Genomic DNA, 110,638 nt, shown 5'->3' with positions numbered 1-110,638 from the left:
GCCGCTGGGCGGGCCGCCTGTGCTATTGCCCGCGCTCTTGCTGGTGAACTTCCGCCCGAACGAGTGCGATCCGAATGCCCGACGCAGCCGACGATTTCGAGCCCGCCGACCCGACGCCGTCCGAGAACTCGGAAGAAGCCTCGAACGCGGTCGCCGCCGGGCCGACCGAGGCGGAAGTCCTGGAAGCGGCGACGCCCAAGCGCAAGGCCGCCAAACCCCGATCCAGGTCCAAGACCAAGAGCAAGGCCGCCGCCGCGCCGGCCGAGCGCATAGAGGCGGACGTCGTCGAAACGCCGACGGTCGAGACCGAAGCGCCCGACTCCGCGATCCTCAGCCCCGCACCCCTGGTCGAAATTCCAGACGCGACGGACGCGGAGCCGCCCGAAGCGATCGAGGCCGAGGTCGTCGAAACACCGGCGGCGGACGCGGCCGAACCGCCGCCTTCGCCGCCGGCCAAGCCGCCGATCTGGAAACGGCGGCCCTGGCAGATCGGCGCGGCCGCCTCGGTGGCGGTCGTGATCGCGATCATCGCCTCGCTGCTGTGGTCCCTGCCGCTGGGCCGGGCGCTGGAGCCCCTGGCTAATCCGACCCTGGTGATCGTGGCCTCGGACGGCTCGCCGATAGCCCGTCGTGGCTCCTATAAGGAAGCGCCGGTCGAGGTCGCCAAGCTGCCCGCCTATGTGCCCGGCGCGTTCATCGCCATCGAGGACCGGCGCTTCTACAAGCACATCGGCGTGGATCCGAAGGCGATCCTGCGCGCCATGGGCGCCAACGCCAAGGCCGGCGGGGTGTCCGAGGGCGGGTCGACCATCACCCAGCAACTGGCCAAGAACGCCTTCCTGTCCAACAAGCGGACGTTCCGGCGGAAGATCCAGGAGCTCGTCATCGCCGTCTATCTGGACGCGCGCCTGTCCAAGGACGAGATCCTGTCGCGCTACCTGTCGTCCGTTTATTTCGGCGACGGCGCCTTCGGCCTGCGCGCGGCGGCTCGGCACTATTTCGACAAGACGCCCGAGACCCTGTCGATCGGCGAGGCGGCGATGCTGGCGGGGTTGGTCAAGGCGCCGTCCCGCTGGGCCCCGACCGAGAACTTCGACGGCGCCAAGACGCGGATGAAGACCGTGCTAGGCGCCATGGTCGACACCGGGGTGATCACACAGGCCCAGGCGACCCGCGCGGTCCGGCAGGTCCACGTCCAGGCCGGCCGGCCGAAGCTGCCGGTGGGCTCCTACTTCGCCGACTGGGTTTTCCCCCAGGCCAAGGCGGTGTTCGAGAACACCTACGGCGAGACGGTGGTGCGCACGACGCTGGATCCCCGGCTGCAGGCCCAGGCCGAGAAGATCCTCGACCAGGCCATCGCCCGCGACGGCAAGGTGCTGAACGTCACCCAGGGCGCGATCGTGGCCATGCGCACCGACGGCCGGATCGTCGCCATGGTCGGCGGCCGCGACTACAAGGTCAGCCAGTTCAACCGCGCCGACGCCCAACGTCCGCCGGGCTCGGCCTTCAAGCTGTTCGTCTATCTGGCGGCCATCCGTCAGGGCATGACCCCGACCAGCCCGATCCTGGACGCGCCTGTCGTCGTCAGCGGCTGGACGCCCAAGAACCATGAGGGCAAGTACGCCGGCCGTGAGGTGCCGCTGATCACCGCCTTCGCCGCCTCGTCCAACGTGGCGGCGGTGCGCCTGGCCCACGACATCGGGCGTGACCCGATTGTCGCCACCGCCCGCGACCTCGGCGTCACCGACCCGATCCCGGACGACCTGACCCTGGCGCTGGGCACCGGGCCGATGAGCCTGGTGCGGCTGACGGCGGCCTATGCGGCCATCGACGCGGGCGAGGCGCCGGTGATCCCGCACGGCCTGGCCGACTGGAAGAAACCCGCCAACGTCCACCCGCTGACCAAGGCAGAACTGGCCAGCATGCGCGACCTGCTGCGCTCGGCCACCCAGCGCGGCACGGGCATCGAAGCGGCGATCCCCGGCGCGTTCGGCAAGACCGGCACCAGCCAGGACTACCGCGACGCTCTGTACGTCGGCTATGTCGGCGACTTGGTGATCGGGGTCTGGGTCGGCAATGACGACAACAGCGCCATGCGCGGCGTGGTCGGCGGCGGCCTGCCGGCCAAGATCTGGAAGAGCGTGGCCACCTATGCCGTCAATCGCGACGCGCCCACGACGCCCGAACCCGAAGGCGACGACGCCGTCTCGGCGGCCGAGGATCCGACGTTGCTGAACCCCGACGGCACGCCCGTGGAGGGCGCGGTCCCGGCGGAGGACACGACCGTCGCGCCGGTCGATGGAACAGCCCCGGTCGCGCCCGTTGCGCCGGCGGCGCCGAGCGTTCCCGTCGTCAGCGTCCCGGCGGCCCCGGTCGCGCCGACGGCGGATCGGCCTTCGAACTAGGAGCCTATTTCGCCGCGCTGGCCGCCCGCAGCGCGATCTCCTCGCGCTTGCTGGCCAGGCGCTCGCGGGTCTGCTCCATGGCCTCCAACTCGGCGGTCAGCAGCAGGTTCTCGATCAGCCCGCCCAGATGGGTCTGCATGGCCGATCGGGCGGCCTTGGGGTCGCGGGTGCGCAGGGATTCGATGATGTCGCGGTGCTCGTCGTTCAGCGGCCGCTTGCGCACGTGCCGGGCCTTTTCCAGCATCTGCATGCACAGGCGCGATTTGTAGCGCAGGTCCCAGGTGTTCTCGACCACGCGCACGATGGCGCTGTTTCGGGTGGCCTGGGCGATGGTGATGTGGAACTGGCGGTCGGCCAGCTCGGATTGCTCCTTGGTCGCCTCCTCGCTGTTCATTTCGGCGAGCAGGGTCTCCAGATAGGCCAGTTCCTCCTCGGTGATCAGGGTGGCGGCCAGGGCGGCGGCCTCGCCCTCGAACAGGCGGCGGGCCTCGGCCTGGTCGAAGGCTCCGATGTCCAGGTCGCGCGGCGGCGGCGGCGGTTGGCCGCCGGCGCGGACATAGACGCCCGAACCCTGCCGGGCCTCCAGCAGGCCGCGCATTTCCAGAGCGATCACGGCGCGCCGGATGGTGGGTCGGCTGACGCCGAACTCTTCGGCCAGGTCGCGTTCGGAGGCCAGGCGCTGGCCGGGCTGGTGGCGGCCGTCGGCGATAGCCTGGCCAATATCCGCGGCCACGCGCTGGTAAAGGCGCAGGGGATTGGCGGCCGTCGTCGTCGTCATCTCGTCTTCAACCCTCTCGACAGCGCTATCTTAGGCGGCGTCGCGCCGGAAGGGTAGGGCGGCGACGAGGCTCTAGTCGGCCGCCGCTGGGGCGCCGCCGCCGCTCATCGCCTTTTTGGTCAGCCAGATGCAGGGGATCAGCAGCACCGCTAGCCAGGCCGAGGCGCGGAAGAAGTCGATGGTCGACAACAGATAGGCCTGGTTGACCACCTGGGCGGTCACCGCGCCCACCGCCTGGGCGTGGCTCATCCCGGCGGCCTGCAGGTGGTCCACCGCCGCCAGCCAGGCCGGATCGTTCGAGCCCATGGATTCGGCGATGCGGTTCTGATGCAGGCTCTCGCCCCGGTCCCAAATCGTCGTGGTCAGCGAGGCGGCGAAGCTGCCGGCGGTGATCCGCGAGAAGTTCGACAGGCCCGAGGCGGACGGCAGCTGCTGGGGCGCCACGCCGTTCAGCGAAATGGTCACCATCGACAGGAAGAAGGTGCTCATCGCCACCCCCTGCACCAGCATCGGCCAGACCAAGGCCTTGAAGTCGACGTCCGGCGTGAAACCCGAGCGCATGTAGAACGACAGGGCGAACGCGGCCAGCGACAGGGTCGCGGTCCAGCGGGCGTCGACCTTCTGCATGATGCGGGCGGCGAACGGGGTCAGCAGCACGGCGACTACCCCGCTGGGGGCGGCGACCAGCCCGGCCCAGGTGGCGATGTAGTGCATCTGGGTCTGCAGCCACAGCGGCTGCAGCAGGTTGCTGCCGAAGAACACCGCGTAGCCCAGGCAGAAGGCCACCGTGCCCAGGGCGAAGTTCTTGGATTTGAACAGCGACAGGTCGACGATCGGGTGCTTCTCGTTCAGCTCCCAGATCACCCAGGCGATGAAGCCGACAATGGCCACCAGGGTCTCGACGACGATGGCCGGCGAATTGAACCAGTCGGCGTCCTTGCCGGTGTCGAGCATCACCTGCAGGGCGCCGACCCAGACCAGCAGCAGCATGAAGCCGGTGGTGTCGATCGGCACCTTGCGGGTCGGGGTCTCGCGGGTGGCGAGACCGCGCCAGCACAGGAAGGCGCAAAGCAGGCCGACGGGCACATTGATCAGGAAGATCCACGGCCAGGCGATGTTGTCGGAGATGCAGCCGCCCAGGATCGGGCCGCAGATCGGCGCCACTAGGGTAGTCATCGACCAGATGGCCAGAGCCGTCCCGCGCTTGCTGGCCGGGAAAATCATGATCAGCAGGGCCTGCGACCCGGGGATCATTGGGCCCGAGACCAGGCCCTGCAACACGCGGAAGCCGATCAGCGAGGGCAGGTTCCACGATACGCCGCACAGGAACGAGGCCAGGGTGAACAGCAGCACCGAGGCCACGAAGGTCTTGACCACGCCATAGCGGCCCATCAGCCAGCCGGTCAGAGGCACCGACACGCCGTTGGCCACGGCGAACGAGGTGATCACCCAGGTGCCCTGGCTGGAACTGACGCCCAGATTGCCGGCGATGGTCGGGATCGAGACGTTGGCGATGGTGCTGTCCAGCACCTGCATGAACGTGCCCAGCGCCAGGGCGATCGAGGTGACCGCCAGCATCATGCCGGTCAGCGGCGCGGGGCCCGCGGCGGGGGAGGAGGAGTCCTGGTCGGCCATGCGGCGCTTCCTTGGAGGGGCTTAAGGGCGCGGACTACTTTGAGATGTCGATGGCGGCCTTCATCGACAGGCCGACCCGCAGCGGGTGAGTCTTCAGCTCGGCCGGATCCAGGGCGATGCGGACGGGCAGGCGCTGAACCACCTTGATCCAGTTGCCCGAGGCGTTCTGGGCGGGGATCAGCGAGAAGGCCGAGCCGGTGCCGCCCGAGAGGCCTTTCACCCGGCCGTGGAACTTCACGCCGCCGCCGTAAAGGTCGGAGGTCAGGGTCACCGGTTGGCCGATGCGGACCTTGTCCAGCTGCACTTCCTTGAAGTTGGCGTCCACATAGGCGTCGGTCGTCGGGACGATGGCCATCAGCGGGGCGCCAATCTGCACCTGCTGGCCGACCTGAACGTTCTTCTTGGACACCACGCCGGCCAGCGGCGCGCGCAGCACGGTGCGGTCCAGGGCCAGCTGGGCGCTGGCGAGGCGAGCCTCGGCGGCCGCGATTTCCGGGTTCTTGCTGGCGGGCAGGCCCGAGATCAGGGCGGTGTTGACCTCGCGGTTGCCTTCCGCGGCGACGCGGCTGGCCTTGGCCTGGGCCAGGGCGGCGCGCGCCTCGGTCACGGCTGACTGGGCGTTGGTGAACCGGCTCTGGGCGATGGTCAGCTCCTCGCCGGAGACCGCGCCGGAGTCCGACAGGGCCTTGCGACGCGAGAGTTCGAGCCGGGCCTGTTCGAGGCTGGCCTGGGCGCCGGTCACGGCGGCGGCGGCGCGGGCGATGTCGGCGTCTCGGGCCGCGACCTGGCCGGCCAGGGCGTCGTCGCTGGCGAAGTAGCCGTTCACCTTGCGTTGAGCCTGGCCGAGCGCGGCCTGGGCGGCGAGGACGGCGATTTGGGCGTCGGCGTCGTCGATCACCACCAGCGGCTGGCCGGCGGCGACGACCTGGGTCTCGGAGACCAGCACCTTGGCGACCGGTCCGCTGATCAGCGGCGTTACCTGGGCGACTTCGGCCCCGACATAGGCGTTGTCGGTTTCGACGTGGCGCGAACCGATGAAGAACGCATAGAGCGCCCAGAGCACACCGCCGACGATGACCACGGCGGCGAGGCCGGTCAGCAGTTGTCGGCGATTGCCGTTGGGCTTGGTGGAGGCGGCGGTGTCGGCCATGGGGGAGGTCCTGGAGGCGCGAAAAGCGGAAAGGGCGGAGAGGGGGAGGACCGAGGTCAGGCTGGGGCGAAGCCGCCGCCCAGGGCGCGCACCAGGGCGACGTCCAGGGTCAGGGCGCGGCTTTCCAGATCGGCGACGATCCGGCGTTGGGCCAGCACCGCCAGCTCGGCGATCAGCACGTTCTGATAGGTGGAAAGACCGCCCTGATAGCGCAGTCGGGCGATGCGGAAGCCGTCCTCGTTGGCGGCCAGGGCGGCGCGGCTTTCGGCTAGCCGGGTGTTCAGGGCCCGCTCGCTGGCGGCCACGTCGGCTACGTCGCGCAGGGCCTGGGTGACGGCGGAATCGTAGGCGGCCATGGCGCCGTCGCGGTCGGCCTCGGCGGCTCGCAGGTTCGCCTTCAGACGTCCGCCCTCGAAGATCGGCAGGCTGACGGCCGGACCGACGCTGCCGACGTCGGAACCGCTCTCGAGCAGCTGGTCCAGATGCAGCGCCTGCACGCCGACCGCGGCGGCCAGGTTGACGTTCGGATAGAAGGCGGCCTTGGCCTGGCCGATCCGCTTGCTGCTGGCCTCGGCCCGCCACTTGGCGGCGACCACGTCGGGGCGGCGGCCGATCAGATCGGCGGCCAGATTGGCGGGCAGGCCGAAAGGCTTGAGGTTGGCGACCGACGGCCGAGCGATGGCCAGGCCGCGGTCCGGACCGGCGCCCAGCAGGGCGGCCAGACCGTTGCGGGTCTGGGCGATCTGCTCGTCTATGGCGGCCAGTTCCGAACGAGCGTTGGGCGGACCCGCCTGCGCTTGGCGCAGCTCGCCCCGGGTGTCGAGGCCGTTGGCGACCCGGTCGCGGACCAGGCTTTCAGTCTCCAGCCGCAAGGCCACGGAGCGTTCGGCCACGTCGCGCTCGGCGTAGAGCCGGGCCAGGTCCGCATAGGCGGCGGCGACCGAGGTGGCCAGCATCAGCCGGGCCTGGGCGGCGTCGGCCTGGGCGGCCCTGGCTTCCGAGGTGGCGGCGGCGACGGCCGCGCGGTTCTTGCCCCAGAAGTCCAGCTCCCAGCTGAAGTCCAGGCCCAGCCGGCCGTAGTTATTGTAGCCCTGCGGCACGAAGTCGGGCGGGATGCCGTTGTTGTAGCTCTGCTTGGCGCGCTCGACGCCGGCGTTGACGCTGAGGCTGGGCAGCTGCGCGGCCTTGGCCTGGTTGGCCAGGGCCTGGGCGCGGCGCAGGCGGGCCTCGGCTTGGGCGAGGGTGGGCGAGCCGACCAGCGCCTCGTCGATCAGGGTGTCCAGCTGGGCGTCGCCGTAGGCCTTCCACCAGGCGTCGGTCGGCCAAGCAGCGGCGTCCGAGGCGGAGAGGGTCTGGGCGGTAGCGTAGGCTTCGGGGGCCTTGGCGACCCGGGCCGGCGTCGCGGCGGGCATCGTGGCGCAGGCGCTGGTCAGCAGGGCGGCCAGCAGGATCGAAGCCGTGGCGCCGACCTCGCGGGACCTTGGCGACCCGGAAACCGCTGGGGAGGCGACGGGCTTGTCCAGGGCGTTGGGAGTCATGAGCGGCCGATCTTGAATTGACCGTACTGTACGGTCATATAACGGCGCTGATATAACCGCGAGCTTGACGGGATCAAGGGGGACCCCGAAGGAAAAGAAATGATCCAGGACGTGAAACCGCGTCTCGACCGAGACGCCCGCCGCGAAGCCATCCTCGACGTCGCCAGCGACGTGTTTCAGGAGGAGGGCTACGCCAACGCGTCCATGTCGACGATCGCCGCGCGGGTCGGCGGGTCCAAGGGCACGCTCTACAACTACTTCAAGAACAAGGAAGAGCTGTTCGCCGCCTATGTGGTGCGCCACTGCGCCTGGCAGCGCGACGCCATGTTCGAGATCGAGTCCGAGCTGGGCGACATCCGCGAGGCCCTGATCAAGACGGGACGCATCTACCTGTCGATCGTGCTGAGCGACTTCAGCATGGCCAATTTCCGGGTCATCGTCGCCGAGGCCCAGCGCACGCCCGAAATCGGCCTGGCGTTCTACGAGGCCGGCCCCAAGAGCGGGTCGAAACGGCTGGGCGCGACCCTGCAGAAGGCGGTCGAAAGCGGCCAACTGAAAATCGACGACCCGGTTCACGCCGCCCAGCAGTTCATCGGTCTGTGCCAGAACCGTCTGTTGAAGGCCCGGCTGTGCAACGTGATGGCCGAGCCGACGCCCGAGGAAATCGACCGCGAGGTGCTGCCGGCGGTCAACATGTTCCTGGCCGCTTACGGGACCGGCCGCTAGGCGATTTCCGCTTGGCGGGAAGGGCTTGAGACGGCACTGGGTTCGACGAGGAGGCGCGGCTGTCCAGCGCCCCGCAAGAGGGAAGCTTGGCCATGCAAGGCGTCACGATCGTCGACCACCCCCTGGTCCGCCACAAGCTGACCCGGATGCGCGACAAGCAGACCTCGACCAAGACCTTCCGCGCCCTGATGCGCGAGACGGCGACCTTGCTCTGCTACGAGGTCACCCGCGCCCTGCCGACCCATACCGTCGAGATCGAAACGCCGGTGGCGCCGACCCGGGCCGAGGAGATCTCCGGCAAGAAGCTGGTCTTCGCCCCCATCCTGCGCGCCGGCCTGGGCATGGCCGAGGGGATGCTGGACCTGGTGCCCTCGGCCCGGGTGGCCCACATCGGCCTGTTCCGCGACCCGACCTCGCTGGAGGCGGTGGAGTATTACTACAAGACGCCGGAAGACATCGCCGACCGGCTGGTCATCGTGGTCGACCCGATGTTGGCCACCGGCCACACGGCGGTGGCGGCCCTGACGCTGCTGAAGCGATCGGGCGTCACCGATCTGCGCTTCGTCTGCCTGGTGGCCTCGGTCCAGGGTGTCGAGACCCTCCGCGCCGCGCATCCGGACGTGCCGATCTGGACGGCCGCCGTGGACGCCGAACTGAACGATCACGGCTATATCGTGCCGGGCCTCGGCGACGCCGGCGATCGGACTTTCGGCACGCGCTGACGAAGGACGAGCGGCCCGGCCCTAGGCATCCAGGGTGACGTCGATCTTCATCTGGTCGTCGCCCGGATTGCCGATGACCTTGATGCTGACGCCCGACCATTTCGAGCGGGGCATGTTCAGCGGCGGCTTGGTCTTGCGGCCCAGTTCAGCGTTGCCCAGCGAGGGATAGAGGTCGTTGGAGTCGCCGCGATTGCCTTGGCCGAAGATCTTGGCCAGGTCGCGCCGGTTGTCGGCCTGCAACAGCTCGATGGCCAGGCGGCCCTCGTCGTTGACGTCCGCGACGGCCTCGTCGACCACATAGACCGCCACGCCCTGATCGGGGAGGAAGGCGTCCTGGCTGCGCTTTCGCCGGTACTCCACCAGCAGGTACTGGCTGTCGGTCATGAAGGCCGAGTTGCGGATCACTATCGGCGCGCCGCCCTCGGCGGCCGGCTTGAGCACCACGCCCTTGGTGCTTTCCATGATGATCTCCGGCTCGACCCAGCCGTGGAACATCCGCAGCATGCCGTTGGGATAGACCGGCGTCAGGCCGGAATTGCCCCACGATCCGGCCGCCATCAGGCAGTAGTTGCCAAGGCCGTTGGACTGGGTGCTCTGGGTGGCCCCGGTGTCATAATAGTCGGCCCAGCGCGCGGCCAGATGACCCCACTCGTGAGCGCAGACGCCGACGCGGCAGTCCTCGGGCACGGTCAGGTAGGTGCTGACCGAGATGCCATGGCCGACGTCGACGCCTTCCGGGATGATCCACTTGTGGCTCCAGATGTCGTTGCGGTCGCCGGTGGTCTCGGCGCCGCCGCCGGCGTGGATCACGAAGAGCGCCGTGACCGTCCCTTCGCCCAAGGCGTCGAACCCCGCGAAATCGACGCCGGCGAACTTGGCGGCCAGCACCGCGTCGCGCGCCATGGCCGGGGCGTTGCGCGGAAAGTTGTCGCTCATGCCCGAATTGCCGTCGGCGTAGAAGGCGATCGGGTTGGGCATCCGGAACCAGCCGTGGACCTCGCCGGTGACATCGATGCCCGGGCCGTCCTCGCCGCTGTCCTTGGTCCAGCCGCTGGCCCGGCGGTAGAAGTCGCGCATGCTGCCGGACGGGAAGGCCCCGACGCTGAACAGCATCTGCTCGTACATGCCTGTACTATGATCGTCTCCGTGCGGACGATCGGGGAAGTCGACCAGCAGCACCATCGTGCGGATCTCGCCCGCCAGCTTCTTCGACGGCTGGTCGATCCGCAGGGGACCCTTGATCCCGCCGATCCGGACCTCGCCGTCGTCCAGCCCGACATTGTTGGGCCCACGGCGGCTGGACCGCCAGACCTTGTAGAACGCCTCGAAGGTCATGTCCTTGTCGAGCCGGCCCTCGGCCAGCAGCGACAGGTATCGCGCATAGAGCTGGGCGATCAGGCCCGGCGAGGCCGGCACCGCGCATTGCTCGCGCCGGCAAGCGCACCCGGAAAACGGCTTGAACGCATAGCGCATGGGACCCTCCACGAGACGCCGACGCGGCTCGCACAGTGTCCTAAAAGTGCATGTCAGGCAAACTCAACCATTCAGGGATATTGCACTAGAACGGCCACCAGCCTCGCCACCAGGTCACGACGCCGTCCCAGAACGCGGCCAGGCGTTCCATGGGACTGGTCGCGGTCGGCGCCGTGACCGGCTTGGGCGGCGGGGCCGGCACGAACCAGCTCGGCGCGGCCGGCGGGGCGCAGTTCATCCGCATGCCCACGCCCTTCAGATAGCCCCGGCGCACGCTGCCCGCCCGGATCGCCGCCTGCACGGCCTTGTCGTGCCTGGCGGCGCCGGTCAGCCTGCGAACCCAGCCGCGGAAGGGCAGGACGTGCCGGGTGGTGTGGCGCACCTCGCCGACGCCCGCGCCATAGGCGGCGTCGGCGACTTTCTTGCCGCGCGAGCGGGTGTCGGGCGGGGGGGCCTCGTCCAAGTCCGGGCCCAAGGCCGCGTCCAGCCGGCCGATCTCGCCGGCGACGCCCTCGCAGCGGTCGAGGCCGGTCACGTCATAGGGATCTTCGACCGCGCGCTGCAGCACGGCGGGAATGGCGGTCTGCTTGAGGTTCAGGTCCTCCAGCGGCGCGGCCACCGCGTCGCGCAGGGTGTCTTTCTGTTGCATCGTGCCGGGGTCGGACGCCAGAGCGGGACCGGCCAGCAGCAAGGCCGTAATCATCAGCGGGAAGGTCGAGCGACGCATGCGCCGAGATCGCCCGTCTTAGCTGCACCGTGCAAGTGGAATCGCCAGCTAGGGGCGGCGGACGATCGCGCCGTCCTTCATGACCAGGACCACAGCCTTGGTCGCCTCGATGTCCCGGGTCGGATCGCCGGTCACCGCGACGATGTCGGCCAGGAAGCCGGGCTTCAGGCGGCCCAGGTCGTCCTGGCGGCGCAGAACCTTGGCGTCGACGGACGTGGCGGCCAGCAGGGCCTGGACCGGGGTCATGCCGTCCTTGACCATCCAGACCAGCTCGCGAGCGTTGTCTCCGTGGCGGAATACGCCCACGTCGCTGCCCATGCCGATGGTCACGCCGGTCTTCAGGGCCAGCCTGAACGCCCGCTCGGCGGCCTGCATGGCCGGGGTCGGCGGTGTCTTGCCGGCGACATAGCCCTGGAAATAGGTCGAGGTCGCCTCGCTGGCCGTCAGGGTCGGAAAGAAGGCCACGCCCTTCTCGGCCATCAGCTTGAAGGTGGCCTCCGAGCCGCCGTAGCCGTGCTCGATCGTGTCGACCCCGGCCAGGACCGCCCGCCGCATGCCCTCGTCGCCGGAGGCGTGCACCGAGACCGGGCGACCCGTGGAGTGAGCGGCCTCGACCATGGCCTTCAGTTCTTCCAGGCTGAAGGTCGGCTGGGTCGAACCGTCGGGGCCGACGCGATAGTCGGCGTAGATCTTGATCCAATCGGCGCCGGCCCCAGCTTGCTGGCGCACGGCCCGCACGGCCTCGTCGATCCCGCTGACCTCCTGGGCGCCCTGGGGCAGGTCGGCGTCGGGATTGTAGTTGCGCCGAGCCGGGCCGTAGGCGCCGGTGGCGACAATGGCGCGGGTGGCCACGAACAGGCGCGGGCCTGGGATGACGCCGTCCTTGATCGCCCGCTTCAGCGACACATCGGCCACCCCCGCGCCCTCGGTGCCCAGGTCGCGCAGAGTGGTGAAGCCGGCGTCCAGGGTGGCCTTGGCCTGCACCGTGGCGCGGACCACGCGATAGTCTGGCGCTTCCTTCAGCACCTGATCGTCCCAGGAGGTCTCGTTGTAGGGGTGCAGCAGCAGGTGGCTGTGCAGGTCCATCAGGCCGGGGATCACGGTCGCGCCGGGCAGATCGACGATCTCAGCGCCCGTGGTGTCCAGGCTCGCGGCGGGACCGACCGCGGCGATCCTGCCGTCCCTGACCAGCACGCCCCAGCCTTCGTGCGGCGCTCCGGCGTCCTCGGCGGTCCAGACCCTGGCGGGCTTGAGCAGGATCGGCTGGGCGGCGTGGGCGAGCACCGGCGAGAGGGGCAGGAGGAGGAGAGGCAGGGCGAGGGCGGTCAGCAGGCTGCGCATGGGAGACTCGGCGGTTGGGTCCGCCGAGCTAAGCCGAAATCGGCGATGTCCGCATCCGGGTTGTGACGTGGCCGTCCGGACCGCCTGGTGCAGCCGGTCAGGGCGCGAGGTTCGATCCGTCGCTTTCCAATCGCAGCCAGTCGTTGAACGGCAGCTGATAGGCGCGGTCGAAGACCTCGGCCTGGAGTTTGAAAGGCAGGCTGCTTTCGCTGTTCCACAGCATCACCACGCCTGTCTTCGTGGCGGGATCGAACATCATGGTGGAACGATAGCCGGTTACAGCCCCGCTATGGCCGACCAGGCGATGGCCCTTGTAGGTGAAGCTGCGCATGCCCAGACCGTAGCCTGGGTGTTCCAGCGAGCGGCCCAGGGGCGAGTTGCCATAGGGGCGGCCCGTATGGACGCGCGGGCGCTGGATATCCGCCAGAACCTTGGTCGGCAGGACGGCGGGCGCCTGTCCCATCTGCGCCTGCATCCACCGCGCCAGATCCACGACGTTGGAATTGACGCCCGCCGCGGCGGGCACCCGATAATAGGCGTCAAGCAGAGGCGCCGCCCGGCGGTTCCGCGACGGCCGCGCCCAGTGTTTGGCCGCCCGCAGCCCTTCCATGCCGATGGTCGTGCTGGTCATGCCCAGCGGCAGGAACAACCGCTGCCGAGCCTCCTCCGCATAAGGCCGATGCGTGGTCGTCTCCACGACCTCGCGGATCGTGTCATAGGCGATGTTCTGATAACTGTGGCAGGCGCCCGGCGCGCAGAGCAGTGGCACGGCCGCCAGGCTGGCCCGGATCTCCCGCGGGTCCCGTCCGCCTTCAAGCCAGCCGTCGTAGGCGTTCCTGGGCAAGCCTGTGCGCTGGGACAGCAGTTGCTCGACCGTCAGCGCGTTCTGGGCGTCGCCGGGCAGGCGCAGGCTGGTGCCGAACTTCCCCAGGGGATCGGCCAGCGAAAACACCCCGTCCTCGGCCAGGCGGGCGCTGAGCGTGCCGGCCACCGTCTTGGACAGCGACGCCCAACGAAAGATCGTGTCCGCGTCGACCTTCTCGCCGTCCTGCGGCGAGGTGAGGCCATAGCCCCGCACGAACGACAGCCGACCGTTCTCCACCACGGCGATCGCCAGGCCTTCCATGGTCCTATCGGCCATCATCGCCTGGATGCGGGCGTCCAGGGCGCGGTAGTCGATCGCGCCGCGCCAATCCTCGGGCTCGAGGGGCAGGATGATGGGCGGCGGCGGGGCGGCGGCCGTCTCGCTGATCTTCGGCGCTTGCGCGGGCCGCGACGCCGTCCAGCCGAGCGCGGCCAAGCCGGCCAGAAGGGGGACGGCCACGAGGGCGGCGACCGCCGCCACCCGCCAGCCGCGCCATCGACGGCCTTCAAGGTCGCCTTGCGGGGTTTTGTAGAACCTGGTCAGCCGTCTTCCCGCCGAAATCGTCGTCGCCGGACGCCGCGACGTCAGCGCGAGGTTGTCGTCGTTCGGCGTCGAATCCGCGTCGTGTGAAACATCAACGTCGTCTCCTACGCTTTTGCCGCGCGGCGACAAGGTTCAAGCTGAAAGTTCCGCGGCCCAACGCTTCGTGAAGACGAAGGCGATCAGATCACGCCAGCCCGCAACAGGTCGTGGACGTGGAGGATGCCGACCGGGCGGCTGTCTTCGACCACGAACAGCACGGTGATGCGCCGCTCATTCATCACCTTCAACGCTTCGGCCGCCAGGGCGCCGGGCGTGATGGTCAGCGGGGCGCGGGTCATGACCTCACCGGCCACGTGACCCATCAGCCCGTCCATGTGGCGACGCAGGTCGCCGTCGGTGATCAGGCCGCTGAGCGCCCCGTCGGGGGCGACCACGCCGACCGCGCCGAAGCGCTTTTCGCTCATCACCAGCAGCGCTTCGGGCATGGGGGCGTCTTCGCGGGTCAGGGGCAGTTCGCCCTGGCCGTGCATCAGGTCGCCGACCGTGCGCAGCATGGCGCCCAGCTTGCCGCCGGGGTGGAAAACGCGGAAGTCGCTGGCGGTGAAGCCGCGTCGCTCCAGCAGCGCCACGGCCAGGGCGTCGCCGAGGGCGATCTGCAGGGTGGTGGAGGTGGTCGGGGCGTTGACCTCCGCCGTGGCTTCCGGCGCGTCGGGCAGCAGCAGCAGGATGTCGGCGGCTCGGCCCAACTGGCTGTCGGCGACGGCGGTGATGGCGATCAGCGGGATCGAGAACCGCTTGGCGTAGGCCAGGCTGTCGGACAGCTCGCGCGCCTCGCCGGACTTGGAGAGGGCTAGCACCACGTCGCCCTGGCCGATCATGCCCAGGTCGCCGTGGCTGGCCTCGGCCGCGTGCACGAACATGGCCGGCGATCCGGTAGAGGCCAGGGTCGCGGCGATCTTGCGCGCCACGTGTCCCGACTTGCCGATGCCGGTGCAGACCACCCGGCCCTTGGCGTCGAACAGGGCCTCGACGGCGCGGACGAACGATTCGTCGAGGGACGCCGACAGCAGCGCCAGGGCCTGGGCCTCGGCGTTCAGGACCCGCTGGCCCACGACGATCGCGTCGAAGGCGCTCATGGCGCGGTCGTCGCCGCTTCGCGAGCGTCGCTCACCTGTTGGCGAACCTGTTGTTCGCGCAGGGCCGCGGCGTCCTTCTCGCGTTGGATCTTGATCCGCATTTCCGGCGTCTGCTGGATCGGGACCGAGCCGAACGGGCCTGGCGAGCGAGCGCCGTAGCCCTGCGGCCAGACGAGCGAAAACGCGATCAGGGCCAAGCCGATGAACGCCAGGAGGGGCATGAGGATGCGATCGGGCATGGCCTGCCTATAGCATGCCCCCCAGAGGAGAGAAGGGTGAGAGCGCGGCAAGAGAGGGGCCGGGCGCTTGACGCGGGGGCGGCCGGGGCTTAGCCCGCCCTCCGACACATCCTGGAGGTCCGATGCCCGTTCTCGTCCTGCTCCGCCACGGCCAGAGCCAATGGAATCTCGAAAACCGCTTCACCGGCTGGGTCGACGTCGACCTGACCGCCGAGGGCGAGGCCCAGGCCCGCAAGGGCGGCGAGCTGATCAAGGCCGCCGGCATCGACATCGACGAGGCCTTCACCTCCGTCCAGACGCGGGCCATCCGCACCTGCAACCTGGCGCTGGACGCGGCCAGCCAGAGCTTCGTCCCCGTCACCAAGGACTGGCGGTTGAACGAGCGGCACTACGGCGGTCTGACCGGGCTGAACAAGGCCGAGACCGCAGAGAAGCATGGCGAGGAACAGGTCACCATCTGGCGCCGGTCCTACGACATTCCCCCGCCGGAACTGGCCCCGGGCGGCGAGTACGACTTCGGCAAGGATCGCCGGTACGCGGGCAAGGATCTGCCCAGCACCGAGAGCCTGAAGACCACCCTGGTGCGCGTGCTGCCCTATTGGGAGGCGGCCATCGCGCCCAAGCTGACGGCCGGCGAAACGATCCTGGTGGCGGCGCACGGCAATTCGCTGCGCGCCATCGTCAAGCACCTGTTCAACGTGCCCGACGCCGACATCGTCCATGTCGAGATCCCGACCGGCAATCCGCTGGTCATCGATCTGGACGACGCCCTCAAGCCGACCGGCGCGCGCTACCTCGACGAAAGCCGCGCCCAGCCGCTGCCGGCGGCCCGCTGATCCGGCGTTTCGGGACGCCTGGACAAACCAGGTCCGGGCGTCCCGAAAGGCTTGGAAACGCAGCGTTAATGCGGGTTGGCGCATTGTGCTGGTCTAGCCCTTCGGGGAGTCGATACGAGCCGTCATGAACGCCCCTCCCGCGGCAGGCCAAGACCACAAGCGCCTGACGCAGCACGACGTCGACGTGATCTGCGCCAAGCATGACCGTCTGTGGTCGGCTCGGATGGGCGGCGCGCGCGCCGTTTTCGCCTTCTGCGACCTGTCGGGCCTGTCGGTGACGGGCCGCAATCTCTGCGACGCCGATTTCACCGGCGCCCTGATGGTCGGCTGCGACATGCGGCGCGCCAAGCTCGACAACGCCACCATGTACGGGGCGGACCTGCACGGCTCGGACCTGACCGACGCCTCGATGCGACGCTGCGATCTGCGCGGGTCCAGCCTGCGCGGCGCCAACCTGACCGGGGCCGACCTCTTCGAGGCCGATCTGCGCGAGGGCCAGATCGCCGCCGCCGACCGCAAGGAAGGCTATCGGGTCATCGAGCCGGTGCAGCGCGAGGCCCAGGCCCACGGCGCGATCCTGGCCGGCGCCAACCTCGAACGATCGCGCCTGTCGGGCATCATCGCCACCAAGGCCGACTTCAGCGACGCGATCCTCAAGGACGCCAAGCTGGTGCGGGCCAACCTCAAGCAGGCCAATTTCAACGGCGCCAACCTGGCCGGGGCGGACCTGTCGGGGGCCAATCTGTTCGGGGCCGACCTGCGCAACACGGTCCTGGTCGGGGCCAAGACGATGTCCTGGAACATCAACGACACCAACATGGACGGCGCCCTGACCGACAAGGCGTCGGGCAAGGACGTGTCCGACATGCCCTACGAGCAGATGATCGCGGATCACGCCCGCTGGTGCGAGACGGGCGGCGCCGAGGGCAAGCCTTCGGTGTTCGACAAGGCCGATCTGCGCAATCTGAAATCCGTGCGCGGCTTCAACCTGACAGCCCTTTCGGCCAAGGGGGCGGTCTTTTACGGGCTGGATATGGAAAGCGTGCAGATGCAGGGCGCGCAGCTGGAGGGCGCCGACCTGCGCTCCTGCAACCTGCGTCGGGCCGATCTGCGCGGCGCCCGGCTGAAGGGCGCCAAGTTGACCGGTTCCGACCTGCGCGAGGCCCAGCTGGGTCCGCTGCTGATCGGCCGCGAGCGCCTGCTGCCCAGCGACCTGACCGGAGCCTTGCTGACCAACGCCGATCTGGCCAGGGCCGACCTGCGCCAAGCCTGTTTGAACGGCGCGGACCTGTCGCGCGCGAATTTCACCAACGCGCTGCTCAAGGATGTCGACATCACGGGCGCCATTCGTCTGGGCGCCCGCGGCCTGGACGACGTGATCTAGCGCCCGGTAACGCTAACGACGAATTTTCGAAAGCGCTTCGCGAAAGTTGCGGCAAAACGGCGCGGCCTTAACGCTTCGCTTGTCGATCGCCGTTATGTCTCGACGGGAGCACGGGTTTCTCGGGGGAGTAGCGTAGAACATGAGCGCGGCGCAGGGCATTGCGGGACGGCGGCGACTTAGCCAGGCCGAGCTCGACATGATCGTGACCGCGCACGAGAAATTCGTCACGGGCAAGCAGGGCGGCAAGCGCGCTTCGCTGCGCTTCACGAACCTCTCGGGCCTGGACCTGTCCTTCCGCAATCTGGCCGACGCCGATTTCTCCGCCTCAATCCTGGACGGCTGCCGCATGGTCCGCACACGGTTGGAGCGGGCCAACCTGTTCGGCGCCGATCTGCGCAAGGCCGATCTGCGCCAGGCCGTTCTGGTGCGCGCCGATCTGCGCGGCGCCTGTCTGCGGGGCGCGAACCTGTCACAGGCCGATCTGACCCAGGCCGACTTCCGGGAAGGCCAGGTGGCCATACCGCATCCTCGCAAGGGCCTCGAAACCATCCGCCACGAGACTCGCAACGGCGAAGTCGACGAGGTCAACTTCTCGGGCGCGACGCTGGACGGCTCGCAATTCACCGGCGTCTCGGCCTTCAAGGCCGACTTCAGCGACTGCTCGCTACGCGGAGCCAAGCTGTCGGGGGCGAATCTCAAGGAAGCCAATCTGAGCGGGGCGATCCTGGACGGCGCCGACGTCAAGGGCGCCAACCTGGAAGGCGCCAACTTTACCGGCGCGGTCATGTCGGGCGTCGACACGTCCACCGCCCGCACCAGCGGCGCGGCGATGCAGGGCTGCCTGGCGGCGTCGACCGAAAGGGCGCTGTCGCGCGTCGAGGAAATCCACCGGCGCTGCCTGGCCAACGAGGCCTGGTGCAAGACCGGCGGCAAGGAAGGCGAACCCGCGCGGCTGGACGGCGAAGATCTGCGCCCGCTCGGCGACAGGCTCAAGGGCCTGCGGCTGACGGCGATGAGCGCCGCGGGCGCGTGCATGGTCGGCATCGACCTGTCCGGGACCCAGCTCCAGGGCGCCAATCTGCAAAACGCCGATCTGCGCATGGCGAACCTGCGCGGCGCCGACCTGCGGGGCGCCAAGCTGTCCGGCGCCAACCTGACCAAGGCCGACCTGCGACAGGCGTTCCTCTCGCCGTTGCCTCTGGGGCCCGAGCGCAAGACCCTGGTCAATCTGAAGGCCGCCCGTCTGCGGTACGCCCAGATGCAGGCGGCCGATCTCAGCGAGGCTGTGCTCGACGGCGCCGACCTGCGGGGCGCCGACTTCACCGGCGCGCGGTTGTCCAGGATCAGTCTGCGCGACTGCGACCTCAGCCAGGCGCAGGGCCTGGATTTCACGCCGGCCTAGAGCGCGGCCGAAGCGGATGAGCCGCTCCATCGCCGCCAGAAAAAAGGGCGGCGCATCTCAGCGCCGCCCTGAAAGTCATAGAGGGGAGATATGATAACGCGCGAAGGTGGTGTTAGGCTGCCTTCTCGCCTTCGACCTTGTCGCCTTCGATCAGGGGCGCGGCCGACTTGATCTTGATCGTGCGGGGCTTGAGGGCCTCGGGCAGCTCGCGCTTCAGCGAGATCGACAACAGGCCGTCCGACAGGGCCGCGTCGGTCACGACCACGTAGTCGGCCAGCTGGAAGCGGCGCTCGAAGTTGCGCTCGGCCAGGCCGCGATGGAGGTAGCGCTTGGCCTCGTCATTGGCCGGCTTGCGGCCGGTGACGGTGAGAAGGTTCTCCTTCACCTCGATGCCAAGCTCCTCCGGCTTGAAGCCGGCGACGGCGATCTCGATGCGGTACGCGTTCTCGGCGGTGCGCTCGATGTTGTAGGGGGGATAGCCCGAAGCGGCCTCGTTCGAGGCGGCGGAGTCCAGCAGGGCGGCCAGGCGGTCGAATCCGACGACGGAGCGATACAGGGGGGACAGGTCGATCGTACGCATGATGACATCCTTCTTTCACAGCAAGGTTGCTCAATAGGTTCAGACCTTTGGCGACCCTGGAAAGGCGTCGCCGGCGGTCTGGAAGGCCCGGGTTTCCAGCGCCTCCGAGACCAAGGTGGTGAGCCGTTTTTCGACTTCAAGGGGTTGAATGAGCGGCTTGACGGTGAATCGCTTGATCGTCGTTCGGCCACCGTTAAGGTCGGCTCGCCCGGCCCCCTGGCCAGCCTTGGAGAGCTCCGACGATGACTTGCCGCCGCCATCTCCTCCTGTTCGCCGCCGCGACGCTCTGTCTTTCCGCCTCGCCCGTGTTCGCCGCCGACGCGGCGTTGCGGGCGGCCATCGCCTCGCCTGACCGGACGCCGGCCAACGCGGCCCGCGACGGCGCCCGCCATCCCTACGAGAGCCTGACCTTCTGGGGGCTGAAGCCGCACCAGACCGTGGTCGAGGTGTCGCCGGGCGGCGGCTACTGGACCGAGATCCTGGCGCCCTACGCCAAGGCCACGGGCGGGGCCTATGTCGCGGGTCTGGCTGATCTGGCCAATCCGAAGATCTCGGACGGGGCCCGCAAGGGCAGGGCGAACTTTGAGATGCGCTTCCTGGATCCGGCCAAGTACGGGACCGTGCGGTTCGTGAACTTCGGGCCGGTCGCCGCGCCCTTGGGGGCGGCGGGGTCGGCCGATCTGGTCCTGACGGCGCGCAATGTCCACAACTGGACGGTCCAGCCGGGGGTGGCCGACAAGATCTTCGCCGACTTCTTCGCCGTGCTGAAACCGGGCGGGATCCTGGCGGTCGAGGACCACCGCGCCGATCCCAAGTCGGAAACCGACAAGGGCGCGGACGGTTATCTGGCGACGGCCACCGTGGTGGCCCTGGCGGAAAAGGCCGGCTTCAAGCTCGACGCCAAGTCCGAGATCAACGCCAATCCCAAGGACACCAAGGATCATCCGTTCGGTGTCTGGACCTTGCCGCCGACCAAGCAGACCGCGCCGAGCGGTCAGCCGGCCGATCCCAGTTTCGATCGTTCGAAATACGACGCCATCGGCGAGAGCGACCGCATGACGCTGCGCTTTCGCAAGCCGGGTTAAAACTTGACGGGTCAGAGGCGAAGTTTCGCCAAGGTCGGGTGCATGATCGGGGTTGTGAATTGATGGCGGGTGGCGGCATGGGTCCAGGACTTCGATGGTCGCGGCGGGGGCTGCTGGCGGGCGCGGCGGCGCTGAGCCTGGCGGGATGCGGCCGCAAGGCGGCCAAGCCTGACGCCAAGCCGGCGGCCAAGGCCGAACCGATGACCCTGAAGGCCGCGGCCGGGGGCGACTGGCGCACGCCCGCCGACAAGGCCCGCGACGTCTGGCGTCATCCCGTCGAGAGCCTGGAGTTCTGGGGCCTCAAGCCGGGCCAGACCGTGGTCGAGTTCTGGCCCGGTGCCGGCTGGTACACCGACATTCTCGCGCCGTACCTGGCCGCGACGGGCGGCAAGCTCTACGCCGCTTCGCTGCAGACCGACCTGCCGGACGACCCCAGCGCCAAGGCGGCCGTCGAGGCCTATCAGCGCAAGCTCGCCGACCACAAGAAGGTCTATGGCGAGGTCGTCGTTACGGCGTTCGGGCCGACCAGCGGCCCGGTGGCGCCGGCGGGTTCGGCCGATCTGGTGCTGTTCCTGCGCAACCTGCACAACTGGATGGCGGCGGGCCTGGCCGAGAAAGCCTTCCGCGAAGCCCTGGCCGTTCTCAAGCCGGGCGGCGTTCTGGGCGTCGAGGAGCATCGCGGCGAACCCGGGCGGGTGCAGGACGTGCTGGCCGCCGACGGCTATGTGCAACAGGCCTATGTGATCGAAATGGCCAAGGAGGCCGGCTTCGTCCTGGCGGGCGAAAGCGAGATCAACGCCAATCCCAAGGACACCAAGGATCACCCGTTCGGCGTCTGGACCTTGCCGCCCACCCGGCTGTCGGCGCCGCGCGGCGAGCCGGCCGAGCCCGGCTTCGACCACGCCAAGTACGACGCCATCGGCGAGAGCGACCGCATGACCCTCAAGTTCGTGAAGCCGAAATGAGCCCGAAAGGACGCGCCGTCGCTTCGGCCCTGATCTCTCTGACCCTAGCGTCGACGGTTCCGTTCGCGGCCAAGGCCGAGGCCGGCAAGGTCGCGCCCGCCACCAAGGTCTTCTCGTTCCTGGAGGCCTTCCTGAAAGTGCCGCCCGCCGAACGGTCCAGGATCAAGCTCAGCTACGCCCTCCTGCGCGAGGGCAAGCGGGCGACCGGCGTCAAGGCGACCTTGATCGAGGCCAACGGCGTCCGCACGCCGCTGCCGATCGATGGCGAGGGGCGTTTCGAACGCACGCCCACCTTGGCCCAGCTGCAGGCCAAGGCGCAGGTCAGCTTCGACGTTTCCGCCGACACGAAGCTCGGCTCGACCATGCTGCTCGATCCAGTGCTCAAGCCGGCGGTCGAGTACGATGCGCGGGAGCTGGTCGTCACGGTCGACGACTCCAACAGGGCCATTCGCAAGGCCGCCGGTCCCATGGCCATGATGGCGCCGCAGATGGACGGCCTGAAGTTCCTGACGGTCGATTCCGGCGTGGCGATCTTCCCCAACGGAAGCTCCAAGCCGCTGCCGGCCGGCGCCGAAGGCGTTGTCTTCGAGCCCGGCCAGTTCAAGGGCGCGTCCCGCGTCCGTTTGGCCAAAGCCCCGTCGGCCGTGGACTATTACGTCAAGAAGAAATAGCCGCCGGCGCGTCTGAACAGTGTTTACTCGCCGCGATCCAGCGGCCAGTCTGCCGCCCAGAATCCACGCGCCACAGAGGGAGAAGCGCTTATGGCTACGTTGCAGGAAATCACCGATCGCATCAAAGCCGCCGTCGGCGACGACAGCGGCCTGGGCAAGAGCCTGAAGTTCGATCTGAAGGAAACTGGCGTCATCCACATCGACGGCGGCTCGGTGACCAACGAGGACAAGCCGGCCGATCTGACCATGACCCTGTCGCTGGACGACCTGCTGGCCATCGGCGCCGGCTCGCTGGACCCGACCATGGCGGTGATGACCGGCAAGCTGAAGCTGTCGGACATGGGCACGGCCATGGCCCTGCAGTCGAAGATGGCGGCCCTCTTCGCGAAGATGCGCTGATCCATGGCGGATGCGGCGCCGCTGGTCTCGATTCCCGAGGCGCCCGTTCCCGATCATGGAAAGGCCGAATGGTTCAGCGGCGCGGACGGGGCGACCCTCCGCGCCGCTCTATTTTCGCCGCCCGAGGTCTCAAAGGGCGGCGAGGCGCGCGGCTCGGTGGTGGTCAGCCCCGGCCGCAGCGAGCCGATCGAGAAGTATTTCGAGGTCGTGCAGGACCTGCTGGACCGCGGCTTCGTCGTGCTGGTCCATGACTGGCGGGGGCAGGGGCTTTCGCACCGTGCTCTGCCCGATCGGCTGAAGGGCCACGCGGTCGGGTTCAAGGAATTCCTCGGCGACCACCAGGCGTTGCTGGCCGCGTTCGAGACGCGGCTGCCCAAGCCCTGGATCGCGGTCGGGCACTCGATGGGCGGCAGCCTGATCATGCTGGCCCTGGCCATGGGCGAGACCCGTTTCGCCGCGGCCGTGCTGTCGGCGCCGATGCTGGGTCTCAACACCGGCCGCAGGCCGGCGGGCGGGGCGAGGGCTCTGGCGTGGCTGATGAGCCGCTCGCGATACAAGGGCGACTACGTTCTGGGCGACGTGGGAGACCCGTTCGTCCAGAGCTTCCCCAAGGACGCCCTGACCCACGACGCCGCCCGCTACGCCCGCCACCGGGCCCAGATCAACGCCAATCCCGACATCGCCTTGGGCGGCATCACCTGGGGCTGGACCGACTTCGCCTTCTCGACCTGCGCTTTCCTACGGCGCACCCGGGGCGTCGAGGCCATATCGATCCCGGTGACCGTCGTCGGAGCGGGGGAGGACAGCCGTGTCCTGGTCGCCGACGAGAGGGCGATCGCCGGCCGCATGCCGAGGGGGCGCTATGTCGAGATCCCCGACGCCTTCCACGAGATCCTGATCGAGACCGACGACCGCCGGGCGAAGTTCTGGGCGGCGTTCGACGAAACGGTGGACCCGGTCGCTCCGCGATAATCCACAATCACCGCCGTCGTTCTCGGAACACGTCCTGGGATGATCGGCGTTGGAGGCGCGGCGCTACTTCGCCGACCGCCGCAACGACACCAGCGCCTCGTCCAGGCAGCGGCGGTCGCCGGAGATCACCATCTGGCCGCCGTTGGGACCGATCGGTTCGCCGCGCCAGTTGGCGACGATCCCGCCGGCGCCCTCGATCAGGGGAATGGCCGCCTCGATGTCCCAGGACTTCAGGCCGGCCTCGATGACCATGTCCATCTTGCCCATGGCGACCATGGCGTAGGCGTAGGCGTCGCAGCCCAGGCGGGCCAGCTTGGCGGCGGCGCGCACCTGGCGCCAGGCGCCCAGTTCAGCCCCGTCGAAACAGGCTTCGGGATCGGTGGTGGCGATGACGGCGTCGGTCAGGTCGGCGCATTCGCGCACCTGGATCGGCCGGCTATGGCCTCGCGACATCAGGCGCGAGCCGGCGGCCGAGCCGATGAAAATCTCGCCCGTATAGGGCTGGCCGATCGAGCCCAGCACCGGACGTCCCTGATGGCGCAGGCCGATCAGGGTGGTCCACAGCGGTAGGCCCGAGATGAAGGCGCGCGTGCCGTCGATCGGGTCCAGCACCCAGACGAACTCGGCGTCGGGCCGGTCTTCGCCGTACTCCTCGCCGATCACCCCGTGTTCGGGATAGCGTTCGGCGATCAGCTGGCGGATCGCCGCCTCGGCGCCGCGATCGGCTTCCGTCACCGGATCGAAGGCGGCGTGGCTGTCGCGCGGCAGGTTCTTGCCGGCGCCCTTGTCTTCCAACCCGTGGTCGGCCCGGAACAGCGGCAGGATCGCCGCCGCCGAAGCGCGGTTGAGGTCAACGACGAAGGCGTCGAGCTGAGCGAGGTGATCGGCGGCGAGGGTCATGGGCGAGGATTTAGCCCGCCCTTCGACTCGACGCCACCGTTCGCGATTTCTGAACCTAGGCTTCGATCGCCTCGCCGCCGTTCAGCGACTTGGCCAAGTCCAGCAGGCGCCGACGCGGACGCTCGCCCAGCAGGTAGTAGGCGCGGACTAGGTCCAGCGTCTCCTTGCGGGCGAACATCTCGCCGCCCTCGGCTTCGGCGTTGGCTTCCTTCGCCGCACGGTCCGACAGGCCGTCGTAGAAGTAGCCGACCGGGACCTCCAGCGCCTCGGACAGCTGCCAGAGGCGAGCGGCCGAGATGCGGTTGGCGCCGCATTCATATTTCTGGATCTGCTGGAAGCGCACCCCGACGGTGCCGGCCAGCTGTTGTTGAGTCAGGCCCAGGAGACGGCGGCGACGCCGCAATCGCTTGCCCAGATAGACATCAATGTCGTTGCCCATGATGACGCCCCGATTTCATGTTCCCGTCCCGAAACGGAACGGCCTGGGGTGACATCCGCAAGTCGCGTGCCGGGCGAACCACGCGAGTCGACACACGCTGCGAGTCCCACTCATCCGCGAAGCAGGCTACTAAGGGTTCATGTCGGATAAGCGTCGGCCTTTGGGCCAGGATCTTCTATGGCGCGCGGAAGCGCTGGGTTTTGACCTCTTCATCGGGGTGGTGCGCCTGCTGGGCGTCGACGCCGCTTCGGCGTTCGGCGGTTGGCTGGGCCGCACCGTCGGTCCGCTGAGCGGCGCGCACAAGGTGGCGGCGCGCAATCTCACGCTGGCCTTTCCGGACAAGGACGAAGCCTGGCGGGCGGCCATGCTCAAGGCGCAATGGGACGGCCTGGGCCGCACCTTCGCCGAGTTCCCGCTGATGGACAAAATCCTGCCGTCCACGGGCCGGGTCGAGGTGGTCAATCAGCAGCGCCTGTTCCAGATCGCCGCCGACAAGGTTCCCGTGGTCTTCGTTTCGGGACACCTGTCGAACTGGGAGGTGATGCCCGCGGCCATCGTCGATTCCGGGGTCACCTGCGAGATGACCTATCGCGCGGCCAACAATCCGTATGTCGACGACCGCATCAAGGCCAGCCGCTTCCGCTACGGCGTGCGGCTGTTCGCCCCCAAGGGCGGCGACGGGGCGCGGGAGCTGCTCGAGGCCATGAAGCGCGGCGTTTCCGTGGCGCTGATGAACGATCAGAAGTTCAACACCGGCGTCGAGGGCCTATTCTTCGGCCATCCGGTGCGCACGGCGCCGGGACCCTCGCGCCTGGCGATCCGCTTTGGCACGGTGCTGCAGCCGATGTCGGTGCAGCGCACCAAGGGCGCGCGCTTCCGGGCGGTGGTCCACGATCCGATCGTTCTGCCCGACACCGGCGATCGCACCGCCGACATCGAGGCGGGCGTGAAGCTGGTCAACGCCTTCATGGAGGACCGCATCCGTGAGCGACCCGAGGAATGGTTCTGGGTCCATCGGCGCTGGCCGAACGAGGTCTACGCGGCGCTGGCGGCGGGCGAGGCCTAGAGCTCCAGCATCCGCTCGTGGCGGCGCCGGCGCGGACCGTCGTACTTCGGGTCGTCGCGACGACGCCGGCAGGGGCCGAAATAGTCGTCGGTGCGGATGAACGGCCGGGGCTTGAAGATCACCGCGTCGATGCGGTCCAGCAGCGAGCGGGCGGTGACCGGCTTGACGACGATCTCGGTGACCCCGGCGTCGCGGGCCTCGAGCACCCGGTGCCGTTCGGCGAAGCCGGTCAGCATGATGATCGGCAGGAACGGGTCCGGGCTGTCGGGCGAGCGGCGGACCAGCTGGGTGAACTGCACGCCGTCCAGGGGCGACATCCGGAAGTCGACGATGGCGATGTCGATCTGACGTTCGCGAACGACCTGCAGGGCTTCGGCGCCGTCCATGGCCTCGAACACGTGCCGCACGCCGACGCCCTTGAGGATCGTCGAGACGATCGCCCGCATGTGATGGTTGTCGTCCACCAGCAGAAATCGCAGCTGATCGAGCGTCGCGGACATGCGGGACTGGCCTCCATCACGACAAGGGGGATGGCGGGCATACTGTAGAGCTAACGGGCTGTCGATCCCCTTAGGGGGGAATCGGTCCAACAAATTTCGACCTAGGCGTGTGGTTGCGGTACCTCGACCATCAGGGAGGGGTCGAGGTTCCGGTCGCGCCACTTCATGCGCCAGCACAGGTGCGGACCGGTGGCGCGGCCCGCCTGGCCGACCGCGCCGATCAGCTGGCCCTGAGCCACCGCCTGGCCGGCGGCCACGTCGATGCGCGAGAGGTGCAGATAGGCGGTGATCAGGCCCTGGCCGTGGTCGATCAGGATCAGCCCGCCTTCGAAGTGCAGGCCGGTCTCGGCGAAGCTGACGACGCCGGCGGCCGGGGCCACGACCGGCGTCCCGACCGGGGCGGCCAGGTCGACGCCGTAGTGCGGGCGCTTGGCCTCGCCGTTCAGGATGCGCTGGCCGCCAAAGCTGGACGAGCGGCGCGTGGCCTGGACGGGCCAGATGAAGCCGGTGCGGAAGAAGTCGCCGTCCAGCCGGCTGGCGAAGCCGACGCTCTTGCGCGCCCCCTCGGCGGCGATGCGGGCCAGCAGGGCCGGATCGCTGGGCGAGACCTGGTCGGCGGCCAGGCCGTCGATGCGCTGGATGTCGAAGGTCCCCGGCGCGATGGTCGCCTGGTGGCTGGCCGAGCCGTCGGCGGTCTCGACCGTGATCAGGGCCGGGGGCGGGGCGTCGCGGTCGAAGCCGATCACGAACCAGCCGTCGGCCGAGGCCTGGGTGACCGGCGCGCCGTTCAGCAGCACGCTGGCGTGGGCCGCGGTGCGGCCCACGACCGCGCCGCCCTGCACGAAACGGCCAGACAGGGTCAGGCCCGGCGCGGCGGCGCGGGCGATGGTCGGGAAGCCTAGGGCGGCGGTCAGGCCGGCGAGCGCCCCCCGCCGGTTCAGCCCCGGCTCTCCCGCCAGCGCTTCAGGGCCTCGGCCGGACCCGCATAGGCTTCCTGCAACTCCGGGCTCCAGTAGCGCAGGTTCTCCAGCGACACCTTGGCGCCGGTGACCGCGCACAGCACGTAGTGGCCGGGGCTCATGATGGCGAACTCGCCGTCGCCATAATGCAGCACGGCCGGGCCGCCGGATTTGCCGAGATTGGGATCGAACGCGTTCATAGGACTCTTTTACGCCAGTTGAGGTCGGGGGAACAGGTGGGCGGCCCAGCGATGCTGAAGGACCGGATCAAAACAGGCTTCCCTGATCGGACGGCGGCGGCGGCGCTTTCGGCTTGGGCGCCGGACGCGGCGCGGCCCCAGCCTGGGATAAGGGGGCGGCGGGAGGGACGGGCGTCGATCCCTCGCCGTCGATCACCGCGTCGCGCTCGCCGGCCTTGAACTTTAGGCTGACGCGCTCGCCGCTGGTCAGCTCGGCGGCCGAGCGGGCGATCGACCCGTCAGCTCTGTGCACCAGGGCGAAGCCCAGCTCCAGCGGCCGCTCGGGATTGAGTGACACCCGCAGCTTGTCCAGGCTGACCAGACGGTCGGTGTCGCGCTCCAGCCGTCGCCGGACCACGGCGTTCAGCCGCTCCTGCAGCGCGGGCAGGCGAGCGTGCTGGGCCACGCGCTCGGGAACGCGACGGGCGGCCAGGTCCAGCCGCCGGCCCAGGTCCTCGACCCGGCGGCCGCAGTCGGCGCGCTGGCGGTGCAGGGTGTCGGGCGACAGGCGGGCGGTGACCTTCAGCAGGTCGCGGGCGTGGATGTCGGTGTTGCGCTGCAGGGCCGCGTCGAGACGGGCGGCGGTCTCCTTGAACCGGCGCTCGGCCGGGGCGGTCAGGTCGTCGAGGCGAGGCAGGCCGCGCACCGCCAGGTCCAGGCGCTGCTGGGCCAGGGCCAGCAGGTCGGCGGGGCGGGGCAGGCCGCGCGCGGCGCTGACCAGGCGGGTGCGCCGCTCCTCGATCGCCCGGCCGCCGCAGTTGTTCAGCCGGCGGTCGTAGTCGCTGACCAGGGCCCGCAGCTCGGCCAGCACCGGCGTGGCCATCTCGGCGGCGGCGGTGGGGGTGGGCGCGCGACGGTCGGAGACGAAGTCGATCAGGGTGGTGTCGGTCTCGTGGCCGACGGCCGAGATCAGCGGGATGGTTCCCTCGACCACGGCGCGGGCCAGGGCCTCGTCGTTGAAGGCCCACAGGTCCTCGACCGAGCCGCCGCCGCGGGCGACGATCAGGACGTCGGGACGCGGCACGGGACCACCGGGCGCGATGGCGTTGAAGCCTCGGATCGCGGCGCTGACCTGGCCGGCGGCGGCGTCGCCCTGCACCACGCAGGGCCAGACCAGCACCTGGCAGGGCCAGCGGTCGCGGATGCGGTGCAGGATGTCGCGGATCACCGCCCCGGTCGGGCTGGTGATCACCCCGACCACGGCCGGCATCGAGGGCAGGGGCCGCTTGCGCTCCGGGGCGAACAACCCCTCGGCGGCCAGCTTGGCCTTCAGCCGCTCCAGCTGGGCGAGCAGGGCGCCGACGCCGGCGGCCTCCATGGTCTCGATGACGATCTGGTAGCGCGACCCGGCCGGATAGGTGGTGATCTTGCCGGTGACGATGACCTCCAGCCCATGCTCGGGCCGGATCTGCAGTTGACGGACATTGCCCTTCCAGACCACGCCGTCGATGGCGGCCTTGTCGTCCTTGATGGTCAGGTAGACGTGGCCGTTGGAGTGGTGGGTGACCTTCGACAGTTCGCCGCGCAGCCGCACGAAGCTGTACCGGTCTTCCAGCGTGCGTTTCAGGGCGAAGGCCAGTTCCGAGACGGAATAGGCCTGAGCGTTGGAATCAGGGGCGACGGTGTCGGTCATGGGGTTCTAGATAGGACGGATTGGGGTGGCGTGTGAAATGGGTGGGCGTTCGTGCGGCGACCACTTGCCCCCGCGGACCGCTTCGCGGTCGTCTTCCCCCGGAGGGGGAAGAGGGGCCGTGCGCGCGTCCTCCGCCCCCTGTGGGGGCGGACAGACCGCGAAGCGGTCAGGTGGGGGCAAGTGTTCGCGGGCACAGCTTCGCAGGCTCACGCGATCTCTCGCTGAGGTGATGGAAAGGGACGCGGAGCGCCGGACACCGTCCGGAGTGTTTGAGTAGTAACCGTTTCGACGAAGCCCGATCGCTCCGCGCCATGAGCCCTGTTAGGGCCTCGCCGCCTTGAAGCCTCCGACGGGCGGGCCAGGTCAACGACACCCGGTCCCGGACCGCGAACGTGTCACCGTCCGCCTGCGGCGCCATCGACCCCCGCGCCCGACCGTTTTCGTGTTCCGGGCTCGGCGAGCATCTCGCGAACGCGAGGTTTGGTCTGGCCCTACACACGCGGACAGACCATCGATGACGCGACCCGCTCGATCGCCCCCCGCCGCCGCATCGGTCGCTGGCCATGCGCCCTTTCCCTGCGTCGAGGTGGGATCAGGATACGGGCGATCTGGAGGGTGAGGACCAAATCGGGTCGAGAAAGTTCAGGGCGTTGAAATCGCTGGGCTTCGTTCGCTATTCGCCGGGCGTACACGCCAAAAACCCCTCTCCCAGAGGGAGAGGGCGGGGCCCGCCGCGCAGCGGTGGGAGGGTGAGGGGGTACTGAGTTCGACGGCGCGCCGGCAGGGCCGTCGGAGCGAAACCGGATAGGGCGTCACCCCTCTCCCTCCCACGCCTGCGGCGCGGGTCCCTCCCTCTCCCCTCCGGGAGAGGGTGAAGGAAGGGCTGTCCCCCGACCGCTCCAAAACGCAAAAATCCCGGAGGGCCCCTCGACCGTCCGGGATCTTTTCCAGTTCTCGCCGTGAGGCCGAAACCCTGCAGCGCCTTCGTCCCGCGGATTTGGGGCGCGAGAATCTCTACCGCCGACCCGGCATCCCGCGTCCGGAAGCCCGCGCTTCCAGGAACGAGGGCGGCCCCACGGGCATGAGAACTAGATGTAGCGGCGCAGGGAGCGGGCCAGTTCGGTGGCGCCGGCCTTCTTCTTGGTCTGTTGCGGCTGGTAGGCGATGCGGGCGTGCTCGCCGCAATAGGGGCCTTCCGACGACCGGCGGCCGCAGAAGGTGAAGCCATCGGTCGACGGATCGCCGATCGGCCACTTGCACATGTGGGCGCCCAGGGTCAGCACGGTGGCCGAGCCCGGCTCCTCGGCGCGGAACGCCGGGACCGACGGCTGCTGGGCCACGCTCGGGAGAGCGGCCGGCTCGGCGGCGATCACCCGGCGCGGGGCCGAGGGCATGGTCGTGGCGGCCGGACGCGCCGGACGCGGCGCCTTGAAGGCCGGACGCGCCGGCTGCGAGGGGGCCGCGCGGCCCGACAGGCCGAGGCGGTGAACCTTGCCGATCACCGCGTTGCGCGTGACGCCGCCGAGCTGTTTGGCGATCTGGCTGGCCGAAAGGCCGTCCAGCCAAAGCTTCTTCAAGGTGGTGACCCGTTCGTCAGTCCAGCTCATTGACCCATCTCCGCCTAAAAAAGAGTCCGAAACGGGTTTCCCCGACTCGTCTCGGCCTCTACATGTGGTGTGCAGAGCGCCCCGCCGGCGCCTGACCTACCACATAGTGTAAAGAATGCGTTAAAACGCACAATAGGCTGTAAGGACTTCGTCCACAGGAACTATATATTGATTCTGCCGGAGCCCGCTTGCGCGGCGTCGGCGCCGGGCGCACATCCTGGGGCGGGGCAGCCGACGCGGCCGCCGGTTTCGGCGCCCGCCACGCTCCAAGTGTTTGATTTAGAACCTTTTTAAGTGCTTCAATCGCCCTTGAAGCCGTGGGGTTCAGGCGTTTCAGGATCCAAGGGCCCATGAAAGACGTGACGAACGCCGTCATCCCGCCGCAGCCGCGCGACTACCACGGCTGGAACTGGAGCGGGTTCTTCACTCTGTATCAGCGCGAGATCCGCCGCTTCTGGAAGGTCGGCACACAGACGGTCGCCGCCCCGGTGGTGACGACCCTGCTCTACATGCTGGTGTTCGTGGTCGCCGTGGGCGGCAGCCGGCCGGCGGTGGGCGGGGTGACCTTCGGCCATTTCGTGGCCCCCGGCCTGATCATGATGGCCATCCTCAACAACGCCTTCGCCAATTCGTCCTCGTCGCTGATCCAGGCCAAGATGATGGGCCTGACGCCCGACTTCCTGACGCCGCCCCTGACGCCGCTGGAGCAGGTCTCGGCGTTCGGCCTGGGCGCGGCGACGCGCGGCATCGTGGTCGGGGCGGTCACCGCCCTGGTGATCGGCGTGCTGCCGGGCGCGGGCCTGCAGATCGCCCACCCCTGGGCGATCGTCTATTTCGCGGTCGGCGCCTCGATCATCCTGGGCCTGGCCGGCGTGCTGGCGGGCCTGTGGGCCGAGAAGTTCGACCAGCTGGCGGCGGTGACCAACTTCCTGATCATGCCGATGACCTTCCTGTCGGGCACCTTCTACCTGGTCGACCGCCTGCCCGAGCCGTTCCGTTCGGCCAGCCATTTCAACCCGTTCTTCTATCTGATCGACGGCTTCCGCTACGGCTTCATCGGCCACGCCGACGGCTCGGTGACGATCGGAGTGGTGGTCACCGCGGTTCTGTCGGTGGGGATGTTCCTGTGGTGCTGGGCGCTGTTCCGGACCGGGTACCGGCTGAAGACCTGACGGCCGCCGCCTTCGACGTCCGAGGCTAGGGTATTTTCGCCCAGCCCTGGGGGGCTTGCCTGATGGCGGCCCGGCGGGCGCCTCCGCCAGGATGGGCGCATGCTCTGGAAAAGACCCCGAGGCGGCATGATCGCAAGGCTTCCGGTGGCCGTCGCCGTGATCGCCCTGGCGTGCGCCGCCGCGCCGCCCGACGGCAATCGCCTGGAGGGTAACCGGCTCGGGCGCTTCACGATCACCAAGACCGACCACCCTCCGGACGTGCTCGCGCGCCGAGACGGGTTGGTCCACGCCGCGCTGCTGACGAACACCGTGCTCGAGAAGGGCGACATCAAGGAGGTTCGGTCCTATCGCGATTTCTTGCGCAAGACGGCCCGGCTGAGCTCCAAGTTCGATCAACTGACGGCGGTCAACGACTATGTCGCCCAGCATGTCAGGGTCGTCGCCGACTCCAACCTCTACAAGGGTAACGACGTCTGGGCGCCGCCGATCAACACGCTGATCCTGGGCGGCGATTGCGAGGACATCGCCCTGTTGAAGAGCTGGGGGCTGAGATATATCGGGTTTCCTCCGAAGGACCTGTTTCTGGTCGTCGGCGTGAGCTCGAACGTCAAGCCGCCCGAGGGACATGCGGTCCTGGTCGCGCGTCTGCCGGACGGGACGTTCTTCATGCTCGACAACACCGACCGGCGCGTCGTGCCTTTCGGCCAGGTCACGTCGTTCGAGCCCGCCTACGCGGTCAACAGCCTGGGCTATTGGGACGTGGACGATCCGAACCGATCGTATGGCGATTTCTGGCGGCAGGCGTTCCAGACCTCGGCCGCCCGAAACGCCCGCTAGGCCGATGTTCGCGGGCCGCAAACCATCCGAGGGCGTGGCCTGAAGGCCATGGGACCGCAAACAGTGCGGCTCAGCCATCCCTGACACCCAAAATTCACGCCCGGTTTGTTGACAGGGCGGGCTTACGCGCCGACAACCCTTGGCCTTCCGGTCCCCGTGCTTTTGAGCACGGGGGCTTCTTTCCTTTTTGGGAGGCCGTCTTGAGCACGTCGACGTCGTCTAACCCCGCGCAACACCACATCATGGGCGTCTACAACCGCGCCCCGCTGGCGTTCGAGCGAGGCCGAGGCGCGCGCCTGTTCTCGACCGATGGCGAAGAGTATCTGGACTGCGTGGCCGGCATCGCCACCGACGGCCTGGGCCACGCCCACCCCGTGCTGGTCGAGGCGCTGAAGACCCAGGGCGAGAAGCTCTGGCACGTCTCCAACATCTACCGGATCCCCGAGCAGGAAGCGCTGGCCGACAAGCTGTGCGCCAACAGCTTCGCCGACGTGGTGTTCTTCACCAATTCGGGCACCGAGGCGATCGAGTGCGCGCTGAAGACCGCCCGCAAGTATCATACGGCCAACGGCCAGCCGGAGCGGGTCGAGATCTTCGGGTTCGACGGTTCGTTCCACGGCCGCTCGTACGCGGCGGTCAACGCCTCGGGCAATCCCAGCTATGTCGAGGGCTTCGGCCCGCGCCTGCCGGGCTACACCCAGCTGACCTTCGGCGACGCCGACGCGATCAAGGCGGCCTGCGCCTCGCCGACCACGGCGGCGATCATCATCGAGCCGGTGCAGGGCGAAGGCGGCGCCCGCGCGCTGACCGAGGCCCAGCTGAACGAACTGCGCCAGCTGACCCGCGATAACGGCGTGCTGCTGATCTATGACGAGGTGCAATGCGGCATGGGCCGGACCGGCAAGCTGTTCGCCTACGAGTGGGCCAGCGACGCCGCGCCGGACATCATGTGCGTGGCGAAAGCCCTGGGCGGCGGCTTCCCGGTCGGCGCGTGCCTGGCCACCGCCGCGGCGGCCAAGGGCATGACCGTGGGCGTCCACGGCTCGACCTTCGGCGGCAACCCCCTGGCCATGGCCGTGGGCAAGGCGGCGTTCGACACGATCAACACGCCCGAGATCCTCGACAACGTGAAGACCGTGGCCGGCTACTTCACCCAGCAGCTGAACGGCCTGAAGGACCGCTTCCCGGACGTCATCGTCGACATCCGCGGCAAGGGCTTCCTGATCGGCATCAAGCTGATCCCGAACAATCGCGATTTCATGGTCCTGGCCCGCGACGAGAAGCTGCTGATCGCCGGCGGCGGCGACAACTGCGTGCGCCTGCTGCCGCCGCTGAACCTGACGATCGAGGAAGCGTCCGAGGCCATCGCCAAGCTCGAAAAGGCCTGCGAGGCCGCCCGGGCCAAGGCGGGCGCCTAAGCCGCTCGACCCGACCTATTGAACCGCTCGTTCCGGCTTACGCCGGGGCGGGCGGGCAGGGGGATTTGCAATGACACAGCCCAGACACTTCATCGACCTGTGGAAGCTGGACGGCCCCACGCTGCGCGCCATGCTGGAAGACGCCAAGGCCCGCAAGGCCGCCCGCGTCGGCTGGGGGAAGGGCCGCGTCGACGCCGACGCGCCGGCCAAGGACCGCGTGCTGGCGATGATCTTCCAGAAGAACTCGACCCGCACCCGTTTCTCGTTCGACGCGGCGATCCGCCAACTGGGCGGCAGCGGCATCATCTCGACCGCGGCCGACATGCAGCTGGGTCGGGGCGAGACCATCGAGGACACCGCCAAGGTGCTGTCGCGGATGGTCGACGCGGTGATGATCCGCGCCAACAGCCACGCCGACGTCGAGCGCTTCGCCCAGGTCTCGACCGTGCCGGTGATCAACGGCCTGACCGACAAGAGCCACCCGTGCCAGATCATGGCCGACCTGCTGACCATCGAGGAGCATCGCGGCGACGTCGGCGGCAAGACCATCGCCTGGGTCGGCGACGGCAACAATGTCTGCTCCAGCTTCATCCACGCCGCGCCGCTGCTGGGCTTCAAGCTGAACATCGCCTGCCCGGCGATCTATCACCCCGACCTGGTGGACCTGGCCCGCGCCCAGGAGCTGCGGGCCCAGATCACCCTGACCGACGACCCCAGGGCGGCCGTGCGCGGCGCCGACGTGGTGGTGGCCGACACCTGGGTGTCGATGGGCGACACCGACCATGACGAGCGCCTGACCGCGCTGGAGCCCTATCAGGTCGACGACGCCCTGATGGACCTGTCGGCCCCCGACGGCGTTTTCCTGCACTGCCTGCCGGCCCACCGCGGCGAGGAGGTCACCGACAGCGTGCTGGACGGCCCGCGCTCGCTGGCCTGGGACGAGGCGGAGAACCGCATCCACGCCCAGAAGTCGGTGCTGGCCTGGTGCTTCGGGGCGATCGGCTGACGCACGGGACAGGGAGACCGGCCGATGGCCAAGATCGAGTTCAACAAGCAGAAGCGCGACGCCTTGCTCGACAAGCTGACGCGCTATCTGGACCGCGAGCTCGACTGCGAGGCCAGCCCCCTGCAGGTCGGGTTCCTGCTGGACTTCATCTCCGAGCAGATGGGGCCGTACTACTACAATCAGGGCGTCCAGGACGCCCAGCAGCTGTTCCGCGACAAGCTGGAAGACGCCGTCTACGAGATCGAGAAGCCGTTCGTGGATTGAGGGGATGGTGGCTCACCCACTTGCCCCCACCTGACCGCTTCGCGGTCTGTCCGCCCCATGGGGGGGCGGAGGACGAGCGCGGCTCCTCTTCCCCCTCCGGGGGAAGACGGTCGCGAAGCGACCCGTAGGGGGCAAGTGATCGCCGCACCCCCCTCGCATTTTCCCCGCAAGCGACTATCTAGCCTCCCCATGACCGACATCGCCGCCCAGACCGCCCTCGGGGACGCCCCCGACGACCTCGTTTCCGCTTTCCAGATCGAAGGCCTGCCCGTGCGCGGCCGGGCCGTGCGCCTGGGCGCGGCGGTCGACGAGGTGCTGACCCGCCACGACTATCCCGAGCCCGTCGCCAACCTGCTGGGCGAGGCCTGCGCCCTGGCCGCCCTGGTCGGCTCCAGCCTGAAGTTCGAGGGCCGGCTGATCGTCCAGGCCCAGGGCGACGGCCCGGTGCGCTATGTCGTGGTCGACTACGACACCACCGGGGCCCTGCGCGGCTATTGCCGGTTCGATCCCGACGAGGTGGCCAAGGTCTCGCAGGGCTTCGTGCGCCCGGGCGCCCGCACCCTGCTGGGCGGCGGCGCCTTCATGATGACCGTCGACCAGGGGCCGGACATGGACCGCTACCAGGGCATCACCCCGATCGAGGGCGAGACCCTGGCCCTGTGCGCCGAGCAGTACTTCGCCCAGTCCGAACAGACCCCGACCCGGGTGCGCCTGGCCGTCGGCCAGGTCGATACGGGCGAGGGGCCGACCTGGCGCGCCGGCGGCATCCTGATCCAGGCGATCGCCGGCGACGAGACGCGCGGCGAGACCGAGGAGGCCTGGACCCACGTCCGCGCCCTGTTCGAGACCACCGGCGAGGACGAGCTGATCGACCCCACCGTGCCGACCACGCTGCTGCTGTGGCGGCTGTTCAACGAGGACGGCGTGCGCCTGCTCGAGGAAAAGCCCCTGCGCGCCTTCTGCCGCTGCTCGGAAGACCGCATCGGCGCGATGCTGGGTTCGTTCACGGCCGAGGAAATCGCCGACATGATCGAGCCCGACGGCAAGATCCACGTGACGTGCGAGTACTGCTCGCGGGCCTATGCGCTGGAGCCGACGGCGGCGGGCTGAAGCGGGCGGCCTTACCGGCCCAGCGCGATGGCGCGGAACTTCGAACTCGCGCGATAGAAGACAGCGGGCTGGGCGTTGTCGCGAAGCAGGGCGTGGTTGTAGATCGTGTAGGTTTTCAACGCGCCCCGTCCGAAACCGACGCGCAGCCGGCCCGTGACCAGTCCGCTGACCGCGCCGGGCGGCTGGAACGGCTGGGTCCATGCGACCTCGCCCGCCAGCGCGGCGGCCGATCGCTGGGGCAGGGGCCTGCCCGTGACGTCGAACGCGGCGGAGGCGGTCACCAGGGCGCCGCGCGCGGCCACCAAGCTGGGCAAGAACTGGGGCGGCGCGATGGGTCTGGGCGGTGTGACCGGCGTGGCGACCTGCCATTGAGAGCCGGACTCGAGCGTGAAGTTCCCACGGGAGTCGCAATAGATCAGCCCGGTCGGACCGAAGACGTTCGTGTTCATGACCTTGGCCAGGGCGTAGAGCAGCTGCGCGCCCTCGACGCCGGCCCCAATCTCGACGCCATAGAGATAGAGCCCGCTGAACCGCCCGCTCAGGGGCTGGAGGAGCGGCGCCCAGACGTTCTGGTTGTCGAGGCCGATGTACTGCTTATCCGTACCCAGCGATCCGCCGGCGCCGGTGGCGATGACGCCCATGCTCCCATGCCCGACCAGTGAAGCCGTGGTCGGTGACGACGTCCTTGTCGCGCACGCCAGGAGATTGGCGGCGGCGGCCTGGATGTTCGAGTGGGCGCCGGCGGTCGGCGTGCCAGCGCGGGCGTTGTCCAGATAGCCGTCGGGCGTGGTGGCGTCGATCGACACGCAGCCGGACAGGGGCGCGGTCAGGGTAGGCGGGGTCATGGCGATCTCCGAGGTTGCCGCGGGCGCGTTGGGTCAGACGTAGGCGACTGAAAAATCGCCCTCGGCGTTCTCGGTGACAGTGGCCGTCGTCTGCGATCGATCCGTGAAATCGACCGTGGCGAGGTTCACGTCCTTGGGCGGAACGATCACCTGGCCTGGCGCATACTCGCCTTCCTCGACGATGAAACGAGGAGGCTCGTGGTCGGCGTCCTCGACGGTGTAGGTGAAGCTGTCCCAGTCGCCGTCGGTGACGTTCTCTAAGGTGGCCCAAACGTTGGTGTAGACCGGAACCTGGCCGCCTGACGCCGTCGCGGGCGCCTGGAAGACGACATAGCTCTTGTTCGAGCCGCTCTGATTGAGCACCTGGATCGTGTAGGTCGTCGACATTCGCGGTTCCCCCGCGATCGCCATTTCAGTGACCTGACCGTCGATATCGAGCGTCGCCTTGGCCGGCGCCGCCTGGCCGGGCAGCAGGCGGTGGACGATGGTGGCCGTCGTCCCGCGTTGGCCGCCGACCTCGTGGACCACCGGTTCGCCGACCGCCAGAGGCTGGCCCGCGGCGTCGACCACGGCGACCTTCACCGCGGTCGGGTCCAGTCGGGGCGAGCCGTCCCTGCGGGCGATCAGCACATGAACCTCGGAAACGCCGCTGGCGAGATTTGCGCTCTGGCGCACGCCGACCAGCCGGTCGCTGGACTGGAAGCCCTGGGGCTCGTCCGGCATCAGGGGCCGCGGCGCGACGGTCTGGCCGCTCACCGTCCAGGTGTGGGAGGCCAGCGTCACGCCGGCGGCCGTGTCGACCAGCGAGCCCTGGAATCGCAGGTCAATGACGTAGGTGTTGCCGGGCGCCATGTTCCTGAACCCAGGTTGGTCATACATCGCGAACTGCGGGCCCGTCGCCTGGTCCGGGCTGTAGCGGCTCGAAGCGGTGGGCGGGCAGGCCCTGTGGCCGTAGGCCGAGCACCCGGGGGGCGGGCATCCGTCCTCCCGCAAGACGTCCGGCGACATGAGCGTGGATTCGCAAAGACGGTGGGCCACGACCGTGCCGTCGACCGAGAACCGCCCCATGATCAGCTGGCGATATTCGCCGTTCGCGCAACCGCCGCCGGCGCTGTTGGTGAAGGCGGCGACAACGTTGAAGGGCGCGACGAAGTTGTCGCCCTGAAGGGTCGGGGCCAGATTGCCGACGGGGGTGACGAACGACGAATAGCCGAGCGTCGTGGCGGCGGCGACCGACAGCGCGCCGTCGAAGCCGTGGACGATGGTGGTCGGCGCCGTCGGGCTGGCCGAGAAGTCGATATGAGGTCCGGCCTGGGCGTCGCCGGCGTCGACCGCCAGACGGAACCGGCCCGGCGCGGCGCCGGGCGGAGCCTGGAACAGCAGGGCGCAAAGCTTGCCGAGCAGACTGGGCGTCCTGGGCGCCGGCGGTGTGAAGCTCACCTCGGCCGCGCCGCCCGCCGCGATCGTCTGGCGCACGCTCCAACCCGCCTGGACGGCGGCGCCCGTCGGTGGGGCTTGAAACGCGACATAGGTCTTCGTCTGGTCGCTGCTGTTCAGGATCTTGATGGTGTAGGTGGCCACAACTCTTCCCCCGTCTGGCGGCAGGGTCTCGCAATCGGCCGAGCTTCGCAACCGAAAGGCGCGGTCTCGCCATCCACCATCCTGAGCGGCGATCTGGCGGGGAAGGAAGGCGGCCTAGTTGTAGCGCCGCGCCGCGCCCGGCAGGTGCAACGAGAACTCCGGGATCTCGGCGTCGAACACCTCGCCGGCCTCGGTCATCATCTGGAAGTGGCCGCTCATGGTCCCCGACGCGGTCGGCAGCGGGCAGTTGGAGACATAGCGGAACGCCTCGCGCGGCCGCAGTTCCGGCTGCTCGCCGACCACGCCCGAGCCCTCGACCGCGCTGACCCGGTTGAGGCCGTCGGTGATCGTCCAGGATCGGGCGACCAGTTGCACGGTCTCGACGCCGTGGTTCTCGATCTCGACCGTGTAGCCCCACATCCACAGCCCTTCCTCGGGCGCGGACTCTTCGGGCTGGTAGACCGGCGCGACGCGCACGACGACGTCGCGCGTGCGCGCTTCATAGATGCCCGCATCGGCGCCGCGCCGGCGGCGGATCCGCTTCAGGGGCGGGGAGGATTCACGCCTGATCGAGCGCACGGGTCACGTCTCGGGTCAGATCCGCGAGGCTTTCCAGCCCGACCGACAGGCGCACGCCGCCCTCGACCACGCCCAGCGACGGACGCATCTCTTCGGGCACCGAGCGGTGGGTGGTGGTCGGCGGGTGGGTGGCCATCGACTTGGCGTCGCCCAGATTGTTGGAGATGTCGACGATCTCCAGCGCATTGAGGAACTTGAACGCCGCCTCGCGCGAGCCCAGGTCCAGGGCCAGCACCGTGCCGCCGCCGCTCATCTGCGACTTGGCGATGTTGTGGCCCGGATGGTCGGCGCGGAACGGGTAGAGCACCTGCTTGACCGCCTTGTGCTCGGCCACGATGTCGGCCAGGGCCGCGGCGGTGTCGTTCTGGCGGCGCACGCGCAGGTCCAGGGTCTCCAGGCCCTTGACCAGGACCCAGGCGTTGAACGGCGACAGCGACGGGCCGGTGTGGCGCAGGGGGTCGCGGTAGAATTCCTCGTTGATCGCCTCGGTGGTCAGGATCGCCCCGCCCAGCACCCGGCCCTGGCCGTCGATGTGTTTGGTGGCCGAATAGACCACGATGTCGGCGCCCAGCGTCAGCGGCTGCTGGAAGATCGGGGTGGCGAAGACGTTGTCGACGATGACCTTGGCGCCGACCGCGTGGGCCATTTCCGACACCGCGCGGATGTCGGTGATCTCCAGCACGGGATTTGACGGGGTCTCGATCAGCACCGCCTTGGTGTTGGGGCGGATCGCCGCCTCCCAGGCCTTGGGATCGGTGGCGTCGACGAAGGTCGTCTCCACGCCGAAGCGTGGCAGCCATTCGGCGATCAGCCAGCGGCACGAACCGAACAGGGCGCGGCCGGCCACCACGTGGTCGCCGGCCCGGACCAGACCCATCAGGGCCATGTGGACCGAGGCCATGCCGGTGGCCTGGGCGCGGCACACCTCCGCGCCCTCCAGGAGCGCCAGGCGGTCCTCGAACATCTTCACGGTCGGATTGTTGAACCGCGAATAGACGAAGCCCGGGTCCTCGCCGGAGAACCGGCGGTCGGCGCCCTCGGCGCTGTCATAGGTGAAGCCCTGGGTCAGGTAGAGGGCCTCGGCGGTCTCCATGTACTGCGAGCGCGCCAGACCGCCGCGGATCAGCTTGGTCGCGACGTCCCAGTCTTTTGGATTCTCGGCCACGGCCACCTCGCTGACACTCGAAAAGGGCGCGCATGAAAGGTACAGGGCGGGGGTGGGTCAAGCCAACAATTGTCCTACGTGACAAAGGTTTCCTGCGGCAGAGCTCTGGTGGAACCGCGCGGACGTGGTTAACCTCCCGCGCGAGAACTCAAGGTCGGGGGCCCGTTGGGAGATTTCCATGACGCTGACGCTCGTTTTCCGTGTCTTCGCCGCTTTGCTCGCCATCTTCGGCGCGCTGAACATCCTGCTGCTGATCCTGTCGGACCGGGTGGTGGCGTTCTTTCCGGTGCAGTTCCACGCGGTCAACACCCTGACCGAGGCCACGGCCCTGTTCGGGGTGGGGGCGGGCGTCTACCTGCTGGCCAGCGCGCAGAGCGCCAAGAAAGCCCACCACTAGAAAAGCTCGCCGAGAGATCGGGGGAAACGCGGTGACCGCTTGCTTCGGCGCGATGCTTTAGCGAGTGTCGCCCCGATGACCGACGCCCATGCCGCGGGGATTCTGCCCTGCCAATCCATCGAGGACCTGATCGCGCAAGAGGCGATCACCTCCCAAACCCCGTTCGACACCGACCAGGTGCAGCCGGCCAGCCTCGACCTGCGCCTGGGCGCGCGGTGCTGGCGGGTGCGCGCCTCGTTCCTGCCCGGCGTGGCCCGCCGCGTGCCCGAGCGTCTGAAGGACGTGGCGATGCACGAGCTGGACCTGACCAAGGGCGCGGTGCTGGAGAAGGGCTGCGTCTACATCGCCGAGATCCAGGAGCGCCTGGCCCTGCCGGGCAATATCGCCGCGCGGGGCAACCCCAAGAGCTCGACCGGACGGGTCGACGTCTTCGTCCGTCTGCTGAGCGATCACTCCAAGGCCTTCGACGACATCGAGGCCGGCTATGAGGGGCCGCTCTATATCGAGATCGCGCCGCAGACCTTCTCGGTGCTGGTGCGGTCCGGCACGCGGCTGAACCAGCTGCGCCTCAAGCGCGGCGAGCCGGCCAAGCTGGCGATCAAGAGCGTCGGGGTCGACCTGACCTCGGGCGTCGTCGGCTTCCGCGGCCGTCGCCATGCCGGGGTCGTCGACCTGGACCACGAGGACGGCCACGATCCGCGCGACTTTTGGGAGCCGCTGGAGACCCGCCACGGCGAACTGCTGCTGGATCCGGGCGAGTTCTACATCCTGGCCTCGAAGGAGGACATCCAGATCCCGGTGCTGGAAGCCGCCGAGATGACCCCGATCGATCCGTCGGTCGGCGAGTTCCGGGTGCACTACGCCGGCTTCTTCGACCCTGGCTTCGGCACCGAGGAGGCCGGGGCGGTCGGCTCCAAGGGCGTGCTCGAGGTGCGCAGCCACGAGACGCCCTTCCTGCTGGAGGACGGCCAGATCGTCGCCCGGCTGGTCTACGAGCCCCTGACCGCGCGGCCCGAGCGGCTCTATGGCGAGGGCGGGTCGCACTACCAGCGCCAGGGGCTGAAATTGTCCAAGCATTTCAAGGCGTGGCGTTAGGTCGCAACGACCGGCGCTTCCCCGATTAACCGGTGTCTTCGTACGCTGGGCTCCTGTTGAGTCCGGGCGTCAGGGGGCGTTGTGTCGAGCTTGGGTGCGTATCGAAGGGCGTTGGCGGCCTGTCTGGCGACGGGCCTGACGGTCTGCGCCCTGGCTTGCGCCTCGGCCGCGTACGCCGCCCCCGCCATGTGGGAAGTGCGCGACCACGACACCCGCATCTATCTGTTCGGCGCCATGCACGTGCTGCAGCCGAACGTGAAGTGGCGCACCCGGGCCTTCGACCGCGCCTACGCCCAGGCCGATAAGGTCTGGTTCGAGACCCGGGCCGACGCCGATCCGGCCGAGGTCCAGGCCCTGGTCGACCGCTATGGCGTGGATCCCGAACGTCCGCTGAGCGAAAAACTGCCGCCGCGCACGGTCGCCGCGCTGAAGGCGGCGCTGGAGCGGGACGGCGGCTCGCTGGACCGCGTCGACCGCCTGCGTCCCTGGGCGGCGGCGATGATGCTGTCGGTGCTGCCGATGACCCAGAAGGGCGCTTCGGTGCGGGCCGGGGCCGACGCCGCGGTCACCCGCCAGGCCCGCGCCGCCGACAAGCCGATCGCCACCTTCGAGACCCTGGAGCAGCAGATCCAGCTGTTCGCCGCCCTGCCCGAGGCGGTCGAGGTGCAGTACCTGGACGACGTGGCGTCCGAGACCCTGTCGCCGCCGCGCAACGGCGTGGCCCTGCAGGCGGCCTGGCTGCACGGGGACATGGCCAAGCTTGGCCCGCTGGTGGTCGATGTGATGAAGCGCGACCGGCCGGCGCTGTACGACGCCCTGCTCAAGCGGCGCAACGAGGCGTGGGCGCAGGCGCTGGTCGCCGAGATGGCCAGGCCCGGCGTCGAGCTGGTCGCGGTCGGCGCCCTGCACATGGCGGGCGAGGACGGCCTGCCGGCCCTGATGGCGGCGCGCGGGTTCCAGGTCCGGCGGGTGCAGTAATGTCTTTCCTTCTCCCCTTGCGGGAGAAGGTGGCCTCGCGAAGCGAGGTCGGATGAGGGGTCTATCAAACCTTTCACTCCATGCTCTTGCGGCGACGTCCAACGCCGTGCGACCCCTCATCCGCCAGCTTCGCTGACACCTTCTCCCGCAAGGGGAGAAGGGAGGGGGATGAATGACGATCGATCCAACCTGGCTGGCCGCGTTCCTGCGCGAGGAGAACCTGCCCGCCGACTTCGCCGCCGAGATCGAACGGCTGCACGCGCCCCTGGCCGCCCGGATCGCGGCCGTGGCCATGGGGCCGGCCTTCGTGGTCGGGATCTGCGGGCCGCAGGGCTCGGGCAAGTCGACGACCGTCCGCGTCGTGGCCGCGCTGCTGGCGGCGCGGGGGCTGAGGGTGGCGACCCTGTCGCTGGACGACCTCTACCTGCCGCGCGCCGACCGCGAGGCCCTGGCCCGCGACGTCCATCCGCTGCTGCGCACGCGCGGCGTTCCGGGAACCCACGACGTCGCCCTGGGCCTGGCGGTGCTGGGCGGCCTGGCCGGGGCGGGCGAGACGGCGCTGCCGCGCTTCGACAAGGCGAGCGACGACCGAGCGGCTATCGAGACCTGGCCGCTGGTCGCCGGTCCCGTCGATGTCGTGCTGTTCGAGGGCTGGTGCGTCGGGGCCCGTCCCGAGCCGCCCGAGGCGCTGGCCGCGCCGGTCAACGCCCTGGAGCGCGAACGCGATCCGGACGGGACCTGGCGGACCCATGTCAACGCCGCCCTGGCCGGACCCTACCGCGCCCTGTTCGCCCGCCTCGACCTGCTGGTGCTGTTCACCGCGCCCGATTTCGAGACCGTGCTGACCTGGCGGCGCGAGCAGGAGGCCAAGCTGCGGCGGCGGCTGGCCGAAGCCGGGCAGGGGGCGGGCCTGGCCATGAGCGAGGAGGAGGTCGCCGTCTTCGTCCAGCACTACGAGCGCCTGACCCGCCACATCCTGCGCGAAATGCCCGCCCGCGCCGACCTCATAGTGGCGCTGGACAAGGACCGCCGTTCGTCGATCACCTGACGGGGCGCCGGGTCGGCCATTCGGTCGCGCGGCACGGCGTCGCACTAGATGTGGTGTGGCCCCATTTCCACCTCCACCAATGCTAGTTTCGCTTTGTCGGCGAAACGACTCACCGAGTCGCTGGCGCAGTGGAGCTTTTGGATCATGAACGCACTCTTCGGCGGGCCCTATTCGACCCACGCCAAGCGCGTCTCGATCTGGAACCGGGCCGCCCCGATCCCGGGTTGCGACAAGGCGATCTGGCGCTGCGACGACCAGGGACGGATCATCCGCTGGTCCGACTACGACGACCGCTTCTCGCGCTACGGCTGGACGATACTGCGGGAGCGCCGTGAAGGCCGGCTGGCCCAAACCCTTCGTCCCTCCGCGGCCAAACCTGTTCATGTCAGCCAGGCCGACCGGTTCGACGCCGCGCCCCTGCACAAGGCCGCCTGACAAGGCGCTATGTCGCCTCTCCTTGATTTTTTGACAAGCTCGCTTGACACGACCTCGCCGATATAAGACAAGCGTCCTTGTCAACAAGACGAGGAGCCTTGTCATGTACAACGAATTTGAAGACCGGATCGCCAAGGCCGCCCTGGCCGGATCCACGGCCGCCGGCGGCGTCGCGATCGCCGTCTTCCTGCTGACCGGCGAGGTGGCGCTGAACGCCGCGGCCTCGACCCTGGACCTGGTGTTCGCGCCGCCCTCGCTGGCAATGGGCGTCCTGCTGGCCGCCGGCCTGCTCAAGCTGGCTGCTCGCCGGTTGAGCTGGTCGCGGAGCTAGACCATGGCCAAGAAGAAGATGAGTCCGGCCATGCGGCGCTACCTGATCCGGTTCTTCCCGGCCATGACCGCCTATATGGGCGTGCTGTACGCCTCGCTGTGGTGGATCCGCCACCAGGCGCCGGAAGGCCCGCTGCTCTGGGCCCTGGGCATCGCGCCCGCCCTGCCGGTCATCGCGGTGATCGTCATCATGGGCCTGTACCTGGCCGAGGAGCAGGACGAGTTCGTGCGCTCCACCCTGGTCCAGGCGATGCTTTGGGGCATGGGCGTCACCCTGGCCGGCTGCACCGCCTGGGGTTTCCTGGAGAACGTCGACCTCCTGCCGCACGTGCCGCTCTACCTGGTCTTCCCGCTCTTCTGCTGCTCGATGGGCCTGGCCCAACCTCTGGTGCGCTGGAGGTATCGGTGAAGAACCGCCTCAAGGTCCTGCGGGCCGAGCGTGACTGGAGCCAGGCCGACCTGGCCGACCGGCTGGAGGTCTCGCGCCAGACCGTCAACGCCCTGGAGACGGGCAAGTACGACCCCAGCCTGCCCCTGGCCTTCAAGCTGGCCCGCCTGTTCGGCCTGCCGATCGAGACCATCTTCCAGGACGAAACCTGACCTCACGCGGCCGGCGCGATGTCGGCCGCCAGGTGATCGTCACCGCATCCGATCCACCGACAACCACCTCCGCCAAACCAACCATCCATCCGTCGGCGCGCCGCCGAAGCCTTCCGCGCGCCCGTAGCCAAGGAGCTCCGATCATGATCTGCCGTCGTCCTTCCTTTCACCTGATGGTCGTCCTGCTGGCCATCCTGGCCGCCATCGGCGTGTTCGGCCCCGTCCACGCCGCCTCGGTCGCCGTCCCGTCGGCCGCCGCGCCCCGCTTCACCGTCGAGGTGACGGGGCAGGGGCCCGACGTGATCCTGATCCCGGGTCTGGCCTCGTCGGCCGCGGTCTGGGACGACACCGTAAAGCAACTGAAGGGCCGCTACCGGCTGCACGTGATCCAGATCGCCGGGTTCGCCGGCGCGCCGGTCGGGGCCAACGCCGAGGGGCCGGTCATCCAGCCGTCGGTCGACGCCCTGGACAGCTACATCAAGTCCGCCCAGCTGAAGTCGCCGGCCGTGATCGGCCACTCGATGGGCGGCCTGATGGGCCTGATGCTGGCCCGCCAGCACCCCGAGGACGTGGGCCGCCTGATGGTCGTCGACAGCCTGCCCTTCTACGCCGTGCTGTTCTCGCCCGCCGCCACGGTCGAGAGCGTCAAGCCCCAGGCCGCCGCGATGCGCGACATGGCCGAGAATTCGCCGCCCGAGGCCTGGGCCGCCGGCCAGGCCCGGACCATGACCCGCCTGGTCAAGTCGCCGACCGGCCTGAAGTCGGCCACCGAAGCGTCCGTCGCCTCCAATCCCTCGGTGACCGGCCGCGCGCTCTATGACGATCTGACCACCGACCTGCGCGGCGAGATCGCCGCGATCAAGACCCCGACGGTGATGCTCTATCCCTGGGACGAGACGACCGGCGCGCCCCAGTCGGCCTACGACGCCCTCTACACCGGCGCCTACGCCCCGATGACCTCGGCCAAGGTCAAGCGCATCGACGGTTCGCTGCACTTCATCATGCTGGACCAGCCGGCCGCCTTCGCCGCCGAGGTGGAGAGCTTCCTGCGCTAGAGCATTTTCAAGCGAAGCGGATTCCGGTTCGCGTGAAGAAAATGCGTCAAGACAAGGAGCTAGAGCCCCGGCCTGATGCAATCAGGTCGGGAGAGGCTCCAGGTTGGCTTGCCAGGGCCGGGGCCGGACCGGAACAGTGGCGGCATGATGATTCTGCTCGGTCGCGTCCGCCGCTTCGCCCTCGCCCTCATCGCCTTCGCGGCGATGGGGGCGAGCCCCGTTCTGGCCGAGCCCGCCCTGTGGGCGATCAAGGACAAGGATTCGACCATCTATCTGTTCGGCACGGTCCACGTGCTGCGGCCGACGACCCAGTGGCGCTCGCCCAGGATCGCCAAGGCCTTCCAGGACGCCGATGACCTGGTCATGGAGATCGAGCAGCCGGAGGACGCGGCGACGACGCGGGCCCTGATGCTAAAATACGGCGTGGATCCGACCTCGCCCCTGTCGAGCAAGCTCAAGCCGGAGTCCTACGCCAAGCTGCGGGCCGCCGCCCAGGGCATGGGCTTTCCGCCCCAGGCCCTGGATGTCATGCGGCCCTGGCTGGCGGCGCTGACGGTGTCGCTGACCCCGCTGACGCGGGCGGGCTACGACCCCGAGAGCGGCGTCGAGAGGCTGCTGAGCGCCCAGGCCAAGGCCGCGGGCAAGCCGATCTCGGCCTTCGAGACCATGGAGCAGCAGGTGCGCTTCTTCGCCGACATGACGCCGGCCCAGGAGACCCAGCTGCTGGAATCCACCCTGGACGAGATCGACGACGGCCCGGCCAAGATCGACGCCCTGGTCACCGCCTGGGCGGCGGGCGACCAAGGTGAGCTGAGGCGCCAGATGGTCGACGAGATGCGGAGCGACTATCCCGACGTCTACAAGCTGCTGCTGGTCGACCGGAACAAGGATTGGGCCAGGCAACTGAAGACCAAGCTGGCCGGCTCGGGCGTCAGCTTCGTGGCGGTCGGCGCGGGGCACCTGGCGGGGCCGGACAGCCTGCAGGTCCAGCTGAAGGCGTTGGGAATCAAGGCCAAGCCGGTGGAGTAGGGGCTCGCGCGAGCCGTGGTTCCGACCCGCGCCGAGAGGCCCGAACCACCGCTTCGGGGCCGGTCCACAGGCGTCGTCGACGCATGGCCTTGAGAAGACAAGCCAGACCGGCTAGACGAACTCAGCGCTTGGACGGCGCGACTTTCTCCGTCCAACGCGGGCGTAGCTCAGAGGTAGAGCGTCTGCTTCCCAAGCAGAATGTCGTGGGTTCGATTCCCATCGCCCGCTCCAGACGCACCGCGTCTCTCACCTGGAAATTGCAGCACTGACCGCAAGGGTCGGGGTTTGTCCCGTTTTGGCGCGAACTTTGTTCGTCCAATACGGGAAAACGCTCCGAACTTCGTTAAGAACGGTTAAGCTACGCGCGCGCGATTTTGCGGTCGGACGTCGATCGCGCCGGTATCGGGGGAAGTCATGGGTAAGTTGTCGGCTGGCGCGGCGAAGGCCGCCGTTGCGGAGTCCACGCGCGTGGATCGTCTGGCGCGGTTCGCCGAGGGGCTGGAGCAACTGGCCGGACGCTGGGAGCGCGAGGCTCGCGACCCGCGGGTGGCCGCGGCCCTGAGCGAGCGCTTCGGCGCCTCGGCCCCGGAACTTCTGGCCACCCAGGACGCCGTCGCCCATCTGCTGGCCTCGTCCTTCGGAGCGCCCGGCGCCCTGCCGCCCAAGCTGCTGCTGCGTCTGCACGACGCCCTGGCGGTCCTGGCCGTGCTGGCGGCCTATGCGCCGCCGCCGGCCGAACTGAACATCGTCCCCATCGTCGACGTGAAGAGCCGGGCCCAGGCGGTCCGGATCGAGACCGCCGCGCGCAAGCTGCTCAAGGGCCTGGGCCGGGTCCTGGCGGTCGGCGCGGTCGGGGCCACCGTGCTGGGCGCCTTGCCGGCGGCGGCGGGCGACTACACGGCCAACGCCAACGGCGGCGGGGCCAGCAACGGCACCAGCCTGCCCGCCCACGGCACCAACGGCGACGGCGGCAATGACGGCGGCTCGATCAGCCCCTCGATCAACGGCAGTTTTGACAAGGCCGGCGGCCCGGCCGTCAGCGTCACGGCCAACGGGAGCAATGGCGGCAACGGCGGCGACGGCTTCCTTGTCCCGCCCTTGGTCCTGGTCGGCTTCGGCGGCGACGGCGGGGTCGGCGGCGACGGCGGCGCGGTCGATCTGACGGTCGGCGGCGACGTCTCGACCACCGGCGACAACGCGGTGGGCGTCCAGGTCAAGAGCAACGCCGGCGCGGGCGGCGACGGCGGCGACGGCTACGGCGCTTATGGCGAGGGCGGCTCGGGTCGGCACGGCGGCGCCGGCGGCTCGGCCAACCTGACCAACAACGCCTCGGTCACGACCGGTGGCAACCAGTCCTCGGCCCTGTTCGTGCAGAGCACGGGCGGCGCCGGCGGCGACGGCGGCTACGGCGCGGGCATCGTCGGTTCGGGCGGCGCCGGCAGCGGCAGCGGGCCGGGCGGCTCGGTGGGGGTGATCAACAACGGCCTGCTGGAGACCTGGGGCACGGGCTCGAACGGCATCCTGGCCCAGAGCGTCGGCGGCCTGTCCGGCTCGGGCGGCTCGGCCGGCGGCATCGGCGCCTTCGCGGGCGGCTCCAACGCGGCGGGCGTCGGCGGCGCGGTCAATGTCGCCAACCATGACGGGATCATCACGCACGGTGCCGTCTCCTACGGCATCCTGGCCCAGAGCGTCGGCGGCGGCGGCGGCGCGGCCGGCGGCGCGGGCGGGATCGCGGCTCTGGGCGGCGCGGGTTCGGGCGGCGGCAACGGCGGCCAGGTCGACGTGTTCAACGACGGCGTGATCGAGACCGGCGGCGTGGCCTCGATCGGCATGTTCGCCCAGAGCGTGGGCGGCAGCGGCGGCGTCGGCGGCGGGGCCGGCGGCCTGGTCGGCATCGGCGGCGGCGGCGGCTCGTCCGGCGACGGCGGCGCGGTGACCGCCACCAACGCGGGCCAGATCTTCACCCACAACGACCTGGCCACGGGCGTGTTCGCCCAGAGCATCGGCGGCGGCGGCGGCAACGGCGCGGGCGGCGGCGGTCTGGTCGGCATCGGCGGCGACGGCGGCGCCTCGGGCAAGGGCGGGACCGTCACGGTGTCCAACACCGGCACGGTCGAGACCGACGGCAAGCTGGCCGCGGGCGTGTTCGCCCAGAGCGTGGGCGGCGGCGGCGGCAACGGCGCGGGGGCCGGCGGCCTGGTCGCGATCGGCGGCAAGGGCGGCGCGGGCGGCGACGGTGACACGGTCACGGTCGTCAACGACGGCGCCCTGACGACCCACGGCTATGACTCCTACGCGGTGTTCGCCCAGAGCGTGGGCGGCGGCGGCGGCAACGGCGGCGGCGCGGGCGGCATGTTCGCGATCGGCGGCGGCGGCTCGGGCGGCGGCATCGGCGGGACCGTCAACGTCACCAATCACGGCGCGATCGTCACCGACCTCGACGGTTCGGGCGGCGTGTTCGCCCAGTCGGTCGGCGGCGGCGGCGGCAACGGCGGCGACTCCACCAGCGTGGGCCTGTTCGTCAACCTGTCGATCGGCGGCTCGGGCGGCACGGCCAGCCGGGGCGGCGACGTCACGGTCATCAACGACGGCTCGATCGCCACCGGCGGCGACCGGGCCACGGCCATCTACGCCCAGAGCGTGGGCGGCGGCGGCGGCGACGGCGGCTTCGGGGCCGGCGGCGCGATCGGCGTCTATGGCGCGGTCAGCATCGGGGTCGGCGGCGACGGCGGCGCGGGCGGGGCGGGCGGGGTCGTCCATGTCACGGCCGACGGAACCCTGGTCACCACCGGCGCGGATTCGCGCGGCGTGTTCGCCCAGAGCGTGGGCGGCGGCGGCGGCGACGGCGGCTACACGGTCGCCGCGGCCCTGGCGGTCGGCGACGTCGGCGCGGCGGCGGGTTCGATCTCGGTCGGCGGTTCGGGCGCCGGCGGCGGGGCCGGCGGCGAGGTCACGGTCGATCACACCACCGGCGTGAACATCGACACCAGCGGCGATCGGGCGGTCGGCGTGTTCGCCCAGAGCGTGGGCGGCGGCGGCGGCAACGGCGGCTGGAGCGGCGCGATCGCGCTGGCGGCCTCGGGCGGCGCCAGCGCGTCGATCGGCGTGGCCGTGGGCGGCGGCGCCGACGACGGCGGCAAGGGCGGCAAGGTCACGGTCGACACGGCCGGCCAGATACACACCCGGGGCGTCGACGCCTCGGCCATCTACGCTCAGAGCATCGGCGGCGGCGGCGGCACGGGCGGCTTCGCCCTGGCCGGGGCCCTGGCCGGCGGCTCGGCGGCCGGCGCGGCCTCGGTCGGGGTCGGCGGTTCGGGCGGCGCCGGCGGCGAGGGCGACGAGGTCAAGGTGCTCAGCGTCACCGACATCGTCACCGAAGGCGACCGTTCGGCCGGGATCTTCGCCCAGGCGGTGGGCGGCGGCGGCGGCAGCGGCGGCTGGAGCGGGGCGGTGGCGGGCGCGGGCGGCGTGGCCGGCGGCTCGGTCGGCGTCTCGGTCGGCGGCAGCGGCGACCACGGCGGCAAGGGCGGCGTTGTAACGGTCAACAGCGTCGGCCAGATCGACACCCTGGGCGAGGACGCCACGGGCATCTTCGGCCAGAGCGTCGGCGGCGGCGGCGGCAGCGGCGGCTTCTCGCTGGCGGCGGCCGTGGCGGGCGGCGAGGGCGCGCTGGCGGGCTCCGTCGGAGTCGGCGGTTCGGGCGCGGGCGGCGGCGACGGCGACACGGTCGACATCATCACCCACGGCGACATCCATACGCGCGGCGACCGGGCGGCGGGCGTGTTCGCCCAGTCGATCGGCGGCGGCGGCGGCAACGGCGGCTGGAGCGGCTCGCTGGCGGGGGCCGGCGGCGTCGGCGCCGGCGCGGTCGGGGTTTCGGTCGGCGGCTCGGCCGACGGCGGCGGCGTGGGCAAGGACGTCTCGATCCTCAGCCGCGGCGCGGTGGCCACCGAAGGCGACGACGCGGCGGGCCTGATGGCCCAGTCGGTTGGCGGCGGCGGCGGCACGGGCGGCTTCTCGTTGGCGGCGGGCATCGCCGGCGGCGAATTCGCGGGCTCGGCCTCGGTCGGGGTCGGCGGTTCGGGCGGCGGCGGCGGCAAGGCCGGCAAGGTCCTGGTCGACACCCAGGGCGACATTTCCACGATCGGCGATCGGTCCTCGGCCATCTACGCCCAGAGCGTGGGCGGCGGCGGCGGCTCGGGCGGCTGGACGGGCGCGCTGGGCATCGCCGGCGGGACCGGGGCCGGCACGGTGGCGGTCGGGGTCGGCGGCAGCGGCGACGTCGGCGGGGCCGGCGACACGGTCGGGGTGACCAGCGTCGGCGACCTGGAGACCCAGGGCGCGGATTCGCACGGCATCCTGGCCCAGTCGATCGGCGGCGGCGGCGGCAGCGGCGGCTTCTCGCTGGCGGCCGGCGTGGCGGGCGGCGAGACGGCGGGGGCCGGCTCGGTCTCGGTCGGCGGGTCGGGCCTGGGCGGCGGCGACGCCGAGGCGGTGACCGTCTCGACGGCTGGAGACATTCATACCCACGGCGACCGGTCGGCGGGCGTCTACGCCCAGTCGGTGGGCGGCGGCGGCGGCGACGGCGGCTGGAGCGGTTCGCTCGCCATCGGCGCGGGCCAGACGGCGGGCGCGGTCGGCGTCAGCGTCGGCGGTTCGGCCGGCCTGGGCGGCGCGGGTCGGGCCGTCACGGTCGACAGCGTCGGCACGGTGATCACGGAAGGACACGACGCGGCGGGCCTGCTGGCCCAGAGCATCGGCGGCGGCGGCGGCACGGGCGGCTTCTCGCTGGCGGCCGGCGTCGGCGCGGGCCAGACGGCGGGCGCGGCCAGCGTCAGCGTCGGCGGCACGGGCGGGGCGGGCGGTATCGCCGGCCGGGTCGAGGTCAGCAGCGAGGGGACGATCGTCACGGGCGGCGACCGATCCTACGGCGTGCAGGCCCAGTCGATCGGCGGCGGCGGCGGCAGCGGCGGCTGGAGCGGTTCGCTGGCGGTCGGCGCGGGCAACAACGCCGCGGCGGTCACGGTCGGGATCGGCGGCGGCGGCGGCGTGGGCAACGACGGCGGCGAGGTCGAGGTCGACGTCATCGACCTGATCCTGACCCTGGGCGACGACGCCACGGCGGTGCTGGCGCAATCGATCGGCGGCGGCGGCGGCAGCGGCGGCTTCTCGTTGGCGGCTGGCGTCGGGGCGGGCCAGACGGCCGGCTCGGGCAGCCTGACCGTCGGCGGCTTCGGCGGCTCGGCGGGCGACGGCAAGATCGTCGAGGTCACCAGCCACGCGGACATCGGCACCATCGGCGATCGCGCCAACGGCATCCAGGCCCAGAGCATCGGCGGCGGCGGCGGAGCCGGCGGCTGGACGGCCGCCCTGGCGGTCGGGGCGGGCCAGACCAGCGGCGCGGTCGCCGTCGGCATCGGCGGCTTCGGGGCCGGCGGCGGCGACGCGGGCGCCGTGACGGTCGACAGCTTCGGCCAGATCTACACCATCGGCGACGACGCGGCGGGCGTCCTGGCCCAGTCGATCGGCGGCGGCGGCGGCAGCGGCGGCTTCTCGCTGGCGGCCGGCGTCTCGGTCGGCCAGAGCACCGGGGCGGGAACCCTGACCATCGGCGGCGGCGGCGGGGTCGGCGGCGACGCCGGCGACGTCACCGTCCACAGCCACGACGTGATCATCACCGAGGGCGATCGCGCCTATGCGATCCAGGCCCAGTCGATCGGCGGCGGCGGCGGCAACGGCGGCTTCTCGGCCTCGGTGACGGCGGCCCTGTCCTCGGGCGCGCCCAAGGCGATCAGCGCCTCGGTCGGCGGCTTCGGCGGCGCGGGCGGCGACGGCAAGGTCGTCACGGTCACCAGCGACCTCGGCGCCTCGACCTATGGCGAGGACGCCCACGCCCTCTACGCCCAGAGCGTGGGCGGCGGCGGCGGGTCCGGCGGCTTCTCGCTGGCCGGCGCCCTGACGGCGGGGACCAGCACGGTCGGCCTCTCGGCGGCCATCGGCGGCGCGGGCGGCGCGGCGGGCGAGGGCGGCGACGTCCATGTCGTCACCGACGGCGTGACCACCACCGACGGCGCGCGGTCCTACGGCGTGTTCGCCCAGAGCGTGGGCGGCGGCGGCGGCGACGGCGGCTTCGCCGGCGCCCTGACCGGCGGCCTTGGCTCGACCGACAACATCGCCATCGGCGTGTCGATCGGCGGCTTCGGCGGCGCGGCGGGCAAGGCCGGCGACGTCGAGGTGACCAACCACGGCAAGGTCGGCACGCTGGGCGACGGCTCCACGGCGGTGTTCGCCCAGAGTGTGGGCGGCGGCGGCGGCTCGGGCGGCATGGCCGTCTCGGCGGCCCTGGGCGGCGCCAAGTCCAAGAACATCTCGATCGCCCTGGGCGGTTCGGGCGCCGGCGGCGGCAAGGGCGGCGACGTCAAGGTCACCTCGACCGACCTGGTGGTCACCGAAGGCGACGACGCCATCGCCATCTTCGCCCAGAGCGTGGGCGGCGGCGGCGGGGCCGGCGGCGCGGCGGGCGCCCTGGCGGTGTCCGGCGGCGAGTCGACCAACCTGGCGATGAACATCGGCGGCTTCGGCGGCGCGGGCTCGCAAGGCGGCGACGTCACGGTCGTCAACAGCGGGCAGGTCTTCACCTCGGGCGAGCAGTCGCACGGCATCTTCGCCGAGAGCGTCGGCGGCGGCGGCGGCCACGGCGGCATGGCCGGCATCGACGAGAACCAGTGGTCCGACTACATGGCCGGCGGCGCCGGCACGGTCAGCCTGGGCTCCAACAGCAACAACATCTCGGTCGCCCTGGGCGGCCAGGGCGGCACCGGCGACGACGGCGGCGTGGTCAAGGTGACCAACAGCGGCGTGGTGGCCACCACCGGCGAGTCCCAGGCCAACGCCATCTACGCCCAGAGCATCGGCGGCGGCGGCGGCGACGCGGGCGTGGCCACGGCGGCATCCGGCAGCTTCGGCCAGGGCAAGAACGGCACCTACGCCGTCGCCCTGGGCGGCTTCGGCGGCGAGGCCGGAAACGGCGGCCTGGTCCAGGTGGTCAACAGCGGCTCGCTCAGCACGATCGGCGGCAACTCGACCGGCATCGTCGCCCAGAGCGTGGGCGGCGGCGGCGGCAGCGGCGGCGACGCCCGCGGCTTCTCGCTGGGCTTCGCCAAGAAGGCGGCCGGCACGACCAAGGCCACCTCGGTCAACGTGTCGATCGGCGGCCAGGGCGGGGCGGCCGGCGACGGCGGCCAGGTCGACGTGACCAACAGCGGCCAGATCCTGACCGAGGGCGGCGACTCGCACGGCGTGTTCGCCCAGTCGGTCGGCGGCGGCGGCGGTCGCGGCGGCCTGATCTCGACCCAGGGCGAGGAGGTCGTGACCTTCCTGGACCTGGCCAACAAGGGCGAGGCCAAGGGCGGCCAGATCGCCATCGGCGGTTCGGGCGCGGGCGGCGGTGACGGCGGCGCGGTCACGGTCGGCAACAGCGGCCTGATCTGGACCAAGGGCAAGGACGCCCACGGCGTGTTCGCCCAATCGGTGGGCGGCGGCGGCGGCGACGGCGGCTCGGGCCTGGCCGGCGAGGTCAGCATCGGCGGCCAGGGCGGCGTGGCCGGCGACGGCGGCGCGGTCAAGGTCAGCAACAGCGGGACCATCGTCACCGAAGGCGCCCTGTCGCGCGGCGTGTTCGCCCAGAGCGTGGGCGGCGGCGGCGGCACCGGCGGGGCCACCGACTACGACGGCCCCGACACCTATTCCTACAGCGACGCCCTTTCCAAGACGATGGGCGAGGTCGGCAAGCTGACCGACGCCAAGGACCTGGTCGACTCGTTCAGCGAGCCGGCCTGGGGGATCAGCATCGGCGGCACGGGCGGCTCGGCCGGTGACGGCGGCAGCGTCACGGTCGACAACAGCGGCGCGATCTACACGTCCGGCCGGCTGTCGCACGGGGTCATGGCCCAGAGCGTCGGCGGCGGCGGCGGCACGGGCGGCGAGGCGACGATCACCGGCCTCGGCCAGATCGTGTTCTCCGGCGTGGGCGGCACGGCCGGCGACGGCGGCGACGTCATCGTCACCAACAGCGGCCTGATCCAGACCGAAGGCTTCGGCGCCTACGGCATCTTCGCCCAGAGCATCGGCGGCGGCGGCGGCGTGGCCGGCGACGTGTCGCTGGGCATCGCCTCGTGGGGCGACTTCAGCGCCTACGGCGGCGAGGACTACAGCGACTACGCCGACATGAGCATCAACCCGCTGGACGGCTACGGCGGCGACGGCGGCGACGTCACGGTGACCAACACCGGCGACATCGTGCTGCTGGGCGCCGGCTCGGTCGGCATCTTCGCCCAGTCGGTGGGCGGCGGCGGCGGCCTGTTCGGCAGCGGCCTGGGCCTGTCGTTCGCCGGTTCGCTGGGCGGCACGGGCGACGCGGGCACGGTCACCGTGATCCAGAACGGCAACATCTGGGCCGGCGGCCTGAACGGCATCGGGGCCTTCTTCCAGAGCCAGGCCGGCGACGTGCCGGCGGCCGGATCGCACAGCCTGGCCGCGTCGGCCGCGGCGGCGCCGACCTATTCGGCGGCCGACATCGTCGCCACCCTGAACGGCGACGTTCATGGCGGCTCGGTCTACGGCAAGGGCGTGTTCGTCGACGGCGGCAAGAACAACGTCATCACCCTGAACGGCGTGGTGTCGGCGGCCTCGAACCTGGCGATCCTGGCGACCACCGGCAACGACACGATCATCAGCAACAAGGGCGTGATCGGCAACATCGACCTGGGTCGCGGCGTGAACGCCTTCCGCAACACGGCGGCCTCGACCCTGCTGACCCTGGACTATGTGAAGCTGAACGGCGGCCTGCTGACCAACGACGGACTGCTCACGCCGGGCGGCGCCGGCCTGGTGCAGGTCACCAGCGTCGAGGGCGACTTCAAGCAGACCGCGACCGGCGTGTTCCTGGCCGACCTGGACCTGGGCAAGACGGGCAAGGCCGGCGAGATCGACCGCCTGGACATCACCGGCTCGCTGGACCTGAAGGGCAAGTTCGTCCTGCAGATCGCCGACCCTGGCCACATCCTGCCGGGCGACCACACGGCCGCCATCCTCAACGGTTCGGGCGTGGTCACCGCCTCGGGCCTGCAGCTGGTGGCCCCGGTCTCGTCGATCGCCATGTTCGAGCTGAAGACCACGGCCGACGACCTGAACCTGCACTATGTGGTCGACTTCTCGCCGGCCGGGTTCAACGTCAACCGCACGGCCGTCGGCGACCACATCAACAACATCCAGCTGGCCGGCAGCACCAACGCCTTCGCGCCGGTGGCGGCCGAACTGTTCTGGGAGCCGTCGCAGGTCAATCTGGCCAACTATTACGACAGCTTCAGCGCCGAGACCTATGCCGACCAGGTGGCGGTGACCAACTTCGCCATCGCCGGCTTCACGGACTCGATGATGACCTGTCCGACGGCGCCGGGGCAGGGCGAGGCCGACAGCTGCGTCTGGGCCAAGGCCGGCGGGCGGCAGCTGACGCTGGACGCCACGGCCCAGGACATGGCGTACAAGGAGCGTTCGACGGGTCTGTCGGGCGGCTTCGAGAACGCCGCGGGCCCGCACTGGCGGTTCGGCGCGGCGGCCTCGGCCGAGAGCCTGCGGACCGGCATCCCGACCCGCACCCAGGGCGACGGCGACCGCTATCAGTTCGGCGCGGTGGCCAAGGCCGCCGACGGTCCGCTGACGGCCGCCATGGCCTTCACCGCCGGTTCCAGCTCGGTCGACACCCGTCGCGCCGTGCTGCTGCCCTCGGGCCTGCGGATGGCGGAAGCCAAGCAGCGCCAGACGTTCCAGGCGATCACCGCCCGGACCGGCTACCGCTTCGGCACGGACAAGGCCTACGCCAAGCCGATCGCTGAACTGAACTGGGCTCGGATCTCGACCGACGCCTTCGCGGAAAAGGGCGCCGGGGCGCTGAACCTGGTGGCACCCAAGCAGGTAGACCAGTCCACCCGCGCCAGCGTCAAGCTGGAGGTCGGCGGCGAGTTCATGCAGGGCGTCACGGCGATCCGGCCCTATGCCCGGATCGGCGCCAGCCACATGCTGTCGGGGCGCGCGCCGCAGTTCACCACCGCGTTCGAGAGCGCGGCGCCGGTGGCGGGTTCGTTCGACGTCGCCGGGCGGCTGGACAAGACGACGGTCGACGCCGAACTCGGCGCGGCCCTGGTCAACGCCAAGGGGGCCAGCGCCAGGGTCAACTGGTCGGGTCAGTTCGGCGACCGGGTCAGCAACCAGGCCCTGGCGGTGAAATTCACCGTGCCGTTCTAAGAACCTCTCTGACCCGCTCATCCCGGCGAAAGCCGGGACCCAGATGGAATGGCTTGGAAGCTGACGCCAAAAGCGCTGAGCCCTTCCAATCATCCGCACCGCTATAGGATCTGGGTCCCGGCGTTCGCCGGGATGAGCGGATTTGGGAGATGCTTGCGCGCGCCCAACGAAACTTGATACTTCGCACCCTGAAGCGACGGGGCGGGCTTGTTGGCCTGCCCCGTCGTCGCTATTTCGCGCTCTTCGCTTTTCCAGACAGACGAGACCACGCCCGTGGCGAAACCGGCCAAAGCCATCATTCTCAGCGCCGGCCAGGGCAAGCGCCTGTCGCCGCTCACCGATACGCGCCCCAAGTGCCTGGTCGAGCTTTCGGGCCGTACTGTGCTGCATTGGCAGCTCAAGCACCTGGCCGAGGCGGGGATCACCGAGGCGGTGGTGGTGACCGGCTTCGCCGCCGACACCGTCGAGAAGGAGGTCGCCGGGCTGGACGTCCCGGGCCTCGAGATCCGCACCCTGTTCAACCCGTTCTACGCCCTGACCGACAACCTGGCGACCTGCTGGCTGGCGCGCGGCGAGATGCGCGGCGACTTCCTGCTGCTGAACGGCGACACCCTGTTCGAGGCCCCGATCGCCGAGCGCCTGATCGCCGCCCCGCCGGCCCCGATCACCGTCACCATCGACCGCAAGGCCGCCGGCTACGACGCCGACGACATGAAGGTGCTGACCGAGGGCCTGTCCCTGCGCGCCATCGGCAAGACCATCGATCAGTACGACGCCGAGTCGATCGGCTTCCTGCGCTTCGACCCCGAGGGCGCGGCCCTGTTCACCCGCATCGTCGAGCAGGCCCTGCGCACGCCCGAGGGCCTCAAGCGCTGGTACCTCAGCGTCATCAACCAGATCGCCCAGGAACACGACGTGGTCCGGGTGCAGTCGATCGAAGGCCTGGAATGGGCCGAGATGGACTTCCCCGAGGACCTGCCGAAGAACCGCGAACTGGCGGCGGCCTGGGTCGCGGCGGGGGAGTAGGCGAGGGCGGGCGCCTCGGCGGCGCTCAACGGGTGTTCGCCGGCGCCGAAGGCTTGATCAAACCTCGATATTCCGTGCTCTGACGATTGTGTCGTCGGCGGCGCGTCGCCGTGCTCAATCCGGACATTTTCATGCTCGGAAACCCTTCAAGTAAGCCAGTTCTTACCCTGTCACCGGCCGGTCACATGCCGTCCCTATACGGCGGAGACCTCAGCCCAAACCGCTGAGCGTGCTTGAGGGGGCAGGCCGTTGGGCCAATACCTCCTTGGTGTTTTGGTCGATTCGAGCCCGGGGTCGGGCGGAACGGGGATTTCCATGCGTAGGTTCGGAACTCAAAAAGTCAGTCTGCTAACGGGCGCGGCGCTGTCGGCGCTGTCGTTCGGCGGCGCGCTCGCCCAGGAGGCGTCCTCGACGACCCTGGACGAGGTCGTGGTCACGGCCGAGCGCCGGTCGGAAAACCTGCAGAAGGTGCCGGTGTCGGTGGCCGTGGTCGGCGGCGACCAATTGCGCGCCATCCAGGGCGGCGGCGACGACATCATCTCGCTGTCGGGCAAGGTGCCCAGCTTCTACGCCGAGACCACCACGGGCCGGATCTTCCCGCGCTTCTACATCCGGGGCCTCGGCAACATCGACTTCTACCTGGGCGCCTCCCAGCCGGTGTCGATCATCCAGGACGACGTCGTGCTCGAGCACGTGGTGCTGAAGTCCAACCCGGTGTTCGACGTTCGACAGGTGGAAGTGCTGCGCGGTCCGCAAGGCTCGCTGTTCGGCCGCAACACCACCGCCGGCATCGTCAAGTTCGACACCAACCGGCCGACCCAGACCCTGGAAGGCCGCGCCAGCGCCTCGTACGGCACCTACGGCACGACCACCTTCGACGGCGGCATCGGCGGCCCGATCGTGGCCGACAAGCTGGCCTTCCGCGTTTCGGCGCTCTACCAGCACCGCGACGACTATGTCGACAACACCTTCGCCGGGACCAGCGCCGACGGCACCGTCACTCCGAAGAAGGACGCCATGGGCGGCTTCGACGAGAAGGACGTGCGGGTCCAGCTGTTGGCCACCCCGACCGAGCAGCTGACGGTCCTGGCCTCGGCCCACGCCCGCAACTACGAGGGCACCTCGACCCTGTTCCTGCGCCAGGCGCTGACCAAGGGCTCCAACGAACCCCACGCCCCGCGCGACAGCGTCGCCTTCGACGAGGCCGACAACAATCCGCAGGCCTACGACACCCAGGGCGCGTCGCTGAACGTGGCCTATGACCTGGGCCCGGTGACCCTGACCTCGATCAGCGCCTACGAGACCACCGCCGGCTACAGCCGCGGCGACACCGACGGCGGCGCGGCCGCCAACTATCCGGTCGGCGGCGTGCCCAACGGCTTCGGCCAATCGATGGGCCAGGTCCGCGACCTGGACCAGCTGACCCAGGAACTGCGCCTGGCCAGCAACGGCGACGATCGCCTGAAGTGGCAGGTCGGCGCGCTGTACTTCGACTCGCGCGACACGACCGACTTCTACCAGCGCGCCTATTTCCTCAAGCCCGGCTCGGCCGGCTACAATCCCAACAACTGGGTGCGGCTGGACAACCTCAACACCTCGTGGGCGGTGTTCGGCCAGGTCAGCTACAAGCTGACCGACGCCCTGACGATCACCGGCGGCCTGCGCGACACCTACGACGCCAAGAAGACCAAGCTGGTCAAGACGGCCAACACCGCCGCCAACGTCCAGACCTACGCCGGCCGTCGCTATGTGCGCCTGTCGGACGAGCAGGTCAGCTGGGACCTCTCGGCCAACTACGAGGTCAATCCCGACCTGAACCTCTACGCCCGCGCGGCCAAGGGCTTCCGCGGCCCGACCATCCAGGGCCGCTCGGCGGTGTTCAACAGCGACTTCACGACCGCCAATTCCGAAACGATCCTGTCGTGGGAAGCCGGCTTCAAGAGCACGCTGCTGGACAACACCCTGCGCCTGAACGCCTCGGCCTTCACCTACGAGGTCAAGGACATCCAGCTGAACGGCAACGACTCCAACGGCAACGGCGTGCTGTTCAACGCCGACAAGGCCAAGGCCTACGGCCTGGAAGCCGACGCCGAATGGCGCCCGATCTCCAACCTGACCCTGACGGCGGGCCTGAGCCTGCTGCACAGCGAGATCGACGACAAGCGCGTCTACGCCCAGGTCTGCGCGCTGAACAGCGTGGTGGTCTGCACGGTCAAGAACCCGACCAAGGCGATCGTCGGCCCCTTCGGCACCAGCTATTTCGCCCAAATCGACGGCCAGCCGCTGCCCAACGCGCCGAAGTACAACTTCAGCTTCACGGGCCGCTACGACGTGCCGGTCGGCGCCGACGGCAAGCTGTTCATCGCCACGGACTGGAACGTCCAGGGCTATACGAACTTCGTGCTCTACAAGACCGACGAGTTCTACTCGAAGGGCAACTTCGAAGGCGGGCTGAAGCTCGGCTACGAAGGCGGCGACGGCGCCTATGAAGTGGCCCTGTTCGGCCGCAACATCACCAACGAGAAGAACCTCAAGGGGGTCATCGAGAACTACATGGCGGCCGTCTACAATGAGCCGCGCATCGTGGGGATCTCGGTCAGCGCCAAGCTGAAATAGTCCGCGTCCACGTTTCGACCTCTCAAGGACCCCGTCGCCGACGCCGCTCCAGCGGCGCTCGGCGGCGGGGTTTTTTCACGTCTGGAGCTCGTGCAACCTCTATGGTTGCGCTTAAATGCATACTCCCTCCCCAATTGCGTTCGCGAAGGAGTTCGGTCAGGCTCGCGCAGGGACGCCTCGTGGAGACTCAGTCTCGCGTCGGAAGTTCGCGGCGTTGGCGCCCCGCTCGAAACCAAGGTCTTCAACGACGCGAGAGGGAGCGACCAATGTCACTGAGAGTTCACGGCCTGCCTTTGGGCCAGAAGCGCGAAGAAGCGGCGAACGGAGCCACCGCCGACGGCTGGGCCACGAGGCTGGCGAAACTGATCCCCGCCGAGGCGCTGGGCGTCTACGGCGCGGCGCTCGGCCTCATACCGAGCCTGGAGGGCCAGGATACGGTGCGGCTGGTCCTCCTGATCGTGGTCACCTTGGCCTGTCTGGCCATCCTGATCGCGGTGCGTATCAAGAGCACGGCTCAAAACGCCGACGGTCCCCAACCGCTGGGCATCGCCATCTCGTGCGTGGCCTTCCTGATCTGGACCGCGACATTGGGGCCGACGAGCTCCCCGTTCCCGATCCCGAAAGACTTCGGGTTCATCGTCTCGCTTGTCGGGATGCTCTATGTCGCCCTGGTGGGCGTCTTCTATCGCGGCGACACCACAACGTGAGCCCGGCGATCGCCGCGGGGGCTCACCCCTCGACGATCGACCGCACCAGGTCCAGGTCGGCCGGCTTGTCGACGTCCACCGCCGCCAAGCCGTGCCGCGCCCGGACGGCCGCCGCCTTGACCCCCGCCAGGCGGCCGATGCGGGCCACCATCTCGTCCAGGGTCATCAGGCCCAGCAGGTAGCGCGCCAGCATGACCGGACCGAACAGGGCCGCGATCTTCCACGGCTGCTTGCGGTGCTTCTCGACCGTGCGCCACAGGTCGATGGCCCGCAAGCTGGCCGGGGTTTTCAGATAGAACAGGTTGCAGCCCGAATAGCGGCCGTCGCGGAACGCCAGATAGGTGCGCTTGGTGGTCGGCGCGGCCGACCGCACCAGGGCTTCCTCGCCCAGCAGGATGGCGATGTCGGCGTCGGCCGGGGTGTCGGCCATGAAGTCCGTCACCCATTCCGGCCGCAGCAGGGCGTGGTCGACCGTGGTCACCAGCAGCGGCGTGCCCATGGCCACCGCGCCCTCGTGGACGCTCTGGCTGGGACCGGCGGCCGAGGGCAGGCGCGACAGCGTCGCCCGGGCCTTCTCGGCCCGCAGGGCCGCTTGCAGCGCCACGTCGTTGGTCGAGACGCCGATGCGGCTGGCGCCGGCCTGGTCCAGCGCGGTCAACACCCGCCGCAGCAGGGTCTGGCCGCCCAGGACGATCAGGCCCTTCTGGCTGACGCCGGCATAGTCGGCGACGGGATCGACCTCGCCGCGCGAACCGGCCAGCACGAGCGCCTGAAAGGGCTCTCCAGGGCCTGCTTCCTGGCCCACCGGCTAGATCGCCTTCTCGTAGATCCGATAGGTCTTGTAGATCTCCGCGCCCATCGCCTCGGAGATCCGACGCATCGGGGCGTTGTCCTCGAGGATCCACGAGAACTCAAACTTGTCGTAGCCCAGGGCCAGGCCCGCGTCGCGGCCGGCGTTCATCAGGTGGAACGGCACGACCTGACCGCGCAGGGTGTCGGCGAACTTGCGCTTGAGGCCCATCAACGGGATGCGGATCGACTTGACCCGCTTGACCTTCAGCCGCCACAGCAGCTTGGCCCAGCCGAACGGCAGCAGCTTGCCGTTCAGGCCCTCGATGGCCTCGTTGACGTTGGGCAGCAGCACGATGAAGCCGGCCGGCTCGCCGTCGATCTCGGAGAACAGGATCAGGCGCTTGTCGAGCACGTCCTTCAGCGACTTGCCCAGCTGGGCGGTCTCGGCCTCGGTGGTGGGCACGAAGCCCCAGTTGCCCGCCCAGGCGTCGTTGAGGATGCCGGTCAGGGCTTTGACCTCCTCGTCGTAGCGGCTCATGTCCAGCTCGCGCAGGGTCACGCCCTCGGGCAGGCCGCGCTTGACCCGGCGCACCACCACGGGCGGCAGGGCGGCGCGGGGATCGCAGACATAGGCGTAGACGTCCTTGGCCTTGACGTAGCCCTGCTCCTCGACGCGCGCGGCCGTGTAGCGGGGGTCGTGGCCCATCATCACCATCGGCTTGGTGTCGAAGCCGTCGACCAGCAGGCCGACCTCCTCGTTGATCGACAGGTTGAACGGACCCAGGGCCCGGTCGCAGCCGCGCGCCTTCAGCCAGTCCTCGGCCGTGCGGAACAGCAGAGAGAAGATCGCCGGATCGTCCTCGGCGGCGACCATGCCGAAGTTGCCGGTCTTCGCCGTGCCTTCCTCGGTGGCCAGGTGGTCGATCTGGGCGCTGATCCGGCCCACGTCGCGGCCGCCGCGCACGGCCAGCCACATCTGCACGTCGGCATGCTCGAAGAACGGGTTGGTCTTGGGCGTCAGGGCCGCCATCCGCTCGTACATCAGCGGCACGACCCAGTTGGGGTCCTTGGCGTTCAGTCGGTTGGCCAGCTCGATGAACCGCTTCAGCTCGGCCTTGGAGTTGACGGGAACGATCGAGAGGTCGGAGTCGGTGGTGTCGAACGGCATTCAGCCCTCCAAAACAACAAGCGCATGGATCGCGAGGGCCGCGAAGATGACCGGACCGCCCCAGACGGCCAGGATGGGCGAAAGGGAGCCGCCTTCGCCGAGCGCCGACAGCAAGCCGTTGACGACCAGGAAGATGAGGCCGGCCGCCAGGCCGCCGGCCAGCAGCAGCGCGCCTTGGCCGCTGCGGAAATTAGCCAGGGCGACCGGCGCGCTGAGCAGCAGCATCACCAGGGACACGACCGGTCCGGCGAAGGCGGCCAGCAAGCGGGTCTCGTAGAAGGTGGTCGGGCGGTCGCCGCCGCCGTTCAGCAGGGCGCGGCGAGCCGTCGCCGCGGTCGGCACGGGGCTGTCGGCGAACAGGGCCTGGACGTCCTGAGGGTGCAGGGGCGAGGGCCAGTCCATCTTGGCGGCGGGCGTGACATTGGACTGCTCGCCGTGGAACCGGACGATCACGGGCTTGGTCAGGGCCCAGCCCTTGTCGCGGGCGTAGGAGGCCGACGGCGCTTCGACGCGCTCCACCAGCCGGCCGGTTGTGTCGCGCCGATAGATCCTCACCGCGTTCAGGGTTGCGCCGTCGGCCGAGGACCCGGCGGCGATCACCAGGTCGTCGCCGGCCCGGAAGCTGCGCGGACCCGGGACCTTGCGATCGGCGGCCGGCGTGGTGGCCTGCCACCACGCGGCCAGCACCGGATCGGTGCGGGGGGCGATCAGCTGGGCGCAGCTGAAGTCGACGGCCATCACCACGAACGCCACGGGCAAGGCCATGGCGACGATGCGATAGGCCGAGATGCCGGTCGCGCGCATGGCGATGATCGCGCTCTCGCGCGCCAGCTGCGAGAAGGCGAACAGCCCGCCGGCCAGGGTGGCGATCGGGGCGACCTGCTCGATCAGCCGCGGCGAGCGCAGGGCGGCGTAGTACAGCACCCCGGCCGTGCCCAGGCCCCGGTCGAGGATGTCGGTGGTCACTTCCAGCAGGTCGAGGATCTGCAGGATGGAGAACAGGATCACGGCCGCGCCGAACACGCGCATGCCGACCGTCCGCAGGACATAGAGCGGGATCTTCATGCCTCGGCCTGCTCGAACTTGTCGCGGAACATGCGGCGGAAACGCTTGATGCCCACGCCGAACCGGCGGATCAGCTCGGTGACCGGGGTCTGGCCGGGGCGCTTGCGGCTGCCGATGAACATCCAGACGCTGAGGCCGGTGAAGATCAGCCATGGCGCTCCGACCGCCGCCAGCGGCATGGCCTTGCCCGATTCCGCCAGGCTCTGGCCCAGTTGCAGGCTGTGCTGGAAGGCCAGCAGCAGCACGCCGGCGATGATCAGGCCGGGCGTGCGGTTGCCGCGCTTGGCGGCCAGTCCCAGCGGGAAGGCCAGCAGGGGCAGGAAGGGCAGGAACAACGCCCGGGCCAGGCGTCCGTAGAGCTCGGCCAGCAGGGTGGCGCGCGGCACGATCGGCTTGGGGCTGTCGGCCTGGCGGGCCAGTTCGCCCAGGGTCAGCTCGCGCTCGTCGCCGCCGCGGCTGCGCAGCAGGGCGGCCGCGCCGGCCAGGGGCACGTTGGTGGTGAAACGGTCGAACATCAGGATGCGATAATGGCCCAGGGCGTCCACGCCGATCCGCTGGCCCTTGCGCAGCAGCATGGTGACGTTCTTGCCGTCGGCGTCGGCCCGCAGGTCGGCGGTGGCGGCGGTGATCACCTCCTCGCGGCCGTTGACGTCCATGCGGCGGATGAACACCCGCGTCAGCTGCTGGCCGGCCGCGTCGGCGCCGTCGGCGGTCATCAGCAGCTTGGGCTGGTCGATGAAGGCCCCGCCGTTGAGTTTGCCGTTCCAGCCGGCGTTGATCGCCTCGTGCATGACGGCGCGATAGGCGTAGCGGCTGTAAGGCTGCATGTAGCCGAACACGACCAGGCTGAAGACCGTCAGGAACAGGCCGACGCAGACGAACGGCGCGGCGATGCGGGTCAGGGACTGGCCGCTGGCCAGCAGGGCGTCGATCTCCGACCCGTCGCTGAGCTTGGTGATGACGATGAACAGCGCCACGAAGAACGCCACGGGCAGGGCCAGGCCCAGATAGTGCGGCACCAGATTGGCGGCCAGCGAGGTGACATAGCCGAAGCGGGCGCTGCTTTGCGACAGCACGTCCAGCAGGCGCAGGACCCGCTCCAGCAGCAGGGCGATCACCGTCACGCCCAGGCAGCCGACGATCGGCCAGGCCAGCAGGCGCAGCAGATAGGCGTCGATCAGCCGGAAACGCGCGGTTCCATGCGGCGTGGGAATGGGCTTCCTCACGCGGCGGACCAGACCTGGGCCAGGGTCTGGGCCAGGCGCTCGGCGGCGTCGAGGTCCAGGTCGACCGTGGACCCCAGGGCCGGAACGGCGGGCCAGCCGGCGTCGGCATACACCCGGCCGTCATGTTCGCGCGTCCCGGCGTAGCGCGGGATCACGTGGAAATGCACATCCTTGTCGACCATCATCAGCATCAGATAGTTGATCTTCTCGTACGCCACGACCTTGCCCAGCGTCCGTTCAACGCCCTCGGTCGCCGTCTTGAGGTCGACGAAGGCGGCGGGACTCAGCTGGGAAAAGGCCTCGACCGATTCCTTGCATACCAGGACCAGAGACCCAAAGGTCGGTTGCTTGGGCCGCACCAGGATCAGCCAGCTGGCGGTCTCGGCCACTAGGGTGCGCGGGTAACCGAAGGTCTCAGCGGTGGGATTGGTCATGTCGGCCTCGCCTCGGGGCGTTCGCCGCCGTCGCTCATACAATAGGGACGCGGCCTTTTGCATGGAAGTGCGATCCGCGTTGTTCGCTTCGGTTCCGGCCCCGGCGTCCGAGGATGCGCTACGAGCGCCGCGCGGCCGGGCGCCCGGCCTGGGTCAGGATGTAGCGGCCCAGTTCGCCCGGCTCGCCGCTCTCCGGGTCCAGGCCGCGCGCGACCACCTTCACCTCGACGCCGCCGTCGGCGCGTCGGTCGATCTCGACACCGTGCCAGCGGGCCGCCGGATGGCCGCGCTTGCCCATGGCCGAGGCCGAGGGGACGCCCAGTACCGGGATCGTCGCGCCGTTCGGCCCGGGCGCCGTCGCCACCATCGCCTCATGGGCGTGACCGTGCAGGATCAGGTCGGCCCCGTGGCGGGCGAGCAGGGCGCGCAGGGCGTCCTGGTCCTCCAGCGCCTTGCGCTTGACCACCGCGCCCGGGACGGGCGGGTGGTGGATCAGCAGCACCCGGAACGCGTCGCGATAGGTCGGATCGCCCAGCAGGGCGTCCAGGCGGTCAAGCTGCGCCTTTCCCAGCCGGCCCGTGGCCAAGTGCGGGGCGGTCGGCGCGGCCGAGCACAGGTTGAACAGCGCCACGCCGTCGCGCATCCGCACCTGGGGGAAGGCGACCGCGCCGTCGTCGCCCAGCCAGGGCGTCCAGGCGGCGAACGGCTGGCCGCCCTTGGCTTCGACTAGGGCGTCGTGGTTGCCGGGGCTGACGGTGATATTCCAGGCCGGACCCAGCGCCTCCAGCCAGACGCGGGCGGCCTCGTATTCGGCGGGGGAGGCGTAGTTGGTCAGGTCGCCGGTGATGGCGATGTGATCGGGCGCGTGGGCCTTGAGGTCGGCGACCAGCGCCGCCAGCACCTCGGGCCGATGCTCGCGGCGTTTGCGCCGCCAGGCGATCCGGCTCAGCAGTCGCTTGGACAGCAGGTCCCGCCAGCCGAACGCCCCTTGCGGCGGCGGCAGGTGAAGATCCGAGAGATGCGCGAGACGGAATATCGACAAGATTGGTTCACGGATTCTGGCGGAAGGAGCCGAAGCTGCTTATCAATCGCCCCAGGTTTCAAGGGGTTGTCTATCGTGAGCGTGGAAAATCATCCAAATGAGGCCGCCGGCCCGTCCGCCGTCACGGTCGGACAGGCCAAGACGCGCCTCTGGGGGATGACCTCCGCCGAGCGGTTGTCGCGAATCTACCGCCGTCTGGGCCTGGTCGAGGCCGGTCGCGAAACCGTTTTCATCACCGGCGACGTCGTGGTGGTCGACGCCGGCTGGGTGTTCGACGAGTCGCTGATCAAGGCCCTGGCCGGTCGTCCGGGCGCGGCCCTGGTCGACGAAGCCGGGCGCATCGTCGCCATCAACGTTCCCGCCGCGCGGGCCCGAGAGGCGATCGTGCGGCTCGACACCGGCGAGGACGTCACGGCCCTGGCCGAGGTCCGCCTGACCGCGCTGGAGCTGGGCTCGGCCTACAACAGCGCCCTGCGCAAGCGCGAGCCGCCGGTGCTGGAGCGCCTGACGCCCGAAACCCGCGTGGCGGTCGAGAAGCGGCTGTTCCAGGGCTCGTACAAGGGCGTCACCGACCTGGTGACGAAGTACGTCTGGCCCACGCCGGCCCGAATCGTCACCCGCTGGTGCGCCCTGGCCAGGATGACTCCCAACCAGGTCACCCTGATCGGTTTCCTGCTGGTGCTGGCGGCCTTCTGGCTGTTCTGGATCGGCGAGTTCGGCTGGGGCCTGGTCTGCGCCTGGATCATGACCTTCCTCGACACGGTCGACGGCAAGCTGGCGCGGGTGACCCTGACCTCGTCCAAGTGGGGCAACGTCTTCGACCACGGCATCGACCTGGTCCATCCGCCGTTCTGGTGGTGGGCCTGGTATGTCGGCGTCGGGGCTCTGGGCTTCACCATGCCCCACGGCGAACTGGCCCTGGCGGTCATCGTCGGCGGCTATGTGCTGCAGCGGGTCGAGGAGGGGATCTTCCTGGCCCTGTTCAAGGTCGAGATGCACGCCTGGCGGCCGTTCGACAGCTTCTTCCGGCTGATCACCGCCCGTCGCAACCCCAACCTGATCCTGCTGACCCTCGCGGTCGCGGTCGGACGTCCCGACATCGGATTCCTGGCGGTGGCGGTCTGGACGGCGATCTGCCTGATCGTGCACGCCGCGCAGATCCTGCAAGCCCTGGCGACCCCGAAGGGGGCCGTCGTGTCCTGGTTGTCGCGCTGATGCGTGTCGGGGTCGTCCGCAATCCGATGAGCCACGCCAACATCGGGCGCACCGACGACGTGTCGACGCCCGACGCCGTGCTGCTGGTCGAGCCGGCCACGCCCGAGGCGTTGGAGCAGGATCTTCAGGCCTTCGCCCAGTGCGGCGTGACCCTGCTGGTGATCGACGGCGGCGACGGCACGATCCGCGACGTGATCAGCCGGGCGGCGGTGATCTTCGGCGAGGCCATGCCGCTGATCGCCCTGATTCCGTCGGGCAAGACCAACGTGCTGGCCATCGACCTGGGCGTGCCGCGCGACTGGACCCTGGCCAAGGCGATGGCCGCGGCCAGGTCCGAACAGGCCGTCATCAAGCATCGCGCGCCGCTCGAGGTGCGCTGGGACGACGGGCGGCCCAGCCTGCGCGGCTTCGTGTTCGGCCTGGGCGCCTTCGTGCGCGCCACCAGCCTGGCCCAGAACGTCCACAAGCTGGGAGCCTTCCACAGCATCTCGGTCGGCATGAGCGTGCTGGGCGCGCTGGTCGGCACGGTGATGGGCGGCAAGCGCGACCAGTGGCGGGCCGGCGTGCCGCTGTGCCTGGCCATCGACGGCGAGGAGACCCGCACGGCCGATCGTTTCCTGGTGCTGGCCACCACGCTCAAGCGCCTGCCGTTCGGGGTGCGGCCGTTCGGCCCGCCGCGCGAGGGGCTCAAGTTCCTCGACGTCGACGCGCCGCCGCGGCGTCTGCCGGGGGCGTTTCCGGCCCTGCTGGCCGGCAAGGACTCGGCCTGGTCGTCGCAACACGGCTATCGGCGCGGCGACGCCGCGAAGCTGCGGATCACCACCGACCAGCCGCTCGTCGTCGACGGCGACGTCTATGACGGGGCGGGCGGGCTGACCGTGGTCCTGGGCCCGACCCTGAGGTTCCTGGCGGCATGACCGGGGCCGTCGCCAGCCTGGTGGGGGAGGAGCTGCTGGCTCCGGCCCCGCCGCAGGCCGTGGCCTTCGCGGCCAAGCTGCTCGACCGTTTCGAGGCGCCGCTGGCGGTGCTGTTCTACGGCTCGATCCTGCGCACCGGCGACCTGGACGGGGTGATGGACTTCTACGTGCTGACCCAGCACGTCCGCCCGGGCCCGCGCGGCCTGGCCACCCGCCTGCTGTGGCCCGACGTCAGCTATCACGAGCTGGAGCTGGACGGTCAGGTGCTGCGGGCCAAGGTGGCGACCATGACCCTGGCCCAGTTCCAGGCGGCGACGCGCGGGCAGGGGATCGACACCACCATCTGGGCCCGCTTCGTCCAGCCCGCGGGACTGGTGTGGAGCGCCGGTCCGGCGGTCGCCGAGCAGGTCATCGAGGCCGTGGCCGACGCCGCCCGCACGGCCGCCCGCTTCGCCGCCGCCCTGGGGCCTTCGGAGGCCGCGCCAGAGGCCTATTGGTCGGCGCTGTTTCGGGAAACCTACGCGGCCGAGTTCCGGGTCGAGAAGGGCGGGCGCGAGCGCTCGATCCTGGGCTTCGACGTCGCCCGCTATCATCGCCTGCTGATCGCCTGCTGGCGCGAGGAAGGGCTTTTGGACATCGAGCCCGACGGCCCCGTGCGCCCCACGCTGAGCCAGGCGGACCAGAAGCGCATCCAGGCCGCCTGGCGCCTGCGTCGCCGCCTGGGACGGCCTCTGAACTACGCCCGCCTGATCAAGGCCGCCTTCACCTTCGACGGGGCGGCGCGCTACGCGGCCTGGAAGATCGAGCGGCACACCGGCATGCCGGTGGCCCTGACCCCCTGGCGCGAGCGCCACCCGGTGCTGGCCGCGCCGGGCGTGCTTTGGCGGCTCTGGCGGCAGCGCCAGGCCCAGGCCAAGGCCCAGAAAGCAGGAAAGGCCTGAGATTTCCCTCAGGCCTTTCCAATTTCAATGATGCAGCGCTGTCTAGGCCGAGACGCGCTTCAGCGGCGCTTCGATAAGGCCCATGGCCACGCCGATCTCGGCGAACACGGCCAGCACCTGGTCGATCTGCTGCTCGCTGTGGGCGGCGCTGACGCTGGTGCGCAGCAGCGGACGGCTGTCGGGGGTGGCGGGCGGCAGGGCCAGGTTCAAATAGACGCCGTTCTGCAGCAGGGCGTTCCACATGCCGATCGCGCGCTCGGTGTCCGGCATGGTGATGGCCACGATCGGGCTGGAGGTCGGGCCGGTCATGTAGCCCATGCCCGAGAGGCCGTCGTAGAGGCGACGGGCGTTGGCCATCAGCTTGTGGCGCAGCTCGGGTTGTTCCTCCAGGCGGCGCAGGGCGGTCACGGTCGAGGAGACCACGGCCGGCGGCAGCGAGGCGGTGAACATGTACGGACGGCAGGTGACGCGCATGACGTCGAAGTCGTCCATGTCCGAGACGCAGAAGCCGCCGATGGCGCCCAGGCTCTTGGAGAAGGTGCCGACCACGAAGTCGACGTCGGCCTCGACGCCGGCCGCCTCGGCCAGGCCGCGGCCGTGCTCGCCGAGCACGCCCATCGAGTGGGCCTCGTCGACCAGCAGATAGCCGCCCAGCTCGCGCTTCACGGCGGCGATTTCCTTGAGCGGCGCGGTGTCGCCGATCATCGAATAGATGCCTTCAACGACGATCAGGCGTTCGCCCGGAACGTCCTTCATGCGGCGCAGGCGCTTGTACAGGTCTTCCGGATCGTTGTGGCGGAAGCGGATGACCTCGGCGTGGCCCAGACGCGCGCCGTCATAGATCGAGGCGTGGCTGTCGGCGTCCAGGATCAGGTGGTCGCCGCGGCCGACCAGCGTCGACAGCACGCCCAGATTGGCCTGGTAGCCGGTGGTGAACACCATGGCGTGCTTGCGCTTGTAGAACTTGGCCAGGGCCTCTTCGAGCTCGACGTGGGCTTCGAAGCTGCCGTTGGCGATGCGCGAACCGGTGGTGCCGGTGCCGCGTTCCTGGACGGCCTTGACCGAGGAGGCGATCGCCTGCTCGTCGAAGGTCAGACCAAGATAGTTGTTGGTGCCCAGCAGGATCGTGCGTTTGCCGTTGATCACGCCTTCAGTCGGCGAGACGACGGCGTCGAAGCGCACGCTGAAGGGATCGGCGCCGGCTTGCCGGATCGCGTTGTAAGCGTCGCGATACGCGAGGTGCTTGTCGAACAGCCCCATGGCTTAGGCCCTATTCCGAAGGTCTTTAATCAGGGAAGCAAGGTCTCCGGCGGTTTCCACCGAAGCCAGGCGATCCAGAGGAATGGAGATGTCGAAGGTGTCTTCGAGCTCCATGATGATGTTCATCAAGGCCAAGGAATCGACGGCCAGATCGCGGCCGATATGGGTATCGTTCGCCACATCGACCGAGCGCCCGAGCACCTTGCCCGTGGCTAAGCCGATTTCACGTAGAGTGAGATCCGTAACAGCTTCCATCGACGCGACGATATCCCCGACCAAAGTTCAATATAACCGAATTGTAACAAGCGTCTCGACAGAAAATCGCCGTATTTGGCTATTTCTGAGACTTTTTATCCTTCAACCAGCCTTCCGACCGATACCAGCGCACGCTTTGCGCGAATCCCGCTTCGAGAGGATATCTCACTGGGGGAAAGTCCGGAATCGGATCGTTGCTAGATAGGGCCCAATCGCCGTGAAGCAACTCCCGAGCCTTGCCTGGCGTGAGAATTGAATCACTCCCCGTCGCCAGTGACATCCATTTTGACAGAACCGCCAACGCCTTGATCGCTCCCGAAGGAATCCTGATCAGCCTTGGCGACGCGCCGACCGCTTTGGACGCGGTCTGCATGAGTTCGACCCAGCCATACCCCTCCGGACGGTCGTCGGACAAGCTGAGCAGGCCGGGGCGCGGCGTTTTGACCAAATGGGCGATCCGCGCGGCGGCGTCGTCGGCATGGATCCAGGCCATGCGGGTTTTGGGGTCCAAAACCGGCAAAAAGGCCGATTCCGAGGCCATTTTGAACAGTCTGAGCGTCTCGACATCGCCAGGTCCATAGATGGCGGGCGGGCGGACAATGGTCAGATCACTGCCAAAAATCTCGCGCGCTGCGTCTTCTCCGCCACGTTTGCTGCCGGCGTAATCGGACAAATGCGGTTCGCGGGCCGCCAGGCTGGAGACCAGGATGAGTCGCGCCCCGGCCGCCTTGGCCGCCTCGGCGACCCGCCGCGAGCCCTCGACATTGGCCCGGTCGAACGCGGCCCGGTCTCGCGCTTTGATCAGGCCGGCCACGTGGACGACCGCCTCGGCGCCGTCGCAGAGCGCGGCCAGGGCGGAGGCGTTGGCCAGATCGCCGATCACCAGCTGCGGTTCGAAGCCCGACCAGGCCGGATCGGCGACGTCGCGCCGGGCCAGGATGCGGACGGTCCAGTCCTGTTCGGCCAGGACCTTGACCAGGCGGCGACCGAGGAAGCCCGTGGCGCCGGTGACGGCGACACGTTTCTCCACGGGAGGCCCTTTCCGGGCCAGGTCCATGTCAGGCGCGCTCTGTGGCGGCGTAGGCGCCGGCCAGATAGGCGGCCTTGGCCTTGGACCGGCTGAGCTTGCCCGACGACGTCTGGGGCAGGGCGTGGGCGCCGACCAGCTGGATCTGAGCCTCGACCTGGTGGCGCAGGCGCAGGACGCCGGCGATCTTCTCGACAAGGGCCGCGCGGGTCTCGGCGTCGCCGCCGCGCGCCTGGACCAGCACCACCACCGTCTCCTCGCCGTCGCCGGGGACCGAGAAGGCGGCCACGTCGCCGCTGCGCAGTCCCTCGACCTCGGCCTCGGCGGTCCATTCCAGGTCCTGCGGCCAGATGTTGCGGCCGTTGAGGATGATCAAGTCCTTGCCGCGGCCGGTGATGACGATCTCGCCGTCGATCAGGTAGCCCAGGTCGCCGGTGTCCAGCCAGCCGTCGGCCGACAGCACGCGGGCGGTCTCCTGCGGCTGCTCGAAATATTCCCGCATCAGGCTGGGGCCGCGGGCGTAGATGCGGCCGACGCCGCGCTCGGGCAGGACGGCGCCGTTCTCGTCGCGCACTTCCAGCTCGTGGCCGGGCAGGGCCGGGCCGTTGCGGGCGAACTCGCGCGAGCGCTCGGCGTCGTCTCCATTGGCTTGGACGATGACGGCTTCGTGCTGCTCCAGGCGCTCGACGTCCAGACGCTCGGTCTTCAGGCCGCCGCCCAGCGGGGCCATCGACAGGGCCAGGGTCGCCTCGGCCATGCCGTAGCTGGCGACGAAGGCCGTGTCGGAGAAGCCGACGCCGGCGAACCGTTCGGCGAAGGCGCGCAGCGGACCGGTGCGGATCATGTCGCCGCCCAGGCCCGCGCTGCGCCACCTGGAGAGGTCCAGATGCTCGATCGAGGCCACCTCGGCGCGGCGGGCGCACAGCTCGTAGCCGAAGGTCGGGCTGTAGGAGATCGTGCCGCCGTTCTTGGTGATCAGGTCCAGCCACAGCAGCGGCCGGCGCACGAAGGCGCCGGTGGGCAGCAGGTCGACCGACATCTGGCTGGTCATCGGCGACAGCAGGAAGCCGATCAGGCCCATGTCGTGATAGAGCGGCAGCCACGAGACGGCGCGGTCGCTGGGCAGCACCTGCAGGCCGTCGCGGGTGATGGCCACGGCGTTGGCCATCAGGGCCCGGTGGGTGACCAGCACCCCGGTCGGGAAGCGCGTGCTGCCCGACGAGAATTGCAGGTAGCAGGTGTTGTCGGGCAGGACCTCGGGCAGGGCGTGACTCTTGGACTCCGGCAGGTCGGCCAGCACGCCAGCGAAGTTCAGCGGGGTCTTGGCGGCGATCTCGGCCACCCAGTCCTTCATGCCGTTCGGACCGATCAGCAGCCTGGCGTGGGCCGAGCCCAGCATGCGGGCGATCTGCTCGACATAGGCCTCGCGGCCGCCCAGCGGCGCGGGCAGGGGCAGCGGCGCGGGCACCAGGCCGGCGTATTGGCAGGCGAAGAAGGCGCGCACGAAGTCGGCCTCGGTGTCGGCGATCAGGCCGACGCTGTCGCCTGGCTTGGCGCCGGTCGCCAGCAGGCGCGGCGCGATGTCCAGGGCCTGCTCGCGCAGCTTGGCGTAGGGCAGGGCCTCGACCAGTTCGCCGCGCAGCGAATAGAGGTTGATCCCCGTTTCGCCGGTCGCGGCGAAGTCGAGCGCGGCCGTCAGGGTGGGGAAATCGGCGAATCTCACGGTTCGCGAGGAGGACGTCGGAGTAATCATTGGGAGACGCCTTTGGCGCCGTTTTGACCTTCGGCGCAAGTTTGTTCGTCGCCTTCGACGATGGTCGCGCGGGCCAGGCTGCGGCGCAGGGTCCAGAACATGGCCATCGCCATGGCCGCGGCGGCCCCGACAAGAGCGGCTCCGGCGCCTGTCAGGCCCAGGGCCTTGATGGTCGGAACCAGCGCCGCCAGATAGACGGCGCAGACCACCAGCCGCACCCGCAGGGCCACGCCCGCCCGGTTCAGCGAGACCAGCATCGGCTCCAGCGGCAGGGCCAGGACGCCGATCGCGGCGGCGGCCACCTGCCAGGTCATGATCGGCGCGGCGGCGGCGAACGGCTTGCCCATCACCAGGGTCAGGATGGAGGCGCCGAACAGCGTCGAGACCAGCAGCAGCACCCCGGCCACGCCGCCGCCCATCAGGCCGACCTGCCCGGCCAGCTTGCGCATCGCCGCCTCGCCGCCGGTGGCGCGCATCTTGGCCAGTTCGGGATAGAGGGCGGGGGTCAGCAGCTTGGCGGGCTTGGCCATGCCGTCGGCCACCTGCCGGCCCACGCGCCACAACGCCGCCTGGGTGGGGCCCAGCACCGCGCCGACCACCAGGGTGATGACGTGGGTGAAGGCGGTGTCCAGCGTGCCGCTGAAATTGGTGGCCCAAGCGAAGCTCCAGACGCCGGGCAGGCCTTCGCTGGTCGGCCCCCTGAACGTGAAGCCCTTCAGCAGGCCGCGGCGGGCCAGGTCCCAGAGCGCCACGCCCATCACGTAGAAGAACGAGGCCACGGTGCCCGCCGCCCAGGCGACCAGGAACCAGCCGATCGGCGCGTGGAGGGCGAAGGCCGCGGCGCAGCCCACCAGGCGCACGATCGAACTGACCGCCTGCTCGCCCGCCAGGAACCGGAAGCGGTCGAACAGGCGCAGCAGGCCGACCGAGGTGGCCGAGGTCATCATGGCGATCGACAGGGCGTAGAGCGCCGCCGCCGGCGCCAGTTCGCGCGGCCAGCCCAGGGTCGAGCCCAGCAGCAGGGCGCCGCCGACGCCCAGCACGACTCCGACGGCTGCGCCGATCAGGTCCAGCAACAGGGTGAAGCGCAGCACCTGCTGGAAGCCGGGACGGTCGCCGGTCAGCAACGGCTTCGTCCCGTACTGCAGCACCGTCTGCCACGACTGGAACTTGGCCACGTCGCCCAGGAACTGGGCGTAGGCGTTGATCAGCACCAGCACGCCCATCTGCACCGCGCCCAGGCCGCGCGCGGTCAGGGCGATATAGGCCAGGCTGACGATGGCGTTGACGGTGCGGCCTCCGAGCAGGGTTCCGGCATTGGCCAAAACCCGTTTGAAGACCTTGGAATCGTTGCTCATCTCGAGGCGTTCTTCATCGCCGGCAACCGATCGACGATCGCCTGGGCGGCGCGAACCGACGAGGGCGTTTCCCGCAGGTCGAAGCTCTCGGCGAACCCGCGCTTCTGGGCTTCGACATAGTCGCCGTGCCCGCGCTGGGCCGACGCGACGGCGTCGATCACGCCCTCGGGGCTGTCGACCACGGGGCCGTAGAGCCAGTGATGGAAGCTCTCGTCGCCGCGCCAGTCGGCGTGGCTGGGGTTGAGGAACAGGCACGGCTTGGGCGTGCGCAGGAACTCGTAGACCTGGCTGGAGACGTCGCCCAGATAGATGTCGGCCGCGCGGGTGTAGGTCATGTCAATCGCCGCCGGCCCGCCCAGGTCGAGGTGGATGCGCGGGTGGCCGACGAACGGGGCCAAAGCCTCGATCGTCCTGGGGTCCGCGCCTTCGAAGACCCGGATATGGGGCGCGAAGATCAGATTGTAACGGTCGTCCGCCGCGAACTGCTCGAGAATCCGCCGACCCCACTTCGGCCACGAGCCCAGGGTCGGGTGGAAGTGCGGATTGTACACCACCAGCGGCTTGGCCTGCGCGAAGACGGGCAGCGGCGAGCCGGGCAGGGCGTCGATGATGTCGAACTTGGGGTAGCCGACCATGGCGCAGGTCTGGGGCGTGACCCAGCCCTCGTCGAGCATGCGGTCGCGCTGCTTGGGCCCGGCGGCCATCACCAGGTCGAACTGCTTGAGGCGCGGCTCGAACGGCCCGCCGCGATCGCCCGCGCCGTGCTGGGTGTAGACCAGCTTGGTGTCCTTGACCCCCAGCTTGCGCAGCAGGGCCGTGGTGCGCTCGGGCGTGACGACGGCGTCGTAGCGCGCCAGCCGCCGGGCGTTGGCCGCCAGCATAAGCGCCTTGGGCGGCGTGCTGGCGCCTTTCAGCCGCAGGCTCCGCAGCCAGGCCGGCGGCAGCAGCCGCGACGGGATCGGCGGGACCTTCAGGGTCTCGAGCAGCTCGCGCACATAGTCCAGGTGCTCCTGGGTGGTGGTGGCGATCTGCACGTCGATGTCGGGCCAGCCCTTGGCCAGGGCGATGGCGATCGGCAGGCTGTGCAGGATCTGGTGGGTCTGGGCGATGTAGAGGAAGCAGACGCTGGGCCTGCCTCCCCGTCCTTTCGGATCGGGCCCTTTCGGATCGGGGTTGGTCACTGTTGCGGCGTGAGGCGCGTGCGCACCCGGCCCTTGAACACCACCCGGTCGCCCTTGTCGCTGACCGTGTAGTCGTCGGCCCGGATCGAGCCGCTGTTGGGACCCGCGCCCTCGACGGGGGCCCCGCCGACCAGATCGCCGGTGCGGGTGTCGATCAGCGCCTTTTGCGAGGCGAACTGGTAGCCCGCGCCGTTGTCGATCTTGACGTCGCCGGTCAGCAGCAGCGAGCCCTTCTCCTCCTGGTAGGCCCCGTCCTTGGAGACCACGTGGGTGGGGGCGTCCGTGCCGTAGCCGCGGGTCAGTTGCGGGTTCTTCAGGAACACCTGGTCGGCGTTGCTGGGGTCGCGGGTCGCCGAGGTGGCGGTGATCAGGAAGGCTCGCCCGTCCTTCAGGGTGCCGGTGAAGCGCGGATTGTCCATGCGCAGCGGCGCGGCGGCGGAGGGCGGAGCGGGCTTGACCGCCAGGGCGCGGATCACGCCCTGGCCGACGATCGCCACCGTCATGCCGATGGCGATGGCCGGCAGAACGGTCCGCAGCGCGCGCACCGGCTTGCGGTGGCGGTTGCGGTTCTTCTTGCGGACCGGTGGGGCGGCTGCGGGCGTGATGGCGATCATGGCTGCGTGAACTGAAAGCGGCTGGTCGAAAGGGCTGGGCCGAAGGCGATGGACGACCGGCTTAAGCCTCCCGGCGCGATCTCCCAAGAGGTATTGCGACCCTGCCTCCGCCCGCGTTGGCGGTCAATATGGGGCTCAGGGGGCGGGGTTGATCAGGCTGGCGCGCTCGGCGGCGGTCAGCGGCCGCCAGCGCCCCTCGGGCAGGTCGCCCAGCACCAGGTCGCCGATGCGGATCCGCAGCAGGTCGACGACGGTCAGCTCGACCAGCTCGCACATCCGGCGAATCTGACGGTTGCGGCCTTCCTTGAGGATGAACTTCAACTGCTGACGGCCGACGACTTCGACCTGGGCGGGGCGCAGCGCGCGTTCGTCCAGCTCCAGGCCATGACGCAGCAGGGCCAGCTTCTCGTCGGTGATCCAGCCGTCGACCCAGACCAGATATTCCTTTTCCATCTCCGAGGCCGGGCCGATCACCGCCTTGGCCACCACCCCGTCCTCCGAGAGGATCAGCAGGCCGCGCGAATCCATGTCGAGGCGCCCGACCGGCGCCAGATTGTTGCTGAAGCCGGGGATGACCGGGCTCTGGCCGAACAGCGCCTCGCGGGTCAGCAGGCGCACGGCAGGGACCTGGCCCGTGTCGGGCTGGGCCGAGACGATGCCGACCGGCTTGTGGATCATCACCGTCAGGGCGCCTTCCAGCTGGGCCTGGGCGCGGTCGGACAGCACCAGGGTCTGGCCCGGCTCGATCTTGCGGCCGACATCGTCGACCCGCTGGCCGTCGATCGACACCAGGCCCTGACTGATCAGGGCCTCGGCCTCGCGGCGCGAGCAGACGCCGTTCTGGGCCAGCCAGCGGTTGACGCGCTGCGGCTCGGCTTCGTCATAGAGGCGGGTCCAGGCCATGGTCGGGCGTCCAGAGAGGTGGGTGGGCCAAAGGGGCGCGAACGTGTCTAGGGCCGGTCGGCGGGGCCGCGCAACCGTGATGGCGGCGCGGCCGTTGGTCTTGCGGTGCATTTGGCTCGGAGATCGCCCATGACCGACCGCGTCGACAACGCCGCCGCCCTGGCGGAGGTTCTGGAGTTTCTGGCCGATCCGCCCGCGCCCGGCACCCCGGAGGACGTCCGCTTCGGCGATCGCCTGCGCCAGGTGCTGTCGGCCTCCCTGGTCGACGACGCGGTGGACGAGGACGACCCCGTGCCCAAGCCCGAGCTGATGTTGGACGACGACCTGCGCGGCAAGCTCGCGGCGGCGGCTGAGCAGCGGTCGAACCGCCCGTCCGACGAGCCTCCGGAAGGGAACGGACCTTCGCCGGGATGAGCGGGGGATTTAGACCCGCCCGCCCGGACCGTCCTTGAACGTATTCCCGATCTCGGTCGCGTCGCCGCCGTCCGGCCCGGCCGTGCGGCGCTCCTTCTGGCCGGTCTTCCTGGTGTCCTTCTCCGAGACCAGTCCGGGACGCTCGCCGGCGGGCAAGGCCTCGTTGGCCTCGCGGCCGGGGCTGTTGATCTTGTCGGTCATCGCCGCTCCTAGTGCCGCGTGTGGTGTTCGGCGTTGCGCTTGCGGGTCGCGGCCGCCTTCCTGGCCGAGGCCGAGCGTTGCGCCGCCGTGCGCGAGGCCGCCGCCTTGCCGCCCTTCTCGCCGCCCTTGTGGGCCGCTGGGTGGCCGGTGGACTTGCCGCGGCCTGAACCGCCGGGGGCCTTGCCGCCGCCGTCGTCCTTGTTGACCGTCGCCCAGGCCCGCCGCTCGGCTTCCTTCTCGGAGACGCCGCGCTCCTCGTAGCCCTCGGCGATGTGATCGGCCTTGCGCTCCTGCTTGTCGGTGTATTTCGACTTGTCGCCCTGGGGCATCGTCGTCCTCCATTCGCTGTGGAGGGGAAATCCATCGTCGGCGGGTGAGGTTCCTAAAGCCAACCTTCGGAACGGCCTGGATTATCCGGTCGTTCGGAGACCATGGCGCGCAAGCTCAAGGTGTTTTTCTGGTCCGACGGCCTCCACGACTACACCGTGGCGGCGACCTCGCGCGCCAAGGCCCTGGAGGCCTGGGACGTCGGCCGCGACCTGTTCAAGGACGGCACGGCCAAGGAGGTCTCCGAGGGGCCGAACCACGACGCCGCCGTGGCCGCGCCGGAAACGGTGATCACCACGCCCGCCGGCGGTCTTGGCGCGGCGCTGAAGGCCTTGCCCGCCAAGGCGCGGCGCAAGCCGTCCAAGGCCGAGACGGCGCGGGCCGAGAAGCTGGCGGGGCTGAAGGCGGAGCTCGAGGCCGTCGAAGACGAGGCCGAGGCCTCCGAGCTGGCCTTCGCCGAGCGACGATCCGCGCTGGACGCCGAGGAGGCGGCGGCGACGGAGGGGTTCCAGGCGCGGCGGGCCGCGCTCGAGAAGGCGATCAAGGCGGCGAGGAAGTAGACGGTGTCGGGGACAGGCGCATGCGCCTTTCCCCGATCCAAGCCCCGCGCCTAGGGTTTGGCCGCGCTGTCCAACAGCCGCAGTCGCGCGATGTCCGGATCGTCGACCAGCCGCGTCTCGGGTCCGATCAGCAGCTTCTTCGGCGCGTCCGGCGCGTAGGGCGTCCAGGCCGGCAGGCCGGGTCCGTTCGGATCGCCGGTGCGCGCGAAATTGACCCAGTAGGACGACATCTGATCCGCGACGCGGCGGTCGACGGCGTCGGTGGTCCAGGCCTTCAGGATCTCCGGGTGGTCGAACACGTAGACGATGTCGGCCGAATGGAAGGCGCCGAAATCCTTGCCGCTGTTGGCCGCGCCGAACCAGTCGGCGGGAATCTTGGGCGCCTGGTCGAACCGGTAGACATAGACGGGCGACTTGCCGGTCGCGGTCTGGGCCATGGCCCAGCGCCAGGTCGGCAGGCCCATGCGGACGTCGCCGGCGTAGGTCTGTTGCGAGGCCGCGGCCGCGGCGGGCGTGTCCACGGGATACAGCGCCAGGGCTCCGTCGATCCGAGGACCGAAGCGCTCGGCCAGCACCGGGCGCAGGCCCTCGGGTCCGAACAGACCGCCCTGCATCAGGCTGCCCTCGTCGCGGTTCCAGCCGACCAGCAGCGGCACGTCGGCCTGCCGGCGGGCGGCGAAGGTCTGGGCGGCGGCGGCCGGCAGGATCCAGCCGTCGAGGTTCGGGCCGAAATCGAAATTGGTGTTGGGGGCGGTCCAGGCGGCCAGGATCTCGGCCGACGACCGCGCGCGCAGACGCTTCAGGTCGTCGTCGCCCAACGACTGGGCGAAGGCCTGGCCGACGGCCTCGGCCTGGGCCAGGGTCCGGTCGTCGCCCGTCCTCGAGAAGGCCGAGCCGCTCTCGCCGATGGCGCGGTGGAACAGACCCCTGGCTTCCGGCGAGATCATCATCCGACTGACGGCGTCCGAGCCCGCCGACTCGCCGACGATGGTCACGTTGCCCGGATCGCCGCCGAACGTCGGCGCGTTGGCCTTCACCCAGCGCAGGGCGGCGATCATGTCGGCCAGGGCCTGGTCGCCGCTGGCGTGGCGCGGGCTTTCGGCGGTCAGTTCCGGATGGGCCATGAAGCCGAAGACGCCCAGGCGGTAGTTGATGGTCACCACCACCACGCCCTTGCGGGCCAGGGCCTGGCCGTCGTGCCGGGGCTCGGCGCCCGAGCCGGCGCCGTAGCCGCCGCCGTGGATCCAGAAGAACACCGGCAGTTTCTCGCCGGGCTTCGCGGCCGTGCTGACGTTCAGATAGAGGCAGTCCTCGCTCATCGACGGCGTGAACGGATCGATGTCGCCGTAGCGCTTGGGCTGCAGGCAGTTGGGGGCGTAGGCGCCGACCGGACGCACGCCGGTCCAGGACTGGACGGGCTCGGGCGGCCTCCAGCGGCGCTCGCCGACCGGCGGCGCCGCATAGGGCAGGCCCTTGTAGACCCGCACGCCGTCGGCCGTCGGCGCGGCCTGGGCGATCTCGCCGCCGGTGACCTTCAGGGTCTGGGCCGTGACGGGCGTGGCCAGCAAGGCCAGGGCCAGCAAGGGCAGGACGAGGACGCGAAAGGTCATGGGCGGCTCCAGCGGTGCGGAGCGGGGATCATGGACGATTCCTGGGCGGGGTCACGCTGCGGCGCGGTACGGTGGGTCCAGTGCGTCCTTCGAGGCTCGGCTACGCCTCGCACCTCAGGATGAGGAATTCAGCGCAAACGCTCCTCATCCCGAGGCGCCCGCGCAGCGGGCCTCGAAGGACGCACCGCGCCGGTTACACCCGCTCCACCACCATCGCGATGCCCTGGCCCACGCCGATGCACATGGTCGCCAGGCCGTAGCGGGCGCCGCGGCGGCGCAGCTCCTCGACCAGGGTCAGGCCCAGGCGCGCGCCGCTCATGCCGAGGGGATGGCCCAGGGCGATGGCCCCGCCGTTGGGGTTCACGTGGTCGCCGTCGTCGGGCAGGCCCAGGTCGCGCAGCACCGCCAGACCCTGGGCGGCGAAGGCCTCGTTCAGCTCGACCACGTCGATGTCGCCGATCGACAGGCCCAGGCGCGCCAGCAGCTTCCGGGCCGCCGGCACGGGGCCGATCCCCATCACGCGCGGCTCCACGCCGGCGGCGGCGACGCCCAGGATGCGGGCGCGCGGGGTCAGGCCGTGGGCCTGGGCCGCCGCCTCCGAGGCGACGATCAGGGCCGCCGCCCCGTCGTTGACGCCCGAGGCGTTGCCGGCGGTGATCGTGCCGTCGGGCCGGACGATGGGCTTCAGGGCCGACAGCGCCTCGATGGTGGTGGCGCGCGGATGCTCGTCCTTCGAGACCACGACGGGATCGCCCTTGCGCTGGGGCAGGGTGACCGGGACGATCTCGGCGTCGAACCGCCCCGCGGCCTGGGCCGCCGCCGCGCGGGCCTGGCTGCGCAGGGCGAAGGCGTCCTGGTCCGCCCGCGTGACTTGCCACTGGTCGGCGACGTTCTCGGCGGTCTCGGGCATGGAATCCACGCCATAGGCCTTGCGCATGGCCGGATTGACGAAGCGCCAGCCGATGGTGGTGTCGAAGATCTCGGCGTTGCGCGAGAAGGCGCTGTCGGCCTTGCCCATCACGAACGGCGCGCGGCTCATGCTCTCGACGCCGCCGGCGATCATCAGCTGGGCCTCGCCGGACTTGACGGCGCGGGCGGCCACGCCCAGGGCGTCCAGGCCCGAGCCGCACAGGCGGTTGACGGACGAGCCCGAGGCGGTGGTCGGCAGGCCGGCCAGCAGGGCGGCCATGCGCGCGACGTTGCGGTTGTCCTCGCCGGCCTGGTTGGCGCAGCCCAGCACCACGTCGTCCAGCGCGCCCCAGTCGACGCCGGGATTGCGGGCCATCAGGGCCCGGACCGGGATCGCCGCCAGGTCGTCGGCCCGCACGCCCGACAGCGCCCCGCCATAGCGGCCGATCGGCGTGCGGACGGCGTCGCAGATGAAGGCGTCGGTCATGGCGGGTCCTGCAAACAGTTGTTTGAAGGCAGCCTAATCGGCCCGACGGAAGGATCAAGGGATCCTAGTTGTTGATGTCGATCGTCTCGATCCGCGACTGGGTGGCCTCGGCCTTGCGGTGGCCGGGCACGGGCATCAGCAGGCCAACCAGGACGGCGGCCAGAACGGCGAGGGAAATGAAGGCCTTGAGGGCCATGACGCACACGAGTCTGCTGTTTATCCGACCCGGAAAAAGCGCTCCGGCCGCGCGACGGGTTCCAAAGTCGGGTTCCGCACGCAACGTCTTCACGGCCGCGACGACGCGGGCGAAGGTAAGCCATGCCGTTCGAGATCCGCCAGACCGACCAGCCGTCGCTGGATTCCTACCAGCAGGGCCTGGCCGTGCTGCGCGCCTTCACCGGCAAGGCCGTCGGTCCGCCCGACAACCGCGACTTCGCCCTGCTGATCTCCGCGCCGGGCGAGGCGGCCGTGCTGGGCGGCCTGTGGGCGCAGTCGCGGTGGGGCGCGTTCTATGTCGATATGATCGTGGTGCCGGAGACCCTGCGCGGGACGGGTGTCGGGACCAACCTGATGACCCGCGCCGAGGCCGAGGCGCGGGCGCGCGGCTGCCACCTGATGTGGCTGGACACCTACGCCTTCCAGGCCCGGCCGTTCTATGAACGCCTGGGGTTCGAGGTCTTCGGGGAGATGGAGGGGCCGGCGCCGTTCTATCCGCGCTGGTTCATGCGCAAGACGCTCATCTAGGCCGCGCAGGCCTCGGCGATCGCCCGCACCAGGTCGGCGGGGCGGATCGGCTTGGGTTGGACCGCGTCGAAGCCGCAGGCCAGCAGGTCGCCCTCGTCGCCGTGCATGACGTCGGCGGTCAGGGCGATGACCGGAATGTCCCCCGCGCCCGCCGCCCCGGCCCGGACCCGCCGAAGCGCTTCCAGCCCGTCCATGTCCGGCATGTGCACGTCCATCAGCACCGCGTCGAAGACCTGTTCGGCCAGGCGTTCCAAGGCGTGGCGGCCGTTGTCGGCGACCTCGACCAGGGCGCCGGCGGCCTCCAGGATGGTGCGCGCCACAAGCTGGTTGATGCGGTTGTCGTCAGCGACCAGCACCCGCAGTCCAGTGATGCCGTTGCTGGGCGACGCCGGCGCGGTCCGCGGCGCGGCGGCGGCCGGGAGCGGCAGGGCCACGGTGAAGGCCGAGCCCTCGCCCGGCGCGCTGCGCACGGTGATGGCCCCGCCCATCAGTTCGGTCAGCTGCTTGCAGATCGCCAGGCCCAGCCCCGTGCCGCCGAACCGGCGGGTGATCGAGGCGTCGGCCTGGGAAAAGGTCTGGAACAGGCGCGACTGCTGCTCGGTCGACATGCCGATGCCGGTGTCGACGACCTGGATCTCCAGGAAGGCCGCGCCGGCGGGGCCGACCCGCACGGTCACCGTGCCGCTGGCCGTGAACTTCAGGGCGTTGGAGATCAGGTTGGTCAGGATCTGCCGCAGCCGGGTCGGGTCGCCGATGACCCAGGTCGGGGCCAGCGGATCCACCACGCAGACCAGCCGCACGTCCTTGGCCTGCGCCGCCTGGGTCCACAGGCTGGCCGCCTCGTCGACCAGACCGCGGGTGTTGAACGCCAGGCTTTCCAGCTCAAGCTTGCCGGCCTCGATCTTGGAGACGTCGAGCACGTCGTTGAGGATGGTCATCAGGCCTTCGCCCGACCGGATCAACATGTCGACCTGACGGGCCTGCTGGTCGTTGAGGGGACCGGCGCTCAGGGCGTGGGCCATGCCCAGGACGCCGTTCATCGGCGTGCGCAGTTCGTGGCTCATGGTGGCCAGGAACATCGACTTGGCGGCGCTGGCCGACATGGCGGCGCGCTCGGCCGCCTCGAGGGCGTCGACCCGGCGGGCGTTCACGGCCGCGCTGGAGACCACATAGAGCATCACCAGCGCCACGGCGATCAGCACGGTCAGGATCGACCAGCCGCTGTAGCCGCCCAGCAGAAGCGGCATGCCGGCCAGGGCCAGGGCCGGAACGCCGGCGTCGAGCGCGAACACCGTGGGCGAACGGAAGGTCACCGCCTGGGCGTGGATCAGCTGTCCAGCGGTCAGGCAGATGGCGGCGAAGCGCAGGGCCGGATGGTCGGAGAGCCAAAGCACCACGGCCAGGGACGTCCAGACGCCGACCATCACCATCACGGCCGAGACGTAGCCGGCGCGACGCACTTTGGGCCCGGCTCCCCGTCGTTCCGCCAGCCGGGTAACGGCCACGCCGTAGAAGTCGGCCAACAGCGCCGCGGCGAACCAAAGGAAGGCGATGCGAAGCCCCAGGTTGAAAACCAGGAAGCCGGTGATGAACACGGCCATGATCAGGCGCCGCGGGCGCGTGCGCCGGCTGGCCGCGGCGACCTCGTCGACCCGCTCGTCCAGTATGTCTAGCCTGTTCAGCATGGGCGGTGGCGCCTCCCGCGTTACACGGTCGATCTAGCGCCAAACGTTTAGGAATCTGCTCTCAACGGTCCCGATTGATCCGATGTGCGACAATTTCGTCGTGGATCGGCGGGCCTGGGCGGAAGGGGACACGCGCGCGATCCCGCGTGTCCCCGATCGCGTCTACGCCGTCACATAGCGGATCAACGCCGCCATGTTCTCGATATAGGCGCCTGTCGAGATGCCCGGCTTGGGCACGTCGGCGATGTAGGGCGAGGTGTCGGTGGGGTCGCCGACCCGGGTCATCGAGAACTCGCCCGGGGTCACGGTCGTCGAGCCGTCGCCGATATAGGGGTTGCTGACCGCCTTCATCTCGGTGGGCCACCAGCCCTCGGCGTTCAGCTGGGCCATCAGCTTGGCGGCCTCGGCGTCGGTAGTCTTGTCGCTGGTCTTCAGGGCGCCGACGTTCAGGTCGGACACCGAGATGCTCTTGGTGGTGAAGTAGCGCGGCAGCGGGCGGCTGCCGCCCTTCACCTTCAGCGGCGAGTCCTTGCTGACCACTTCGGGCGGCGTGGCCTTCAGGGTCTCGTAGCGCTTGCGCAGCTTGTCGATCGCGACCGCGCGGAACGACGAGTAGTGGACGATGGTGTTTTCCCAGTGCTTGTCGATGAAGTACTCGCCGTTGAACACGTTGGAGCCCCGCCGGTGCACGTACAGCGGCTCGTTGGTGCCGATCTCGATGAAGGTCGGATAGCGCGGCTTGCCGGGGGCGATCTTGTCGTCGAGCTTCAGGCCGGCCAGCCAGTCGATGGTCTCGGGGATGCGGTCCAGGTACTTCGGGTCGCCCGTCAGCTGGTAGTAGTCCATCAGGTTTTCGAGGTTGCCGGCCGTGGTGTGGCTGGCGAAGGCCTTGGGCTCGTAGGTGCGCGCGCCGGCCGGCTTGAGGTCGGCGACGGTGTGCTGCAGGCCCCAGCCCGGCTGCGGCATCGGCTGGTGGGCGGCGATGTAGATGTCCATGGCGCGCTTGATCGGGTCCAGCACGCGTTTGTCGCCCAGGGTCTGCCAGACCATGATCAGGAACTTGATGTTCTCGTCGACCACGCCGTCGTTGAACGTGATGTAGCCGGTGTAGTCGGGGTGGCCCTTGTTCTCGAAACCGCCCGACAGCGGGAAGCGCTGGGGCCAGCCGCCGTTCGGATACTGGCTGTCGAGCACGAACTGGATGGCTTTCTCCAGCGCCGGCTTGAAGGCCTTGTCCTTCTTTTCCAGATAGATGCGCAGCATCAGCTGGCAGCTCTCGGCCGTGCCTTCGTCGTCGAACGTGGCGTTGCCGTAGTAGTGCTGGAATTCCTCGAGCCGCCAGCCGTTCTTGCCGATGGTGTCGTACCACTTCTTCAGCGACTCCGGCCCGGCCAGGTCGCCCATGTAGTTCCAGCCGCCCGCCGGGTGCTGGATCTTGATCAGGGCGCCGGCCGCTTTCTTGGCCGCCTCGTAGTAATATTCGTCACCGGTGGCGTGATAGGCGTCGAGGAACAGGTGGCCCATGGTCGCCGTGCCGGGCGGCTGGACCCAGATCATGGTCGGGAAGGCTTCCATCTCGCCGAACCGCCGCGAGAAGTCGGGCAGGTAGCTCCAGACATAACCGCCCTCGTAGGCGGCCTTCTCGGCCATGAAGGTGGTGGCCTTCTTCATCGTCGCCAGGACCTGGTCCTTGGACGGCGCGGCGCCCTGGGCCAGGGCCTTCAGCGGGGCCATGGCCGCGGCGACGGCGAAGGTGGCGGTGGTCGTCGCCAGCAGGCGGCGGCGGGTGAGGGGGCTAAGCGGCATGGCGAGGATACTCTCCCAGGGACTTGCGCGTCGTAACCTCCCGCGACGCAAGGACGCGGCTTGGCGGCTGGGAGAGGAGCCGGAGGGGCCTTCCAACCCCCCGCGTTCCTGGTCGTCCTCCCGGTCGGTCCTTGCCGAAACCCCCGTCGCCGTTGGGCCGGCGCGGTGTTGAGGCTAGTTATGATACCGGTGTCATGACTTGGCCAGAGGTTTTGGTATAGCTTTGTTATATGACGCGGAGTCATCATCCTGCGACAGGCCGCCACGTTGTGGGAACACGCGGGGTGGGGGAGAACAGGCCATCGGTTTTTGAGGCGACGCCGCCGCGCCGGGTTTTGGTAGCGCGCGACGCCGTCCTGTTGGGGAACAGGACGACGGCCCCGGGTCAGGAATGACCCGGGGCCGTTTTCAGTTTTGGGACCGGTAACGCGATAAGCGGTTGATTTTACGTGGGGTTACACCGTTCTGCGACCAGTGGTCACATAGATGGACTCGTTCATCTCCCGTAAATATTCACCATGCCCAGCCAACTCGATCATCTGAACGAAGCCGAGCGTCTTGAGCGGCAAGCCGAGCTCGCCGACAGCGAACACGCCCGCGAGGCGCTGCGTCGCATGGCTCAGACCTCGCGCCTGTCGGCCGCCCTGGTCGGCATGCTGGAAGCCAGCCGCGAAGAGCAGCCCGGTCAACCCGGTCAGCCCGGCTAGCCCGGAGCGTGGATCGCGACTTTCCTCGCAAACCTCTCCCAAAAATACACGCATCGCTTGAATTGCTGCGCGGCTCGGTGAACATGGGCTGGAGCAAGGAGACCCTGGTGTCGGACGAGGGATCGGACAAGGCCGTTCTGGAAGGGGCGGGCGCGTATTTCCTCAGCATCGTGGAAGCCAGTCGCGACTGCATCCGGGTGATCAGTCCGGAGGGCTTCGTCGAATATATGAACACCCGGGGCCAGGCGCTGTTCGAGATCGAGGACTTCGACAGCCGCAATCGCAGCCGGTACTGGCCCGACCTGTGGCCGCCCGAAAGCCGGACCAGCGTCGAGCTGGCCCTGCGCACGGCCATGGCGGGCGAGGCCGCCGCCTTCCGCGCCCCTTGCCCCACCGCCAAGGGCGACCCGCGCTGGTGGGACACCACCGTGTCGCCGATCCTCGACGAAGGCCGGGTGATCCGGGTGCTGGCCACCTCGCGCGACGTCACCGGCGAAGTGCGCGCCGAGGCGCATCGGCAGCTGCTGGTCAACGAGCTGAACCACCGGGTGAAGAACACCCTGGCCACCATCCAGTCGATCGCCAGCCAGTCGCTGCGCAACGCCGGCGTCGACGTGGCGGTGCGCGGCGCGCTCGAAGGGCGGCTGATGGCGATCGCCGCCACCCACAACGTGCTGACCGACGAGAACTGGTCGGCCGCCAGCCTGCGCCAGATCATCGACGGCTCGGTCACCCCCTATCGCAACAATCCAGGGCAGCTGACCATCACCGGCGACGACCTGATGATCTCGCCCAAGCCGGCCGTCGTGCTGGCCCTGGCCTTCCACGAACTGGCGATCAACGCCCTGAAGTACGGGGCCCTGTCGGTCGCCAGCGGACAGGTCGACATCGGCTGGTCGGTGTCGGGGGGCGACCAGCTGAACATCTCCTGGACCGAGCAGGGCGGCCCGCCGGTCCGTCCGCCCGAGCGGCGAGGCTTCGGCTCGCGGATCGTCGAACTGGCCCTGCCCAACGAGCTGGGCGGCGAGGTGGACCTCGACTATCGACCCGAAGGGCTGCGCTGCCGCATCCATGCGTCGTTGGCGGCCCTGAACCGGGTCGACGCCTTCATGCAGTTGGCCTAGCCGGCGCTCCAGACCTTAAGCCCAATTTCGGTGTCATCCCGGAAGCCTCGCAGAGGCTGTCCGGGACCCAGGGGACTGGGCGAATGCGGTGCGGTTCCCCTGGGTCGCGGCTCTTCGCTTCGCTACGGCCGGGATGACAACGGGAGGGGTGCGTAGGTTGGGGGTCGTTCTCGCGGTCAATGTCCTGACACGGTGAACCCCGATCCTCCTGGGCCGTTATGCAAGCTTGAGCGGCGTTGAGGTCGCGGAGGCGCGTCGCTGATGATTCCGCAGGATGTGAAGGCAAGGCTGGCGTCCGCCTGGACCGCCGCGCGCGCCTTCGTCGTGCGTCATCGGCTGTGGTTCGGGGCGGGGATCGGGGCGTTGCTGCCGCTGGCCGTCCTGCTGGTCTGGCTGGGCGCCAGCCTGCCGATCTCGCGGGCGCTGGAGCCCTTGCCCAACCGGGCGCTGATCCTGCTGGACGCCGAGGGCCGCCCCTTCGCCCGGCGCGGGGCCTACAAGGAGGCGCCGGTGGTCATCAAGGCGCTGCCCAAGCATGTGCCGGCCGCCTTTATCGCGATCGAGGATCGCCGTTTCTACCATCACATCGGCGTCGACTTCGGGGGCGTGGCGCGGGCCCTGGTGGTCAACGCCAAGGCCCATCGCACCGTGCAGGGCGGCAGCACGATCACCCAGCAACTGGCCAAGAACGCCTTCCTCAAGCCCGAGCGCAGCCTGCGCCGCAAGGGCCAGGAGGCGATGATCGCCCTGTGGCTGGAGCTGCGGCTGTCCAAGGACGAGATCCTGTCGCGCTATCTTTCCAGCATCTATTTCGGCGACGGCGTCTACGGCCTGGGCGCGGCGGCGAGGCACTATTTCGGCAAGCCGCCCGAGCAGCTGTCGGTCGGCGAGGCGGCGATGCTGGCCGGCATGGTCAAGGCGCCGGTCGACCTGGACCCTGTCGACCATCCCCAGGCGGCCGGCGCGCGGGCCCGGCTGGTGCTGGACGCCATGGTGCAGACCAAGGCGATCACCCGTCAGCAGGCCGACGCGGCCGGGCACGTCGTGGTCCGCACCACCCGGGCCGACCTGCCGGTGGGCGGCTATTTCGCCGACTGGATCTCGCCGCAGGTCAAGTCGGCCTTCGACGGGCCGGGCTACGGCGAGGTGCGCGTGCCCACCACCCTGGACAGCCGCCTGCAGCGAATCGTCGAACGAGCCGTGGCCAAAGACATGAAGGGCGCGGCCAAGGCCAGGGTCGGGCAGGTGGCCGTGGTCGCCCTGCGTCCGGACGGCCGGGTGGTGGCCATGCTGGGCGGCACGAACTATCGCCAGACCCCGTTCAACCGCGCCGTCCAGGCCAGGCGCCAGCCCGGCAGCGCCTTCAAGCTGTTTGTCTACCTGGCCGCCCTGCGCGATGGGGCCACGCCCGACAATCTGGTGATCGGCGATCCGGTCACGATCGGCGGCTGGACGCCCGCCAACTACGAGGGCGGGGGCGGGCGGGACCTGACGATCCGCGACGCCTTCGCCCAGTCCAACAACATCATCGCCGCGCGGGTCTACCAGCAGGCGGGCGGTCCGGCGGTGGTCCGGGCGGCGCGCGACCTGGGGATCGTCTCGCCGCTGCGCGAGGACGACGCCACCCTGGCCCTGGGCACGGCCGAGACCAGCCTGCTGGAGCTGACCGGGGCCTATGCCGCCGTCGCCTCGGGCAAGATGCCGGTCCAGCCCTACGGCCGGCCCCGTTCCGCTTCCTTGGGCGCCGCCCCGATCGCCACGACCGACATGAACGCCGCCGAGCGGGCGGCGCTCTACGACCTGCTGGGCGCGGTGGTCGAGGAGGGCACCGGCCGGGCGGCGCGCCTGGGGCAGAAGGCCTACGGCAAGACCGGCACCACCCAGGACTATCGCGACGCCCTGTTCATCGGCTTCACCGGCGACCTGGTGGTCGGGGTCTGGGTCGGCAACGACGACCACTCGCCGATGAACCGGATGGTCGGCGGCGACCTCCCGGCCCGCATCTGGCGCGACGTGATGACCGCCGGGCTGAAGGCGAGGCTGGTGGCGCGCGACGGTCCGCCGGAGCCGCGCTACGAGCGGGTCGAGCCGGAGGCCGAGCGCGAGATCGAGCGTCCGCGCCATGTGCCGAAATGGCTGCGGCGGATCTTCGGGCTCTGACCCCCGCTCATCCCGGAATGAGCGGGCGAAATTGGTCCAAGCCTTGCTGCCAACCCAACGCCGCGACCCAGAATGGGACGCCTCGCGATCGCCCGTCGGGGGAGCGGTCGAGAGGTGCTGGGCGGCGAAGTCGGAAAGGCGTTTGAAGATGAACCCGAAGACAGTGCTGCTGATCGGAGCGGCGACGATGACGCTCGCCGCGCTGGGACCGGTGACGACCGCTTTGGCGGACGGCTATCCAACCCGCGTCACGCCGATCGCCAAGGCGACGCCCAAGCCGGTCGCGCCCAGGCCCGCGTCGAAGCCCGTGGTCAAGACGCGGATCAAGGTCGTCGAACGCCCCGTCTATGTCGAAAAGATCGTCAAGCAGCCAGTCTATATCGAGAAGCGGACCGAGGTGCCCGTCGACCGCGTCGTCTATGTCGACCATCCGGTGGACCGCGTCGTCGAGAAGCGGGTCGAGGTGCCGGTGGTCAAAATCGTCGAGAAGCTGGTCGACCGCCCCGTCTATATCGATCGCCCCGTGGACCGGATCGTCGAGAAGCGGGTGGAAGTGCCCGTCGATCGCATCGTCGAAAAGCGGGTCGAGGTTCCGGTCGAGAAGATCGTCCGCGTGCCGGTCTATGTCGAACACGAGGATCGCCGACTCGAGCGCCGCGACTGCGGCTGCGAGGAAGACCGCCGCGTCGTTGAAGATCGCGGCTATCGCGAGCAGGGGCGGGTCTACGGCCAGGCCGAAAACAGCGTCGAACGCTCGGAAGAGACCTACGAGTCCGAGTCCTCCCGCTACAGCGAGGAAGCGTCGGGCTGGAGCTATCAGGGCAGCTACCAGGCCGGCGACGGCTACGCCCAGTCGCTGGAAGGCGCGGCGGGCGGCGGCTATTACGGCCGCTCCACCGCCCGCTACGGCGTGGGCGGCGGCTGGATCGGCGGCCAGGCCTATGGCCGGTCGGGTTATGCCCGCGGCTGGTCGGGCGCCGGCGCGTCCTCCAGCGTCTCCTCCAGCGCTCGGGCGAGCGCCAGCGCCAGTTCCTCGACCAGCGTGACGGTGTCGCGCGGGGGACGTCATGGCGGCGGCGGCGCGACGGGGGGCCACGGCGGCTGCTGCGGACGTTAACCGCGTTCGCGCGGAAACCAGGGTCCACGGAGCGAAATCGCACCATTCTGCATAGTCGGGGCTCCGGAATCGGGCATCAATCCTCCACGGGGATCACATGCGGTGTCGGGCCGCTGGTCAGGAAGTCGCCCGTGGATTTGATCCTGGTGGTCACTAAACCTTTCGACTGGTGCGTAGAGCGTCAGGGGCAGACCCTGTCTCGCCATTCCAGCCAGGAAGCCGCCTACAAGGCCGCCCTCGACTACGCCAGCGCGCTGTTCGAGGACGGGATCCGGACCCAGGTCACGATCAAGCCCGAAGCGCGCACCTTCGCCGGGGTCACGGCGGAATAGGGCGTGGGCGACCAGGCTGGGTGATGACGCCCGATCACGACTTGCCGACGGCGAGGTCGCTCGCCGCCCTGAAAGCCGCATAACAGCGTGCAAATTTCACGGTCTCGCGTTATGGGGGAGTCGCGTCAGGCAGCGCGGGGGTCGTGGTTCATGGAAGATCCGCCGAAGCGTTCATTCATAACCGGCGAAATAGACGTAAAAACGCTTATCGCGTTCGTCTTTGGATTTATATTCGTCATAACGATACTTGTCTTCACGGCGGTGGTGAAGACCCCTAGTACCACCGAAATCTGGACCTATCGGATAATCCTGGCCCTGGCCGCCGCCGGTGTCGCCGCTATTCTTCCTGGATTTATCGACATCAAGTACAAGGGCTTCGTCCAGGCGGGCGGCGCCATCGGCGTGTTCGTGCTGATCTTGCTCGCGTTTCCCGCGCCGGCCCCCGCGCCGGCAAAGCCGGAGACGCCGTCCGCCGACGCGTTCGTCTGGCCGACCGAAGATCCCGAGTTCGCGGCCAGGAAATATGTCGATCTCGTCGACAACGGAAAGTTCCTGGAAGCCTACGAGGTCATCGACAAGGGGGTGGGGTTGCCGTGGAGCTCGTTCGAGACCTCGTACAAGCTGGGGCGGACTCCGTTGGGGGCCGTGGTCGATCGACGGCAGACCGGGGCCCAGAGGTCGACGGAGCTGCCGGGCCGGCCGAAGGGCGGCTACGCGGTCGTGACCTACCAGACGAAATTCGCCAACGACCAGAGGTGCCGGGAAGAGATCGTGACGCTGAGGGCCATGCCCGACAAGACCTGGCGGGTGTCGAAACACGACAGTTCGCCCCAGCAGGTCGACTGCATCGGCCTCTGAGGCCGGTCAGGGCGCCGTGCAGACCTCGACGCATCGCCGGGCCAGGGCCTCGGTGGCGTCGATGAACGGCACGGTCAGGTCGGCCGCGCCCATCACCAGCGGAACCTCGGTGCAGCCGGCGACCACCACCTGGGCGCCCTTGCCGACCAGGCGGTGGGCGAGGGCGGCCATGGTCTCGCGGCTCTCCGCGCCCAGTTCGCCGTGCTTGATGCGGTAGAGCAGGGCCATGAACTCGACCTGCTCGTGGTCGTCCAGGGTCACAGCCTCGATCCCCAGATGCGAGAAGGTCCGGCGATAGAGCGCCAGCGCCCCGCCGGTGCCCAGCACGCCCACGCGCTCGGCGCCGTCAGCCTTAGCCGCCAGGCCGGCGGTTTCGATCAGATCGACCAGGGGCAGCCCGCTGGCCTTCACTTGATCGACAAAGGCGTGGGCCGTGTTGCAGGCGATGGCCAGCACCTGGGCCCCGGCCTCGCGCAGGCCCACGGCCATTTCCGCCAGCACCGGTCCGGCCTCGTCATAGCTGTTGTTGCGGTCGGGGACCTTGGGGTTGATGTCGACCAGCACCCGCAGGTGGTCCTGCTCGCGGCTGACCGGCGTGGCGGCCTGCAGCTTGGCCAGGAAGTCCAGGGTGGCGGCCGGGCCCATGCCGCCGAGGACGCCGAGGGTCTTGGTCATCAGATGATCCTTCTCCGTCACTCGGGACGCTCCCTCCGTCACGATGCGTATCCGCATCGCGCCACCTCACCCGCATAGCGGGGGAGGTGGCGCGGCGCCAATAGGCGGCGTGACGGAGGGGGCGTCCGGCGGTCAGCCGACCAGCGCCCCCTCGATCTCGCTCTGATAGCCGAACAGCCCCTGGGCGCCGCCGGTGTGCAGGAACACAACCCGCTCAGCCTTGAACGCGCCCTTGCGGGCCTGGTCGATCAGACCCTTCATCGCCTTGCCTGAATAGACCGGGTCCAGCAGCAGGCCCTCGGTGCGGGCCGCCAGGGTCAGGGCGTCGATCACTCCCTGGTCGACCAGGCCGTAGCCCGCGCCGACATAGTCGCAGTCGGCCACCACCATGTCGCGCGTCACCCGCCCGGCCGCGCCGATCGTTTCGGCCGTGGCGACCGCCAGGTTGAACACGTTCTCCTCCTGCTTGGCCTTGGGCGCGCGGACGCCGAAGCCGAGGATCGGGATGTCGATGCTGAGCGCGGCGAAGCCCGCCACCAGGCCGGCATGGGTGCCGGCGCTGCCGGTGGCGGTGACCAGGCGGTCGATCTTCAGGTCCATGGCGTCGGCCTGCACCACCAGCTCGCGGGCGCAGTCGACATAGCCCAGGGCCCCGACCGTGTTCGAGCCGCCGCCGGGAATGACATAGGGCTTGCCGCCGCGCCGGCGCACGGCCTCGGCCGAGGTTTCGAGTTCGGCGACCATGTCGGTCCCGCCCGGCACGAAGCGGATCGCCGCGCCCATCAGCCGGTCCAGCAGGACGTTGCCGTTGCCGACATAGTCGCTGGCCTTGGAGCCGGTGCGCTCCTCCAGGATGATCTCGCTTTTCAGGCCGAAGCGCGCGCCGGCCGCGATGGTCTGGCGCACGTGGTTGGACTGCACAGCGCCCTGGGTGACCAGGGTGTCGGCGCCCTGGGCCAGGGCCTCGCCCAGCAGGAACTCCAGCTTGCGAGTCTTGTTGCCGCCGCCGGCCAGGCCGGTGCAGTCGTCGCGCTTGATCCACAGGTCGATGCCCAATTCCGCGCCCAGGCGGGGCAGGGGCTCCAGGGGCGTGGGCAGGTGGGCGAAACGGGCGCGGGGGAAGCGGGCCAGATGCATGAACGTCTTTCGCAGCGGGGGAACCAGCGTTGGTCGATTCCCTACAGGCTCGGCCGCCGCTGTGCTATGCTGGCGACCATAAAAGCATGACCCGGCGCGTTCTCCGCGCGACTGCCTCCCAGCCGCGCGCCCTCGTCAGAAGGCCGTGTGGATGTTGGGAGAAGACGGATGTTGAAAACCACCCTTTGGGCGGCGGCCTTGGTGACCGCCATGGGCTGCGCCGGGACGGCGGGCGCATCGACCCTGGTGATCGGCGGCGGCGCGGCCAAGGATTGCGCCGACGCCGCGATCAACGGGCGCAAGGACGGCGCCTCGGTGACCACCTGCACCGTGGCGCTGGAGACCGAGACGCTGAACTTCCGCGACCGCGCCCGCACCTACGTCAACCGCGGCGTCCTGCAGATGCGCCAGCAGGACTATGACGGCGCCGTCGCCGACTTCGACGCCGCCTCGCGGATCGACCCCAATCTCGGCGAGGCCTTCGTCAACCGCGGCGCGGCCTATGTCGGAACCAGCCGCTACGGCGAGGGCCTGAGCCAGATCGACCAGGGGCTGGCCTTGGGCGTCAAGGATCCGGAGAAGGCCTACTACAACCGGGCCGTGGCCAATGAGGGCCTGGGCGACGTGACGGCGGCCTATCGGGATTTCAGCAAGGCGGCCGAATTGGCGCCGACCTGGGATGCCCCCAAAACCGAACTGACGCGTTTCACCGTCAAGCGGCCCTGAACCCGACGCAGTGAAGGCGTTGAATCCGGGGCCCTGGATGTGGAGCCTCGAGGCATGAGCACGGTTCGGACGATGATCGCGGCGACGGGGTTGGCCCTGGTTCTCGGCGCGTCGGCCGTCGCCCAGGTCGACCTGAGGGGCGTGCGCGACCGCAACGTGATCCTCCTGCAGCAGGACATCGACCGCCAGAACATCCTGGCGGCCCAGCGCGAGCTGTCAGCCGCCCAGAACCGCTACGCCACCCAGCTGACCCTGCGAGCGCTGGACGAGGCCGCGAGGCCGCCGACCCAGCCGACCCTTCGGCCGTCGCTGCCGCCGTCCCCGCCACGCGGCGCCAGCGCCGAGGACATGGCCGACGACATGGCGCGGATGGATCGGCTGACCGATGCGGCCCTGGCCGCCGGCAACGCCCGGCTGCGGGCCATCAAGCCGGCGTCCTGACGCCCCCAAGAAATTATCAGGCAGCAACACCAGGAGACCGATCGCATGGAATGGGGTGGCGGACGCCGTGAAGGCAATATCGAGGATCGGCGCGGCATGGGGCCGGTGGGCCTGGCGGGCGGCGGGATCGGCGCGGTGGTGCTGGCGGTGATCGGCTATTTCGTGTTTGGCGTTCCGCCCGAGGCGACGATGAACGCCGTCAACGGCGCGGGGCAGCCCGCGGTCCAGGAGGGCGTGCGCGGCCAGGTCAGCGACCGCGAAGGCCAGTTCATCGACGTGATCGAGACCTCCAACACCGATGTCTGGGGCCCGCTGTTGGCCAAGCACGACGTCAATTACCGGCCGCCCGCGGCGGTGGTGCTCTACACCCAGGCCACCGGCACCGGCTGCGGCACGGGCCAGTCGGCCATGGGGCCGTTCTATTGCCCGGCCGACAACAAGGTCTATCTGGACACCAGCTTCTGGACCGAACTGGAGACCCGGTTCGGGGCCAAGGGCGAGTTCGCCCGGGCCTATGTGATCAGCCACGAGATCGGTCACCACATCCAGAGCCTGACCGGCGCTTCGGACGAGGCCCGGCGGCTGGGCGCGCGGGGCGCGCAAAGCGGCTCGGTGCGGCTGGAGCTGCAGGCCGATTGCTACGCCGGCGTCTGGGCCCGCCACGCGCCGGAGGCTTCGGGCGGCGGCATCCAGATCAGCCGCGCCGACATCGAGGACGGCCTGGGCGCGGCCTCGGCGGTCGGCGATGACGCCATCCAGGAAAAGGCCCAGGGCCGGGTCATGCCCGACAGCTTCACCCACGGCACCTCGGCCCAGCGCATGCGCTGGTTCGGCAAGGGCTATGACGCCGGCGACCCCGGCGCGTGCGACACCTTCGCGGCGACGACGCTGTAGGGTTGATCGACATCAGGCATGGTGCGTGGTCCTCGTCCTTCGACAGGCTCAGGATGAGGACCAAGTTATAGGCCCGGGCAGTAGAAAACCTCATCCTGAGCTTGTCGAAGGACGAGGTTTTCGTTTCCGGCCGTCGATCGGTTCCAGACTACTTCCCCGGAACCTTGGCGATCATCTGCACCTCGACGATCCCGTGCGGGTTCAGCAGGCCCGTCGTGCCCACCGCCGTCCACGCCGGGTGCGGGGCCTTCATGAATTCCGACTTCACGGCGTTGAACATCGCCAGCTGTTCGCGGCGCGGGGCGGGCTGGTCCGGACCTTCCCAGACGTGGAAGCTGTTGATCATCACCACGTCCTCGAAGCCGGCGCCCGAGGCCTTCAGCGTGGCCTCGATCGCCTGGAACGCCCGACGCACCTGGGCCTTGAAGGCCTCGGCGTCCGTGCCCTCGTCGTCGGCCCGTCCGACGATCACGCCGGAGATGTAGAGCGTGTCGCCGGCCCGCCGGGCCGGCGCGTAGTGGATGGCGTCGTAGCTCTGCTGCTGGCGGGCGTTGGCGATGATCACCTCGCCGTGCGGGGCGGGGATCCTCTTGGCAACGTCCTGGGCGACGTCCTGGGCGAAGGCTTGGGACGTAAAGGCGGGCGCGGCGGTCAGGGCCAGCAGGGCGGCCAGGGTCAGGCGGGGCGCGATCATGGGGGAGCTCCGGCAAAACGATGTTCGCTTGATCGCGCGGCGCCGGCGGCCTGGCAAGTGAACGCCTTGCAACGCTTGACCCGTGCGTCAGTCGGCCTAGTGTCCCCCCGTTCACCGGGGGGCCGCTTCGCGCGGCTGAGATTGGGCGCACGCCCTGACCCGTCGAACCTGATCCGGGTCATGCCGGCGAAGGGAGGGAACGCGGTCGAGGCGCAAAAACCGAAGCCGTACACCGACTTAGCGCGACACGTCCGGGTCTCCTTAACGCCTGAGGAGCGCCCGAAATGAACGTTCAACTGCCCATCAAAGACGCCATCGGCGCCATTCCGACCGGGGAGCGCCCCGGTTCGCGCAAGGTCTATCAGGCCGGCTCGCTGTTCCCCGACATCCGGGTGCCGTTCCGCGAGGTCGAGGTCCACCCAAGCGCCAACGAACCGCCGGTCACCATTTACGACCCTTCGGGGCCCTATACCGACCCCCACGCCAAGATCGACATCGAGCAGGGCCTGCAGCGCGTGCGCGAGCCGTGGGTCGTGGCCCGCGGCGATTGCGAGCCGGTGCTCAATCCCCGCGAGGTCAAGCCCGAGGACAACGGCTTCGCCCAGGGCAAGCACCTGGCCCCGCAATTCACCGCCAAGCGTCCGATCTTCAAGGGCACCCGGGGCAAGCTGGTCACCCAGCTGGAATACGCCCGCGCCGGGATCATCACCGCCGAGATGGAATATGTCGCCATCCGCGAAAACCTGCGCCGCGAGCAGGACCGCCCGTGCATCCGCGACGGCGAGGACTTCGGCGCGTCGATCCCCGACTTCGTGACCCCCGAATTCGTCCGCCAGGAAGTGGCGCGCGGCCGGGCCATCATCCCGGCCAACATCAACCACGGCGAGCTGGAGCCGATGGCGATCGGCCGCAACTTCCTGGTCAAGATCAATGCCAACATCGGCAATAGCGCGGTGCTCAGCACCGTCGCCGACGAGGTCGACAAGCTGGTCTGGGCCACGCGCTGGGGCGCCGACACGGTCATGGACCTGTCGACCGGCCGCAACATCCACAACATCCGCGACTGGATCATCCGCAACAGCCCGGTGCCGATCGGCACGGTGCCGATCTACCAGGCGCTGGAGAAGGTCAACGGCGTGGCCGAGGACCTGAACTGGGAGGTCTTCCGCGACACCCTGATCGAGCAGGCCGAGCAGGGCGTGGATTATTTCACCATCCACGCCGGCGTGCGCCTGCCGTTCATCCCGCTGACCGCCAAACGGGTGACGGGCATCGTCTCGCGGGGCGGCTCGATCATGGCCAAGTGGTGCCTGGCGCACCACAAGGAGAACTTCCTCTACGAGCGGTTCGAAGAGATCTGCGAGATCATGCGCGCCTACGATGTGTCGTTCTCGCTGGGCGACGGCCTGCGTCCGGGCTCGACCGCCGACGCCAACGACGAGGCCCAGTTCGCCGAGCTGCGCACCCTGGGCGAGCTGACCAAGGTGGCCTGGAAGCACGGCGTGCAGGTGATGATCGAAGGGCCGGGCCACGTGGCCATGCACAAGATCAAGGCCAACATGGACGAGCAGCTCAAGCACTGCCACGAGGCCCCCTTCTACACCTTGGGCCCGTTGACCACCGACATCGCCCCTGGCTACGACCACATCACCTCGGCGATCGGGGCGGCGATGATCGGCTGGTTCGGCACGGCCATGCTCTGCTACGTCACGCCCAAGGAGCACCTGGGCCTGCCCGACCGCGACGACGTCAAGACCGGCGTGATCACCTACAAGCTGGCCGCCCACGCGGCGGACCTCGCCAAGGGTCACCCGGGCGCGGCCATGTGGGACGACGCCATCAGCCGGGCGCGGTTCGAGTTCCGCTGGGAGGACCAGTTCAACCTGGGCCTGGACCCCGAGACCGCCCGGGCGTTCCACGACGAGACCCTGCCCAAGGAGGCGCACAAGACCGCGCACTTCTGCTCGATGTGCGGTCCCAAGTTCTGCTCGATGAAGATCAGCCAGGAAGTCCGCGAATTCGCGGCCGGCATGGCGCCCAACTCGATCGAACAGGGCATGGCCGAGATGAGCGACAAGTTCCGCGAGCAGGGCTCGGAGATCTATCTGAAGACGGAAGGCTAGGGATGCTGGGCGTGATCCTGGCGGCGGCGGTGCAAGCCGCCGCCCCGTCGGCCGTGGTGGCCGATCCGCTGGCCCCGGCCCGGATCGGCGACCTGCAGTGCTACGGCGCCGACCCCGTCCGCAAGACCTGTCGCGCCCTGGCCGGCTACAGCTTCGAGGCCGACGGCAAGATCCTGAACAAGGCCGAGGTGGTCCTCCAGGAGTCGCCGCTGGTGACGATGACCACCGTCTCGCCGGTGACGATGCGGGACGGGGCGGTCTGCGGGCCGCTGTCGGGCGTGGACAAGGCCCAGATCGCGGTGCGCGGCCACCGCATGCCCGAGGCGAACGCCGCGCCGATCCGGGCCCAGTTGCTGGAGTCGATGGCGTCGATGCTGGGCAAGGACGTCTGCACGACCTACCGGCGCAGCGGCGACTGGTGGATCGCCGAGGTGACGATGGACGGCGTCGCGCGGCAGGACATGAACGACACCCTGCTCTGGGTGCCGGTGTCGGCGGGCTACGTCGTCCAGCCCTGAGCCCAGGGCGGGGACGTGCTCGCACGCGTGTCCCCGGATCTAGGCCCGCGCCCCCTGAAAGGGATCGTTCGTTTCCTGATCAGGCAGCTTGCGCCAGTAGAGATACAGCAGCACCGCCATCTGGCCCGACAGCGTGTGCCACAGCAGGCCGTGGGGCTGGAACAAGCTGTGGGGATTGCACCAAGGTTCGCCGGTCTGTGAACGGACCTGGAAGACGACGGCCAGTCCGAAGCTGACCAGGGCGGCGATCCAGAACCAAACCGCGGGGCCCAGCCATCCCCTGGCGCAGCCTTCGGCGAGTTTGTGGATCCATTGGCTGCAGCCGCCGGCCTTTTGGGCGTCCGTGATCTTGAGCACGAGTTCGATCACGAAATAGGTGAAGATGATCAGCCCGATAAGCAGCATCGACACCCCGCTGGAGTCGTCCATATACTTTTCGGCCAATATGTTTATCACCGTGCAGGTCACGGCGACGCCGAAGTACATCACGTAGAACAACCAGTCCTTGTTCACCCTGCGTCTTATCGAATAGGCCGGTAGAAACGCCGAGAAGACGTACATCGACATGCCGTCGAACCAACTGATGGTGGCGGACAGGGAGGCGTGGAACCACATGCTGCCGAGCCCGAGGAACAGCGTCGCGAAGATGTAGACGTCGGGTATCCAGCTCTTCGGATCGTGGAAGAGGTTCTTGGAGACCGTCCACTCCAGCGCCTTCTTGCGGTCGTAATAGATCCTGAACGCCACGAACAGCGACGAGAAGATCGCGTAGAGATTGCTCAGGGTGTTGACCGGCTGCCGGATGCCGTTGGCCCCGGTGTCGACTTTGACGGGATCGAAGGCCTCGCAGTAGCAGCTGTCCGGATGCTTGGGCGCGGGATACTTCACGCCGTCGACCTCCTGGGTCTGGGGGACCTGCACGTGATTTTCGATGTTCGTGCAGCGATCGGGATGGGCCGGCCAGCCGAAGGACGCGAACAGGATGAACGGGATCAGGACGACGAACATCCCGACGCCCCACACGACGAATCCTCGAACGGGCGCCATTGAAACCTCTTGGGTTCGTGGGTTGGGCCGTCGCTCGCCGGACGGTGAGTCGTCGTAAAGTTGTTTAGCTTTGCATGTTCGCGTCTGAATGCAACAGCTTGGCCGTTTCGCACTCCGCGAGCGGCGAAAACCGGCGCTCGGCCGGCGCATCCGACCTGAAAATCGGCCAGGCTGGGTCCTGGCCGACCACGCCCCACGCCCCACGGCGCCGCCGGCCCGGGCGATCAGCTCACCCGGACGTCCTCGTCGGGCAGTTCGCGCCAGTAGAGGTACACCATCACGGCCATGGCCCCCGCCAGGGTGTGCCACAGCAGGCCGTGCGGCTGGAACCAGCTGTCCTTCCAGCACATCGGGCCGCCGGTCTGGGACAGGATCTGGAACATGGTGGCGAAGCCGAAACAGGCCACGCCAATGCCCCAGTAGAGCAGGGCGCGCTTGACCCAGCCGTCCTCCCAGCCGGCCTTGACCCGGTCCCACCAGGGCGAGGGACCGCCCAGCTTGACCATGTCGACGATCTTCACGCCGATCTCGGTCAGGAAATAGACGCCGATCAGGGTGGCGATCAGCTTCATCGAGATCAGGTCGACCTTGTGCAGGATCCGCCCGACCATGGTGAACACGATCACCAGCACCGCGTAGGCGCAGTAGAAGAACACCCCGATATTGAAGCGTCTCCGCACGGTGTAGACTGGCAGGAAGGCCGCGAAGACGTACATCGACATGCTGTCGAACCAGCTGACCGTGCCGGACAGCGAGGCGTGGAACCACATGCTGCCCAGCCCGAGGAACATCACCGCGAACACCCAGACCTCGGGCACCCAGCTTTCGGTGTAGTAGAAGACGTTCTTGATGACGCCGGACTCCCGGTCGCGGCGGATCAGGAACACCAGCACCAGCGACGAGGCGATCGCGTAGAGATTGCTGAGCGTGTTGACCGGCTGGCGGATGCCCGCGGCGCCCGTGTCGACCTGGGCGGGATCGAAGGCCTCGCAATAGCAGCTGTCGGGATGGTCGACATCGGGAACCCCGTCGACCAGGGGGACCACCTGCACGTGGTTGACGATGTTGGTGCAGTCGTCGGGATTGGCGGGCCAGCCGACGCTGACGAAGATCAGGAACGGGACCATCAGCACGACCAGACACACGCCCCAGGCGACAAATCCCTTGGCCGAGCCCATCGCAAGTCCTCCCGTCCATCGGGCCTGAAGCCCGGATCCTTGTCGGCGCGCGATGCGTCGCCGGGTTGTGAAGGGTCTCACGATCTCGTCTAAGTGCAACGGATTTGGTCGAAGACGCCGAATTCGGCCGGTTCGGCGTTCATTTTGACGCCGCGGTCTCGGCGCCCTGTCGGAAATCGGCGCGGTCGTTCGTTCTAGGAGCAGCAACAACCCAAGGAGGACGTCATGTCCTATGTCGACGGTTTCGTGATCGCGGTCCCCAAGGCCAAGATCGACGCCTACAAGGCGATGGCCAAGCTTGGCAGCGAGGTCTGGATGGAATACGGCGCGGTTTCCTACGTCGAATGCCTGGCCGACGACGTGCCCTATGGCGAGGTCACCTCGTTCCCCCGAGCGGTCCAGGCCACCGACGACGAGACCGTGGTGTTCTCGTGGATCGTCTACAAGGACAAGGCTTCGCGCGACGAAATCATGGCCAAGGTCATGGCCGATCCGCGCTTGAAGCAGGAGGACATGCCCTTCGACGGCAAGCGCATGATCTTCGGCGGGTTCGCGCCGTTCCTGGAGGTGTGAGGGTCTTCTCGCACCCTCTCCCATGGGGAGAGGGAGGGACCCAAGCGAAGCTTGGGAGGGTGAGGGGGTTCTGAGCCAGCCGGCGTGCCGGTCGGGCATTCGAGAAGGAGCGGTGAGGGTGTAACCCCTCACCCTCCCACGCCTGGCGGCGCGGGCCCCTCCCTCTCCCCTCCGGGAGAGGGTTTCACCCCGGCTCGTTCAATAGAAGAACCGCTCTTCGGCGATCTTGCCGTCGCGGATGGTGTAGAGGCCGACCTCGTCCATGGTGGTGCGCTCGCCGGTGGCCTTGGGCGTCAGCGTCATCTTGAAGCCGACCACGAACTGGTCGCCGTTGACGAACGGGCCGGTGACCTCGGAGTCGTGGACCTCGTGGTTGGCGGCCCACCATTCGCCCTTGCCGCGCGCGGCGGCCTTGCCGGTGACGCGGGCCATGTCGCCCGACGCGGCCTCGATGCTGACCACGTCGTCGGCCCAGTATTTTTCGCCGGCCTCGTCGAACTTGCCGGCCTGGCACAGGGCGACGAGGTCGGCGGCGATCTCTTGAACGGTCATGGTGATGCTCCTGGATTGGGGGGCTTTCCGGGCCGGACCATCGACCTTGAAAGCGACAGGCGCAAGACGGTTTGTTCTCTATATGTTCGCGACGGCGCGTGTTGCTGACAGCGGGTGTCAGCAGGGACAGCCGAGGCGTTTCTGGTCTAGCCTCGCGCCATGACTCGCTCCGCCTTTCCCGGCTTCGCCGCCGCCGACCTGGCCTTCCTGACCGGCCTGGCCGCCCACAACGACCGCGAGTGGTTCACCGCCCACCGCGCCGTCTATGACGAGCGCCTGAAGCCGACCCTGTCGGCCCTGATCGACGCCCTGAACGGCGCGTTCGCGGCCCGTGACCTGCCGCTGGCGGGGGATCCCAAGAAGAGCGTGTTCCGCATCCATCGCGACGTGCGGTTCTCCAAGGACAAGCGGCCCTACAAGACCCACGTCTCGGCCACGCTGACCCGGGACGGCCAGAAGCTGTCGCCGGGCCTGGTCTATGTGCACATCGAGCCCGAGGGCGGGCCGGCGCCGGCCTTCGACCCAGAGACCATCGACCCGCTGGACCCCTCGACCCTGCCGTCGGCCCAGGCGGCCGAGACCGGCTATGCCGGGAGCGGGCCGTTCGCGGCGGCGGGGTTCTATTTGTCGGAGCGCCCGCACATCGACGCCTTCCGTCGGGCCATTGTCGCCGATCCCAAGGGCTGGGCGGCGGTCGAGAAGGCGCTGACCGCCAAGGGCCTGCCGCTGGAGCCGGGCGAGCCGACCAAGCGCATGCCGAAGGGTTTCGAGGACCAGGCCGGCGGCCCGCTGGAGGCCGCGCTGAAGCGCACGCGTTGGCTGGTGCGGCGTCCGCTGACCGGGGCCGAGATCGGCGGGGCGGGTCTGGCGGACATCATCGCCGACTTCGTGGCCGACGCCCGGCCGCTGCTGGTGTTCGGGTGGAAGGCGCTGGGGTAGGGGCTTGTGTCCGGGGGTGGTCGCGATGCCGAGTGCGGCTTTTCGACCCGTTGCGGACTCGCCAGCGGTGGCTATCAGCGGATAAGGAAGGTCCCCTTCCCATCCGGCCTCATTTGGTCTGACCGCCGAGGTTCTGCACGATGAAGCGCGCTCGAAAGAGTAGCTCGTCAAACGTCAGGATTTCCGGCGAGCGCACGTTCCTCCGATACAGCTCGAAGCAAGCGATCTTGTCGTCGTTGCCTGAAAGCTCAGCCGAGTTTCCAACCACGAGGAAGCTGCGTGGCTCAACCGCATAGGCCAATTCGGCCGTGTCGTTTCCAGCAGCATCCTTCAACACGTCACGGAAGCGGCGTCGGGTAAAATCGAAGGTGGTCTTCTGCACCTGCGTGACCGCGTTGGACACCTCGCTACTCACGCCGTAACAGCCAGGGCGGTAGCTGCTGCCCAGGTCATGCTCACATCCAGAGCGCCTAACTTCTGCTCCCCACCCTCAGCTGACGTTCGGAACGTCCGCTTGGCGCAAGCCCGCATCCGCCCCGGATGCGGCAACGCCTTAAAGCCTTGGTGGATCGGAGCTCTGTCGTCTGGCCGTGTCAATGACCGGCCTCCGGCCGGCCGCCCTGCGGCGGCCCTTCGGGCCGTCATTGACACGGCCAGACGACAGAGCAGGCTCGCCATCAAGGTTTTAAGGCGCGGCCTCGCCGTCGCGGCGGAATATGAAGGAGGGCGGGACGCCAAATGGCAGCCCATCCTTTTTTCCGTGAGGAAGGCGCCTGCGCCCAGACCGGTTCGGCGCGAGAAGCGCGCTAGTCCTTGCGCGCCTTGGCCTTGTCGCCCGTATAGACGTCCACGCCCTGCTTGGCGCCGCCCGCCTTGAGCTTGCGGATATAGGCCAGTTCGGCCTTGGCCCCGCCGTGGTCGGGCTCCAGCTCCAGCGATTTCAGGTAGGCGGCCTCGGCCTCGTCCAAGCGGTTGAGCTCGGTCAGGCAGAAGCCGCGGCTGCGCTGCACCCGCGCCTCGCCGTCGGGGTTGGCCATGTCGGCCAGGAGGTCGGCCGGCGGCAGGGCGTCGTAGAAGGCCAGGGCTTCGGCGAAGCGGTGCTGCAGGATCAGGGCGGAGGCCTTCTCGGTGACCAGCATCAGGTTGTCGGGTTGGAAGGCCAGGCCGCGGTCCAGCCAGACCAGGGCTTCCTCGGGCCGGCGATGCTCGACCGCCAGGGTGCCGAGCAAGAAGGCGGCGGTGCCGTAGGTGTTGAACTCGGCGACCGCCCTGTTGTCTCCGGGCCCCGCCTTGCCTTCGGCGGAGGCCGCCGCCGCGACCAGCATGGCCCCCAGGGCCGCGGTCGGGTCGTTGACGCGGATCGTCGTCAGACCCGGCTGGTGATCGACCACCGGCCATCGGGCCGGCGCGTTGGCGACCACCTTCTGAAGATCCGCGACCATCGGCTCCAACTCGGCGAAGGAGGTCACCCGCAGGGCTTTCTCGACCACCTTTCGATCCTTGGCCTCCTGCTTCTTGAACGCCTTCTGGTCCACGGCCGGCGGCAAAGCGGCGGCCTGGGCCATGGCGTGAGCTGGAAGGGCGGTGGAGGACAGCAGGGCGGCGGCGATAATCGCCTTGAAGGTGGGCAGGCGCACGGGTTGTCTCCAGCCAAGCTTGTCGCGACACTAGAGTACGTCTGTAATAATGCAAGCCTGGCACGGGGGAACGCGCGGCGGCGTTTTCGCATTCCACAGCCATGCTCGCCCTGATCCTCGACCTCTCCAATATCCTCGGCGGTTTCCTGTTGGCCATCGGCCTGCTGGCGCTGATCCCCCGCGCCGGCGACGACCTGGCGCGGTTCGCCGAGCGATTGAGCCGCTTCCGCTGGATCGTCGGCGTCGTCGCCCTGATCTGCGGCGGCTATTTCCTGGTCATCCACCTGATCAGCGGCCCGCGCGTCTTCCATTTCGAGCTCGTCGGCATCGCGGTCGGGGTGCTGCTGCTATGGGATCGCCTGCGAGCGGGGCGGCTGGCTCATCGCGACCTGCCGGCCAGCGGGGCGCGGGGACCGGGCCTGGTGCTGGCGGTGTTCGGGGCGATCGCCATGCTCGTGGGCCTGCAGGGGATCTTCACGGCGGACTGATCGCCCCCATTCGCGTCGCTGACGCTTCTCAATCGGCCGTTAAGACGGCGAGCGCAGAGTTTTCCACAACCCGCCAACAGGGCGGAGACCAGGGAAGACCGTCATGTCCTCGACCGTGACCTCCAATTTTCGCCGCGGCCACGACCATTTCGAGCCGCAGGACACCGATCCCCAGACCCAGCGCCGCCTGCGCGGCCAGCTGGAGCAGATCGACTACACGGCCTTCGCCTCCAACACCGCCGTGATCGCCCAGGTGATCGGCAAGAGCGACTCCGGCAAGTTTCAGCGCCTGGCGGTGGCCGCCGCCGTGGCCCGGGCCCGCTGGGTGGCCGAGGCCGTGACCATGACCGAGGGCGGGGCGGTGACCACGGCCGAGCAGACGGCGCGACTGGCCACCCTGCGCACCGCCTACGAGGAGCTGGCCGCCGTCTACGAAGCCATGCGGCGTATGGTCGAGCGCGGCTACCTGACCTACAGCACGTCGATGGTCACCGAGGGTGGAAACGTCGTAACGCGAGAGTGATCTAAAAATACATCTTGGAGTGTATTTCTCGCGCTAACCTCCCGCCGCTCATTCCGAGCCGGAGGCTTTCCCATGTCCGCCTATCCCATCGCCATCTACGGCAATGGCCTGTTCCAGGATGGCTATCCAAATCCCCCGATCGCCTACGATGTTCAGGTCGAGCAGCTGAACGCGGGGATCACCACCGTCATCCTGTGGTCGATCCACATCCACGCCGGCGGCGACCTCTATCTGAACGACACCCTGTTCGTCAGCGACGGCCAGATCCAATACGCGACCGACGGGAAGAGCGGGGTCAATCCCGACTTCCCGCGATTGATCACCAGCCTGATGACCGGCGGCAGCGTGAAGGACCTGCTGGTCTCGGTCGGCGCCTGGGGCACCACCAGCGACTTCAGCGCCTGGCTGGCGGCCCGCGATCAGGTCAAGACCAATCTGGGGGTCCTGCAGTCGACCTTCGGGGTGACGGGCGTGGATTTCGACTACGAATCCCAGGACGGCTACACCAGCGCCGACCAGTCGATGATCGTCGCCCTGACGCTGGACGTCGGTTCGCTGGGGCTGTTCGCCACCTATTGTCCGTACACGGCGAGCGACTTCTGGACCGGCTGCCTGACCGCGGTCTACCAGCAGAACAACCAGCAGCAGATCGTCAGATTGATGAACCTGCAGTGCTACGCCGGCGGAAGCGGCAATTCTCCGACCGACTGGGCGCGGGCGGTGCAGAACACGCCCGACACCGGCGTGGCCGACGCCTACGCCTTCATCGTCCCTGGCTATGCGGTGATCGGGGCCGACGGGGGCGATCCGGCCTCGCTCGAGCAGACCTTCGCGGGCCTGGCCGGCACCGGGATCACCGGCGGCTTCCTGTGGAACAGCGGCGGCATCTGGGCGACCGAGGCCTCGGAGGGGCAGGGCGCGCCGCTGCCGTCCGACTACGCCCAGGCGATCACCAATGGGCTGGGCGCTTCGGCCAAGGCGTCGGCGAAGGCGTGAACCCGTTTCCGCCCATCCCGGTCGCCGGCCGGGGTGGGCGGCGTCTTCCCGGGCCTATCGATATCCACGTCTGGTGCGTGGCCGAGGTTTTCGCTTCCTGGGCCGAATGTCGATTCGACCTAGGACTTGATCTTGTCGCCGCGATGCAACGGGTCGGGCAGGGGATCGCCGGCCTTCACGAACCGCAGCGACACCGAATTGATGCAGTAGCGCAGCCGCGTCGGGGCCGGGCCGTCCGGGAAGACGTGGCCCTGGTGGCTGTCGCAGCGGGCGCACAGGGTCTCGATGCGCAGCATGCCGTAGGAGGTGTCGCGCACCTCCTTGACGTGCGCCTCGTCGAACGGGGCGTAGAAGCTGGGCCAACCGGTGCCGCTCTCGAACTTGGTCCGGTATTCGAACAAGGGCAGGCCGCACTCGCGGCAGCAATAGACGCCGGGGCTCTTCTCGCCCAGCAGGCCGCCGCAGAACGGGGCCTCGGTGCCGTGATGCAGCAGGACGCGGGCCTCCTCGGCGGTCAGGTCGGCCTCGAGGCGCTGGCGCTCGGGCTCGGTCGGCGGAGTCAGGTCGAAGCCGGTGGCGGAGAGGAGGGGGGCTGTGTCGGTCATGGCCTGCAATCTAGGGGCTCGGACCTTTCACCGATAGGGGCGGCCTGCTGACAAACCAAGGCCGGGCGGAGCATAAGATCGGCCGCCGCGTTCGTTTTCGCAGCCGCTGAAAGGACCCCGCCATGACCATCGCCGTCGCTTTCCTGCAACCGGGCTGGGCCGACTGGGAGGCCGGCCAGGTGCTGGCCGC

107 protein-coding genes, 1 tRNA gene, 2 pseudogenes and 1 riboswitch (1 of these 111 cut by a window edge) are annotated in these 110,638 nt (G+C 69.3%); of the genes and pseudogenes, 57 read left to right on the top strand and 53 right to left on the bottom strand.

Annotated features, from left to right (window positions below):
- Window positions 1-74 precede the first annotated feature (74 nt).
- Window positions 75-2,405: a transglycosylase domain-containing protein gene (locus ASD38_RS15555; RefSeq protein WP_082554854.1), complete on the top strand. Its 2,331-nt coding sequence runs from the start codon at window positions 75-77 to the stop codon at window positions 2,403-2,405.
- A 4-nt stretch (window positions 2,406-2,409) separates the two neighbouring features.
- Here the strand turns inward: ASD38_RS15555 and ASD38_RS15550 are convergent, their stop codons facing one another.
- From ASD38_RS15550 to ASD38_RS15535, 4 genes are all read right to left on the bottom strand, one after another.
- Complete coding sequence (locus tag ASD38_RS15550; RefSeq protein WP_056461184.1) at window positions 2,410-3,183, bottom strand: FadR/GntR family transcriptional regulator; 774 nt, start codon at window positions 3,181-3,183, stop codon at window positions 2,410-2,412.
- Between the two features lie 72 nt (window positions 3,184-3,255).
- Window positions 3,256-4,818 carry a DHA2 family efflux MFS transporter permease subunit gene (locus ASD38_RS15545; RefSeq protein WP_056461181.1) on the bottom strand — a complete coding sequence of 521 codons (1,563 nt, stop codon included), beginning with the start codon at window positions 4,816-4,818 and terminating at the stop codon, window positions 3,256-3,258.
- Between the two features lie 34 nt (window positions 4,819-4,852).
- Window positions 4,853-5,968 (bottom strand): HlyD family secretion protein, encoded by a 1,116-nt coding sequence (locus ASD38_RS15540; protein ID WP_056461178.1) that lies wholly within the window; start codon window positions 5,966-5,968, stop codon window positions 4,853-4,855.
- A 56-nt stretch (window positions 5,969-6,024) separates the two neighbouring features.
- Complete coding sequence (locus tag ASD38_RS15535) at window positions 6,025-7,506, bottom strand: efflux transporter outer membrane subunit (RefSeq protein ID WP_235523845.1); 1,482 nt, start codon at window positions 7,504-7,506, stop codon at window positions 6,025-6,027.
- A 99-nt stretch (window positions 7,507-7,605) separates the two neighbouring features.
- Here ASD38_RS15535 and ASD38_RS15530 point away from each other — a divergent pair, with 99 nt between their 5' ends.
- Both ASD38_RS15530 and upp read left to right on the top strand, forming a co-directional pair.
- Complete coding sequence (locus ASD38_RS15530) at window positions 7,606-8,232, top strand: TetR/AcrR family transcriptional regulator (protein ID WP_056445322.1); 627 nt, start codon at window positions 7,606-7,608, stop codon at window positions 8,230-8,232.
- Window positions 8,233-8,324: 92 nt separating this feature from the next.
- Window positions 8,325-8,954, top strand: a complete 630-nt coding sequence (upp, locus tag ASD38_RS15525; RefSeq protein ID WP_056445318.1) for a uracil phosphoribosyltransferase — start codon at window positions 8,325-8,327, stop codon at window positions 8,952-8,954.
- Window positions 8,955-8,975: 21 nt separating this feature from the next.
- On the opposite strand, the gene ASD38_RS15520 is transcribed toward upp, so the two are convergent.
- The 6 genes from ASD38_RS15520 to ASD38_RS15495 all read right to left on the bottom strand — a co-directional run bounded on the left by ASD38_RS15520 (window position 8,976) and on the right by ASD38_RS15495 (window position 15,278).
- A complete protein-coding gene (locus tag ASD38_RS15520) occupies window positions 8,976-10,427 on the bottom strand; it encodes a M6 family metalloprotease domain-containing protein (RefSeq protein ID WP_056445316.1) in 1,452 nt (483 codons plus the stop codon).
- 85 nt (window positions 10,428-10,512) lie between these two features.
- Window positions 10,513-11,154 carry a hypothetical protein gene (locus ASD38_RS15515; protein ID WP_056445313.1) on the bottom strand — a complete coding sequence of 214 codons (642 nt, stop codon included), beginning with the start codon at window positions 11,152-11,154 and terminating at the stop codon, window positions 10,513-10,515.
- A gap of 48 nt (window positions 11,155-11,202) precedes the next feature.
- Window positions 11,203-12,495: a metal-dependent hydrolase family protein gene (locus ASD38_RS15510; RefSeq protein ID WP_056445310.1), complete on the bottom strand. Its 1,293-nt coding sequence runs from the start codon at window positions 12,493-12,495 to the stop codon at window positions 11,203-11,205.
- A gap of 97 nt (window positions 12,496-12,592) precedes the next feature.
- On the bottom strand, window positions 12,593-13,819 hold the full coding sequence (locus ASD38_RS15505) for a serine hydrolase domain-containing protein (protein ID WP_235523844.1): 1,227 nt from the start codon (window positions 13,817-13,819) through the stop codon (window positions 12,593-12,595).
- Window positions 13,820-14,082: 263 nt separating this feature from the next.
- Window positions 14,083-15,039 carry a KpsF/GutQ family sugar-phosphate isomerase gene (locus tag ASD38_RS15500; RefSeq protein ID WP_056461175.1) on the bottom strand — a complete coding sequence of 319 codons (957 nt, stop codon included), beginning with the start codon at window positions 15,037-15,039 and terminating at the stop codon, window positions 14,083-14,085.
- Window positions 15,036-15,278, bottom strand: a complete 243-nt coding sequence (locus ASD38_RS15495) for a hypothetical protein (protein WP_056445304.1) — start codon at window positions 15,276-15,278, stop codon at window positions 15,036-15,038. Before ASD38_RS15495 ends, ASD38_RS15500 begins: the two co-directional genes overlap by 4 nt.
- A gap of 122 nt (window positions 15,279-15,400) precedes the next feature.
- On the opposite strand from ASD38_RS15495, the gene gpmA reads away from it, so the two are divergent.
- The 3 genes from gpmA (at window position 15,401) to ASD38_RS15480 (ending at window position 18,900) form a co-directional block, all read left to right on the top strand.
- Complete coding sequence (gpmA, locus tag ASD38_RS15490) at window positions 15,401-16,114, top strand: 2,3-diphosphoglycerate-dependent phosphoglycerate mutase (protein WP_056445301.1); 714 nt, start codon at window positions 15,401-15,403, stop codon at window positions 16,112-16,114.
- Window positions 16,115-16,238: 124 nt separating this feature from the next.
- Window positions 16,239-17,498, top strand: coding sequence for a pentapeptide repeat-containing protein (locus ASD38_RS15485; RefSeq protein ID WP_056445299.1), 1,260 nt, complete (start codon window positions 16,239-16,241; stop codon window positions 17,496-17,498).
- Window positions 17,499-17,637: 139 nt separating this feature from the next.
- The gene (locus tag ASD38_RS15480; protein WP_056461172.1) at window positions 17,638-18,900 is read left to right on the top strand and encodes a pentapeptide repeat-containing protein; all 1,263 of its coding nucleotides are present in this window, start codon (window positions 17,638-17,640) and stop codon (window positions 18,898-18,900) included.
- 112 nt (window positions 18,901-19,012) lie between these two features.
- On the opposite strand, the gene ASD38_RS15475 is transcribed toward ASD38_RS15480, so the two are convergent.
- On the bottom strand, window positions 19,013-19,480 hold the full coding sequence (locus ASD38_RS15475) for an Hsp20 family protein (protein ID WP_056461169.1): 468 nt from the start codon (window positions 19,478-19,480) through the stop codon (window positions 19,013-19,015).
- Between the two features lie 242 nt (window positions 19,481-19,722).
- Between ASD38_RS15475 and ASD38_RS15470 the strand changes: the two genes are divergently transcribed.
- The 5 genes from ASD38_RS15470 (at window position 19,723) to ASD38_RS15450 (ending at window position 23,572) form a co-directional block, all read left to right on the top strand.
- Window positions 19,723-20,565 (top strand): class I SAM-dependent methyltransferase, encoded by an 843-nt coding sequence (locus ASD38_RS15470; protein WP_056461166.1) that lies wholly within the window; start codon window positions 19,723-19,725, stop codon window positions 20,563-20,565.
- A gap of 77 nt (window positions 20,566-20,642) precedes the next feature.
- On the top strand, window positions 20,643-21,530 hold the full coding sequence (locus tag ASD38_RS15465) for a class I SAM-dependent methyltransferase (protein WP_056461163.1): 888 nt from the start codon (window positions 20,643-20,645) through the stop codon (window positions 21,528-21,530).
- Window positions 21,527-22,201 (top strand): hypothetical protein, encoded by a 675-nt coding sequence (locus ASD38_RS15460; protein ID WP_056445285.1) that lies wholly within the window; start codon window positions 21,527-21,529, stop codon window positions 22,199-22,201. Before ASD38_RS15465 ends, ASD38_RS15460 begins: the two co-directional genes overlap by 4 nt.
- Window positions 22,202-22,291: 90 nt before the next feature.
- Entirely contained in the window at window positions 22,292-22,600 is a 309-nt protein-coding gene (locus ASD38_RS15455) for an SCP2 sterol-binding domain-containing protein (RefSeq protein WP_056445282.1), read from the top strand.
- Between the two features lie 3 nt (window positions 22,601-22,603).
- The gene (locus ASD38_RS15450; RefSeq protein WP_056461160.1) at window positions 22,604-23,572 is read left to right on the top strand and encodes an alpha/beta fold hydrolase; all 969 of its coding nucleotides are present in this window, start codon (window positions 22,604-22,606) and stop codon (window positions 23,570-23,572) included.
- Between the two features lie 63 nt (window positions 23,573-23,635).
- Here ASD38_RS15450 and hisN read toward each other — a convergent pair whose 3' ends face one another.
- Together hisN and ASD38_RS15440 are read right to left on the bottom strand one after the other, a co-directional pair.
- Window positions 23,636-24,472, bottom strand: coding sequence for a histidinol-phosphatase (gene hisN / locus ASD38_RS15445; protein WP_056461157.1), 837 nt, complete (start codon window positions 24,470-24,472; stop codon window positions 23,636-23,638).
- 55 nt (window positions 24,473-24,527) lie between these two features.
- The gene (locus tag ASD38_RS15440) at window positions 24,528-24,911 is read right to left on the bottom strand and encodes a helix-turn-helix domain-containing protein (RefSeq protein ID WP_056445273.1); all 384 of its coding nucleotides are present in this window, start codon (window positions 24,909-24,911) and stop codon (window positions 24,528-24,530) included.
- Window positions 24,912-25,050: 139 nt separating this feature from the next.
- On the opposite strand from ASD38_RS15440, the gene ASD38_RS15435 reads away from it, so the two are divergent.
- Entirely contained in the window at window positions 25,051-25,977 is a 927-nt protein-coding gene (locus tag ASD38_RS15435) for a lysophospholipid acyltransferase family protein (RefSeq protein WP_056445270.1), read from the top strand.
- On the opposite strand, the gene ASD38_RS15430 is transcribed toward ASD38_RS15435, so the two are convergent.
- The 6 genes and pseudogenes from ASD38_RS15430 to gcrA form a co-directional block, all read right to left on the bottom strand.
- A complete protein-coding gene (locus ASD38_RS15430) occupies window positions 25,974-26,477 on the bottom strand; it encodes a response regulator (RefSeq protein WP_056445267.1) in 504 nt (167 codons plus the stop codon). The genes ASD38_RS15435 and ASD38_RS15430 overlap by 4 nt on opposite strands.
- A gap of 101 nt (window positions 26,478-26,578) precedes the next feature.
- Complete coding sequence (locus ASD38_RS15425; protein ID WP_235523843.1) at window positions 26,579-27,301, bottom strand: M23 family metallopeptidase; 723 nt, start codon at window positions 27,299-27,301, stop codon at window positions 26,579-26,581.
- 113 nt (window positions 27,302-27,414) lie between these two features.
- Window positions 27,415-27,636, bottom strand: coding sequence for a DUF2093 domain-containing protein (locus ASD38_RS15420; RefSeq protein ID WP_056445260.1), 222 nt, complete (start codon window positions 27,634-27,636; stop codon window positions 27,415-27,417).
- A gap of 67 nt (window positions 27,637-27,703) precedes the next feature.
- Window positions 27,704-29,308 (bottom strand): exodeoxyribonuclease VII large subunit, encoded by a 1,605-nt coding sequence (gene xseA, locus ASD38_RS15415; protein WP_056445257.1) that lies wholly within the window; start codon window positions 29,306-29,308, stop codon window positions 27,704-27,706.
- Window positions 29,309-29,830: 522 nt separating this feature from the next.
- Window positions 29,831-29,904: pseudogene (locus ASD38_RS25135) on the bottom strand (hypothetical protein); the annotation flags it as partial.
- A 492-nt stretch (window positions 29,905-30,396) separates the two neighbouring features.
- Entirely contained in the window at window positions 30,397-30,915 is a 519-nt protein-coding gene (gene gcrA / locus ASD38_RS15410; protein ID WP_056445254.1) for a cell cycle sigma 70 cofactor GcrA, read from the bottom strand.
- Between the two features lie 350 nt (window positions 30,916-31,265).
- On the opposite strand from gcrA, the gene ASD38_RS15405 reads away from it, so the two are divergent.
- The 6 genes from ASD38_RS15405 (at window position 31,266) to ASD38_RS15380 (ending at window position 36,722) form a co-directional block, all read left to right on the top strand.
- A complete protein-coding gene (locus ASD38_RS15405) occupies window positions 31,266-32,087 on the top strand; it encodes an ABC transporter permease (RefSeq protein ID WP_056461151.1) in 822 nt (273 codons plus the stop codon).
- Window positions 32,088-32,213: 126 nt separating this feature from the next.
- Window positions 32,214-32,924, top strand: a complete 711-nt coding sequence (locus ASD38_RS15400) for a transglutaminase-like cysteine peptidase (protein ID WP_056445248.1) — start codon at window positions 32,214-32,216, stop codon at window positions 32,922-32,924.
- A gap of 200 nt (window positions 32,925-33,124) precedes the next feature.
- Window positions 33,125-34,342, top strand: coding sequence for an aspartate aminotransferase family protein (locus ASD38_RS15395; protein WP_082560759.1), 1,218 nt, complete (start codon window positions 33,125-33,127; stop codon window positions 34,340-34,342).
- Window positions 34,343-34,412: 70 nt separating this feature from the next.
- Window positions 34,413-35,348, top strand: coding sequence for an ornithine carbamoyltransferase (gene argF / locus ASD38_RS15390; RefSeq protein ID WP_056461145.1), 936 nt, complete (start codon window positions 34,413-34,415; stop codon window positions 35,346-35,348).
- A 24-nt stretch (window positions 35,349-35,372) separates the two neighbouring features.
- Window positions 35,373-35,612: a DUF2164 domain-containing protein gene (locus tag ASD38_RS15385; protein WP_056445239.1), complete on the top strand. Its 240-nt coding sequence runs from the start codon at window positions 35,373-35,375 to the stop codon at window positions 35,610-35,612.
- Between the two features lie 189 nt (window positions 35,613-35,801).
- Window positions 35,802-36,722 carry an Hsp33 family molecular chaperone gene (locus tag ASD38_RS15380; protein WP_056445236.1) on the top strand — a complete coding sequence of 307 codons (921 nt, stop codon included), beginning with the start codon at window positions 35,802-35,804 and terminating at the stop codon, window positions 36,720-36,722.
- Between the two features lie 11 nt (window positions 36,723-36,733).
- Here the strand turns inward: ASD38_RS15380 and ASD38_RS15375 are convergent, their stop codons facing one another.
- The 4 genes from ASD38_RS15375 to metZ form a co-directional block, all read right to left on the bottom strand.
- Window positions 36,734-37,567 carry a hypothetical protein gene (locus tag ASD38_RS15375; RefSeq protein ID WP_056445233.1) on the bottom strand — a complete coding sequence of 278 codons (834 nt, stop codon included), beginning with the start codon at window positions 37,565-37,567 and terminating at the stop codon, window positions 36,734-36,736.
- Window positions 37,568-37,600: 33 nt separating this feature from the next.
- Entirely contained in the window at window positions 37,601-39,148 is a 1,548-nt protein-coding gene (locus tag ASD38_RS24650; protein ID WP_056461142.1) for a hypothetical protein, read from the bottom strand.
- A gap of 114 nt (window positions 39,149-39,262) precedes the next feature.
- Window positions 39,263-39,727, bottom strand: a complete 465-nt coding sequence (apaG, locus tag ASD38_RS15365; RefSeq protein WP_056445228.1) for a Co2+/Mg2+ efflux protein ApaG — start codon at window positions 39,725-39,727, stop codon at window positions 39,263-39,265.
- Window positions 39,708-40,892, bottom strand: coding sequence for an O-succinylhomoserine sulfhydrylase (gene metZ, locus ASD38_RS15360; RefSeq protein WP_056446212.1), 1,185 nt, complete (start codon window positions 40,890-40,892; stop codon window positions 39,708-39,710). Before metZ ends, apaG begins: the two co-directional genes overlap by 20 nt.
- 178 nt (window positions 40,893-41,070) lie before the next feature.
- Here metZ and ASD38_RS15355 point away from each other — a divergent pair, with 178 nt between their 5' ends.
- The 15 genes from ASD38_RS15355 to ASD38_RS15285 all read left to right on the top strand — a co-directional run bounded on the left by ASD38_RS15355 (window position 41,071) and on the right by ASD38_RS15285 (window position 62,510).
- The gene (locus ASD38_RS15355; protein WP_056445226.1) at window positions 41,071-41,289 is read left to right on the top strand and encodes a hypothetical protein; all 219 of its coding nucleotides are present in this window, start codon (window positions 41,071-41,073) and stop codon (window positions 41,287-41,289) included.
- Window positions 41,290-41,364: 75 nt separating this feature from the next.
- Window positions 41,365-42,384: a 2'-deoxycytidine 5'-triphosphate deaminase gene (locus ASD38_RS15350; RefSeq protein ID WP_056445224.1), complete on the top strand. Its 1,020-nt coding sequence runs from the start codon at window positions 41,365-41,367 to the stop codon at window positions 42,382-42,384.
- Window positions 42,385-42,495: 111 nt separating this feature from the next.
- Complete coding sequence (locus tag ASD38_RS15345; RefSeq protein ID WP_056461139.1) at window positions 42,496-43,362, top strand: TraB/GumN family protein; 867 nt, start codon at window positions 42,496-42,498, stop codon at window positions 43,360-43,362.
- 172 nt (window positions 43,363-43,534) lie between these two features.
- Window positions 43,535-44,410, top strand: a complete 876-nt coding sequence (locus tag ASD38_RS15340; protein ID WP_056461137.1) for a kinase — start codon at window positions 43,535-43,537, stop codon at window positions 44,408-44,410.
- 144 nt (window positions 44,411-44,554) lie between these two features.
- On the top strand, window positions 44,555-44,845 hold the full coding sequence (locus ASD38_RS15335; protein ID WP_056445215.1) for a hypothetical protein: 291 nt from the start codon (window positions 44,555-44,557) through the stop codon (window positions 44,843-44,845).
- 103 nt (window positions 44,846-44,948) lie between these two features.
- Window positions 44,949-45,176 carry a hypothetical protein gene (locus ASD38_RS15330; RefSeq protein WP_056461134.1) on the top strand — a complete coding sequence of 76 codons (228 nt, stop codon included), beginning with the start codon at window positions 44,949-44,951 and terminating at the stop codon, window positions 45,174-45,176.
- Window positions 45,177-45,179: 3 nt separating this feature from the next.
- A complete protein-coding gene (locus ASD38_RS15325) occupies window positions 45,180-45,584 on the top strand; it encodes a hypothetical protein (RefSeq protein ID WP_056461132.1) in 405 nt (134 codons plus the stop codon).
- Window positions 45,581-45,775, top strand: a complete 195-nt coding sequence (locus tag ASD38_RS15320; RefSeq protein WP_056461129.1) for a helix-turn-helix transcriptional regulator — start codon at window positions 45,581-45,583, stop codon at window positions 45,773-45,775. The genes ASD38_RS15325 and ASD38_RS15320 overlap by 4 nt, the downstream gene beginning before the upstream one ends.
- Window positions 45,776-45,918: 143 nt before the next feature.
- Complete coding sequence (locus ASD38_RS15315) at window positions 45,919-46,830, top strand: alpha/beta fold hydrolase (protein WP_056461126.1); 912 nt, start codon at window positions 45,919-45,921, stop codon at window positions 46,828-46,830.
- Between the two features lie 144 nt (window positions 46,831-46,974).
- The gene (locus tag ASD38_RS15310) at window positions 46,975-47,859 is read left to right on the top strand and encodes a TraB/GumN family protein (RefSeq protein ID WP_056445201.1); all 885 of its coding nucleotides are present in this window, start codon (window positions 46,975-46,977) and stop codon (window positions 47,857-47,859) included.
- A gap of 156 nt (window positions 47,860-48,015) precedes the next feature.
- Window positions 48,016-48,090, top strand: a tRNA-Gly gene (locus tag ASD38_RS15305).
- A 183-nt stretch (window positions 48,091-48,273) separates the two neighbouring features.
- Entirely contained in the window at window positions 48,274-58,161 is a 9,888-nt protein-coding gene (locus ASD38_RS24915) for an autotransporter outer membrane beta-barrel domain-containing protein (RefSeq protein WP_156390711.1), read from the top strand.
- Window positions 58,162-58,434: 273 nt separating this feature from the next.
- Window positions 58,435-59,187, top strand: a complete 753-nt coding sequence (locus tag ASD38_RS15295) for a phosphocholine cytidylyltransferase family protein (protein WP_056461119.1) — start codon at window positions 58,435-58,437, stop codon at window positions 59,185-59,187.
- Window positions 59,188-59,502: 315 nt separating this feature from the next.
- Window positions 59,503-61,803 carry a TonB-dependent receptor gene (locus tag ASD38_RS15290; RefSeq protein ID WP_056461116.1) on the top strand — a complete coding sequence of 767 codons (2,301 nt, stop codon included), beginning with the start codon at window positions 59,503-59,505 and terminating at the stop codon, window positions 61,801-61,803.
- A gap of 266 nt (window positions 61,804-62,069) precedes the next feature.
- Window positions 62,070-62,510, top strand: a complete 441-nt coding sequence (locus ASD38_RS15285) for a hypothetical protein (protein ID WP_156390710.1) — start codon at window positions 62,070-62,072, stop codon at window positions 62,508-62,510.
- A 22-nt stretch (window positions 62,511-62,532) separates the two neighbouring features.
- Here the strand turns inward: ASD38_RS15285 and ASD38_RS15280 are convergent, their stop codons facing one another.
- The 6 genes from ASD38_RS15280 to ASD38_RS15255 all read right to left on the bottom strand — a co-directional run bounded on the left by ASD38_RS15280 (window position 62,533) and on the right by ASD38_RS15255 (window position 68,237).
- Entirely contained in the window at window positions 62,533-63,315 is a 783-nt protein-coding gene (locus ASD38_RS15280) for a nucleotidyltransferase family protein (RefSeq protein ID WP_056461114.1), read from the bottom strand.
- A 3-nt stretch (window positions 63,316-63,318) separates the two neighbouring features.
- A complete protein-coding gene (locus tag ASD38_RS15275) occupies window positions 63,319-64,470 on the bottom strand; it encodes a hypothetical protein (protein ID WP_056461111.1) in 1,152 nt (383 codons plus the stop codon).
- Entirely contained in the window at window positions 64,471-65,535 is a 1,065-nt protein-coding gene (locus ASD38_RS15270; RefSeq protein WP_056445176.1) for an LptF/LptG family permease, read from the bottom strand.
- Window positions 65,532-66,761: an LptF/LptG family permease gene (locus tag ASD38_RS15265; RefSeq protein ID WP_056445172.1), complete on the bottom strand. Its 1,230-nt coding sequence runs from the start codon at window positions 66,759-66,761 to the stop codon at window positions 65,532-65,534. The genes ASD38_RS15270 and ASD38_RS15265 overlap by 4 nt, the downstream gene beginning before the upstream one ends.
- Window positions 66,758-67,195, bottom strand: a complete 438-nt coding sequence (locus tag ASD38_RS15260) for an HIT family protein (RefSeq protein ID WP_056445169.1) — start codon at window positions 67,193-67,195, stop codon at window positions 66,758-66,760. The genes ASD38_RS15265 and ASD38_RS15260 overlap by 4 nt, the downstream gene beginning before the upstream one ends.
- Before the next feature lie 118 nt (window positions 67,196-67,313).
- Window positions 67,314-68,237, bottom strand: coding sequence for a metallophosphoesterase family protein (locus ASD38_RS15255; RefSeq protein WP_056461108.1), 924 nt, complete (start codon window positions 68,235-68,237; stop codon window positions 67,314-67,316).
- 156 nt (window positions 68,238-68,393) lie between these two features.
- Between ASD38_RS15255 and ASD38_RS15250 the strand changes: the two genes are divergently transcribed.
- From ASD38_RS15250 to ASD38_RS15240, 3 genes are read left to right on the top strand one after another with little or no spacing between them, the layout of a single operon-like run.
- Entirely contained in the window at window positions 68,394-69,452 is a 1,059-nt protein-coding gene (locus ASD38_RS15250) for a CDP-alcohol phosphatidyltransferase family protein (protein ID WP_235523860.1), read from the top strand.
- Entirely contained in the window at window positions 69,452-70,369 is a 918-nt protein-coding gene (locus ASD38_RS15245; protein ID WP_235523842.1) for a diacylglycerol/lipid kinase family protein, read from the top strand. The genes ASD38_RS15250 and ASD38_RS15245 overlap by 1 nt, the downstream gene beginning before the upstream one ends.
- Window positions 70,366-71,310, top strand: coding sequence for a hypothetical protein (locus ASD38_RS15240; RefSeq protein WP_056461103.1), 945 nt, complete (start codon window positions 70,366-70,368; stop codon window positions 71,308-71,310). The genes ASD38_RS15245 and ASD38_RS15240 overlap by 4 nt, the downstream gene beginning before the upstream one ends.
- Window positions 71,311-71,352: 42 nt before the next feature.
- On the opposite strand, the gene spt is transcribed toward ASD38_RS15240, so the two are convergent.
- The 8 genes from spt to ASD38_RS15200 all read right to left on the bottom strand — a co-directional run bounded on the left by spt (window position 71,353) and on the right by ASD38_RS15200 (window position 79,661).
- On the bottom strand, window positions 71,353-72,570 hold the full coding sequence (spt, locus tag ASD38_RS15235) for a serine palmitoyltransferase (protein WP_056445158.1): 1,218 nt from the start codon (window positions 72,568-72,570) through the stop codon (window positions 71,353-71,355).
- A gap of 3 nt (window positions 72,571-72,573) precedes the next feature.
- Window positions 72,574-72,825, bottom strand: coding sequence for an acyl carrier protein (locus ASD38_RS15230; RefSeq protein WP_028039590.1), 252 nt, complete (start codon window positions 72,823-72,825; stop codon window positions 72,574-72,576).
- A gap of 79 nt (window positions 72,826-72,904) precedes the next feature.
- Window positions 72,905-73,882 (bottom strand): NAD-dependent epimerase/dehydratase family protein, encoded by a 978-nt coding sequence (locus ASD38_RS15225; protein ID WP_056445156.1) that lies wholly within the window; start codon window positions 73,880-73,882, stop codon window positions 72,905-72,907.
- A 1-nt stretch (window position 73,883) separates the two neighbouring features.
- A complete protein-coding gene (locus tag ASD38_RS15220) occupies window positions 73,884-75,605 on the bottom strand; it encodes a fatty acyl-AMP ligase (protein WP_056461101.1) in 1,722 nt (573 codons plus the stop codon).
- Window positions 75,602-76,963, bottom strand: a complete 1,362-nt coding sequence (locus ASD38_RS15215) for a lipopolysaccharide biosynthesis protein (RefSeq protein ID WP_056445150.1) — start codon at window positions 76,961-76,963, stop codon at window positions 75,602-75,604. The genes ASD38_RS15220 and ASD38_RS15215 overlap by 4 nt, the downstream gene beginning before the upstream one ends.
- Window positions 76,960-78,144, bottom strand: a complete 1,185-nt coding sequence (locus tag ASD38_RS15210) for a hypothetical protein (protein ID WP_056461099.1) — start codon at window positions 78,142-78,144, stop codon at window positions 76,960-76,962. The genes ASD38_RS15215 and ASD38_RS15210 overlap by 4 nt, the downstream gene beginning before the upstream one ends.
- Window positions 78,141-78,758: an LPS export ABC transporter periplasmic protein LptC gene (lptC, locus tag ASD38_RS15205; RefSeq protein ID WP_056445144.1), complete on the bottom strand. Its 618-nt coding sequence runs from the start codon at window positions 78,756-78,758 to the stop codon at window positions 78,141-78,143. Before lptC ends, ASD38_RS15210 begins: the two co-directional genes overlap by 4 nt.
- Before the next feature lie 135 nt (window positions 78,759-78,893).
- On the bottom strand, window positions 78,894-79,661 hold the full coding sequence (locus ASD38_RS15200) for a pseudouridine synthase (protein WP_056461096.1): 768 nt from the start codon (window positions 79,659-79,661) through the stop codon (window positions 78,894-78,896).
- A 129-nt stretch (window positions 79,662-79,790) separates the two neighbouring features.
- On the opposite strand from ASD38_RS15200, the gene ASD38_RS15195 reads away from it, so the two are divergent.
- Window positions 79,791-80,075: a hypothetical protein gene (locus tag ASD38_RS15195; protein WP_056461093.1), complete on the top strand. Its 285-nt coding sequence runs from the start codon at window positions 79,791-79,793 to the stop codon at window positions 80,073-80,075.
- A gap of 9 nt (window positions 80,076-80,084) precedes the next feature.
- On the opposite strand, the gene ASD38_RS15190 is transcribed toward ASD38_RS15195, so the two are convergent.
- Window positions 80,085-80,276: a hypothetical protein gene (locus ASD38_RS15190; protein ID WP_056445135.1), complete on the bottom strand. Its 192-nt coding sequence runs from the start codon at window positions 80,274-80,276 to the stop codon at window positions 80,085-80,087.
- Between the two features lie 8 nt (window positions 80,277-80,284).
- Window positions 80,285-80,605 (bottom strand): hypothetical protein, encoded by a 321-nt coding sequence (locus tag ASD38_RS15185; RefSeq protein ID WP_056445132.1) that lies wholly within the window; start codon window positions 80,603-80,605, stop codon window positions 80,285-80,287.
- A gap of 102 nt (window positions 80,606-80,707) precedes the next feature.
- On the opposite strand from ASD38_RS15185, the gene ASD38_RS15180 reads away from it, so the two are divergent.
- Window positions 80,708-81,163: a hypothetical protein gene (locus ASD38_RS15180; protein WP_056445129.1), complete on the top strand. Its 456-nt coding sequence runs from the start codon at window positions 80,708-80,710 to the stop codon at window positions 81,161-81,163.
- A gap of 50 nt (window positions 81,164-81,213) precedes the next feature.
- Here the strand turns inward: ASD38_RS15180 and ASD38_RS15175 are convergent, their stop codons facing one another.
- Entirely contained in the window at window positions 81,214-82,773 is a 1,560-nt protein-coding gene (locus tag ASD38_RS15175) for a carboxylesterase/lipase family protein (protein ID WP_056461090.1), read from the bottom strand.
- An 82-nt stretch (window positions 82,774-82,855) separates the two neighbouring features.
- Here ASD38_RS15175 and ASD38_RS24635 point away from each other — a divergent pair.
- Window positions 82,856-82,963: pseudogene (locus ASD38_RS24635) on the top strand (hypothetical protein); the annotation flags it as partial.
- Window positions 82,964-82,966: 3 nt separating this feature from the next.
- On the opposite strand, the gene pcaF reads toward ASD38_RS24635, so the two are convergent.
- Window positions 82,967-84,169, bottom strand: coding sequence for a 3-oxoadipyl-CoA thiolase (gene pcaF, locus ASD38_RS15170; RefSeq protein WP_056461088.1), 1,203 nt, complete (start codon window positions 84,167-84,169; stop codon window positions 82,967-82,969).
- Window positions 84,170-84,233: 64 nt separating this feature from the next.
- Window positions 84,234-84,365, bottom strand: a complete 132-nt coding sequence (locus tag ASD38_RS24910) for a hypothetical protein (RefSeq protein WP_268760998.1) — start codon at window positions 84,363-84,365, stop codon at window positions 84,234-84,236.
- Between the two features lie 122 nt (window positions 84,366-84,487).
- On the opposite strand from ASD38_RS24910, the gene ASD38_RS15165 reads away from it, so the two are divergent.
- Window positions 84,488-84,913 carry a GNAT family N-acetyltransferase gene (locus ASD38_RS15165; RefSeq protein ID WP_056445122.1) on the top strand — a complete coding sequence of 142 codons (426 nt, stop codon included), beginning with the start codon at window positions 84,488-84,490 and terminating at the stop codon, window positions 84,911-84,913.
- On the opposite strand, the gene ASD38_RS15160 is transcribed toward ASD38_RS15165, so the two are convergent.
- Together ASD38_RS15160 and ASD38_RS15155 are read right to left on the bottom strand one after the other, a co-directional pair.
- On the bottom strand, window positions 84,910-86,598 hold the full coding sequence (locus tag ASD38_RS15160; protein ID WP_056461085.1) for an ATP-binding protein: 1,689 nt from the start codon (window positions 86,596-86,598) through the stop codon (window positions 84,910-84,912). The genes ASD38_RS15165 and ASD38_RS15160 overlap by 4 nt on opposite strands.
- A 162-nt stretch (window positions 86,599-86,760) precedes the next feature.
- The gene (locus ASD38_RS15155) at window positions 86,761-88,404 is read right to left on the bottom strand and encodes a pectate lyase (RefSeq protein WP_056461082.1); all 1,644 of its coding nucleotides are present in this window, start codon (window positions 88,402-88,404) and stop codon (window positions 86,761-86,763) included.
- A gap of 518 nt (window positions 88,405-88,922) precedes the next feature.
- On the opposite strand from ASD38_RS15155, the gene ASD38_RS15150 reads away from it, so the two are divergent.
- The 6 genes from ASD38_RS15150 (at window position 88,923) to ASD38_RS15125 (ending at window position 94,702) form a co-directional block, all read left to right on the top strand.
- Window positions 88,923-89,111: a hypothetical protein gene (locus ASD38_RS15150; protein WP_056461079.1), complete on the top strand. Its 189-nt coding sequence runs from the start codon at window positions 88,923-88,925 to the stop codon at window positions 89,109-89,111.
- A gap of 107 nt (window positions 89,112-89,218) precedes the next feature.
- Complete coding sequence (locus ASD38_RS15145; RefSeq protein WP_056461498.1) at window positions 89,219-90,235, top strand: sensor histidine kinase; 1,017 nt, start codon at window positions 89,219-89,221, stop codon at window positions 90,233-90,235.
- A gap of 261 nt (window positions 90,236-90,496) precedes the next feature.
- Entirely contained in the window at window positions 90,497-92,395 is a 1,899-nt protein-coding gene (locus ASD38_RS15140) for a transglycosylase domain-containing protein (RefSeq protein WP_056461076.1), read from the top strand.
- A gap of 148 nt (window positions 92,396-92,543) precedes the next feature.
- Window positions 92,544-93,512: an IMCp domain-containing protein gene (locus ASD38_RS15135; RefSeq protein WP_235523841.1), complete on the top strand. Its 969-nt coding sequence runs from the start codon at window positions 92,544-92,546 to the stop codon at window positions 93,510-93,512.
- Window positions 93,513-93,643: 131 nt separating this feature from the next.
- Window positions 93,644-93,844 (top strand): hypothetical protein, encoded by a 201-nt coding sequence (locus ASD38_RS15130; protein WP_056445112.1) that lies wholly within the window; start codon window positions 93,644-93,646, stop codon window positions 93,842-93,844.
- 150 nt (window positions 93,845-93,994) lie between these two features.
- Window positions 93,995-94,702 (top strand): DUF4019 domain-containing protein, encoded by a 708-nt coding sequence (locus ASD38_RS15125; RefSeq protein WP_162252141.1) that lies wholly within the window; start codon window positions 93,995-93,997, stop codon window positions 94,700-94,702.
- A gap of 6 nt (window positions 94,703-94,708) precedes the next feature.
- Here the strand turns inward: ASD38_RS15125 and ASD38_RS15120 are convergent, their stop codons facing one another.
- Both ASD38_RS15120 and ASD38_RS15115 read right to left on the bottom strand, forming a co-directional pair.
- On the bottom strand, window positions 94,709-95,377 hold the full coding sequence (locus ASD38_RS15120) for an aspartate/glutamate racemase family protein (protein ID WP_056461488.1): 669 nt from the start codon (window positions 95,375-95,377) through the stop codon (window positions 94,709-94,711).
- A gap of 132 nt (window positions 95,378-95,509) precedes the next feature.
- Window positions 95,510-96,514, bottom strand: coding sequence for a D-cysteine desulfhydrase (locus ASD38_RS15115; RefSeq protein WP_056461069.1), 1,005 nt, complete (start codon window positions 96,512-96,514; stop codon window positions 95,510-95,512).
- 168 nt (window positions 96,515-96,682) lie between these two features.
- Between ASD38_RS15115 and ASD38_RS15110 the strand changes: the two genes are divergently transcribed.
- Genes ASD38_RS15110 through ypfJ form a run of 3 tightly spaced genes read left to right on the top strand, consistent with a single transcriptional unit; the run spans window position 96,683 to window position 98,575 of the window.
- On the top strand, window positions 96,683-97,240 hold the full coding sequence (locus ASD38_RS15110; RefSeq protein ID WP_056445104.1) for a tetratricopeptide repeat protein: 558 nt from the start codon (window positions 96,683-96,685) through the stop codon (window positions 97,238-97,240).
- Window positions 97,241-97,294: 54 nt separating this feature from the next.
- A complete protein-coding gene (locus tag ASD38_RS15105; protein WP_056461066.1) occupies window positions 97,295-97,681 on the top strand; it encodes a hypothetical protein in 387 nt (128 codons plus the stop codon).
- A 45-nt stretch (window positions 97,682-97,726) separates the two neighbouring features.
- The gene (gene ypfJ, locus ASD38_RS15100) at window positions 97,727-98,575 is read left to right on the top strand and encodes a KPN_02809 family neutral zinc metallopeptidase (protein ID WP_056461063.1); all 849 of its coding nucleotides are present in this window, start codon (window positions 97,727-97,729) and stop codon (window positions 98,573-98,575) included.
- A gap of 148 nt (window positions 98,576-98,723) precedes the next feature.
- Here ypfJ and ASD38_RS15095 read toward each other — a convergent pair whose 3' ends face one another.
- Window positions 98,724-99,269 (bottom strand): RidA family protein, encoded by a 546-nt coding sequence (locus ASD38_RS15095; RefSeq protein WP_056445095.1) that lies wholly within the window; start codon window positions 99,267-99,269, stop codon window positions 98,724-98,726.
- Between the two features lie 105 nt (window positions 99,270-99,374).
- Window positions 99,375-99,481: riboswitch (TPP riboswitch) on the top strand.
- A 72-nt stretch (window positions 99,482-99,553) separates the two neighbouring features.
- Here ASD38_RS15095 and thiC point away from each other — a divergent pair.
- Both thiC and ASD38_RS15085 read left to right on the top strand, forming a co-directional pair.
- On the top strand, window positions 99,554-101,392 hold the full coding sequence (gene thiC / locus ASD38_RS15090; RefSeq protein ID WP_056461060.1) for a phosphomethylpyrimidine synthase ThiC: 1,839 nt from the start codon (window positions 99,554-99,556) through the stop codon (window positions 101,390-101,392).
- Between the two features lie 2 nt (window positions 101,393-101,394).
- Window positions 101,395-101,910: a hypothetical protein gene (locus tag ASD38_RS15085; protein WP_056445089.1), complete on the top strand. Its 516-nt coding sequence runs from the start codon at window positions 101,395-101,397 to the stop codon at window positions 101,908-101,910.
- Between the two features lie 39 nt (window positions 101,911-101,949).
- Here ASD38_RS15085 and ASD38_RS15080 read toward each other — a convergent pair whose 3' ends face one another.
- On the bottom strand, window positions 101,950-102,957 hold the full coding sequence (locus ASD38_RS15080) for a ceramidase domain-containing protein (RefSeq protein WP_162250255.1): 1,008 nt from the start codon (window positions 102,955-102,957) through the stop codon (window positions 101,950-101,952).
- Between the two features lie 224 nt (window positions 102,958-103,181).
- The gene (locus ASD38_RS15075; protein WP_056461056.1) at window positions 103,182-104,135 is read right to left on the bottom strand and encodes a ceramidase domain-containing protein; all 954 of its coding nucleotides are present in this window, start codon (window positions 104,133-104,135) and stop codon (window positions 103,182-103,184) included.
- Window positions 104,136-104,360: 225 nt separating this feature from the next.
- Here ASD38_RS15075 and ASD38_RS15070 point away from each other — a divergent pair, with 225 nt between their 5' ends.
- Window positions 104,361-104,708, top strand: coding sequence for a DUF1428 domain-containing protein (locus tag ASD38_RS15070; protein ID WP_056461053.1), 348 nt, complete (start codon window positions 104,361-104,363; stop codon window positions 104,706-104,708).
- Window positions 104,709-104,906: 198 nt separating this feature from the next.
- Here the strand turns inward: ASD38_RS15070 and ASD38_RS15065 are convergent, their stop codons facing one another.
- A complete protein-coding gene (locus tag ASD38_RS15065) occupies window positions 104,907-105,260 on the bottom strand; it encodes a nuclear transport factor 2 family protein (RefSeq protein ID WP_056461050.1) in 354 nt (117 codons plus the stop codon).
- Between the two features lie 159 nt (window positions 105,261-105,419).
- On the opposite strand from ASD38_RS15065, the gene ASD38_RS15060 reads away from it, so the two are divergent.
- Window positions 105,420-106,199 carry a DUF2461 domain-containing protein gene (locus ASD38_RS15060; protein ID WP_056461047.1) on the top strand — a complete coding sequence of 260 codons (780 nt, stop codon included), beginning with the start codon at window positions 105,420-105,422 and terminating at the stop codon, window positions 106,197-106,199.
- A gap of 109 nt (window positions 106,200-106,308) precedes the next feature.
- Here ASD38_RS15060 and ASD38_RS15055 read toward each other — a convergent pair whose 3' ends face one another.
- On the bottom strand, window positions 106,309-106,647 hold the full coding sequence (locus ASD38_RS15055; protein ID WP_082560758.1) for a Shedu anti-phage system protein SduA domain-containing protein: 339 nt from the start codon (window positions 106,645-106,647) through the stop codon (window positions 106,309-106,311).
- Between the two features lie 358 nt (window positions 106,648-107,005).
- A complete protein-coding gene (locus ASD38_RS15050; RefSeq protein ID WP_056461042.1) occupies window positions 107,006-107,836 on the bottom strand; it encodes a tetratricopeptide repeat protein in 831 nt (276 codons plus the stop codon).
- 101 nt (window positions 107,837-107,937) lie between these two features.
- Between ASD38_RS15050 and ASD38_RS15045 the strand changes: the two genes are divergently transcribed.
- The 3 genes from ASD38_RS15045 (at window position 107,938) to ASD38_RS15035 (ending at window position 109,843) form a co-directional block, all read left to right on the top strand.
- Entirely contained in the window at window positions 107,938-108,324 is a 387-nt protein-coding gene (locus ASD38_RS15045; protein WP_056445073.1) for a hypothetical protein, read from the top strand.
- Window positions 108,325-108,427: 103 nt separating this feature from the next.
- Complete coding sequence (locus ASD38_RS15040) at window positions 108,428-108,847, top strand: hypothetical protein (RefSeq protein ID WP_056445070.1); 420 nt, start codon at window positions 108,428-108,430, stop codon at window positions 108,845-108,847.
- 72 nt (window positions 108,848-108,919) lie between these two features.
- Entirely contained in the window at window positions 108,920-109,843 is a 924-nt protein-coding gene (locus tag ASD38_RS15035; RefSeq protein WP_056461039.1) for a hypothetical protein, read from the top strand.
- 119 nt (window positions 109,844-109,962) lie between these two features.
- Here ASD38_RS15035 and msrB read toward each other — a convergent pair whose 3' ends face one another.
- Complete coding sequence (gene msrB / locus ASD38_RS15030) at window positions 109,963-110,448, bottom strand: peptide-methionine (R)-S-oxide reductase MsrB (RefSeq protein ID WP_056461037.1); 486 nt, start codon at window positions 110,446-110,448, stop codon at window positions 109,963-109,965.
- A gap of 122 nt (window positions 110,449-110,570) precedes the next feature.
- Between msrB and ASD38_RS15025 the strand changes: the two genes are divergently transcribed.
- Window positions 110,571-110,638: the start of a DJ-1/PfpI family protein gene (locus ASD38_RS15025; protein ID WP_056461034.1), read on the top strand. The gene runs 502 nt beyond the window's last position; only the first 68 of its 570 coding nucleotides appear in the window; it begins with the start codon at window positions 110,571-110,573; its stop codon lies off the right edge, out of view.

It is taken from the genome of Caulobacter sp. Root487D2Y (assembly GCF_001427165.1).
Lineage (GTDB): Bacteria > Pseudomonadota > Alphaproteobacteria > Caulobacterales > Caulobacteraceae > Caulobacter.
This window is presented reverse-complemented; position numbering and strand designations above follow the sequence as displayed.

Excerpts from the sequence above, each read along its gene's own strand:
- ASD38_RS15555 (WP_082554854.1), top strand. The coding sequence starts at position 75 with ATGCCCGACGCAGCCGACGATTTCGAGCCCGCCGACCCGACGCCGTCC.
- ASD38_RS15550 (WP_056461184.1), bottom strand. The coding sequence starts at position 3,183 with ATGACGACGACGACGGCCGCCAATCCCCTGCGCCTTTACCAGCGCGTG.
- ASD38_RS15545 (WP_056461181.1), bottom strand. The coding sequence starts at position 4,818 with ATGGCCGACCAGGACTCCTCCTCCCCCGCCGCGGGCCCCGCGCCGCTG.
- ASD38_RS15540 (WP_056461178.1), bottom strand. The coding sequence starts at position 5,968 with ATGGCCGACACCGCCGCCTCCACCAAGCCCAACGGCAATCGCCGACAA.
- ASD38_RS15535 (WP_235523845.1), bottom strand. The coding sequence starts at position 7,506 with ATGACTCCCAACGCCCTGGACAAGCCCGTCGCCTCCCCAGCGGTTTCC.
- ASD38_RS15530 (WP_056445322.1), top strand. The coding sequence starts at position 7,606 with ATGATCCAGGACGTGAAACCGCGTCTCGACCGAGACGCCCGCCGCGAA.
- upp (WP_056445318.1), top strand. The coding sequence starts at position 8,325 with ATGCAAGGCGTCACGATCGTCGACCACCCCCTGGTCCGCCACAAGCTG.
- ASD38_RS15520 (WP_056445316.1), bottom strand. The coding sequence starts at position 10,427 with ATGCGCTATGCGTTCAAGCCGTTTTCCGGGTGCGCTTGCCGGCGCGAG.
- ASD38_RS15515 (WP_056445313.1), bottom strand. The coding sequence starts at position 11,154 with ATGCGTCGCTCGACCTTCCCGCTGATGATTACGGCCTTGCTGCTGGCC.
- ASD38_RS15510 (WP_056445310.1), bottom strand. The coding sequence starts at position 12,495 with ATGCGCAGCCTGCTGACCGCCCTCGCCCTGCCTCTCCTCCTCCTGCCC.
- ASD38_RS15500 (WP_056461175.1), bottom strand. The coding sequence starts at position 15,039 with ATGAGCGCCTTCGACGCGATCGTCGTGGGCCAGCGGGTCCTGAACGCC.
- ASD38_RS15495 (WP_056445304.1), bottom strand. The coding sequence starts at position 15,278 with ATGCCCGATCGCATCCTCATGCCCCTCCTGGCGTTCATCGGCTTGGCC.
- gpmA (WP_056445301.1), top strand. The coding sequence starts at position 15,401 with ATGCCCGTTCTCGTCCTGCTCCGCCACGGCCAGAGCCAATGGAATCTC.
- ASD38_RS15485 (WP_056445299.1), top strand. The coding sequence starts at position 16,239 with ATGAACGCCCCTCCCGCGGCAGGCCAAGACCACAAGCGCCTGACGCAG.
- ASD38_RS15480 (WP_056461172.1), top strand. The coding sequence starts at position 17,638 with ATGAGCGCGGCGCAGGGCATTGCGGGACGGCGGCGACTTAGCCAGGCC.
- ASD38_RS15475 (WP_056461169.1), bottom strand. The coding sequence starts at position 19,480 with ATGCGTACGATCGACCTGTCCCCCCTGTATCGCTCCGTCGTCGGATTC.
- ASD38_RS15470 (WP_056461166.1), top strand. The coding sequence starts at position 19,723 with ATGACTTGCCGCCGCCATCTCCTCCTGTTCGCCGCCGCGACGCTCTGT.
- ASD38_RS15465 (WP_056461163.1), top strand. The coding sequence starts at position 20,643 with ATGGGTCCAGGACTTCGATGGTCGCGGCGGGGGCTGCTGGCGGGCGCG.
- ASD38_RS15460 (WP_056445285.1), top strand. The coding sequence starts at position 21,527 with ATGAGCCCGAAAGGACGCGCCGTCGCTTCGGCCCTGATCTCTCTGACC.
- ASD38_RS15455 (WP_056445282.1), top strand. The coding sequence starts at position 22,292 with ATGGCTACGTTGCAGGAAATCACCGATCGCATCAAAGCCGCCGTCGGC.
- ASD38_RS15450 (WP_056461160.1), top strand. The coding sequence starts at position 22,604 with ATGGCGGATGCGGCGCCGCTGGTCTCGATTCCCGAGGCGCCCGTTCCC.
- hisN (WP_056461157.1), bottom strand. The coding sequence starts at position 24,472 with ATGACCCTCGCCGCCGATCACCTCGCTCAGCTCGACGCCTTCGTCGTT.
- ASD38_RS15440 (WP_056445273.1), bottom strand. The coding sequence starts at position 24,911 with ATGGGCAACGACATTGATGTCTATCTGGGCAAGCGATTGCGGCGTCGC.
- ASD38_RS15435 (WP_056445270.1), top strand. The coding sequence starts at position 25,051 with ATGTCGGATAAGCGTCGGCCTTTGGGCCAGGATCTTCTATGGCGCGCG.
- ASD38_RS15430 (WP_056445267.1), bottom strand. The coding sequence starts at position 26,477 with ATGTCCGCGACGCTCGATCAGCTGCGATTTCTGCTGGTGGACGACAAC.
- ASD38_RS15420 (WP_056445260.1), bottom strand. The coding sequence starts at position 27,636 with ATGAACGCGTTCGATCCCAATCTCGGCAAATCCGGCGGCCCGGCCGTG.
- xseA (WP_056445257.1), bottom strand. The coding sequence starts at position 29,308 with ATGACCGACACCGTCGCCCCTGATTCCAACGCTCAGGCCTATTCCGTC.
- gcrA (WP_056445254.1), bottom strand. The coding sequence starts at position 30,915 with ATGAGCTGGACTGACGAACGGGTCACCACCTTGAAGAAGCTTTGGCTG.
- ASD38_RS15405 (WP_056461151.1), top strand. The coding sequence starts at position 31,266 with ATGAAAGACGTGACGAACGCCGTCATCCCGCCGCAGCCGCGCGACTAC.
- ASD38_RS15400 (WP_056445248.1), top strand. The coding sequence starts at position 32,214 with ATGATCGCAAGGCTTCCGGTGGCCGTCGCCGTGATCGCCCTGGCGTGC.
- argF (WP_056461145.1), top strand. The coding sequence starts at position 34,413 with ATGACACAGCCCAGACACTTCATCGACCTGTGGAAGCTGGACGGCCCC.
- ASD38_RS15385 (WP_056445239.1), top strand. The coding sequence starts at position 35,373 with ATGGCCAAGATCGAGTTCAACAAGCAGAAGCGCGACGCCTTGCTCGAC.
- ASD38_RS15380 (WP_056445236.1), top strand. The coding sequence starts at position 35,802 with ATGACCGACATCGCCGCCCAGACCGCCCTCGGGGACGCCCCCGACGAC.
- ASD38_RS15375 (WP_056445233.1), bottom strand. The coding sequence starts at position 37,567 with ATGACCCCGCCTACCCTGACCGCGCCCCTGTCCGGCTGCGTGTCGATC.
- ASD38_RS15355 (WP_056445226.1), top strand. The coding sequence starts at position 41,071 with ATGACGCTGACGCTCGTTTTCCGTGTCTTCGCCGCTTTGCTCGCCATC.
- ASD38_RS15350 (WP_056445224.1), top strand. The coding sequence starts at position 41,365 with ATGACCGACGCCCATGCCGCGGGGATTCTGCCCTGCCAATCCATCGAG.
- ASD38_RS15340 (WP_056461137.1), top strand. The coding sequence starts at position 43,535 with ATGACGATCGATCCAACCTGGCTGGCCGCGTTCCTGCGCGAGGAGAAC.
- ASD38_RS15335 (WP_056445215.1), top strand. The coding sequence starts at position 44,555 with ATGAACGCACTCTTCGGCGGGCCCTATTCGACCCACGCCAAGCGCGTC.
- ASD38_RS15330 (WP_056461134.1), top strand. The coding sequence starts at position 44,949 with ATGTACAACGAATTTGAAGACCGGATCGCCAAGGCCGCCCTGGCCGGA.
- ASD38_RS15325 (WP_056461132.1), top strand. The coding sequence starts at position 45,180 with ATGGCCAAGAAGAAGATGAGTCCGGCCATGCGGCGCTACCTGATCCGG.
- ASD38_RS15315 (WP_056461126.1), top strand. The coding sequence starts at position 45,919 with ATGATCTGCCGTCGTCCTTCCTTTCACCTGATGGTCGTCCTGCTGGCC.
- ASD38_RS15310 (WP_056445201.1), top strand. The coding sequence starts at position 46,975 with ATGATGATTCTGCTCGGTCGCGTCCGCCGCTTCGCCCTCGCCCTCATC.
- ASD38_RS24915 (WP_156390711.1), top strand. The coding sequence starts at position 48,274 with ATGGGTAAGTTGTCGGCTGGCGCGGCGAAGGCCGCCGTTGCGGAGTCC.
- ASD38_RS15290 (WP_056461116.1), top strand. The coding sequence starts at position 59,503 with ATGCGTAGGTTCGGAACTCAAAAAGTCAGTCTGCTAACGGGCGCGGCG.
- ASD38_RS15285 (WP_156390710.1), top strand. The coding sequence starts at position 62,070 with ATGTCACTGAGAGTTCACGGCCTGCCTTTGGGCCAGAAGCGCGAAGAA.
- ASD38_RS15275 (WP_056461111.1), bottom strand. The coding sequence starts at position 64,470 with ATGCCGTTCGACACCACCGACTCCGACCTCTCGATCGTTCCCGTCAAC.
- ASD38_RS15270 (WP_056445176.1), bottom strand. The coding sequence starts at position 65,535 with ATGAAGATCCCGCTCTATGTCCTGCGGACGGTCGGCATGCGCGTGTTC.
- ASD38_RS15260 (WP_056445169.1), bottom strand. The coding sequence starts at position 67,195 with ATGACCAATCCCACCGCTGAGACCTTCGGTTACCCGCGCACCCTAGTG.
- ASD38_RS15250 (WP_235523860.1), top strand. The coding sequence starts at position 68,394 with ATGACCTCCGCCGAGCGGTTGTCGCGAATCTACCGCCGTCTGGGCCTG.
- ASD38_RS15245 (WP_235523842.1), top strand. The coding sequence starts at position 69,452 with ATGCGTGTCGGGGTCGTCCGCAATCCGATGAGCCACGCCAACATCGGG.
- ASD38_RS15240 (WP_056461103.1), top strand. The coding sequence starts at position 70,366 with ATGACCGGGGCCGTCGCCAGCCTGGTGGGGGAGGAGCTGCTGGCTCCG.
- spt (WP_056445158.1), bottom strand. The coding sequence starts at position 72,570 with ATGGGGCTGTTCGACAAGCACCTCGCGTATCGCGACGCTTACAACGCG.
- ASD38_RS15230 (WP_028039590.1), bottom strand. The coding sequence starts at position 72,825 with ATGGAAGCTGTTACGGATCTCACTCTACGTGAAATCGGCTTAGCCACG.
- ASD38_RS15225 (WP_056445156.1), bottom strand. The coding sequence starts at position 73,882 with ATGGACCTGGCCCGGAAAGGGCCTCCCGTGGAGAAACGTGTCGCCGTC.
- ASD38_RS15220 (WP_056461101.1), bottom strand. The coding sequence starts at position 75,605 with ATGATTACTCCGACGTCCTCCTCGCGAACCGTGAGATTCGCCGATTTC.
- ASD38_RS15215 (WP_056445150.1), bottom strand. The coding sequence starts at position 76,963 with ATGAGCAACGATTCCAAGGTCTTCAAACGGGTTTTGGCCAATGCCGGA.
- lptC (WP_056445144.1), bottom strand. The coding sequence starts at position 78,758 with ATGATCGCCATCACGCCCGCAGCCGCCCCACCGGTCCGCAAGAAGAAC.
- ASD38_RS15200 (WP_056461096.1), bottom strand. The coding sequence starts at position 79,661 with ATGGCCTGGACCCGCCTCTATGACGAAGCCGAGCCGCAGCGCGTCAAC.
- ASD38_RS15195 (WP_056461093.1), top strand. The coding sequence starts at position 79,791 with ATGACCGACCGCGTCGACAACGCCGCCGCCCTGGCGGAGGTTCTGGAG.
- ASD38_RS15190 (WP_056445135.1), bottom strand. The coding sequence starts at position 80,276 with ATGACCGACAAGATCAACAGCCCCGGCCGCGAGGCCAACGAGGCCTTG.
- ASD38_RS15185 (WP_056445132.1), bottom strand. The coding sequence starts at position 80,605 with ATGCCCCAGGGCGACAAGTCGAAATACACCGACAAGCAGGAGCGCAAG.
- ASD38_RS15180 (WP_056445129.1), top strand. The coding sequence starts at position 80,708 with ATGGCGCGCAAGCTCAAGGTGTTTTTCTGGTCCGACGGCCTCCACGAC.
- ASD38_RS15175 (WP_056461090.1), bottom strand. The coding sequence starts at position 82,773 with ATGACCTTTCGCGTCCTCGTCCTGCCCTTGCTGGCCCTGGCCTTGCTG.
- pcaF (WP_056461088.1), bottom strand. The coding sequence starts at position 84,169 with ATGACCGACGCCTTCATCTGCGACGCCGTCCGCACGCCGATCGGCCGC.
- ASD38_RS24910 (WP_268760998.1), bottom strand. The coding sequence starts at position 84,365 with ATGGCCCTCAAGGCCTTCATTTCCCTCGCCGTTCTGGCCGCCGTCCTG.
- ASD38_RS15165 (WP_056445122.1), top strand. The coding sequence starts at position 84,488 with ATGCCGTTCGAGATCCGCCAGACCGACCAGCCGTCGCTGGATTCCTAC.
- ASD38_RS15160 (WP_056461085.1), bottom strand. The coding sequence starts at position 86,598 with ATGCTGAACAGGCTAGACATACTGGACGAGCGGGTCGACGAGGTCGCC.
- ASD38_RS15155 (WP_056461082.1), bottom strand. The coding sequence starts at position 88,404 with ATGCCGCTTAGCCCCCTCACCCGCCGCCGCCTGCTGGCGACGACCACC.
- ASD38_RS15150 (WP_056461079.1), top strand. The coding sequence starts at position 88,923 with ATGCCCAGCCAACTCGATCATCTGAACGAAGCCGAGCGTCTTGAGCGG.
- ASD38_RS15140 (WP_056461076.1), top strand. The coding sequence starts at position 90,497 with ATGATTCCGCAGGATGTGAAGGCAAGGCTGGCGTCCGCCTGGACCGCC.
- ASD38_RS15135 (WP_235523841.1), top strand. The coding sequence starts at position 92,544 with ATGAACCCGAAGACAGTGCTGCTGATCGGAGCGGCGACGATGACGCTC.
- ASD38_RS15125 (WP_162252141.1), top strand. The coding sequence starts at position 93,995 with ATGGAAGATCCGCCGAAGCGTTCATTCATAACCGGCGAAATAGACGTA.
- ASD38_RS15120 (WP_056461488.1), bottom strand. The coding sequence starts at position 95,377 with ATGACCAAGACCCTCGGCGTCCTCGGCGGCATGGGCCCGGCCGCCACC.
- ASD38_RS15115 (WP_056461069.1), bottom strand. The coding sequence starts at position 96,514 with ATGCATCTGGCCCGCTTCCCCCGCGCCCGTTTCGCCCACCTGCCCACG.
- ASD38_RS15110 (WP_056445104.1), top strand. The coding sequence starts at position 96,683 with ATGTTGAAAACCACCCTTTGGGCGGCGGCCTTGGTGACCGCCATGGGC.
- ASD38_RS15105 (WP_056461066.1), top strand. The coding sequence starts at position 97,295 with ATGAGCACGGTTCGGACGATGATCGCGGCGACGGGGTTGGCCCTGGTT.
- ypfJ (WP_056461063.1), top strand. The coding sequence starts at position 97,727 with ATGGAATGGGGTGGCGGACGCCGTGAAGGCAATATCGAGGATCGGCGC.
- ASD38_RS15095 (WP_056445095.1), bottom strand. The coding sequence starts at position 99,269 with ATGATCGCGCCCCGCCTGACCCTGGCCGCCCTGCTGGCCCTGACCGCC.
- thiC (WP_056461060.1), top strand. The coding sequence starts at position 99,554 with ATGAACGTTCAACTGCCCATCAAAGACGCCATCGGCGCCATTCCGACC.
- ASD38_RS15085 (WP_056445089.1), top strand. The coding sequence starts at position 101,395 with ATGCTGGGCGTGATCCTGGCGGCGGCGGTGCAAGCCGCCGCCCCGTCG.
- ASD38_RS15080 (WP_162250255.1), bottom strand. The coding sequence starts at position 102,957 with ATGGCGCCCGTTCGAGGATTCGTCGTGTGGGGCGTCGGGATGTTCGTC.
- ASD38_RS15075 (WP_056461056.1), bottom strand. The coding sequence starts at position 104,135 with ATGGGCTCGGCCAAGGGATTTGTCGCCTGGGGCGTGTGTCTGGTCGTG.
- ASD38_RS15070 (WP_056461053.1), top strand. The coding sequence starts at position 104,361 with ATGTCCTATGTCGACGGTTTCGTGATCGCGGTCCCCAAGGCCAAGATC.
- ASD38_RS15065 (WP_056461050.1), bottom strand. The coding sequence starts at position 105,260 with ATGACCGTTCAAGAGATCGCCGCCGACCTCGTCGCCCTGTGCCAGGCC.
- ASD38_RS15060 (WP_056461047.1), top strand. The coding sequence starts at position 105,420 with ATGACTCGCTCCGCCTTTCCCGGCTTCGCCGCCGCCGACCTGGCCTTC.
- ASD38_RS15045 (WP_056445073.1), top strand. The coding sequence starts at position 107,938 with ATGCTCGCCCTGATCCTCGACCTCTCCAATATCCTCGGCGGTTTCCTG.
- ASD38_RS15040 (WP_056445070.1), top strand. The coding sequence starts at position 108,428 with ATGTCCTCGACCGTGACCTCCAATTTTCGCCGCGGCCACGACCATTTC.
- ASD38_RS15035 (WP_056461039.1), top strand. The coding sequence starts at position 108,920 with ATGTCCGCCTATCCCATCGCCATCTACGGCAATGGCCTGTTCCAGGAT.
- msrB (WP_056461037.1), bottom strand. The coding sequence starts at position 110,448 with ATGACCGACACAGCCCCCCTCCTCTCCGCCACCGGCTTCGACCTGACT.